Annotated in this window: 102 protein-coding genes, 2 tRNA genes and 2 pseudogenes (2 of these 106 only partly in view); 54 read left to right on the plus strand and 52 right to left on the minus strand. The window is 70.8% G+C overall.

The annotated features are described in order from the left end of the window. The 9 genes from nusA to pnp all read left to right on the plus strand — a co-directional run. Nucleotides 1-1,632, plus strand: the 3' portion of a protein-coding gene (nusA, locus tag ACO2Q0_RS08755) for a transcription termination factor NusA (protein WP_423351110.1). It extends 93 nt beyond the left edge of the window; only the last 1,632 of its 1,725 coding nucleotides appear in the window; the start codon falls outside the window, past its left edge; the stop codon is at nt 1,630-1,632. A 20-nt stretch (nt 1,633-1,652) separates the two neighbouring features. After that, a complete protein-coding gene (locus ACO2Q0_RS08760; protein WP_423351111.1) occupies nt 1,653-2,318 on the plus strand; it encodes an RNA-binding protein in 666 nt (221 codons plus the stop codon). A gap of 67 nt (nt 2,319-2,385) precedes the next feature. After that, complete coding sequence (infB, locus tag ACO2Q0_RS08765; protein WP_423351112.1) at nt 2,386-5,373, plus strand: translation initiation factor IF-2; 2,988 nt, start codon at nt 2,386-2,388, stop codon at nt 5,371-5,373. A 185-nt stretch (nt 5,374-5,558) separates the two neighbouring features. Next, nucleotides 5,559-6,059 (plus strand): DUF2939 domain-containing protein, encoded by a 501-nt coding sequence (locus ACO2Q0_RS08770; RefSeq protein ID WP_423351113.1) that lies wholly within the window; start codon nt 5,559-5,561, stop codon nt 6,057-6,059. Between the two features lie 37 nt (nt 6,060-6,096). After that, on the plus strand, nt 6,097-6,882 hold the full coding sequence (locus tag ACO2Q0_RS08775; RefSeq protein WP_423351114.1) for a dienelactone hydrolase family protein: 786 nt from the start codon (nt 6,097-6,099) through the stop codon (nt 6,880-6,882). 99 nt (nt 6,883-6,981) lie between these two features. Next, nucleotides 6,982-7,410: a 30S ribosome-binding factor RbfA gene (gene rbfA, locus ACO2Q0_RS08780; RefSeq protein ID WP_423351115.1), complete on the plus strand. Its 429-nt coding sequence runs from the start codon at nt 6,982-6,984 to the stop codon at nt 7,408-7,410. Further along, nucleotides 7,410-8,339, plus strand: coding sequence for a tRNA pseudouridine(55) synthase TruB (truB, locus tag ACO2Q0_RS08785; protein WP_423351116.1), 930 nt, complete (start codon nt 7,410-7,412; stop codon nt 8,337-8,339). The genes rbfA and truB overlap by 1 nt, the downstream gene beginning before the upstream one ends. An 18-nt stretch (nt 8,340-8,357) precedes the next feature. Then, nucleotides 8,358-8,627, plus strand: a complete 270-nt coding sequence (gene rpsO / locus ACO2Q0_RS08790) for a 30S ribosomal protein S15 (protein ID WP_423351117.1) — start codon at nt 8,358-8,360, stop codon at nt 8,625-8,627. Between the two features lie 244 nt (nt 8,628-8,871). Beyond that, nucleotides 8,872-11,013 carry a polyribonucleotide nucleotidyltransferase gene (gene pnp / locus ACO2Q0_RS08795; RefSeq protein WP_423351118.1) on the plus strand — a complete coding sequence of 714 codons (2,142 nt, stop codon included), beginning with the start codon at nt 8,872-8,874 and terminating at the stop codon, nt 11,011-11,013. A 187-nt stretch (nt 11,014-11,200) separates the two neighbouring features. Here pnp and dnaA read toward each other — a convergent pair whose 3' ends face one another. From dnaA to mutM, 5 genes are all read right to left on the minus strand, one after another. Further along, nucleotides 11,201-12,661 (minus strand): chromosomal replication initiator protein DnaA, encoded by a 1,461-nt coding sequence (gene dnaA, locus ACO2Q0_RS08800; protein ID WP_423351119.1) that lies wholly within the window; start codon nt 12,659-12,661, stop codon nt 11,201-11,203. Between the two features lie 501 nt (nt 12,662-13,162). After that, nucleotides 13,163-13,432: a 30S ribosomal protein S20 gene (gene rpsT / locus ACO2Q0_RS08805; protein ID WP_423351120.1), complete on the minus strand. Its 270-nt coding sequence runs from the start codon at nt 13,430-13,432 to the stop codon at nt 13,163-13,165. Nucleotides 13,433-13,540: 108 nt separating this feature from the next. Beyond that, the gene (locus ACO2Q0_RS08810) at nt 13,541-14,320 is read right to left on the minus strand and encodes an enoyl-CoA hydratase (protein ID WP_423351121.1); all 780 of its coding nucleotides are present in this window, start codon (nt 14,318-14,320) and stop codon (nt 13,541-13,543) included. 27 nt (nt 14,321-14,347) lie between these two features. Then, on the minus strand, nt 14,348-15,217 hold the full coding sequence (locus tag ACO2Q0_RS08815; RefSeq protein WP_423351122.1) for a TraB/GumN family protein: 870 nt from the start codon (nt 15,215-15,217) through the stop codon (nt 14,348-14,350). 7 nt (nt 15,218-15,224) lie between these two features. Further along, the gene (gene mutM, locus ACO2Q0_RS08820) at nt 15,225-16,088 is read right to left on the minus strand and encodes a bifunctional DNA-formamidopyrimidine glycosylase/DNA-(apurinic or apyrimidinic site) lyase (protein WP_423351123.1); all 864 of its coding nucleotides are present in this window, start codon (nt 16,086-16,088) and stop codon (nt 15,225-15,227) included. A gap of 60 nt (nt 16,089-16,148) precedes the next feature. Between mutM and ACO2Q0_RS08825 the strand changes: the two genes are divergently transcribed. Both ACO2Q0_RS08825 and ubiB read left to right on the plus strand, forming a co-directional pair. Next, nucleotides 16,149-16,907, plus strand: coding sequence for a class I SAM-dependent methyltransferase (locus tag ACO2Q0_RS08825; RefSeq protein WP_423351124.1), 759 nt, complete (start codon nt 16,149-16,151; stop codon nt 16,905-16,907). Between the two features lie 4 nt (nt 16,908-16,911). After that, the gene (gene ubiB / locus ACO2Q0_RS08830) at nt 16,912-18,423 is read left to right on the plus strand and encodes a 2-polyprenylphenol 6-hydroxylase (RefSeq protein ID WP_423351125.1); all 1,512 of its coding nucleotides are present in this window, start codon (nt 16,912-16,914) and stop codon (nt 18,421-18,423) included. Here ubiB and ACO2Q0_RS08835 read toward each other — a convergent pair. Next, nucleotides 18,420-18,980, minus strand: a complete 561-nt coding sequence (locus ACO2Q0_RS08835) for a hypothetical protein (protein ID WP_423351126.1) — start codon at nt 18,978-18,980, stop codon at nt 18,420-18,422. The genes ubiB and ACO2Q0_RS08835 overlap by 4 nt on opposite strands. Nucleotides 18,981-19,096: 116 nt before the next feature. On the opposite strand from ACO2Q0_RS08835, the gene coaBC reads away from it, so the two are divergent. Together coaBC and dut are read left to right on the plus strand one after the other, a co-directional pair. Then, entirely contained in the window at nt 19,097-20,290 is a 1,194-nt protein-coding gene (gene coaBC / locus ACO2Q0_RS08840; protein WP_423351127.1) for a bifunctional phosphopantothenoylcysteine decarboxylase/phosphopantothenate--cysteine ligase CoaBC, read from the plus strand. Then, nucleotides 20,287-20,745 (plus strand): dUTP diphosphatase, encoded by a 459-nt coding sequence (gene dut / locus ACO2Q0_RS08845; protein WP_423351128.1) that lies wholly within the window; start codon nt 20,287-20,289, stop codon nt 20,743-20,745. The genes coaBC and dut overlap by 4 nt, the downstream gene beginning before the upstream one ends. Before the next feature lie 3 nt (nt 20,746-20,748). Here dut and ACO2Q0_RS08850 read toward each other — a convergent pair whose 3' ends face one another. The 3 genes from ACO2Q0_RS08850 to ACO2Q0_RS08860 form a co-directional block, all read right to left on the minus strand. After that, nucleotides 20,749-22,185: an amidase family protein gene (locus tag ACO2Q0_RS08850; RefSeq protein ID WP_423351129.1), complete on the minus strand. Its 1,437-nt coding sequence runs from the start codon at nt 22,183-22,185 to the stop codon at nt 20,749-20,751. A 4-nt stretch (nt 22,186-22,189) separates the two neighbouring features. After that, entirely contained in the window at nt 22,190-22,963 is a 774-nt protein-coding gene (gene dapB, locus ACO2Q0_RS08855; protein WP_423351130.1) for a 4-hydroxy-tetrahydrodipicolinate reductase, read from the minus strand. Between the two features lie 141 nt (nt 22,964-23,104). Beyond that, entirely contained in the window at nt 23,105-23,719 is a 615-nt protein-coding gene (locus ACO2Q0_RS08860; protein WP_423351131.1) for a glutathione binding-like protein, read from the minus strand. A gap of 76 nt (nt 23,720-23,795) precedes the next feature. On the opposite strand from ACO2Q0_RS08860, the gene ACO2Q0_RS08865 reads away from it, so the two are divergent. Further along, nucleotides 23,796-24,404: a TetR/AcrR family transcriptional regulator gene (locus ACO2Q0_RS08865; RefSeq protein ID WP_423351132.1), complete on the plus strand. Its 609-nt coding sequence runs from the start codon at nt 23,796-23,798 to the stop codon at nt 24,402-24,404. Nucleotides 24,405-24,467: 63 nt separating this feature from the next. On the opposite strand, the gene ACO2Q0_RS08870 is transcribed toward ACO2Q0_RS08865, so the two are convergent. Then, complete coding sequence (locus ACO2Q0_RS08870) at nt 24,468-24,929, minus strand: hypothetical protein (RefSeq protein WP_423351133.1); 462 nt, start codon at nt 24,927-24,929, stop codon at nt 24,468-24,470. Nucleotides 24,930-25,135: 206 nt separating this feature from the next. On the opposite strand from ACO2Q0_RS08870, the gene ACO2Q0_RS08875 reads away from it, so the two are divergent. Continuing rightward, nucleotides 25,136-27,427 (plus strand): NADP-dependent malic enzyme, encoded by a 2,292-nt coding sequence (locus ACO2Q0_RS08875; RefSeq protein ID WP_423351134.1) that lies wholly within the window; start codon nt 25,136-25,138, stop codon nt 27,425-27,427. An 89-nt stretch (nt 27,428-27,516) separates the two neighbouring features. Next, on the plus strand, nt 27,517-28,836 hold the full coding sequence (locus tag ACO2Q0_RS08880; protein WP_423351135.1) for an Hsp70 family protein: 1,320 nt from the start codon (nt 27,517-27,519) through the stop codon (nt 28,834-28,836). Here ACO2Q0_RS08880 and ACO2Q0_RS08885 read toward each other — a convergent pair. Continuing rightward, complete coding sequence (locus ACO2Q0_RS08885) at nt 28,808-31,669, minus strand: M16 family metallopeptidase (protein WP_423351136.1); 2,862 nt, start codon at nt 31,667-31,669, stop codon at nt 28,808-28,810. The genes ACO2Q0_RS08880 and ACO2Q0_RS08885 overlap by 29 nt on opposite strands. 72 nt (nt 31,670-31,741) lie before the next feature. Next, on the minus strand, nt 31,742-32,407 hold the full coding sequence (locus ACO2Q0_RS08890; RefSeq protein ID WP_423351137.1) for a glutathione S-transferase family protein: 666 nt from the start codon (nt 32,405-32,407) through the stop codon (nt 31,742-31,744). A gap of 137 nt (nt 32,408-32,544) precedes the next feature. Here ACO2Q0_RS08890 and ACO2Q0_RS08895 point away from each other — a divergent pair, with 137 nt between their 5' ends. Then, nucleotides 32,545-33,510, plus strand: coding sequence for a LysR family transcriptional regulator (locus ACO2Q0_RS08895; RefSeq protein WP_423351138.1), 966 nt, complete (start codon nt 32,545-32,547; stop codon nt 33,508-33,510). Here the strand turns inward: ACO2Q0_RS08895 and ACO2Q0_RS08900 are convergent. The 3 genes and pseudogenes from ACO2Q0_RS08900 to acs form a co-directional block, all read right to left on the minus strand. After that, the gene (locus ACO2Q0_RS08900; RefSeq protein WP_423351139.1) at nt 33,507-34,430 is read right to left on the minus strand and encodes a small ribosomal subunit Rsm22 family protein; all 924 of its coding nucleotides are present in this window, start codon (nt 34,428-34,430) and stop codon (nt 33,507-33,509) included. The two genes, ACO2Q0_RS08895 and ACO2Q0_RS08900, sit on opposite strands and share 4 nt — an antisense overlap. Before the next feature lie 46 nt (nt 34,431-34,476). Then, a complete protein-coding gene (locus ACO2Q0_RS08905; RefSeq protein WP_423351591.1) occupies nt 34,477-34,887 on the minus strand; it encodes an AMP-binding enzyme in 411 nt (136 codons plus the stop codon). After that, nucleotides 34,873-36,804, minus strand: a pseudogene (acs, locus tag ACO2Q0_RS08910) (acetate--CoA ligase); the annotation flags it as partial. The gene ACO2Q0_RS08905 and the pseudogene acs, both read right to left, overlap by 15 nt. Before the next feature lie 143 nt (nt 36,805-36,947). On the opposite strand from acs, the gene ACO2Q0_RS08915 reads away from it, so the two are divergent. Together ACO2Q0_RS08915 and ACO2Q0_RS08920 are read left to right on the plus strand one after the other, a co-directional pair. Next, a complete protein-coding gene (locus tag ACO2Q0_RS08915) occupies nt 36,948-37,418 on the plus strand; it encodes a hypothetical protein (protein WP_423351140.1) in 471 nt (156 codons plus the stop codon). A gap of 14 nt (nt 37,419-37,432) precedes the next feature. Beyond that, on the plus strand, nt 37,433-38,182 hold the full coding sequence (locus ACO2Q0_RS08920; protein WP_423351141.1) for a creatininase family protein: 750 nt from the start codon (nt 37,433-37,435) through the stop codon (nt 38,180-38,182). A gap of 71 nt (nt 38,183-38,253) precedes the next feature. Here the strand turns inward: ACO2Q0_RS08920 and ACO2Q0_RS08925 are convergent, their stop codons facing one another. The 5 genes from ACO2Q0_RS08925 to tsaD are packed head-to-tail and all read right to left on the minus strand — an operon-like array spanning nt 38,254 to nt 41,343. Further along, nucleotides 38,254-38,565, minus strand: coding sequence for a hypothetical protein (locus ACO2Q0_RS08925; RefSeq protein ID WP_423351142.1), 312 nt, complete (start codon nt 38,563-38,565; stop codon nt 38,254-38,256). A 42-nt stretch (nt 38,566-38,607) separates the two neighbouring features. Then, complete coding sequence (locus tag ACO2Q0_RS08930) at nt 38,608-38,976, minus strand: Rieske (2Fe-2S) protein (RefSeq protein WP_423351143.1); 369 nt, start codon at nt 38,974-38,976, stop codon at nt 38,608-38,610. Then, complete coding sequence (locus ACO2Q0_RS08935) at nt 38,960-39,247, minus strand: YciI family protein (protein WP_423351144.1); 288 nt, start codon at nt 39,245-39,247, stop codon at nt 38,960-38,962. Before ACO2Q0_RS08935 ends, ACO2Q0_RS08930 begins: the two co-directional genes overlap by 17 nt. Nucleotides 39,248-39,253: 6 nt before the next feature. Further along, nucleotides 39,254-40,246: an NAD(P)H-dependent glycerol-3-phosphate dehydrogenase gene (locus ACO2Q0_RS08940; protein WP_423351145.1), complete on the minus strand. Its 993-nt coding sequence runs from the start codon at nt 40,244-40,246 to the stop codon at nt 39,254-39,256. Continuing rightward, nucleotides 40,243-41,343: a tRNA (adenosine(37)-N6)-threonylcarbamoyltransferase complex transferase subunit TsaD gene (tsaD, locus tag ACO2Q0_RS08945; RefSeq protein ID WP_423351146.1), complete on the minus strand. Its 1,101-nt coding sequence runs from the start codon at nt 41,341-41,343 to the stop codon at nt 40,243-40,245. Before tsaD ends, ACO2Q0_RS08940 begins: the two co-directional genes overlap by 4 nt. A 71-nt stretch (nt 41,344-41,414) precedes the next feature. Here tsaD and hemC point away from each other — a divergent pair, with 71 nt between their 5' ends. Beyond that, entirely contained in the window at nt 41,415-42,389 is a 975-nt protein-coding gene (gene hemC / locus ACO2Q0_RS08950; RefSeq protein WP_423351147.1) for a hydroxymethylbilane synthase, read from the plus strand. Here hemC and ACO2Q0_RS08955 read toward each other — a convergent pair. Together ACO2Q0_RS08955 and ACO2Q0_RS08960 are read right to left on the minus strand one after the other, a co-directional pair. Continuing rightward, complete coding sequence (locus ACO2Q0_RS08955) at nt 42,386-42,529, minus strand: hypothetical protein (protein ID WP_423351148.1); 144 nt, start codon at nt 42,527-42,529, stop codon at nt 42,386-42,388. The genes hemC and ACO2Q0_RS08955 overlap by 4 nt on opposite strands. Then, on the minus strand, nt 42,529-43,740 hold the full coding sequence (locus tag ACO2Q0_RS08960) for an alpha/beta fold hydrolase (protein WP_423351149.1): 1,212 nt from the start codon (nt 43,738-43,740) through the stop codon (nt 42,529-42,531). The genes ACO2Q0_RS08955 and ACO2Q0_RS08960 overlap by 1 nt, the downstream gene beginning before the upstream one ends. Nucleotides 43,741-43,955: 215 nt before the next feature. Here ACO2Q0_RS08960 and ACO2Q0_RS08965 point away from each other — a divergent pair, with 215 nt between their 5' ends. The 5 genes from ACO2Q0_RS08965 (at nt 43,956) to ACO2Q0_RS08985 (ending at nt 47,711) form a co-directional block, all read left to right on the plus strand. Beyond that, complete coding sequence (locus tag ACO2Q0_RS08965; RefSeq protein WP_423351150.1) at nt 43,956-44,660, plus strand: uroporphyrinogen-III synthase; 705 nt, start codon at nt 43,956-43,958, stop codon at nt 44,658-44,660. Beyond that, complete coding sequence (locus ACO2Q0_RS08970; RefSeq protein WP_423351151.1) at nt 44,657-45,514, plus strand: COG4223 family protein; 858 nt, start codon at nt 44,657-44,659, stop codon at nt 45,512-45,514. Before ACO2Q0_RS08965 ends, ACO2Q0_RS08970 begins: the two co-directional genes overlap by 4 nt. After that, entirely contained in the window at nt 45,511-47,019 is a 1,509-nt protein-coding gene (locus ACO2Q0_RS08975) for a heme biosynthesis protein HemY (RefSeq protein WP_423351152.1), read from the plus strand. Before ACO2Q0_RS08970 ends, ACO2Q0_RS08975 begins: the two co-directional genes overlap by 4 nt. Before the next feature lie 51 nt (nt 47,020-47,070). After that, nucleotides 47,071-47,146 (plus strand) — tRNA-Thr (locus tag ACO2Q0_RS08980). Nucleotides 47,147-47,264: 118 nt separating this feature from the next. Further along, nucleotides 47,265-47,711, plus strand: a complete 447-nt coding sequence (locus ACO2Q0_RS08985) for a hypothetical protein (protein ID WP_423351153.1) — start codon at nt 47,265-47,267, stop codon at nt 47,709-47,711. Here ACO2Q0_RS08985 and ACO2Q0_RS08990 read toward each other — a convergent pair whose 3' ends face one another. Further along, complete coding sequence (locus ACO2Q0_RS08990) at nt 47,712-48,686, minus strand: endonuclease/exonuclease/phosphatase family protein (protein ID WP_423351154.1); 975 nt, start codon at nt 48,684-48,686, stop codon at nt 47,712-47,714. A 155-nt stretch (nt 48,687-48,841) separates the two neighbouring features. Between ACO2Q0_RS08990 and ACO2Q0_RS08995 the strand changes: the two genes are divergently transcribed. Next, a complete protein-coding gene (locus ACO2Q0_RS08995) occupies nt 48,842-50,482 on the plus strand; it encodes an acyl-CoA dehydrogenase family protein (RefSeq protein WP_423351155.1) in 1,641 nt (546 codons plus the stop codon). Here the strand turns inward: ACO2Q0_RS08995 and ACO2Q0_RS09000 are convergent. From ACO2Q0_RS09000 to ACO2Q0_RS09020, 5 genes are all read right to left on the minus strand, one after another. Continuing rightward, nucleotides 50,479-51,450: an HpcH/HpaI aldolase/citrate lyase family protein gene (locus tag ACO2Q0_RS09000; RefSeq protein WP_423351156.1), complete on the minus strand. Its 972-nt coding sequence runs from the start codon at nt 51,448-51,450 to the stop codon at nt 50,479-50,481. The genes ACO2Q0_RS08995 and ACO2Q0_RS09000 overlap by 4 nt on opposite strands. 55 nt (nt 51,451-51,505) lie before the next feature. Beyond that, on the minus strand, nt 51,506-51,913 hold the full coding sequence (locus ACO2Q0_RS09005; RefSeq protein ID WP_423351157.1) for a hypothetical protein: 408 nt from the start codon (nt 51,911-51,913) through the stop codon (nt 51,506-51,508). An 89-nt stretch (nt 51,914-52,002) separates the two neighbouring features. Next, nucleotides 52,003-52,746 (minus strand): SIR2 family NAD-dependent protein deacylase, encoded by a 744-nt coding sequence (locus tag ACO2Q0_RS09010; RefSeq protein ID WP_423351158.1) that lies wholly within the window; start codon nt 52,744-52,746, stop codon nt 52,003-52,005. Between the two features lie 200 nt (nt 52,747-52,946). Further along, on the minus strand, nt 52,947-53,225 hold the full coding sequence (locus ACO2Q0_RS09015; RefSeq protein ID WP_423351592.1) for a DUF167 domain-containing protein: 279 nt from the start codon (nt 53,223-53,225) through the stop codon (nt 52,947-52,949). A 2-nt stretch (nt 53,226-53,227) separates the two neighbouring features. Beyond that, nucleotides 53,228-53,533: a YggT family protein gene (locus tag ACO2Q0_RS09020; protein ID WP_423351159.1), complete on the minus strand. Its 306-nt coding sequence runs from the start codon at nt 53,531-53,533 to the stop codon at nt 53,228-53,230. A 96-nt stretch (nt 53,534-53,629) separates the two neighbouring features. On the opposite strand from ACO2Q0_RS09020, the gene ACO2Q0_RS09025 reads away from it, so the two are divergent. Further along, nucleotides 53,630-53,705 (plus strand) — tRNA-Ala (locus ACO2Q0_RS09025). Between the two features lie 62 nt (nt 53,706-53,767). Here the strand turns inward: ACO2Q0_RS09025 and ACO2Q0_RS09030 are convergent. The 4 genes from ACO2Q0_RS09030 to ACO2Q0_RS09045 all read right to left on the minus strand — a co-directional run bounded on the left by ACO2Q0_RS09030 (nt 53,768) and on the right by ACO2Q0_RS09045 (nt 60,262). Further along, on the minus strand, nt 53,768-54,622 hold the full coding sequence (locus ACO2Q0_RS09030) for a DUF1206 domain-containing protein (protein WP_423351160.1): 855 nt from the start codon (nt 54,620-54,622) through the stop codon (nt 53,768-53,770). 40 nt (nt 54,623-54,662) lie between these two features. Beyond that, on the minus strand, nt 54,663-57,545 hold the full coding sequence (gene polA, locus ACO2Q0_RS09035; protein WP_423351161.1) for a DNA polymerase I: 2,883 nt from the start codon (nt 57,543-57,545) through the stop codon (nt 54,663-54,665). A 57-nt stretch (nt 57,546-57,602) separates the two neighbouring features. Further along, nucleotides 57,603-57,959 (minus strand): hypothetical protein, encoded by a 357-nt coding sequence (locus ACO2Q0_RS09040; protein ID WP_423351162.1) that lies wholly within the window; start codon nt 57,957-57,959, stop codon nt 57,603-57,605. A 74-nt stretch (nt 57,960-58,033) separates the two neighbouring features. Then, entirely contained in the window at nt 58,034-60,262 is a 2,229-nt protein-coding gene (locus ACO2Q0_RS09045; protein WP_423351163.1) for a TonB-dependent receptor, read from the minus strand. Between the two features lie 295 nt (nt 60,263-60,557). Between ACO2Q0_RS09045 and ACO2Q0_RS09050 the strand changes: the two genes are divergently transcribed. Further along, the gene (locus tag ACO2Q0_RS09050; RefSeq protein WP_423351164.1) at nt 60,558-62,144 is read left to right on the plus strand and encodes an amidohydrolase; all 1,587 of its coding nucleotides are present in this window, start codon (nt 60,558-60,560) and stop codon (nt 62,142-62,144) included. A gap of 4 nt (nt 62,145-62,148) precedes the next feature. On the opposite strand, the gene gyrB is transcribed toward ACO2Q0_RS09050, so the two are convergent. The 4 genes from gyrB to ACO2Q0_RS09070 all read right to left on the minus strand — a co-directional run bounded on the left by gyrB (nt 62,149) and on the right by ACO2Q0_RS09070 (nt 67,517). Further along, nucleotides 62,149-64,590 (minus strand): DNA topoisomerase (ATP-hydrolyzing) subunit B, encoded by a 2,442-nt coding sequence (gene gyrB, locus ACO2Q0_RS09055; RefSeq protein WP_423351165.1) that lies wholly within the window; start codon nt 64,588-64,590, stop codon nt 62,149-62,151. 184 nt (nt 64,591-64,774) lie between these two features. After that, entirely contained in the window at nt 64,775-65,299 is a 525-nt protein-coding gene (locus ACO2Q0_RS09060) for a DUF3617 domain-containing protein (RefSeq protein ID WP_423351166.1), read from the minus strand. A gap of 114 nt (nt 65,300-65,413) precedes the next feature. Next, on the minus strand, nt 65,414-66,562 hold the full coding sequence (recF, locus tag ACO2Q0_RS09065) for a DNA replication/repair protein RecF (protein WP_423351167.1): 1,149 nt from the start codon (nt 66,560-66,562) through the stop codon (nt 65,414-65,416). A gap of 25 nt (nt 66,563-66,587) precedes the next feature. Then, on the minus strand, nt 66,588-67,517 hold the full coding sequence (locus ACO2Q0_RS09070; RefSeq protein ID WP_423351168.1) for a DUF808 domain-containing protein: 930 nt from the start codon (nt 67,515-67,517) through the stop codon (nt 66,588-66,590). Between the two features lie 125 nt (nt 67,518-67,642). Here ACO2Q0_RS09070 and ACO2Q0_RS09075 point away from each other — a divergent pair, with 125 nt between their 5' ends. Further along, nucleotides 67,643-68,440 (plus strand): isocitrate lyase/PEP mutase family protein, encoded by a 798-nt coding sequence (locus ACO2Q0_RS09075; protein WP_423351169.1) that lies wholly within the window; start codon nt 67,643-67,645, stop codon nt 68,438-68,440. Here the strand turns inward: ACO2Q0_RS09075 and ACO2Q0_RS09080 are convergent. Continuing rightward, on the minus strand, nt 68,437-69,537 hold the full coding sequence (locus ACO2Q0_RS09080; protein ID WP_423351170.1) for a CobW family GTP-binding protein: 1,101 nt from the start codon (nt 69,535-69,537) through the stop codon (nt 68,437-68,439). The two genes, ACO2Q0_RS09075 and ACO2Q0_RS09080, sit on opposite strands and share 4 nt — an antisense overlap. A 72-nt stretch (nt 69,538-69,609) precedes the next feature. On the opposite strand from ACO2Q0_RS09080, the gene dmeF reads away from it, so the two are divergent. Next, the gene (gene dmeF / locus ACO2Q0_RS09085) at nt 69,610-70,575 is read left to right on the plus strand and encodes a CDF family Co(II)/Ni(II) efflux transporter DmeF (protein ID WP_423351171.1); all 966 of its coding nucleotides are present in this window, start codon (nt 69,610-69,612) and stop codon (nt 70,573-70,575) included. A 17-nt stretch (nt 70,576-70,592) separates the two neighbouring features. Further along, nucleotides 70,593-71,741: a serine hydrolase gene (locus tag ACO2Q0_RS09090; RefSeq protein ID WP_423351172.1), complete on the plus strand. Its 1,149-nt coding sequence runs from the start codon at nt 70,593-70,595 to the stop codon at nt 71,739-71,741. Here ACO2Q0_RS09090 and ACO2Q0_RS09095 read toward each other — a convergent pair. Then, nucleotides 71,738-72,166, minus strand: coding sequence for a hypothetical protein (locus tag ACO2Q0_RS09095; RefSeq protein ID WP_423351173.1), 429 nt, complete (start codon nt 72,164-72,166; stop codon nt 71,738-71,740). The genes ACO2Q0_RS09090 and ACO2Q0_RS09095 overlap by 4 nt on opposite strands. Before the next feature lie 120 nt (nt 72,167-72,286). Here ACO2Q0_RS09095 and ACO2Q0_RS09100 point away from each other — a divergent pair, with 120 nt between their 5' ends. From ACO2Q0_RS09100 to ACO2Q0_RS09110, 3 genes are read left to right on the plus strand one after another with little or no spacing between them, the layout of a single operon-like run. Further along, nucleotides 72,287-72,520 carry a hypothetical protein gene (locus ACO2Q0_RS09100; RefSeq protein ID WP_423351174.1) on the plus strand — a complete coding sequence of 78 codons (234 nt, stop codon included), beginning with the start codon at nt 72,287-72,289 and terminating at the stop codon, nt 72,518-72,520. A 37-nt stretch (nt 72,521-72,557) separates the two neighbouring features. Further along, nucleotides 72,558-72,815 (plus strand): hypothetical protein, encoded by a 258-nt coding sequence (locus ACO2Q0_RS09105; RefSeq protein ID WP_423351175.1) that lies wholly within the window; start codon nt 72,558-72,560, stop codon nt 72,813-72,815. Between the two features lie 2 nt (nt 72,816-72,817). Continuing rightward, nucleotides 72,818-73,066: a hypothetical protein gene (locus tag ACO2Q0_RS09110; protein WP_423351176.1), complete on the plus strand. Its 249-nt coding sequence runs from the start codon at nt 72,818-72,820 to the stop codon at nt 73,064-73,066. Nucleotides 73,067-73,088: 22 nt separating this feature from the next. On the opposite strand, the gene ACO2Q0_RS09115 is transcribed toward ACO2Q0_RS09110, so the two are convergent. After that, the gene (locus ACO2Q0_RS09115) at nt 73,089-74,258 is read right to left on the minus strand and encodes a helix-turn-helix domain-containing protein (protein ID WP_423351177.1); all 1,170 of its coding nucleotides are present in this window, start codon (nt 74,256-74,258) and stop codon (nt 73,089-73,091) included. A 128-nt stretch (nt 74,259-74,386) separates the two neighbouring features. Between ACO2Q0_RS09115 and ACO2Q0_RS09120 the strand changes: the two genes are divergently transcribed. Together ACO2Q0_RS09120 and ACO2Q0_RS09125 are read left to right on the plus strand one after the other, a co-directional pair. After that, complete coding sequence (locus ACO2Q0_RS09120; RefSeq protein WP_423351178.1) at nt 74,387-76,366, plus strand: TonB-dependent receptor plug domain-containing protein; 1,980 nt, start codon at nt 74,387-74,389, stop codon at nt 76,364-76,366. Continuing rightward, nucleotides 76,350-77,798 carry a PepSY domain-containing protein gene (locus tag ACO2Q0_RS09125; protein ID WP_423351179.1) on the plus strand — a complete coding sequence of 483 codons (1,449 nt, stop codon included), beginning with the start codon at nt 76,350-76,352 and terminating at the stop codon, nt 77,796-77,798. Before ACO2Q0_RS09120 ends, ACO2Q0_RS09125 begins: the two co-directional genes overlap by 17 nt. On the opposite strand, the gene ACO2Q0_RS09130 is transcribed toward ACO2Q0_RS09125, so the two are convergent. The 4 genes from ACO2Q0_RS09130 to ACO2Q0_RS09145 form a co-directional block, all read right to left on the minus strand. Beyond that, nucleotides 77,752-78,684, minus strand: coding sequence for an acyltransferase family protein (locus ACO2Q0_RS09130; protein WP_423351180.1), 933 nt, complete (start codon nt 78,682-78,684; stop codon nt 77,752-77,754). The two genes, ACO2Q0_RS09125 and ACO2Q0_RS09130, sit on opposite strands and share 47 nt — an antisense overlap. 6 nt (nt 78,685-78,690) lie before the next feature. Further along, complete coding sequence (gene recQ / locus ACO2Q0_RS09135) at nt 78,691-80,529, minus strand: DNA helicase RecQ (RefSeq protein WP_423351181.1); 1,839 nt, start codon at nt 80,527-80,529, stop codon at nt 78,691-78,693. Between the two features lie 83 nt (nt 80,530-80,612). After that, nucleotides 80,613-81,074, minus strand: coding sequence for a BLUF domain-containing protein (locus tag ACO2Q0_RS09140; RefSeq protein ID WP_423351182.1), 462 nt, complete (start codon nt 81,072-81,074; stop codon nt 80,613-80,615). 69 nt (nt 81,075-81,143) lie between these two features. Next, complete coding sequence (locus tag ACO2Q0_RS09145) at nt 81,144-82,880, minus strand: N-acyl-D-amino-acid deacylase family protein (RefSeq protein WP_423351183.1); 1,737 nt, start codon at nt 82,878-82,880, stop codon at nt 81,144-81,146. A 157-nt stretch (nt 82,881-83,037) separates the two neighbouring features. On the opposite strand from ACO2Q0_RS09145, the gene ACO2Q0_RS09150 reads away from it, so the two are divergent. Beyond that, nucleotides 83,038-83,163 carry a hypothetical protein gene (locus ACO2Q0_RS09150; RefSeq protein WP_423351184.1) on the plus strand — a complete coding sequence of 42 codons (126 nt, stop codon included), beginning with the start codon at nt 83,038-83,040 and terminating at the stop codon, nt 83,161-83,163. A gap of 9 nt (nt 83,164-83,172) precedes the next feature. Here the strand turns inward: ACO2Q0_RS09150 and ACO2Q0_RS09155 are convergent, their stop codons facing one another. Together ACO2Q0_RS09155 and ACO2Q0_RS09160 are read right to left on the minus strand one after the other, a co-directional pair. Beyond that, nucleotides 83,173-83,664, minus strand: a complete 492-nt coding sequence (locus ACO2Q0_RS09155) for a COG3650 family protein (protein WP_423351605.1) — start codon at nt 83,662-83,664, stop codon at nt 83,173-83,175. A 29-nt stretch (nt 83,665-83,693) separates the two neighbouring features. Next, a pseudogene (locus ACO2Q0_RS09160) lies at nt 83,694-83,771 on the minus strand (hypothetical protein); the annotation flags it as partial. A 37-nt stretch (nt 83,772-83,808) separates the two neighbouring features. On the opposite strand from ACO2Q0_RS09160, the gene ACO2Q0_RS09165 reads away from it, so the two are divergent. From ACO2Q0_RS09165 to ACO2Q0_RS09180, 4 genes are all read left to right on the plus strand, one after another. Beyond that, the gene (locus tag ACO2Q0_RS09165; protein ID WP_423351185.1) at nt 83,809-84,939 is read left to right on the plus strand and encodes a DNA cytosine methyltransferase; all 1,131 of its coding nucleotides are present in this window, start codon (nt 83,809-83,811) and stop codon (nt 84,937-84,939) included. Nucleotides 84,940-85,036: 97 nt separating this feature from the next. Next, nucleotides 85,037-86,026, plus strand: a complete 990-nt coding sequence (cysK, locus tag ACO2Q0_RS09170; RefSeq protein ID WP_423351186.1) for a cysteine synthase A — start codon at nt 85,037-85,039, stop codon at nt 86,024-86,026. Beyond that, complete coding sequence (locus ACO2Q0_RS09175; RefSeq protein WP_423351187.1) at nt 86,023-86,433, plus strand: very short patch repair endonuclease; 411 nt, start codon at nt 86,023-86,025, stop codon at nt 86,431-86,433. Before cysK ends, ACO2Q0_RS09175 begins: the two co-directional genes overlap by 4 nt. A gap of 35 nt (nt 86,434-86,468) precedes the next feature. Continuing rightward, on the plus strand, nt 86,469-86,972 hold the full coding sequence (locus ACO2Q0_RS09180; RefSeq protein ID WP_423351188.1) for a GNAT family N-acetyltransferase: 504 nt from the start codon (nt 86,469-86,471) through the stop codon (nt 86,970-86,972). On the opposite strand, the gene ACO2Q0_RS09185 is transcribed toward ACO2Q0_RS09180, so the two are convergent. The 4 genes from ACO2Q0_RS09185 to ACO2Q0_RS09200 all read right to left on the minus strand — a co-directional run bounded on the left by ACO2Q0_RS09185 (nt 86,969) and on the right by ACO2Q0_RS09200 (nt 91,586). After that, a complete protein-coding gene (locus tag ACO2Q0_RS09185; protein WP_423351189.1) occupies nt 86,969-87,445 on the minus strand; it encodes an OsmC family protein in 477 nt (158 codons plus the stop codon). The genes ACO2Q0_RS09180 and ACO2Q0_RS09185 overlap by 4 nt on opposite strands. Beyond that, nucleotides 87,445-89,235 carry an acyl-CoA dehydrogenase C-terminal domain-containing protein gene (locus ACO2Q0_RS09190; RefSeq protein WP_423351190.1) on the minus strand — a complete coding sequence of 597 codons (1,791 nt, stop codon included), beginning with the start codon at nt 89,233-89,235 and terminating at the stop codon, nt 87,445-87,447. Before ACO2Q0_RS09190 ends, ACO2Q0_RS09185 begins: the two co-directional genes overlap by 1 nt. Nucleotides 89,236-89,315: 80 nt before the next feature. Further along, nucleotides 89,316-89,792, minus strand: a complete 477-nt coding sequence (locus ACO2Q0_RS09195) for a MerR family transcriptional regulator (protein ID WP_423351191.1) — start codon at nt 89,790-89,792, stop codon at nt 89,316-89,318. Between the two features lie 114 nt (nt 89,793-89,906). Then, a complete protein-coding gene (locus ACO2Q0_RS09200; RefSeq protein WP_423351192.1) occupies nt 89,907-91,586 on the minus strand; it encodes a lysine--tRNA ligase in 1,680 nt (559 codons plus the stop codon). 139 nt (nt 91,587-91,725) lie between these two features. Here ACO2Q0_RS09200 and ACO2Q0_RS09205 point away from each other — a divergent pair, with 139 nt between their 5' ends. From ACO2Q0_RS09205 to ACO2Q0_RS09225, 5 genes are all read left to right on the plus strand, one after another. Then, nucleotides 91,726-94,302, plus strand: coding sequence for a TonB-dependent receptor (locus ACO2Q0_RS09205; protein ID WP_423351193.1), 2,577 nt, complete (start codon nt 91,726-91,728; stop codon nt 94,300-94,302). A 15-nt stretch (nt 94,303-94,317) separates the two neighbouring features. Further along, nucleotides 94,318-95,850 carry an alkaline phosphatase D family protein gene (locus tag ACO2Q0_RS09210; RefSeq protein ID WP_423351194.1) on the plus strand — a complete coding sequence of 511 codons (1,533 nt, stop codon included), beginning with the start codon at nt 94,318-94,320 and terminating at the stop codon, nt 95,848-95,850. After that, nucleotides 95,843-96,658, plus strand: coding sequence for a hypothetical protein (locus ACO2Q0_RS09215; protein WP_423351195.1), 816 nt, complete (start codon nt 95,843-95,845; stop codon nt 96,656-96,658). The genes ACO2Q0_RS09210 and ACO2Q0_RS09215 overlap by 8 nt, the downstream gene beginning before the upstream one ends. Continuing rightward, nucleotides 96,655-97,641: a phosphate/phosphite/phosphonate ABC transporter substrate-binding protein gene (phnD, locus tag ACO2Q0_RS09220; RefSeq protein ID WP_423351196.1), complete on the plus strand. Its 987-nt coding sequence runs from the start codon at nt 96,655-96,657 to the stop codon at nt 97,639-97,641. Before ACO2Q0_RS09215 ends, phnD begins: the two co-directional genes overlap by 4 nt. 124 nt (nt 97,642-97,765) lie before the next feature. Then, nucleotides 97,766-100,054, plus strand: coding sequence for a VCBS domain-containing protein (locus tag ACO2Q0_RS09225; RefSeq protein WP_423351197.1), 2,289 nt, complete (start codon nt 97,766-97,768; stop codon nt 100,052-100,054). Here the strand turns inward: ACO2Q0_RS09225 and ACO2Q0_RS09230 are convergent. Together ACO2Q0_RS09230 and ACO2Q0_RS09235 are read right to left on the minus strand one after the other, a co-directional pair. Beyond that, on the minus strand, nt 100,051-100,461 hold the full coding sequence (locus ACO2Q0_RS09230) for a PaaI family thioesterase (protein WP_423351198.1): 411 nt from the start codon (nt 100,459-100,461) through the stop codon (nt 100,051-100,053). The genes ACO2Q0_RS09225 and ACO2Q0_RS09230 overlap by 4 nt on opposite strands. Before the next feature lie 5 nt (nt 100,462-100,466). Then, nucleotides 100,467-100,886 carry a PaaI family thioesterase gene (locus tag ACO2Q0_RS09235; RefSeq protein ID WP_423351199.1) on the minus strand — a complete coding sequence of 140 codons (420 nt, stop codon included), beginning with the start codon at nt 100,884-100,886 and terminating at the stop codon, nt 100,467-100,469. A 73-nt stretch (nt 100,887-100,959) separates the two neighbouring features. Here ACO2Q0_RS09235 and ACO2Q0_RS09240 point away from each other — a divergent pair, with 73 nt between their 5' ends. From ACO2Q0_RS09240 to ACO2Q0_RS09260, 5 genes are all read left to right on the plus strand, one after another. Continuing rightward, nucleotides 100,960-101,967, plus strand: coding sequence for a ligase-associated DNA damage response exonuclease (locus ACO2Q0_RS09240; RefSeq protein WP_423351200.1), 1,008 nt, complete (start codon nt 100,960-100,962; stop codon nt 101,965-101,967). 69 nt (nt 101,968-102,036) lie between these two features. Then, a complete protein-coding gene (locus ACO2Q0_RS09245) occupies nt 102,037-102,468 on the plus strand; it encodes an SgcJ/EcaC family oxidoreductase (protein WP_423351201.1) in 432 nt (143 codons plus the stop codon). A 57-nt stretch (nt 102,469-102,525) separates the two neighbouring features. Further along, a complete protein-coding gene (locus ACO2Q0_RS09250; RefSeq protein ID WP_423351202.1) occupies nt 102,526-102,753 on the plus strand; it encodes a hypothetical protein in 228 nt (75 codons plus the stop codon). A 151-nt stretch (nt 102,754-102,904) separates the two neighbouring features. Continuing rightward, complete coding sequence (locus ACO2Q0_RS09255) at nt 102,905-104,530, plus strand: cisplatin damage response ATP-dependent DNA ligase (protein ID WP_423351203.1); 1,626 nt, start codon at nt 102,905-102,907, stop codon at nt 104,528-104,530. A gap of 93 nt (nt 104,531-104,623) precedes the next feature. Then, nucleotides 104,624-105,169, plus strand: a complete 546-nt coding sequence (locus ACO2Q0_RS09260) for a hypothetical protein (protein WP_423351204.1) — start codon at nt 104,624-104,626, stop codon at nt 105,167-105,169. 206 nt (nt 105,170-105,375) lie between these two features. Here ACO2Q0_RS09260 and ACO2Q0_RS09265 read toward each other — a convergent pair whose 3' ends face one another. Continuing rightward, nucleotides 105,376-105,912, minus strand: a complete 537-nt coding sequence (locus tag ACO2Q0_RS09265) for a D-glycero-alpha-D-manno-heptose-1,7-bisphosphate 7-phosphatase (protein WP_423351205.1) — start codon at nt 105,910-105,912, stop codon at nt 105,376-105,378. Between the two features lie 93 nt (nt 105,913-106,005). Between ACO2Q0_RS09265 and ACO2Q0_RS09270 the strand changes: the two genes are divergently transcribed. The 3 genes from ACO2Q0_RS09270 to ACO2Q0_RS09280 all read left to right on the plus strand — a co-directional run. Beyond that, on the plus strand, nt 106,006-107,808 hold the full coding sequence (locus ACO2Q0_RS09270; protein WP_423351206.1) for a dipeptide ABC transporter ATP-binding protein: 1,803 nt from the start codon (nt 106,006-106,008) through the stop codon (nt 107,806-107,808). Nucleotides 107,809-107,878: 70 nt separating this feature from the next. Beyond that, the gene (locus tag ACO2Q0_RS09275) at nt 107,879-109,087 is read left to right on the plus strand and encodes a threonine ammonia-lyase (RefSeq protein WP_423351207.1); all 1,209 of its coding nucleotides are present in this window, start codon (nt 107,879-107,881) and stop codon (nt 109,085-109,087) included. Beyond that, a protein-coding gene (locus ACO2Q0_RS09280; protein ID WP_423351208.1) for an FKBP-type peptidyl-prolyl cis-trans isomerase crosses the window boundary here: on the plus strand, nt 109,088-109,313 show its 5' portion. The gene runs 266 nt beyond the window's last position; the window shows 226 of its 492 coding nt (coding positions 1-226); it begins with the start codon at nt 109,088-109,090; the stop codon falls past the right edge of the window.

Below are 109,313 nucleotides of genomic sequence, written 5' to 3' on the forward strand. Positions count from 1 at the left end.
ATCGAGGCGATCGAAGAGGCGATCCAGAAGGGCGCCCGCGCCCGTTACGGCGCCGAGCACGACATCCGCGTGCACATCGACTCCAAGACCGGCGAGACCACGATCAAGCGCGTGGTGACCGTGGTCGAGGACGACGCCCAGTTCGGCGGTGGCGTGGACGAAGCCGGCAACGAGCTGCCGTTCGAGGAGCCGCCGGGCATCCTGCGTCTCTCGGACGCCAAGCGCCGCGACAAGGACGCCTTCGTGGGCAAGGTCTACGAGGAGCTGCTGCCGCCGTTCGAGTTCGGCCGGGTGCAGACCCAGATGGCCCGCCAGGTGGTGATGGGGAAGGTCCGCGACGCCGAGCGCGAGCGCCAGTACGAGGAGTACAAGGACCGCGTGGGCGAGATCGTCAACGGCACGGTGAAGCGAGTCGAGTACGGCAACGTCGTCGTCGACCTGGGCCGCGGCGAAGGCATCATGCGCCGCGACCAGTCGATCCCGCGCGAGAACTTCAACATCGGCGACCGGATCCGCTGCTACATCTACGACGTCCGCCGCGAGACCAAGGGCCCGCAGATCCTGCTGAGCCGCGCCCACGGCGGCTTCATGGCCAAGCTGTTCGCCCAGGAAGTGCCCGAGGTCTATGACGGCGTCATCGAAATCCGCGCCGTGGCCCGCGACCCGGGCTCGCGCGCGAAGATGGCGGTCATCTCCAACGACAGCTCGATCGATCCCGTCGGCGCCTGCGTCGGCATGCGCGGCAGCCGCGTGCAGGCGGTGGTGGCCGAGCTGCAGGGCGAGAAGATCGACATCATCCAGTGGAGCCCGGACGACGCGACGTTCATCGTGAACGGCCTGGCGCCGGCTGAGGTGTCCAAGGTCGTCATGGACGAGGAGGACGAACGCGTCGAAGTCGTCGTCCCCGACGAGCAGCTGTCGCTGGCCATCGGCCGCCGCGGCCAGAACGTCCGCCTCGCCTCCCAGCTGACCGGCTGGCAGATCGACATCATGACCGAGAGCCAGGAGAGCGAGCGCCGTCAGCGCGAGTTCACCGAGCGCACGGCCCTGTTCCAGGAAGCCCTGGACGTGGACGAGGTCATCGCCCAGCTGCTGGTCACCGAAGGTTTCGCCACCGTGGAAGACGTCGCCTATGTGGACGCCTCGGAAGTGGCGGCCATCGAAGGCTTCGACGAGGACACGGCCGAAGAGATCCAGACCCGCGCCCGCGAGTACCTGGACAAGGAAGCCGCCGAGTACGACGCCAAGCGCCGCGAGCTCGGCGTGGACGACGCGCTGCTCGAGATCGAAGGCGTCACCCTGCCGATGGCCGTCGCCCTGGGGGAGGGCGGCATCAAGACCGTCGAGGATCTCGCCGGCCTGGTGCCCGACGACCTGCGCGGCTGGTTCGAGACCAAGAACGGCGAGCGCGTGCGCGAGCCGGGCATCCTCGAGAGCTTCGGCCTGGACGCCCAGGACGCCGAGCTGCTGATCATGCGCGCCCGGATCGTCATGGGCTGGGTGGAAGCGCCGGAAGAGCCGGAGGTCGAAGAGGCTGCGGAAGGTGAGCTCGAAGGCGAATTCGCCGAAGCAGAACCGACCGCCGAAACCTTTGCCGAGGCTGAGGCCGCCGGCGAAGCCCGCGACGCTTAGGACGGGTGAGGTGACCGACCATGGAGCCATCCGCCGCTAAGGCCCCGTCCACCCTCGCCGAAGCGTCGCGCGAGCGGCGGGACATCGTGTCCGGCGAGGTGATGGAGGAGGCGCGGCTGATCCGCTTCGTGGTCGGACCGGAGGGCCAGGTCGTGCCCGACCTGGCGCGCAAGCTGCCGGGCCGTGGCCTGTGGGTCGCCGCCGATCGTGCGTCCGTGCAGACGGCGGCGAAGAAGGGGCTGTTCGCCCGGGCGGCCAAGGCCAAGGTGACGGCCTCCGCCGATCTGTCCGATCAGGTCGAAATGCTGCTGAAGCGCCGGCTTTTGTCGGCGCTGGGCCTTGCGCGGAAGGCCGGCGACATTACTTCCGGCTTCGAGAAGGTCTCCGCGACAATCCAGGCCGGCAAGGCCGCGTGGCTCATCGAGGCGCGCGACGGCGCCGCCGACGGCCGCCGCAAGATCATGGCGGTCGCGCGGAAACAACAGCCGCAGCCGCGGGTTTTCGGCCTTTTCGCCGCCGAGGAATTGGGTTTGGCCTTGGGCGGCGAGAATGTGATACACACCGCCTTCCTTGCGGGGCGAGCCGCCGAGCGCTGGGCCGAAGACGCCAGGCGCCTGGAGGGGTTCAGTCCGCTCCTTCCTGAGGATTGGCGCGAGGAGCCTGCCGAGGCGAAGCGGGAGCCCTGAGGTTTCCGCCTCGAACTGTTTGAAGACGTTGGTCGGGATCCGCCCGGCTGCTGAGTAAAGCGAGCGAATGAGCGACGAGAACAATAACGGCCGTAAGCCCCTGACCCTGAAGCCGCGCGCCGCGGGTTCGGTCAGCTCGGGCACCGTGAAGCAGAGCTTCAGCCACGGCCGGACCAAGACGGTGGTTGTGGAGACCAAGCGTGCGCGCCCGCACGCCGGACCCAGCGGCAATCTCGCCGCGCCGTCCGCCGCCGAACGTCGCCAGTTCGATCCGAAGCCCGCCGCGCCGTCCGCGCCGCAGGCTCCGCGCGCGCCGCAAGCCGGCGCCCCGAACGACGGCCTGTCGGCCGAGGAACGCGCGGCCCGCCAGCGCGCCATCGAACTCGCCCGGCAGCAGGAGGCCGACCGCCGCGCCCGCGAGGAACGCGCCCGGGCCGAGGCCGAAGCCGCCCGCGCCGCCCAGGCCGCGAAGGCGGCGCAAGCCGCCCAGCCCGCCGCTCCGGCTCCGCAGGCTTCGGCTGCGCCGCAGGCTCCCGCAGCCCAGGCTCCCGCGCCCCAGGCGCCCCAGGCCTCGGCTCCCCAGGCTCCGGCGCCGCAGGCTCCGGCCGCCCCGCCGCCTGCCCAGGCCGCTGCGCCGCCGCCGCGCGCCGAGGCTCCTGCTCCCGTGGCGGGCAACCAGACCCGCACGTACCAGCCTTCGCGCGATCGCCGCGACGATCGGCCGACCACCACCACCTATCGCCCCGAACGGCCGTCGGGCCGCTTCGAAGGCGCGACCTTCAACCAGCGCGCGCCGCGTCCGGACCAGGACCGGGGCCCGCGTCCGCCGCGCCGTGACGACGATCGCGGTCCGCGCCCCGGCGGCGATCGTGGCGACCGGCCGCAGGGCGCCCGCCCCGAAGGCGGCACCGTGCGCTATTCGGCCCTGGCGCCGCGTCCGGCCCCCGGCGGCCCTCGCGGTCCCGGCGGCCCCGGCGGCCCCCGCGGCCCGCGTCCGGGCGCCGCCGCGCCGCCGGCGACGCCGGAAATCCAACGCGCCACGCGCTCGGCCCCCCGTCCGGGCGGCTCGGTCGTGGACCGTCGCGACGACGACGACCGTCGCCGCGCCAACGATTCCAAGGGCGCCATCAGCCGCGCCAAGGGCGCGCCGAACCGGCGCGAAGGCCGCCTGACCATCCAGGCGGTGGCGGGCGACAGCGAGGGCGCCGAGCGGATGCGTTCGCTGGCCTCGGTCCGCCGGGCCCGGGAGCGCGAGCGTGAGAAGCGCAAGGGCGGCGTCCAGGAGCAGGCGCGCGTCGCCCGCGAGGTCGTCATTCCCGACGTCATCACCGTGGGCGAGCTGGCCAACCGGATGGCCACCCGCGGCGTCGAGATCATCAAGTTCCTGATGCGTCAGGGCGTGATGCTGAAGATCAACGACGTCATTGACAATGACACCGCCGAGCTGGTGGCCACCGAGTTCGGCCACACCGTGAAGCGCGTGTCGGAAGCCGACGTCGAAGAAGGCTTCATCGGCGCCGAGGACATCGACGATCACCTGGAGCCCCGGCCCCCGGTCGTCACGGTCATGGGTCACGTCGACCACGGCAAGACGTCGCTGCTCGACGCGCTGCGCTCCACCGACGTCGTCTCGGGCGAGCACGGCGGCATCACCCAGCACATCGGCGCCTATCAGGTGCGCCTGGAGAACGGCCAGGCCGTGACCTTCCTGGACACGCCCGGCCACGCCGCGTTCTCGGCCATGCGCATGCGCGGCGCGAACGCCACGGACATCGTCATCCTGGTGGTGGCGGCGGACGACGGCGTGATGCCGCAGACGATCGAGGCCATCAATCACGCCCGGGCCGCGGGCGCTCCGATCATCGTGGCGATCAACAAGATCGACAAGCCGGGCGCCGACCCGACCCGCGTGATCAACGAGCTGCTGCAGCACGAGATCGTCGTGGAGAGCCTGGGCGGCGACACCCAGGCCGTCGAGGTCTCGGCGACCGAGAAGATGGGCCTGGACGACCTGATCGAGGCGATCCTGCTGCAGGCCGAAGTGCTGGACCTGAAGGCCAATCCCGACCGCACCGCGGACGGCATGGTCATCGAGTCCAAGCTCGACAAGGGCCGGGGCGCCGTGGCGACCGTGCTGGTGAAGCGCGGCACGCTGAAGCGCGGCGACATCGTCGTGGCCGGCCCGAACTTCGGCCGCGTCCGCGCGCTGCTGAACGAGCGCGGCGAGCAGCTGGCCGAAGCGGGCCCCTCGGTGCCCGTGGAGATCCTGGGCCTGGACGGCACGCCCGATCCGGGCGAGCCCTTCGCTGTCGTGGAGAACGAGGCCCGGGCGCGCGAGCTGACCGAGTACCGCGTCCGCGTGAAGCGCGAGAAGACCGGCGCGCCGGTCCAGGGCGCCTCCCTGGCCGACATGATGGCCAGGCTCGCCGACAAGAAGGTCTCCGAGCTGCCGGTCATCATCAAGGCCGACGTGCAGGGCTCGGCCGAGGCGATCGTGGGCTCGCTGGACAAGATGGCCACCGACGAGGTCCGCGCGCGGATCATCCTGTCGGGCGCCGGCGCGATCAGCGAGAGCGACGTGATGCTGGCGAAGGGCGCAGGCGCCCCGATCCTGGGCTTCAACGTCCGCGCCTCGAAGCAGGCCCGCGACCTTGCCGAGCGCGAGGGCGTGGAGATCCGCTACTACGCGATCATCTACGACCTGCTCGACGACATCAAAGGCGTGCTCTCGGGCATGCTGGCGCCGATCCAGCGCGAGACCTTCCTGGGCAACGCCGAGGTCCTGCAGGCCTTCGACATCACCAAGGTCGGCCGGGTCGCCGGTTGCCGGGTCTCGGAAGGCGTGGTCCGCAAGGGCGCGCGGGTCCGGATCGTCCGCGACGGGGTCGTCATCCTGGAGCTGGGCGTGCTCAAGACGCTCAAGCGCTTCAAGGACGAGGTCAACGAGGTGCCGGCCGGCCAGGAGTGCGGCATGGCCTTCGAAGGCTTCCAGGACATCAAGGCCGGCGACACGATCGAGTGCTTCAACCTCGAAGAGGTGAAGCGGTCGCTCTAGCCGACGCCGCTCTGACGGATACGGAGCCCCGGGGACCTCTCCGGGGCTTCTTCGTTTCAGGCGCCCGCCACGAAGGGGCGGAAGACCAGGCGTTCCGTGGTCAGGATCGGTTCAGCCACGGGAGCGTGTTGTAGCGCCGTCCCGCGCGTTATGTCAGGTGAGGCGGATAAGGAGGCCCGAAGGCTTTGCGCACCATCCTCATCAGCCTGCTGGCTCTGGCCCTGGCGTCGTGCGCCTCCGTGCGCAAGCTCGACGCGGCTAACGACGTGCATGCGCTGCTGATCGCCATCCGCGACAACGACCAGGCGGCGTTCGACGCCCACGTGGACCGCGCGGCGCTCAAGCGCGAGATCGAGCGGCGCGTGGTGGCCGAGGGCGCAAAGGACAAAAGGCTGGGCGGACTTGCGGCCATCCTCGCGCCGGGCCTGGCGGAGCTCGCCGGCGAGACGCTGGTGCAGCCCAGCGTTTTCAAGGCGGTCGCCGAGCACTACGGCTACACGCCGCGCACCAAGATCCCCGGCCCGCTGGCCATCTCCCAGGCCCTGCGGCCGGTCCCGGACGGGCGCATCTGCGCCACGCGGAGCAAGGATGGCCCCTGCCTGCTCTACTTCACCAAGGGACCGGACGGCCGCTGGCGGCTGTCGGGCTTCGAAGGCGAAGTGAAGGACTTCAAGCTGAAGGTCTGATCGCGCTAGGCTCGTCTCCGGGCACGGGAGGACGGGCATGGGCTACGAGGCGGCGCTCTCGGCGTACGACAGGTTCAGCTTCCGCCACGGGCGGTGGACGCGCGAGGTCTATCGCCGGGGCTCGGGGCCTGCGGTGATCGTCATCCACGAGATGCCTGGCCTGCATCCGCAGGTGATCCGCTTTGCCGACCGCATCGCCGAGGCGGGGATGACGGTCTTCTGCCCCGTGCTGTTCGGCGTGCCGGGACGGCCGGCGGAGCATCCGGCCAGCGTGTTGACCATGCTGGGCGGCCTGTGCGTGCGGTTCGAGTTCAACGCCTGGCGGGCGGGGCGCTCGAGCCCGATCACCGAGTGGCTGCGCGCCCTGGCGCGGCAGGCGTACGCCGAGTGCGGCGGCAAGGGCGTGGGCGCGGTGGGCATGTGCTTCACCGGCGGCTTCGCCCTGGCCATGGTCACCGAGCCCTCCGTCGTGGCGCCGGTCGTCTCCCAGCCGTCCCTGCCGCTGGGCAAGGCGAACAGGGCCGGGATCGACGCCTCGGCCGCCGAGGTCGCCTGCGCCCGTCGCCGCCACCAAGAGGAAGGGCTGAAGGTGATCGGGCTTCGCTTCCACGGCGACCCATTCGTGCCGGACGAGCGGTTCGAGACCTACCGGCGCGAGCTGGGCGAGGCGTTCGAGGCGGTGGAGATCGATCCTGCCGACGCAAAGCCGGGAGGCCTGCCGCATCCGCACTCGGTGCTGACGATCAATCTGAAGGAGGACGGCCCCACCAAGGCGGCCGAGCAGAAGGTGATCGCCTATTTCCGGGAGCGCACGGGCGCCTGACGGCGGCCAGGGTGGACTTACCGGCCCCGCGCGCCTAGAAGCGCGCCCTTCGCCTGAGGACGTCCGATCCGTCCCTCGGGTCATGAGGTTCGCAAAGACATGAAACGCCCCCAATCGAAAGGCCCGCAAGGGCCGTCCCAGCGCCAGCTCCGCGCCGGCGAGCTGGTCCGCCACGCGCTGGTGGAGATCTTCCGCGAGGAAGAGATCAACGATCCCGTCCTCGCCGGCGTCTCCGTGACCGTCACCGAGGTGCGCGTGAATCCCGACCTTCGTCACGCCACGGTATTCGTGGAGCCCCTGGGCGGCGAGAACGCCGACGAGGTGGTGAAGGCGCTGAACAAGCACTCGCGCTTCGTCCGCGGCCATCTCGGACGGGCCATCGACCTGCGCTTCACCCCCGACCTGCACTTCCGCCACGACGAGAGCTTCAACGAGGCGGCGCGGATGGCGAAGCTATTCGACGACCCGCGGGTGCGCCAGGACCTGACGCCGCAGCCGCCGTCCGACAGCTGGAAGGACGAGGACTGATGGGCCGCCGCAAGCGCGGCCAGGCGGTCTCGGGCTGGCTGAACCTGGACAAGCCCTATGACCTGGGCTCGACGACGGCGGTCAGCCGGGTGCGGCGGATCTTCGACGCCCAGAAGGCGGGGCATGCCGGCACCCTGGATCCGCTGGCCACCGGCGTGCTGCCCATCGCGCTGGGCGAGGCGACCAAGACCGTCCCGTTCCTGATGGACGCCGACAAGGCCTATCGCTTCACGATCGAATGGGGCCGGACCACCGCGACCTTCGACCGCGAGGGCGAGACGTTGGCGAGCTCCGACGTGCGTCCGAGCGTGGACCAGGTCGAGGCCGTGCTGCCGAAGTTCGTAGGCGAGGTCCTGCAGGTCCCGCCGGCGTTCTCGGCGATCAAGGTGGACGGCGAGCGCGCCTACGACCTGGCGCGCGCCGGCGAGACGGTGGAGCTGGCGGCCCGCCCTGTGCTGATCCATTCGGCGAGAGTGGCGGCCGCGCCCGACGCCGACCACGTGACCATCGAGGTGGAGTGCGGCAAGGGCACCTATGTCCGCGCCATCGTCCGCGACGTGGCCGAAATGCTCGGCGCGTGCGGCCATGTCAGCGAGCTGCGCCGCACCCGCGTGGGGGCGTTCACCGAGGCGAACGCCGTTGCGCTGGATATTCTTGAGGATTTAGGGCATAAGGCCCGCCAATCGGAGGCCCTGCTTCCGGTCGAGACCGCGCTGGACGACATCCCGGCGCTGGCCGTGACCGACGAAGACGCCTTCAGATTGAAGCAGGGACGATCGATCGTTCTCGTTCCCCGACAGGTCGAACAGGTGAAAGCCAGGCTCAGGCCGGGCGAACGCACCGTTTCGGCGATGGCGGGCGGATCGGTGGTGGCGCTCTGCGAGATGCGTGCGGGACGGCTCGAACCCTCGCGCGTCTTCAACCTTTGACCAGAGCGGAGAAACCCGATGTCGATCACGGCGGACCGTAAGGCCGAACTCATCAAGACCCATGCCCGCGGCGAAGCGGACACGGGCAGCGCCGAAGTCCAGGTGGCGATCCTTTCCGAGCGGATTGCGAACCTCACCGAGCACTTCAAGACGCACAAGAAGGACAATCACTCGCGCCGCGGCCTGCTGAAGCTGGTTTCCCAGCGCCGCTCGCTCCTCGATCACCTGAAGAAGTCGGACACGGCTCGCTATCAGGACCTGATCGAGAAGCTGGGTCTGCGCCGCTAGTTGGTTTCCGAGGGCCCGCGGGGAACACCCGCCGGGCCCTCGACACATTTTCCCGCCATGCCTCCGAGACAGGCCGGAGGAGTTCGTGGCGGACCAGGGCGGCCCGGACGCCGGGCGCTCTTTCCATCCGTGAGGGTTCGAACGAAATCCTCGCCCCGCCTGTCTGACTGGAGAGGATTTCGGAAGTCCGACGCCCTGTCCGCCCCCGCCGGGAATACGCCCGCGGGATGAGAAAGAAGCCAAAATGTTCGATATCAAGCGCAAGACCATCGAGTGGGGAGGCAAGACCCTCACGCTCGAAACCGGCCGCATGGCCCGCCAGGCCGACGGCGCCGTGCTCGCCACCTACGGCGAGACCATGGTGCTGGCCACCGCGGTGTATGCCAAGAGCGCCAAGCCGGGTCAGGACTTCTTCCCCCTGACCGTGAACTACCAGGAGAAGTTCTACGCCGCCGGCAAGATCCCCGGCAGCTTCCCCCGTCGTGAGGGCGCGCCCTCGCAGAAGGAAACCCTGACCAGCCGCCTGATCGACCGTCCGATCCGCCCGCTGTTCGTGAAGGGCTTCAAGAACGAAGTGCAGGTCGTCTGCACCGTGCTGGCCCACGACCTCGAGAACGATCCCGACATCGTCGCAATGGTGGCCGCCTCGGCCGCCCTGGTGATCTCGGGCGCCCCGTTCATGGGCCCGATCGGCGCCGCGCGCGTGGGCTATGTGAACGGCGAATACGTGCTGAACCCGACTCTCGATGAGATGAAGGAAAGCGCCATGGACCTCGTCGTCGCCGGCACGGCCGACGCGGTGATGATGGTCGAATCCGAGATCAAGGAACTGTCGGAAGAGCAGGTCCTGGGCGGCGTGACCTTCGCCCACAAGGGCCTGCAGCCGGTGATCGACGCGATCATCGAGCTGGCCGAGCACGCGGCCAAGGAGCCCTTCGACTTCCAGCCGGAAGACACCGACGCCCTCAAGGCCAAGGTGAAGGACGTGATCGGCGCCGACCTGCGGGCGGCCTACCAGATCATGAAGAAGTCCGACCGCCATGCGGCGCTGTCGGCCGCCAAGGAGAAGGCCGTCTCGACCTTCGCCAAGTCGGACGCCAACCCGGACGGCATCGATCCCCTGAAGCTGATCGGCGTCTTCAAGGAGCTGGAGGCCGACATCGTCCGCCGCTCGATCCTGGATACCGGCAAGCGCATCGACGGCCGCTCGGTCGACCAGGTCCGCCCGATCGTTTCGGAAGTGGGCGTGCTGCCCCGGGCCCACGGCTCGGCGCTGTTCACCCGCGGCGAGACCCAGGCGCTGGTCGTGGCCACGCTCGGCACCGGCGACGACGAGCAGCTGATCGACGCGCTGGAAGGCAAGTACTACGAGAAGTTCATGCTGCACTATAACTTCCCGCCGTTCTCGGTCGGGGAGACGGGCCGCATGGGCGCGCCGGGCCGGCGTGAAGTGGGCCACGGCAAGCTGGCGTGGCGGGCCATCCGTCCGATGCTGCCGAGCTACGAGGAGTTCCCGTACACGATCCGCCTGGTCTCGGAGATCTTCGAGTCCAACGGCTCGTCCTCGATGGCCTCGGTCTGCGGCTCGTCGCTGGCCCTGATGGACGCCGGCGTTCCGCTGAAGAAGCCGGTGTCGGGCATCGCCATGGGCCTGATCCTCGAGAGCGACGGCTTCGCGGTCCTCTCGGACATCCTGGGCGACGAGGACCACCTCGGCGACATGGACTTCAAGGTGGCGGGCACCGCCGACGGCATCACGTCCCTGCAGATGGACATCAAGATCGCCGGCATCACCGAGGAGATCATGAAGAAGGCCCTCGAGCAGGCGAAGGGCGGCCGTGACCACATCCTCAACGAGATGAACAAGGCCATGCAGGCGCCGCGCGCCGAGCTGGGCGAGTTCGCGCCGAAGATCGAGTCCATCAAGATCCCGGTCGACAAGATCCGGGAAGTGATCGGCTCGGGCGGCAAGGTGATCCGCGAGATCGTCGAGAAGACGGGCGCGAAGATCGACATCGGCGAGGACGGCACGATCAAGATCGCGGCCGCCGACCAGGCGAAGATCGACGCGGCCAAGGACTGGATCAAGTCGATCGCCTCGGAACCCGAGGTCGGCCAGATCTACACCGGCAAGGTCGTGAAGATCGTCGACTTCGGCGCCTTCGTGAACTTCTTCGGCGCCAAGGACGGCCTGGTCCACGTCTCGCAGATTTCGAACGAGCGTGTGGCGAAGGTCTCGGACGTGCTGACCGAAGGCCAGCAGGTCAAGGTGAAGCTCCTGGGCTTCGACGACCGCGGCAAGACCCGCCTCTCCATGAAGGTCGTCGACCAGGAGACCGGCGAGGACCTGTCGAAGAAGGAAGAAGCCGCGACCGAAGAGGCCTAAGCGCCTCGGACGTCACGGACCGAGTTGAAGGGCGGCCGGAGCGATCCGGCCGCCCTTTTCTTTGTCCAAGAACGAGGCGAAGGCGGAGGAAAGGCCTCCCCGCGATCAGCGCGGAGCGAGGGGCGAAAACCCAAAAGGCCCGCCGTCGCCGGCGGGCCTTTCAGTCTGCTCTCCAGGTCGTCTCAGGTCAGCCGCGCAGCTTGCGCAGCAGGACGTCGATGTCGCGGGCGATGGCCGCGTCCTCGGCCTTCAGGGCCTCGATGCGGCGCACGGCGTGCAGGACGGTCGTGTGGTCGCGCCCGCCGAAGCGCCGGCCGATGTCGGGCAGCGAGCGCGTGGTGATCTGCTTGGCCAGCCACATGGCCACCTGGCGCGGCCGGGCGACCGCGCGGGCGCGGCGCTCCGAGATCAGGTCGGCCTGCTTGAGCGCATAGTGCTCGGCCACGGCCTTCTGGATCATGTCGACCGTCACCTTGCGCTCGGTGACCGACAGGTGGGGCCTGAGGATGCCCTGGGCGTCGTCCAGGGTCAGGCGGGCGATCTCACCGCCCACGCGAGCCACGAGGGTGTTCAGGGCGCCTTCCAGCTCGCGCACGCTGTCGGTGAAGCGGTCTGCGAGGAACTGCAGCACCTCGGGCCGGGCCGAGGGCACGAAGCGGCCTTGGGCGGCCAGGGTCTGCAGCTTGCGCTCCAGGATGCCCAGCCGGAGGTTCCGGTCGGCCGGCTCAATGCCGCAGACGAGGCCCGCCTGCAGGTGCGAGCGCAGGCGCGGCTCCATCTCGGACAGCTCGGTGGGCGAGCGGTCGGCGGTGAGCACCACCCGGCGGCCATCCTCGACGAGGGCGATCAGGGTGTGGAACAGCTCTTCCTGGGTCTGGGTCTTGCCGGCCACGAAGTGGACGTCGTCGATCAGCAGCAGGTCGGCGTTGCGCAAGTCGTCCTTGAACGCCTGGGTCTGCCGGTCCTGGATCGCCTTGACGAAGGTCGTCGTGAACCGCTCGGCGGTCAGATAGACCACGCGCTTCTCCGGCGCGCTCCGCATGGCTTCCCAGGCCAGCGCGTTCAGCAGGTGGGTCTTCCCGAACCCATAGGGGCCGTGGAACAGGACGGGGTTGAAGTGGCCGTCCGCCCAGTTGGCCACGCGGCGGGCCACGGCGAAGGCGAATTCGTTGGCCGGGCCCGACACGAAGGTGTCGAACGAGAACCGCTCCTGAAGGCCCTGCATGCGGCCCTGGCGGGCGGCGACGGGCGCGGCGGCCTCGGCCTCCACTTCGAAGACCTGGGGCGCGGGCTCGGCGTTGGCCGCCGACGGCGCGGGGATGGGCGTATGGGCGGCCATTCCGGCGGATTCCACCTCCATCCGAGATTTCAGGTCCAGGCGCCGACCCAGCGGATCGTTCTGCGCCCACAGTTCACCGATGCGACGCCACGCGTGCCGGCGGATCCAGTCCCGCGCGACGCCGGTGGCGGCGACCACGCACACCTCGTCGCCGGACTCCCGCAACGCGGCCTGGCCCAGCCACGAACCGAACGTGGCCTCTCCCAATTCATGCTTCAGGACCTGGCAAGTCTTCGTCCACACGGCCCCCGCCGGCGCACTTGCCATAGCTCCCGCAGCCCCCCTGCTCGTCATCCCTCTTGACCCCATCGACTTTGCGACGCCATGGCCAGGCCCCGAACCCCCAACCACGGATTTTCTCAACACACACAAGCTCTTATCCGGCGAACACATGTGCTCCGCCGGCGTCCCGCTGTGATCCGCGAGATCATTAAAAGACGCTCGTAAGACCGCTGAGACTAGTCGGGGGCCGTGCCCGGTCAACGGTGATTCTTCGTGCTGTCGACGGATATTTCGGTTGACTCACAAGGAGCCCTTTTGCGGCCAAGGGAAAGGCAAAAAAACCTCTCCGCAAGCTGAGCAGATTTGCCGCAGAGGTCGCACCCGTCGCAGGCGCCCGGTTCAGAAAATGGCCTCGGAAAACCGCCCGAAAGCGCTCGAAAGATGCGCATGAAAATCGGCCGCAGCCGGGCGCCGGCGGGGCGCCTTCCGGCTGTGCGTCACGCACGAAAAAACAGCGTCCGTGGCCGGACGCTGTTTCCGTAAAATCCGAGCGGCGAAGAAGGGGACTGAAGCGTCCCCGTCGCGGCCTTAGGCGGCCGACAGCTTCTTCAGCTGGGCGGCCAGGCGCGAGACCTTCCGCGAGCCGGTGTTCTTGTGCACCACGCCCTTGCTGACGGCGCGCATCAGCTCGGACTGGGCCTGGACGAACGCGGCCTTGGCCGCGCCGGCGTCGCCCGAGGCCAAGGCCTCTTCGAACTTGCGCAGGAAGGTGCGCACGCGCGAGCGGCGGGCGGTGTTCACTTCGGTGCGGCGGGCGATCTTGCGGACCGCCTTCTTGGCGCCGGGCGTATTGGCCATTCGTCTAAGCTCTCGAAACGGATCGCGCCCGACGTGAGCGCCGGGCGGGCAAAATTGGAGGCGCGGATATACGCAAGGGCGGGCTGCGGGTCAACCTGCCTCGGCGTCCTATCGGCCCTTGAAGTCGGGCTTCCGCTTCTCGACGAAGGCCGCCATGCCCTCCTTCTGGTCCTCGAAGGCGAAGAGCGAGTGGAAGAGGCGACGCTCGACGGCCACGCCGGTCGACAGCGTGGTCTCGTAGGCGGTGTTCACCAGCTCCTTGTTCATCATCACCGCCAGCGGCGACTGGGAGGCGATCTTGGCGGCGGCGGCCAACGCCTCGTCCAGCAGCTTGTCGGCTGGGACCACGCGGCTGACCAGGCCGGCGCGCTCGGCCTCGGCGGCGTCCATCATCCGGGCCGTCAGCATCATGTCCATGGCCTTCGACTTGCCGACGAAACGGGTCAGCCGCTGGGTGCCGCCGATGCCGGGCATGACGCCGAGATTGATCTCGGGCTGGCCGAACTTCGCCGTCTCGGAGGCGATGATGAAGTCGCAGAGCATGGCGAGCTCGCAGCCGCCGCCCAGGGCGAAGCCGGAGACCGCGGCGATGATCGGCTTGCGGAACTGCTCGATCCGGCGCGCGGCGGCCGTGAAGAAGTCCAGGGCGAACATCTGGGCGTAGGTCTTGTCCGACATCTCCTTGATGTCGGCGCCGGCCGCGAAGGCGCGCTCCGAGCCGGTGATCACCAGGCAGCGGACCGCCTCGTCGATCTCGGCGGCGTCGAGGGCTTGCGAGAGCTCGCCCAGCAGGGTGCTGTTCAGGGCGTTGAGGGCCTCGGGCCGGTTCAGCCGGATCAGGGTGACGCCCGCGCTGGGGCTCTCGACGATCAGGGTCTCGAAACTCATCTGCCGCTCCTCGCTGGAGCCCGCGACTTACGGCCCCGTGACGGAATAGCCAAGCGCCCGCAGTCGGGCGGGCACGCCGCCGTCGCCGATCAGGTGGCCCATGCCGACGACCACGACGGTGCGCCCCTTGCCTTTGAGCCGATGGTCCAGGGTCTGCACCCAGCGCGCGTTCCGGTCGGTGACCAGGCGGCGGTAGAGCAGGGGCGAGGCCTGTCGGAGCGGCTGCAACGCCTCGCGCTCGATGAGGCCGAGGTCGCCGCTGGCCCAGGCCGCGACGAGGGTGTCGAAAGCTTTGGGATCCTTCTCCATCTCCACCATCGTCTCGCGAAGCGACGCGATCTGCTCGCCCTCGGGGGCCTCGTCGAAGATGGCGAGCTGTTCGGCGACGGTCTCCAAGGCGCGGCGCCGGGCCTTGGGCGGGGCGGCGGCCTCGACGGCCTTCTCGACGCCGTCCTCGAGCCCGGCTCCCGACTTGCGGAAAGCCGCGCCGGACAGTGCGAGCTCGGCGAGCCACGGCTCCAGCCGGTCGAGCACGGCCTTGTCGACGCCGTAGGCCTCGGCCACCCGGACCAGGCGGGCGGCGTCGGCCGGCGGCAGGCGTTTGAACAGGGACTCGCCGGGCGGCAGGACGCCTTTCTCACCGGCCAGGCGGGCGCTTTCCTGCTCGGCCTCGGGGCCGGCCGGGAGCTCGAACCAGAGGTCGTCGGCGTCCTTCAGGGCCGCGGCCAGGGCGGGGGGCTTCCAGGCCAGGCCCGGCGGCAGGACGTGGACCGAGCCGAACAGCACCATCTCGGAATCGGCGTCCTTCACCACCCACACCGGCGGCTGGGCGGCGGCCGCGGTCGCGGAGAGGAGGGCGGCGGACGCCGCGAGGGCGGCCGTGACGGCGCGGATCATGGCGACCCTATTTCTGGCAAACGGGGCAATAGAAGGTCGAGCGCCCGGCCTGGACCTGGCGGGCGATGACGCCGTGGCAACCGTCGTTCGGGCAGGGGCAGCCCTCGCGGTCATAGACGCGGAAGCTGTGCTGGAAGTAGCCCAGCGCGCCGTCGGCCTGGGCGTAGTCGCGCAAGGTGGAGCCGCCGGCGGCGATGGCCAGCCGCAGGACCTCGCGGATGGCGTCGACCAGGGGCGGCAACCGAGCGGCGGCGATCTTCCCGGCGGGCCTGAAGGGCGAGATGCGGGCCCGGTGCAGGGCCTCGCAGACGTAGATGTTGCCGAGGCCCGCGACGATCCTCTGGTCGAGGAGCAGCGTCTTCGGGCCCTGCTTGCGGCCCTTGAAGGCCGTCTTCAGCCGGGCGGCGTCGAAGGCGTCCGACAACGGCTCGGGGCCGAGCTCGGCGAACCATGGGTGGAGGTGCATCGTGGCCGTGTTGACCAGGGCCATGTAGCCGAAGCGGCGAGGATCGTAATAGGTGACGCGGACGCCCTCGTCGGTCTCGAAGACTACATGGGCGTGCTTGGGGTCGGGATCCGGCGCATAGTGGAAGCGGCCGGGGCGGCTCTCCCCTTCCGGACAACTGATCTCGAACCGGCCGCTCATGCCCAGGTGCATGACGAGCGTGTCCTCGCGATCCAGGCGGGCCATCAGGTACTTCGCCCGTCGTTCCATGGAGAGCACGGTCGCGCCGGTCAGCACCTGAACGAAGTTCTCCGGGAAGGGGAAGCGGAGGTCCGGGCGGCGGGCTTCCACGCGGACCAGGCGGCGGCCTTCCATCACCGGGGCCAGGCCGCCCCGGACCGTCTCGACTTCGGGCAATTCGGGCATGGACTCTGGTTGGCACGCCGTCGCTGGCGCGTCGAGGGTTCAGCGTTTAAGACGCCGCCCATGACCGGACCCACCGCCACCTTCGGTTTCCGCGACGTGGACGCCCGCGAGAAGGCGGGCCTCGTGCGCGGCGTCTTCGACCGCGTGGCGCGCCGCTACGACCTGATGAACGACCTGATGAGCGGGGGCGTGCACCGGCTCTGGAAGGACGCCGTGGCCGCGCGGCTGAATCCGCAGCCGGGGGAGACGATCCTGGACGTGGCCGGCGGCACCGGCGACATGGCGCGCCGGTTCGCGAAGATGGCCCGGCGGGTGCAGGAGCGCCGGGGCGGCGACGACGCCCAGGTGGTGGTCATCGACTATAATGCCGAGATGATCGCGGCCGGCCGGGAGCGCGGCTTCGAGCCCGAGATCGTCTGGGCCGTGGGCGACGCCCAGCGCCTGCCCGTGCCTGACCGCACGGCCGACGCCTATGTGATCAGTTTCGGCATCCGCAACGTGACCGACATCCCGGCGGCGCTGCGCGAGGCGCGGCGCGTGCTGAAGCCCGGCGGCCGGTTCCTGTGCCTGGAGTTCTCCCACCCTACGACCGAGGCCCTGCGCAAGGCCTACGACGCCTATTCGTTCAAGGTGATCCCGGAGATCGGCGCCCGAGTGGCCGGCGACCGCGAGAGCTACCAGTATCTCGTCGAGAGCATTCGGCGTTTTCCCGACCAGAAGCGTTTCGCCGGCATGATCTCCGAGGCGGGCTTCTCCCAGGTGGGCTTCACCAACTTCACGGCGGGCGTCGCCGCGCTCCACACCGGCCGGGCGATCTAGGCCCATGGCCGGGCCTAGCGCCTTCCTGCGGCTGATCGGGGCCGGCTGGACCCTCGTCCGCAACGACGCCCTGCTGCCGCGCGAGCTGGACGCGCTCTATTCCTCGGGCGTCCGGACCGTCGCCCGGGCCTTGCGGCTGTTCTGCGGCCGTCAGGCGCGCGACGGGCGGCCGGGCGAACGGCTGGCGCGATCGCTGGAGCGGCTGGGGCCGGTGGCGATCAAGCTAGGCCAGCTCCTGTCGACGCGCGCGGACATCTTCGGCCGCCAGTTCGCCGAGGATCTTTCAAGATTGAAGGATCGGCTTGCGCCGTTCCCGACGGCGGTGGCGAGGGCCGAGGTGGAGTACGCCCTGGGACGGCCGATCGAGACCCTGTTCGCCAGCTTCGGCGAGCCCGTGGCGGCGGCCTCGCTGGCCCAGGCGCATGAGGCGGTGCTGCTGGACGGCCGCCGGGTGGCGGTGAAGGTGCTGCGTCCGGCCATCGCCCGGCGGGTCGCCGAGGATTCCGAAGTTTTGGACCTGGCCGCCCGGCTGGTGAACCGCTGGGTCCCGGCGGCGCGCCGGCTGGAGCCCCGCGGCTTCGCCCAGACGGTGATCCGCGCCACCGAACTGGAGCTGGACCTGCGGCTGGAGGCCGCGGGCGCCGACGAACTCGGCGAGGTCATGGCCGAGGACGGCTACATGGCCGCCCCCGTCGTGGTGTGGGACGGCGTCGGCAAGCGCGTGCTGACCATGGAGTGGGCCAAGGGCCGGCCGCTGTCGGACGAGGATGTGCTGGCCGACCCGGCGTTGGACCGCAAGGCCCTGGCCGACAACCTGATCCGGGCGTTCCTCGCCCAGGCGCTGGACCACGGCGTCTTCCACGCCGACCTGCACGAGGGGAACCTGTTCGTGGCCGCCCCGGCGCAGATCACGGCCGTGGACTACGGCATCGTCGGCCGCATCGGCGCGCCCGAGCGGCGCTACCTGGCCGAGATCCTCTGGGGCTTCCTGAACCGCGACTACGAGCAGATCGCCCGGGTCCACTTCGAGGCGGGCTATGTGCCGGCGCGCCACAGCGTCTCGGCCTTCGCCCAGGCGCTGCGGGCGGTGGGCGAGCCCATCTTCGGACGGGCGGCCGCCGAGGTGCCGATGAGCCGGGTGCTGACCCAGCTGTTCGAGATCACCGCCCTCTTCGACATGCGCCTGCGCCCCGAGCTGGTGCTGCTGCAGAAGACCATGATGACGGTGGAGGGCGTCGCGCGCCGCATCGACCCGGATCACGACATCTGGGCGGCCTCCGAGCCGGTGGTGCGCCGCTGGATCGCCCGCGAGCTGTCGCCCGCCACGCGGCTGAAGCGCTTCGCCGGCGAGGCCGAGATCGCCATGCGCAACCTCGCCCGCCTCGTCCAGGACCCGCCCGCGCCCACCGCGGTTGCGGTGGTGGAGGAACGGCGCGAAGGCCATCCGCTCCTCTGGTTCGCCCTGGGCGCCGTCGTTTCCGGGGCGGCGTTCCTGGCCGGAATGGCCCTGGGCTAGGCGTCGTCGTCGGCGTCGCGGCGCGAGGCCTGACGCGACTGGCGCTTGGCTTCACGGGCCTTCACCTCGTCCCAGTAGGCCGGGCCGTCGTCCGGTTTGAACATGGTCCGCGGCGCGCCATCCTTGGTGGCGATGGCGAAGACGTTGCCCTTCGGGTCGTAGAAGAGCGTGTCGCCGTTGGCGCGGGTGAGCGTCAGCGTGCCGCGCGGCGGCTTGTCGACGAAGGCGTGGGCCTTCCTCACGAACGCGTCGCGGGTGTCGGCGCCGAAGGCTTCGCCGTTGCGCTCGAAGGCGCGCTGGGCGTTGTCCTCCGCCGAGTAGCGGCGGCTGGCCGACCACATGGGCTTGCCGTCGATCTGCTTCACCGGGTCGTCGCGGTGATCGACGCGGGCCGTTTCGCGCGTCTCCCCGTCCTCGCGGGCCGTCTCGTGCGGGACCGCCATCTGGGTCCCCGCCGCCTGGTGTTCGGCCACCGCCGAAGGGCCGTTGTCGCAGGCCGACAGCATCAGCGCCGAGGCCGCCGCGCCGACGAGCAGCGCCTTCCCTACCCGAACCATCTCGTTCTCCGTCCTAATGCCGAGCTGGAACGAACTGAGAACACAGCTGCGCCGGTTTGTCGAGTCCTGCGCATTCGCCTACATGAGGGCCCTCATTCGCGAAGGGGCGGCGAGCCTTGGACGAGAAGCGGGTCCTCCTCATCGTCGGCGGCGGCATCGCCGCCTACAAGGCGCTGGAGCTCACGCGGCTGCTCCGCAAGGCGGGCGTCGGCGTGCGGCCGATCCTGACGAAGGCCGGGGCGGAGTTCGTGACCCCGCTGTCGCTGTCGGCTCTGGCCGAGGACAAGGTCTATTCCGAGCTGTTCTCGCTCACCGACGAGGCCGAGATGGGCCACATCGAGCTTTCCCGGTCGGCCGATCTGGTCGTCGTGGCGCCGGCGACGGCCGACCTGATGGCCAAGGCGGCGAACGGGTTGGCCGGCGATCTCGCCTCCACGACTCTGCTCGCCACCGACAAGCGCGTCCTGATGGCGCCGGCGATGAACGTGCGCATGTGGGAGCATCCCGCCACCCGGCGAAACCTCGCGACCCTGAAGGCCGACGGCGTGCTGTTCGTCGGGCCCGACGAGGGCGCCATGGCCTGCGGCGAGTACGGCGAGGGCCGGATGGCCGAGCCCGCGACGATCTTCCAGGCGATCCAGGACGCCCTGGCCGGCGCGGGTGCGCGCCCGCTCAAGGGCCGACGCGCCGTCGTGACGGCAGGGCCGACCGCCGAGCCGATCGATCCCGTGCGGGTGCTGACCAACCGCAGCTCGGGGAAGCAGGGCTACGCCATCGCCCGGGCGCTGGCCGAGCTGGGCGCGGACGTGACGCTGGTGAGCGGGCCCACCGCGCTGCCGGCGCCTGCCGGCGTGAGGCGGGTGGACATTGAGACGGCGCGCGAGATGCTGGCCGCCTGCGTAGCGGCCCTGCCGGCCGACATCGCCGTCTGCGTCGCGGCGGTGGCCGACTGGCGGCCGGAGAGCGTCGGCGCCGGCAAGATCAAGAAGGACGCGGGCGGGCCTCCGGCGATCAGCCTGGTCGAGAACCCCGACATCCTGGCCACGCTCAGCCAGTCGAAGGCGCGGCCGAAGCTGGTGGTGGGGTTCGCCGCCGAGACCGATGACGTCGAGGCCCACGCCATGGCCAAGCTGGAGCGCAAGGGCTGCGACTGGATCGTCGCCAACGACGTCAGCATCGAAGGGACCATGGGCGGCGACGCCAACGCCGTGGCGGTAGTGTCCAAGGCGGGAATCGAGCGATGGGAGCAGGCGCCGAAGGCCGAGGTGGCCAGGAGGCTCGCCGCTCGCATCGCTGAGGAGTTCAAGTGACCGCACCCGTCGTCCCGATCCTGCGCCTGCCCCACGGCGAGGGCCTGCCGCTGCCGGCCTACGAGACCGCCCAGGCGGCGGGAATGGACCTGCGCGCGGCGGTGGCCGACGGCGAGACTCTGACGATCGAGCCGGGCGCGCGGTTCGCCGTCCCCACCGGCTACGCCTTCGCCCTGCCGGCCGGCTACGAGGCCCAGGTGCGGCCGCGATCGGGCCTGGCGCTGAAGTCGGGCGTCACCTGCCTGAACACGCCGGGCACCATCGACGCCGACTACCGCGGCGAGGTGAAGGTGATCCTGGCCAACCTCGGCGAGGAGGACTTTCATATCCGTCGCGGCGACCGCATCGCCCAGCTGGTGATCGCCCCGGTGGTTCAGGCCGCCTGGACCGAGGTGGATGCGCTGGACGAGACCGCCCGCGGCGCCGGCGGCTTCGGCTCGACCGGCTCGAAATAGGGCCTAGAGCGCCGGCGGCAGGAAGCCGCGGATGTCCTCGTCGATGGACTGCGCCAGGGCCAGCAGCCGGCCGTCCCCGCCGGGCGGTCCGATGAGCTGGGCGCCCACCGGCAGCCCGCCTTCGCCCAGCCCGGCCGGCACGGCGGTGGCGGGCAGCTTCAGGGCCGTGGCGAGCGCGATCCACTGAGCCATCGAGATGTACGGGTGGGTCCGGCCCTCGGAATCCGTCAGCACCCGCTTCTGGAACGGGCGCGTGTCGTGCGGGAAGGCCGCCACGGGTGCGATCGGCGCCAGGATGGCGTCGAAGCGGTCGAACAGGCCCATGATCTCGTGGCGCAGCCGGGCGCGGACGGCGTCGGCCGCCATCCATTCGGTGTGACGGGCCGTATAGGCGAGCGTCATGGCGGCGGTGGAAAACGGCGGGGCGCCGCGGCGCACGGCGAGCTTGGCGAGCGGCCGGGTCAGCTCCATCGAGCCCAGCATGCGGCCCGGCAGGTCCTCGGCCAGGACGGAGCCCAGGAGCACCTGATAGGCGCCGAGGAGCTGGTTGACGTCGACGGGGCTTGGGATCGGCTCCACCGTCGCGCCGGCGGCGGCGAGTTCGCCGGCCAGCCGTAGGACGACGTCGCGCACCTGGCGATCGAGGACGAAGGCGGGCTCGTCCACCCACAGCGCGATCCGGGCGGAGGTGAGGTCGGCGCCCGGCGCCTTGGGCGCGAGCGGCCCGTCCTCCATCACCGACAGCAGCAGGCGCAGGTCGCGGGCCGAGCGCGCCATCGGGCCCACGACGTTGAGGTCCCGTTCGGCGTACGAGCCCGGCGCCGGGGGGACGTGGCCGCGCTGGCTGACCATGCCCCAGGTGGGCTTGTGCGAGAACACGCCGCAGAAGCTGGCCGGCACGCGCAGGCTGCCGCCGATGTCCGAGCCGATCTCGATGGGCGTGACCCCGGCGGCCAGCGCCGCCGCCGCGCCGCCCGACGAGCCGCCGGGGGTGCGCTCCAGGCTCCACGGGTTGCGGGTCGCGCCGTAAAGCGGGTTGGCGGTCTGCCAATCGCCGGCCATGACCGGCACGTTGGTCTTGCCCCAGATGACCGCGCCCGCGCTGCGGACCAGGGCCACCGCCCGGGCGTCCTCCGCGAGCCGGCGGCGCAGCTCGGCGATTCCGGAGGATGCCGGCATCCCCGCGACGTCGAAGGTGTCCTTCACCGTCATCGGCACGCCGGCCAGCGGCCCCAGCGGATCGCCCTTGCTCCGCTGGTCGTCGATCGCCCGCGCCCGCTCGAGCGCGCGCTCGAGGTCGATGGCGACGACGGCGTTCAGGGCCGCGTGCGTCTTCTCGTGGCGGGCGAGGGCCGCCTTCAGCAGCTCGACCGCCGACGCCCGCTTGCCGGCCAGCGCCTGGACGATGGCGGTCGCGTCGAGGTCGAGGAGGTCGGCCACGGCCTCAGGTCCCCTTCATGCCGAGCACGTCCTGCATGTCGTACTCGCCAGGCGGGCGGCCCACGACCCAGCGGGCGGCGGCCAGCGCCCCGCGGGCGAAGAGCGTCCGGTCCCGGGCGGAGTGGCCGAGGGTGAGGATCTCGTCCTCCGCGGCGAAGATCACGCTGTGCTCGCCCACGACCCCGCCGCCGCGGATGGCGGCGAAGCCGATCTGGCCCACGGGCCGCTCGCCGGTGATGCCTTCGCGGCTGCGGCGCTCCACCTCGCTCAGCGAGACGCCGCGGCCCTCGGCGGCGGCGGCCCCCAGCATCAGGGCGGCGCCCGACGGCGCGTCCACCTTGCGGCGATGGTGGGCCTCGACGACTTCGATGTCCCAGGCCTCGGCCGGCAGCGCCCGGGCAGCCCTGGCCACAAGGCCCATCAGCATGTTGAGGCCGAGCGAGAAGTTGCCCGCGCGGACGATCGGGATGCGCTTCGAAGCCTCGGCGATGACGGCGAGCTGGGTCGGATCGAACCCGGTGGAGCCGATCACCAGGGCCTTGCCGGCGGCGGCGACACGCGGCGCGAGTTCGGCTGAGGCGGCGGCGATGGTGAAGTCGATCACGAGGTCGCAGGCGGCGATCGCCGCGTCGGCGTCGGCCAGACCCTCGCCCGTTGCGCCAGGTCGGTCGAAGCGGCCCGCCAGGGCGAAGGCGGGGTCCCGCGAGAGGGCGTCGGTGACGACACGGCCCATGCGGCCCAGGGCGCCGGCGACGGCGATCTTGATCGGTGCGGCCACGACCCCTCCGGAAAGCTCGCCCGGAAAGTCACGCGAGCCGGGGCGCGGGGTCAAGGCAAGGCTGTGGGAGCGCCGCGACTTTGGTCCCCCGCGGCGCTCCCGCCGCAGCCGCCGCCGGGGAAGGCCGCGGCCGCGGTGTCCTCAGGCCGCGAGGCGGTATTCGGCGAACTCCTCGCCAAGCGCGCGGGCGACGGCCGGGCGGGCGCGGAGCCGGTCGCGATAGGCGATCACGGCCGGATATTCGTCGAGGTCGAACCGCACGGCCTGGGCCCAGTTGAGCACGGCCGCCAGATAGGCGTCGGCGACGCTGAACCGGTCGAGGATCCATTCGCGGCCGGCGAGGTGCGCGTCCAGGTGGGCGAAGCGTTCGGCCCCGGCTTCCCGCGCCACGGCCTTGGCGGCGTCGTCGAACTTCGGGCTGAGCAGGGGCGTGAAGACGAACTTGTGCAGCTCCGAGCTGATGAAGTTCAGCCACTGCTGCAGGCGGTAGCGCTCGAAGCCCTGCGGCGCGAGGCCAGCCTCGGGATAGGCGTCGGCGATGTACTGCAGCACGGCCGCGTTCTCGGTCAGCACCTCCCCGTCCGGCGTGCGGATGGCGGGCACCAGGCCCTTGGGATTGACGGCGCGATAGTCCTCGCCCTCGGCGGTGCGGCCCGCCTTGGTGTCGACGCGATGGAAACGGGCCTCCGCCCCGGCCTCGTAGAGGGCAATCCGGCTGGCCAGGGAACAGGCGAGGGGCGAATAGTAGACGTCCATGGGCAGGCTCCGTCTCTCGGGGTTGATATCTATACCGTTCCGCACAAAATAGCGGGGGTCAAGGATTGTTTGCGGGATGGTACAAAAAGACGAGCGGCGCCGCGGCCGACCGCGGAGCTTCGATCCGGAGGTCGTGCTCGAGAAGGCGCGCGCGGTGTTCTGGAACCAGGGCTATGCGGCCACGTCCCTGGACGACCTGGCGGCCGCCACGGGCCTGAACCGGCCGAGCCTCTACGCCGCCTTCGGGGACAAGCACGGGCTCTACATGGCGGCGCTGGGCCGCTCGCGGGACGAGGCGCTGGCCGGGCTCAGCCGCGCACTGTCGGCGGAGCGGCCGCTGAGGGCGGTGACGTCTTTCGTCCTGGAGCGTTCGATCGAGATCTACCAGGCCGGCGACATCGCCCAGCGGGGCTGCTTCGTCGTCGGCACCGCCGTGACCCAGGCGGTGGAAGACCCCGAGGTCCGGGCCCTGGCCGCCGACTTCATCGACCAGACCGAGGCGCTGTTCCGCCGCCGCTTCGAGCAGGACGCGGGCCAGCTCGCGCCCGGCGTTCGGCCGGCGGCGGCCGCTTCGATGATCACCGCCGCGATGCACACCCTGTCGATCCGGGCCCGCACGGGTTCGACGACGGACGAGTTGGCCCGTGTCGCGGACGCCACGCTGGAGATGCTGTTCGGTGCATAGAAAAGGCGGCCGCGTCGCCGCGGCCGCCTTCCTGTGGTCGTCCCTCGTGGTGCGTGAGGGAGACTACTTCTTCAGCATCTGCTGGATCTCGGCCTGACTGGCGTTGATCGTCGCCGCGCCGTCGGCCACGCCCAGCTTGGTCGCGTCCACGGCGAAAGTGTCCGCGCCCATCTTGATCGTGGCCATGGTCTTGCCGCCGTCGCTCTTGACGTCGGCGACCTGGCCGATGCTCGCGCCGGTCTTGTCCTTGACGGTCATGCCGGCCGTGACGCTGGCGTTGGCGCCGGCTGCACCCGCGCTCGGGGCGGTCGCCCCTGCGGAGGTGTCAGCGGTCGCGCCCGCCGTCGTTCCGGACGCCTGGCCGGCTGCATCGTCGGTGGTCGCGCCGGCCGCAGCGCCGGGCTGGGCGCCGGTCGACGAGGCCGCCGGCGGGGTCGAACCCGCAGTCGAGGTCGTCTGGGCCAGGACCGGCGTTGCGAGGCCGAGCGCCGCGACGGCCGCGGCGGCGGAAAGGACTTCTCTCATAGGCATGCTCCCTGCACGCCCCCACACCCCTGCAGGGGATGAAACTGCCTGGGCTCTCGAAGGGTTCCCCGCGCACGCAAATTTGTCGAAGGATGAATTTGCCTTCCGGCCTTGTTCCGCTGGGGAAGGTTGTTTGCAGCCGCGCCGCTCTATAGGTTGCGCGCCTTCCTGTATCCGCGCCCAGCCAAGGGGGCACTGACGCGCGCATGAGCGACGCCGAAAAACGCACCTTCACCGACGAGGAAGCCCTGAGCTTCCACCGCCTGCCCCGTCCGGGGAAGATCGCCATCGCCGCCACCAAGCCGATGACGACGCAGCGGGACCTCTCGCTCGCCTATTCGCCGGGCGTGGCGGTGCCGGTGCTGAAGATCGCCGAGGATCCGGAGGCGGCCTACGACTACACGTCGAAGGGCAATCTCGTGGCGGTGATCTCGAACGGCACCGCGATCCTGGGCTTGGGCGACCTGGGCGCCCTGGCCTCGAAGCCGGTGATGGAGGGCAAGGGCGTCCTCTTCAAGCGCTTCGCCGACGTTGACGCCATCGACGTCGAGGTGGCCTCCAAGGACGCCGACGAGATCATCACCGTCGTGAAGAACATCGGCCTGACCTACGGCGGCATCAACCTCGAGGACATCAAGAGTCCCGAGTGCTTCCGGATCGAGACCGAGCTGCAGGAGCTGCTCGACATCCCGGTGTTCCACGACGACCAGCACGGCACGGCGATCATCTCGGCCGCCGGCCTTATCAACGCCTGCCACATCACCGGCCGCGACCTGAAGGACGTGAAGGTGGTGCTGAACGGCCCCGGCGCGGCGGGCATCGCCACGCTCGAGCTGATCAAGGCCATGGGCGTGCCGCACCAGAACGTCATCGCCGTCGACCGCAAGGGCGTGCTGTACCGCGGCCGCACCGAGGACATGAACCAGTGGAAGTCGGCGCATGCGGTGGAGACCGACGCCCGCACCCTGGCCGACGCGCTGAAGGGCGCCGACGTGTTCATCGGCCTCTCGGCCAAGGGCGCGCTGTCGGGCGAGCTGGTGAAGTCGATGGCGCCCAAGCCCATCATCTTCGCCATGGCGAATCCCGATCCGGAGATCACTCCCGAGGAGGTCTATGCCGTCCGCCCGGACGCCATCGTCGCCACGGGGCGCAGCGACTACCCGAACCAGGTGAACAACGTCCTGGGCTTCCCCTACATCTTCCGCGGCGCGCTGGACGTGCGGGCCCGGCGGGTGAACATGGAGATGAAGATCGCCTGCGCGAACGCGCTGGCGCAGCTCGCCCGCGAGGACGTGCCAGACGAGGTGGCCGCCGCCTATCACGGGACGCAGCTCAAGTTCGGGCCCGAGTACATCATCCCGACGCCCTTCGACCCCCGGCTGATCTGGTACATCCCGCCGTTCGTGGCCCAGGCGGCCATGGACACGGGCGTCGCCCGCAAGCCGATCGAGGACATGGACGCCTATCGGGCGGCGCTCGCCCAGCGGCTCGATCCGACCGCGGCCTTCCTGCAGAAGCTGCAGGGCGCCGTGCTCGCCGGTCCGAAGAAGAAGATCGTCTTCGCCGAAGGCGAGGAGCCCAGCGTCATCCGGGCCGCCTACGGCTTCCAGTCGGGCGGCCTCGGCGAGGCGATCCTGGTCGGGCGGGAGGAGCTGATCCACGAGAACATGAAGCTCGTGGGCCTCGATCCCTCCGAGGCGAAGCTGTCGATCATCAACGCCCGACTGTCGCACTGGAACGCCGAGTTCACAGACAACCTCTACAAGCGCCTGCAGCGCGAGGGCTACCTGCGCCGCGACGTGCAGCGGCTGATCAACCAGGACCGCAACGCGTTCGCCGCCTCCATGGTCGCCCACGGCCACGCCGACGGCATGGTCACCGGCGTGACCCGGGCCTACGACCAGGTGCTGGAGGAGGTGCTGCGGGTGATCGATCCGGCGCCCGACGGCCGGGTCATCGGCATGAGCGTGGTGCTGGCCAAGGGCCGGACGCTGTTCATCGCCGACACCAACGTCACCGAGATGCCCGACAGCGAAGACCTCGTGGAGATCGCCATCGAGGCGGCCCGCGCGGTGAAGACGCTGGGCTACAAGCCCCGGGTCGCCTTCCTCAGCTACTCGGCGTTCGGCAATCCGATGGGCGAGCGCTCGGAGAAGGTGCGCCAGGCCGTCGCCATGCTGGACGAGATGGACGGCATGGACTTCGAGTACGAGGGCGAGATGCCGCCTGAGCTGGCGCTGGAGCCGGAGCGGCGGGGCAACTACCCGTTCATGCGCCTGTCCGGTCCGGCCAATGTGCTGATCATGCCGGCCATCCACTCGGCGGCGATCTCGACACAGCTGCTGAAGTCGATCGGTGGGGCGACGGTGATCGGCCCGATCCTGCTCGGCCTCAACAAGGCGGTGCAGATCTGCCCGCTGGCGGCCTCCGTCTCGCGCATCCTGCAGCAGGCGACCCTGTGCGCCTACGACCGTCCGCTGGCGGAGGTCGAGAGCTGATGCGCGCGGTCATCCGCAAGCAAGCCTAGGGTCGCGCGCCGACGGGGAGCGGGCGGTCCGCCGTCCGTCCCCGAAGAGGAGCGCGTCCCATGACCTGGCCCAGTACGAGCCCGCCGAGCACGCTCGGCATCGACTTCGGCACCACCAACACCGTGCTCGCCCTGGCGGGCGGCGACGGCCCGGCCGAACTCGTGAAGTTCCCGGCGCCGGAAGGCGAGCTGTTCGCCTTCCGCTCATGCCTGTCGTTCTACGCCCCGCCCGACCTGCCGTCGGAACGCTCGATCGCGGCCGGGCCGTGGGCGATCGAGGCCTATGTGGAGGACCCGGCCGAGACGCGGTTCATCCAGAGCTTCAAGAGCTTCTCGGCGCAGTCCAGCTTCACCGAGACCCAGATCCTGGGCCGCCGCTACCGGTTCGAGGACCTGCTCTCGACCTTCCTGCTGAAGGTCCGCGACTACGCGGGCGAGCGGCTGGGCCAGATCCCCGAGACGGTGATCGTCGGCCGCCCGGTGCGGTTCGTGGGCGCTCACCCGGACGAGGCGCTGGCGCTCGAACGCTACGAGACGGCGTTCAGGCGGATGGGCGTGAAGGAGGTCCGCTACGCCTACGAGCCCGTCGGCGCGGCGTTCTTCTTCGCCCGCGAGCTGGATCACGACGCCACCGTTCTGGTCGGCGACTTCGGCGGCGGCACCTCGGACTTCTCGATCATCCGCTTCGAGCGCCATTCGGGTGAGCTGCGGGCGACCCCGCTGGGTCGCGCGGGCGTCGGCGTCGCGGGCGACGCCTTCGACTACCGGATCATCGACCGCCTGGTCTCGCCGGAGCTCGGCAAGGGGTCGAGCTACACCTCGATCGGCAAGGTGCTGCCGGTTCCGAACCGCTGGTACTCGACCTTCGCGCGCTGGGACCAGCTCGCCCTCATGCGGGCCAGCCGCGAGATGCGCGACATCCGCAAGCTCGCCCGCGACGCCGTCGAGCCCGAGAAGATCGAGCGGCTGATCGAGGTGCTGGACGAGAACCACGGCTATCGGCTGTACCGCGCGGTCTCCAGGCTGAAGGAGGCGCTGTCGTTCGAGACGCAGGCCGAGTTCCGCTTCCAGGCGGGCTCGATCGACATCGGCGGCCAGGTGGCCCGCAGCGACTTCGAGAGCTGGATCGCGCCGGAGCTCGCGCTGATCGAGGGCGCGGTGGACGCGGCACTGGCCGACGCCGGCCTTCGCGCCGACCAGATCGAGCGCGTGTTCCTGACGGGCGGCTCGTCGCTGGTGCCGGCGGTCCGCGAGATCTTCCACCGCCGCTTCCCCGCCGAGCGGATCGAGACCGGCGCCGAACTGGAGTCGATCGCCGCCGGCCTCGCGCTGATGGGCCGCGAACGCGACCTCAGCGGCTGGACGATGCGGGCTTCCTGAGCGTCGGGCTCTCCAGGTCGAGTTCGGCGGCCGGTACGACCTCCAGGTTCGGCAGCCGCTGCTTCAGGCCGGCGGAGAACGCCTTGGCGTCTCCGGCGACGATGACGCTGGACTGGGCGGGATCGAAGACGCGGCGGGCGAAGGCCTGGACGTCCGTCGCCTGCACGGCCTCGACCTTGCGGGTGTAGAGGCTGACCTCGTCCAGCGGCACGTCATAGACGGCCAGGTTGCCCAGGATGTCGGCCAGGCCGCCGGACGTGGCGAGCTCGCGGCCGAAGCTTCCCACCAGCACAGACTTGCGGGCCTTCAGTTCGTCGGCGGAGGCGGGCTCAGCGGCGAGCTTGGCCATCTCGGCCTTGATCAGGTCCAGCACCTCGGGCGCGGACTCATTCTTGGTCTGGGCGGAGGCCCGGAACGACCCGGTGGTGCGGGCGGTGGAGATGCTGGCCCGAGCGCCGTAGGAAAGGCCCCGCTTGATGCGGATTTCCTGGTTCAGACGGGCCGAATAGCCGCCGCCCAGCACCGTCGAGGCCACCATGCCGGTGTAGTAGTCGGGGTCGGTGCGCGAAATGGCCGGCTTCACGACGTTCACCGAGGCCTGGCCCGTGCCCGGCAGGTCGATGGCCACGGCGCGCGGCGTCGCGCTGGGCTGGATACGGGGCTGGGCAGGCAGCGGGGCGGCGGGGCGGGCCCAGTCGCCGAACGCCTGCTCCGCGAGCGCGAAGCCCTGATCGGGCGTGATGTCGCCGGTCAGCACCAGGACGGCGTTATCGGGGCGATAATAGGCGCCGTGGATCGCCGACAGGGTCTCGGGCTTCAGGCGCGGCAGGGACTCCGGCGAGCCCTGCGACGGGTGGCCGAACGGCGTACCGCCGTAGATCACCGGCGAGCTGGCGAGCCCAACCAGACTGCCCGGCTGCTGGTAAGCCACCTGCAGGCCGTCGAGGGCCTGCTGGCGCTGCCGCTCCAGCTCCTCGGCCGCGAAGGCAGGGTTCTTGGCGACGTCGGCCATGATCGCGAGGGCGGCGGGCGCCTTGTCGGGCATGACGCTGAGGGTCACCGAAGAGGCCTCGAGGCCGGCGCCCGAGCTGAGCGTGGCGCCCAGCGCCTCCGTCTGGCTGGCGATTTGCTGCGCCGAGCGGGTCTTCGTGCCTTCGGTCAGCATGCCGGCGGTCATGGCGGCGGCGCCGGCGAGGCCCTGCGGATCGGCCCAGGCGCCGGTCTTCACGGTCAGGTCCGCGGTGATCAGCGGCAGGTCGGACGAGCGGGCGACGATCACCCGGAGGCCGTTTGGCAGCGTCCGCTCGGCCGGCTTCGGCAGGGTCGGCTGCAGCGGCTCGCCGATGGCCGGCGGCTTCTCACGCTGGGCCTCGGGCGCCAACGCCAGGATCGGACCGTCGTAGCGGGCGACCGTCTTCGGGGGCGGGGACTTCGGCGGCTCGGCCTGACCCGCGGGGCGTGCGGACTCGGGCCGGTAGCGGATGGTCATCCGCCGGTCGTCGGCGAGGTACTTGCGGGCGACGCGCTGCACATCGGCGGCGGTGACGGCCTGCAGGGCGGCGAGCTCGGTGTTCGCCTGGGCGGCGTCGCCCGTCAGCATCAGGGCCTGACCCAGAGCGAAGGCGCGCCCGTCGATGGTCTCGCGCTCGCGGAGGCGGCCGGCGATCAGCTCGTTCTTCGCCTCGGCGAGCTCGGCGGCCGACGGGGGGGCGTCGCGCAGGCGCTTCACCTCCGCGAGCAGGGCCGCCTCGCCCTGCTCGATGGTGTGGCCGCTGGCCATGACCGCGCCCACCATGAAGAGGCCCGGGTCCTGGGGCAGGTCGGCGTTGGACATCGCCTCGGCGGCGATCTGCTTCTCATAGACCAGGCTGTTGTACAGCCTGGACGACTTGCCGGCCGACAGGATGGCGTCCAGCACGGTGAGCGCCGGGGCGTCGGGGTCGGCGGCGTCGGTGGCCTGCCAGGTGATGGCGACCGCCGGCAGCGGCACGTTGGGGCCATAGCCCTCGAAGACGCCGGCCTTGGTGCGGGGCGGCTCCTTCGCGGTGACGCGGGGCATCGGGGTCGCCGGCCGCTTCAGCTTGCCAAAGTACTGGTCGACCCAGGCGTTGAGCTGACCCTCGTCGAAGTTGCCGACGACGATGAGGGCCGCGTTGTCGGGACGGTACCAGGTCTGGTGGAAGGCGCGGACGTCGTCGATGGTGGCCGCGTCCAGCTCCTCGATGTTGCCGATGCCCGGACGCCGGTAGGGGTGCGCCGTATAGCTGGCCTGCGGGACGTAGAGGCCGAAGAGGCGCCCGTACGGCTGGCTGAGGTAGTTCTGGCGGAACTCCTCCTTCACCACGTCGCGCTCGGATTTGAAGGTGGCCTCATCGACGACGAGCGACGACAGGCGCTCGGCTTCGACCCAGAGCAGGCGCTGCAGGTGATTGGCCGGCACCACCTCGTAGTAGTTCGTGAAGTCGTCCCAGGTGGAGGCGTTGTTGAAGCCGCCCACGTCCTCGGTCATGCGGTCGATGCTCTCGGCCGGCAGGTTGCGCGTGGCCTTGAACATCATGTGCTCGAAGAGGTGGGCGAAACCGGACCGGCCCTGCGGGTCGTCCTTGGACCCGACCCCGTACCAGACCTGAACGGTGACGTTCGGCGTGGCCTTGTCGAGCGAGGTGAAGACCTTCAGCCCGTTCGGCAGGGTCCGCTGCTTGAAGACGATCGGCGGGACCTCCGCCGTCGCGCCGGGCTTCGCCTGGGCGAGCGCGGCGGGCGCGAGGGCGGTGGTGGCCAGGAGAAGGCCGAGGGCCGTGGCGCGGCCGAAATCGCGGAAGGTGCGGAGCATGGAGCGTCCCAGCTGGGAATGAACTGCCCAACACCTAGCATCCCGCAGCCGCCGCGGAAGCTTACGAGTTCGTCACGCGGCGGCGGCCTGCGGGCGGAAGAAGGCGGCCATCCCGACGAAGCGCTCGAAGACATCGCCGAAGTGCGGGCGGGCCTGCATGCGGGCGATCCAGGCCTGGATGTTCGGGTAGGGCGTGAAGTCGAAGCCGGCGATCTCGCCCAGCAGCACGTAGGAGACGCCCAGGTAGTCGGCCAGCGTGATCTCGTCGCCGCAGACGTAGGCCCGATCGCCCAGCGTGTGGCGGTCGAGGACCGTGAGCCAGCGCGGCGCATGCTTGGCGCCATAGGCCTTGAGGCGCTGGAGCGTGTCGGCGTCCATGCCCTTGGGCACGCCCATGTTCGGGTAGCAGACCATCATGCAGAACACCTCGTGGAACTGGCACGAGAACCACGAGATCGCCTCGTCGACGCGGGCGCGGGCCTGGAGGTCGGTGGGGTAGGCGGCGGAGCCGGTCTTGCGCGCCAGGTACTTCAGGATGGCCGCGCTCTCGCCCAGGCCGAAGTCGCCGTCCTGAAGGAAGGGCACCACGCCGTTGGGGTTCAGGGCCAGGTACTCGGGAGCCTGGTGGCCGCCCTGCAGCAGGTCCACATGGACGACCTCCACCGGCAGTTCGTGTTCGGCCACGAACAGCAGCACGGGGCGCGAGGTGGTGGAGATCGGATCGCAGTAGAGCTTCATGGCCGCCCTCGGACAGATTTGATCGCCCATGTTCGGCGACCGGGGTTCACTTCAGAGCGCGGGGGAGTACCTATGTCACGGTGAAGGCGCAAGCTGCGTCCTTGCAGTCGGGTTCTGCGCAACTGCAGAGTTGGATCATGTACGACTGGAACGACCTGAAGGCCTTCCTGGCGGTCGCCCGCGGCGGCTCGACCCTGGCGGCGGCCAAGGCGCTGCGCGTCAATCAGACCACGGTCGCGCGGCGCATCGAGAGCCTGGAGGCCGCGCTCGCGCTGAAGCTGTTCGAGCGGGGCCAGACCGGCAGCCGCCTGACCGAGGCGGGTCGGGATCTTGTCGAGGAGGCCGAGCGCGTCGAGCGTGCGGCCGAGCGGTTCGGCAACCGCGCCGCGGGGCATCAGCGCAGCGCGGCGGGCGTGATCCGGGTGACGGCGACCGAGCTGCTCTCCAACCTGATGCTGATGCCGGGCATCGTGGAGTTCCGGAAGCAGTTCCCGGAGATCCAGGTCGACCTGATCGTCACCGACCGGCCCTTGGACCTGCAGGCCGGCGAGGCCGACGTCGCGATCCGGTCGGGCGTGGCCCTTCCGGCCTCGGACCTCATCGCCCGCAAGCTTCTGGACCACGACTTCGCGCTCTACTGCAGTCGGGACTATGTGGCGCGGAAGGGCTTCCCGACGCCCGAGACCCTGAAGGACCACGACCTGATCGGGGGCGAGATGGAGATGGCCGACGGGCCGGGCATGGCCTTCATGTTCAAGGCCGCCGGCGGCAAGGCGCCGGTCACCCGCTCCAACACCATGAACAACCTGCTGCACGCCATCAAAGCCGGCGTGGGGGTGGGGCCGATGACGTGCCAGGCGGCCGACCTGGACCGCGAGCTGGTGCGCTGCTCGGACATCATCCCCGAAGCCAGCGGCTCGTCCTGGGTGATCACGCGACGGGAGCTGAAGGACACGCCGCGGGTCCGGGCGTTCATCGACTTCTTCGTGCCCTATCTGCAGGAGCTGAGCCGCCGCAACACCGAACGCGGCAAGCGGCTTCGCGAGCAGGCCGCCGCAAACGACGTCGGGCTCGACCCGCTCCCCGACGAAGCCGCCGGCTAGCCTTCGAACACATCGCCCCAGCCGAGCCTGCGGGCGCGGGCATGGGCGGCCTTGTCGCGGCGGCCGACGAAGCGCGCCGCCGCCGAACCGTCCGGGTTGCAAAGGCGCAGCTCGATGCCGGGCTTGCCGGCCCTGGGCGGGGTCAGCACGCGTGCGTTGCGGGCGGCGGCCGCGACGTGCGGGCGGGCGGCGACGAGATAGGCGAACTTCTCGTCCTCGAACGGAACCTCAGCGCCCTTGGCGAGGCGGTGGTCCTTGCTGCGCGGCAGGCGGACCGAGAAATGGCACCAGTCCGAGCCTGTCAGCGGGCAGGCGGCATGGTGCGGGCAAGGGGCCAGGATCGTCGCGCCTTCACCGATCAGCGCGTCCCGAGCGGCCAGGATGCGGGCGTAGCCGGCCGGCGTGCCGGGCTCGATCAGCGCCAGCACGCCCGCGCTTGCCGCCCACAGCCGGCGCACGAGCGGCGCCTGCTCGGGCTGCGGGATCTCGGCCAGGGCGTAGCTCGCCATGACCAGATCGCCCTCGGGCGCGGCGGCCTGGGCGGTGAGGTCGAGCTTATGCGCCTCCGCGTCGCGCAGCGCCTCCGGTCCCTGGGCGGCCAGGCGCGCCGCCAGCGCCAGGAACGGCGGGCTCGCGTCCAGCCAGGTGACGGACCGAAGGCTCGGGAAGGCTTCCAGCGCCGCCCAGCTTCCGCCGCCGGGGCCGGAGCCCGCGTCCACCAGGCGGGCCGGTGTGAAATCCGGCGCGATCCGCGCCATCTCGGCGAAGACCGTGGCGCAGGCGGCGTAGGTCGCCGGCAGCCGCGCCAGGGCATAGGCGAGCGCGTCCTCCGTCGTCCGGATCGCGGCGGCTGATGTCCCGCCCGAGCGGTAGGCGGCCGTGGTCGCGGCCGTGCGCTCGGCGAGGTCCTTGCGGGACACGCCTTCCAGCTCGCGCGCGATGGCGGCCTTCAGCGCAGGGGGCAGGTCAGGCGACAGTTTCGGCCCTGGACTTCAGGATCTCGTCGACGACGCCCGGCTCCTCGAGACCGCTGACGTCTCCGGCGGGTTTGCCCTCGGCGATCCTCTGCAGGATCGGACGCACGATCTCGCCCGCCGGTGTGCGGGGCAGGCGCCCGAAATGAACGAGGCCGGGGACCGCGCCCTCGCCGATCTCACGGCGCAGGATGGCCCGGATGTCGGCCCGCAGGATGTCGCTGGCCTGGAAGCCCGGCTCAAGCGTCAGGAACAGCGCCAGGCCGGTCTTGCCCGCGTCGATCGCCACGGCCTCGGCCACCGGCGCGTTCTTGACCAGCAGGGCTTCGATGTCGCCCGCGGGATGGGTCTTGCCGCCGACGTAGATGACGTCGGCGTGGGTGCGCGTGGCGCGGTTCTTCACCAGTTCGTCGACGACCGCGGGTTCGGCGAGCGTGGAGGTGTCGCCGAGGTTGCCCAGATCGTCCTCGGCGATCTTGCGCAGGATGCGGCGCATGATCTTGCCCGAGCGGGTCTTCGGCAGGCCCGGCGCGAACTGGATCACGTCAGGCGCCGCGAACGGCCCGATCTCGCGCCGGACGAAACCGCGCAGGTCGGCCTGCAGGGCTTCCGAGGCCTCGACGCCGACCTTTAGCGTCACGAAGCAGTAGATGCCCTGGCCCTTGATGTCGTGCGGGTAGCCGACAACCGCGGCTTCGGCGACCGCCTCGTGATCGACGAGCGCCGACTCGATCTCGGCGGTGCCCAGGCGATGGCCCGAGACGTTGATGACGTCGTCCACCCGGCCGGTGATCCAGTAGTAGCCGTCCTCGTCGCGGCGGGCGCCGTCGCCGGTGAAGTACTTGCCGGGATAGGTGGAGAAGTAGGTGTCGATGAAGCGCTGATGGTCGCCATAGACGGTGCGCATCTGCCCGGGCCAGCTGTCGGTCAGGCAGAGGTTGCCGGAGATCGCGCCCGTCAGCACCTTGCCGTCCGGGTCGACCAGCTCGGGCTTCACCCCCGGCAGCGGCTTGGTGCAGGACCCGGGCTTCAGCGGCGTGGCGCCGGGCAGCGGGCTCATCAGACAGGCGCCCGTCTCGGTCTGCCACCAGGTGTCGACGATGGGGCAGCGCTCCTCGCCCACCACGCGGTGGTACCAGAGCCAGGCCTCGGGATTGATCGGCTCGCCCACCGTGCCCAGCAGCCGGATGGACTGGCGCGAGGTGCGCTTCACGGGCTCCTCGCCCTCGCGCATCAGGGCGCGGATGGCGGTGGGCGCGGTGTAGAAGATCTCGACTTTGTGCTTGTCGCAGACTTCCCAGAAGCGCGACGAGGTCGGGAAGTTCGGCACGCCCTCGAAGATCAGGGTCGTGGCGGCGTTCGCCAGCGGCCCGTAGACCACGTAGCTGTGGCCGGTGACCCAGCCCACATCGGCCGTGCACCAGAAGACCTCGCCCGGCCGGTAGTCGAAGACGATCTCGTGGGTGTAGCTGGCCCAGGCCAGATAGCCGCCGGTGGTGTGCAGCACGCCCTTGGGCTTCCCCGTGGAGCCCGAGGTGTAGAGGATGAACAGCGGATCCTCCGCGTTCATCGGCTCGGGCTCGCAGGTGTCGGGGACGGTCTTCTTGAGGTCGCCGAAATAGACGTCGCGGCCCTCGACCATCGGGACCTCGGCCTGGGTGCGGCGGACGACGATCACGTCGGTGACGCCCGGGCACGACTTCAGCGCCTCGTCGACATTGGCCTTCAGGGGCACGACCTTGCCGCCGCGCAGGCCCTCGTTGGCGGTGATGACGATCTTCGAGTCGCAGTCCTGGATGCGGCCCGCCAGGCTGTCGGGCGAGAAGCCGCCGAAGACCACCGAATGGACCGCCCCGATCCGCGCGCAGGCCAGCATGGCGGCGGCCGCGGCCGGGATCATCGGCAGGTAGATGGTGACGCGGTCGCCCTTCCTGACGCCCTTCATCTTGAGGACGTTGGCCCAGCGGCAGACCTCCGCCAGGAGCTGCCTGTAGGTCAGGGCGTCATAGGCCGACCCGTCGTCGTTTTCCCAGATCACCGCCACCTGGTCGCCGCGCGCGGCGATATGCCGGTCGAGGCAGTTGACCGAAACGTTCAGGACGCCGTCGGCGTACCAGTTGATGTGGAAGTCGGCCTTGTCGAACGAGACGTCCTTCACCTGGGTGAAGGGGGTCATCCAGTCCAGGCGGCGGCCGATGTCGCCCCAGAAGCCCTCGGGGTCGCTCTCGGCCCGCCGGCACGCGGCCTCATAAGCGGCGGCGTCCAGGTGGGCCCGCTCGGCCCAGGCCTCTGGAACCGGGAAAACCTCGCCGTCCGACATGCTGACGCTCCTGCAACGCGACCGATGCCCACGCAGTATGCGGAGAGGGCGCCCCGGCGCAACTCGTCGCAGGTCGGCGAAGGCCGGCGATTGCGGCCATGGCCGCGCTTGCGCGGACTCAGGCGGCTGGGCATTTTCCGCCGATGCTTCGGATCGGTGCGGTGTTGGCGCTTTCGGCGCTCGGGCTGGTGTTGGGCGGCTGCGACGGCCGCGCCCGGACCGATGCGGCGGCGACGGCCGAGCGCCTGCTTAAGGCGGTCGAAGCGCGCGACCGTGTGGCGTTCGAAGCCGAGATCGATCGCGACGCCGTGCGCGAGGACGTGCGCAGGCAGATGGTCGCCTGGGCGCGCGAACGCGGCCTGGAGGTCGAGGGCGGGCCGTCGGAGTTCGCCCTGGACCGGATGATCAGCCCGGACGCCTTCACCGTGGTCCGCGCCCAGGACGGCAAGCCGCTCAAGGACCGCATGAAGGTCGAGGACGGAAAGGTGTGCCTGCCCTCCGAAGAGGGCGCCCACCGTTGCCTGCTGACGTTCGGCCGCGAAGAAAAGCGCTGGCGCCTCGTGGGGATGCAGGCCATGGGGCTGACGATCGAGGTCGCCCAGGCGGGCGACTAGCAAGGACCGCCGAGATGCTGCTGCACCTGTCCACCTGGGCCGAGATCGAAGGCTATCTGGAGCGCTCCAAGACGGTGGTGATCCCCATCGGCTCGAACGAGCAGCACGGGCCGACGGGCCTGCTGGGCACCGACTGGCTGTGCCCGGAGATCATCGCCCACGAGGCGCAGAGGGAAGGCGACATCCTGGTGGCGCCCACCTTCAACATCGGCATGGCCCAGCACCACCTGGACTTCCCGGGCACGATCGCGCTTCGGCCGTCCACCTTCATGCTGGCCATCGGCGACTGGTGCCGCAGCCTGGCCCACGCGGGCTTCGAGAAGCTGTATTTCCTGAACGGTCACGGCGGGAACGTCGCCACCATCGAGGCGGCCTTCTCCGAGCTCTACGCCGAGGCGAGCTACGCCGGCCGCAGCCGCGGCTTCGCCTGCAAGCTCAAGAACTGGTGGGACCTGGACGGCGTCACCGCGCTCGCCAACCGGCAGTTCCCCACCGGCCACGGCAGCCATGCGACGCCGTCCGAGATCGCCGTCACCCAGTGGGCCTATCCGGACAGCATCAAGGCGGCGAACTATGCGCCGCAGATCGCCCCGACCGGTCCGATCCGCGAGGCGAACGACTTCCGCGCCCGCTACGCCGACGGCCGCATGGGCTCGGACCCGGCGCAGGCCACGCCCGAGAAGGGCGGCGAACTGGTGCGCCAGGCCGCCGCCTCGCTGCTGAGGGACGTCGCCGCCTTCGGCGGGGAGACCGCGCCGCGGTGAGCTAGTCCGAGAGCCCGCCGCCCATCTGGCCCGCGCCGCCGGGCACGGCCGCAGGGACTCGCTGCGGAGGCCTAAGCGGTTCGCCGGCGGGACCAGATCCACCCGCCGAGGAGCGCCACGGGCACGAGCCCGATCAGCAGGCCCTTTTGCTGGGCCGGCCGGCTCTTCGCCTCGAACACGGCGCGGCCTTCTGCGCGGCATATCTCGGAATCGCGCAGGCTCGGATAGTCGCCCTGTCCACCCTGGCGAATCAGCCGCTGAGCGCATTCCTGCTGAGCGATCGATTGCGCCGGACCGGCGTCGGTCAGGCCCACCATCGAGCCGAAGAACCAGCACGCGGCGATCCAGACGAGGGAGGCGGCGCCGAAGACGATCCACTTCATGGAAGCTCAACGCAAAGGTGAAGCCGCCGCTCCGCGCCCGGCTCAGGCGGTGAAGACCTCGCCGTCGCGGATTTCGACGGGCCAGACCGTCAGGCGGTCGCCGACGCAGGGCCCGGCGACGCATCGGCCGTCGAGGCTGAAGAGGGCCCCGTGCCCGGCGCACAGGATGTGCCGGTCGTCCCGGGTCAGGTAGCGGTCGGGCAGGCCCGACAGCGGCCAGCCCGCGTGCGGGCAGCGGTCGACGAAGCCGCGCACGGCGCCGCCCTGCCGCAGCACGAAGCCGGCGAAGAGGCGGGTCTCGTGCCGGAAGCGGAAGCCCTTCGTTCCCGGGTCCGCGAGGTCGGCCAGGGCGCAGAGGCGGATGCCGGCCGGCGGGCGGGCGGGATTGTCGGGCTCAGATGGGCTGGCCAAAGGTCGCCTTGAAATGCCGGATGGTGATCGTCCCGAAGACCCCGGCCTGGGTGTAGGGATCGGCGGCGTTGAAGGCTTCTGCGGCGGCCTTGTCGGCCACGTCGAGGACGAAGAACGAGCCCGCCATCTGCTCGGTGTCGTCGAACAGCGGCCCGGCCAGGCGGACCTTCCCGGCGTTGTCCCGCACATAGGCCAGGTGGCGCTCGCGCGTCGCCATCCGCAGGTCCAGGGCGTCGGGCTTGTCGAGGCACATCAGCGCGAAGAGAGGCATGCGGGCTTAGTCCTGTTCGTCCTTGAGGGGGCGCGAGAGCAGGCCCCGAATGGCGGTGTCGACATCCGCCTCGCCCGCCAGGATGGCGGCGGTGGCCTCGCAGATGGGGGTTTCCACGCCGAGCTTGCGGGCGAGCTGGCGCACGGCGGGGGCCGAGGCCACGCCCTCGGCGACGGTGAGCTTGCCGGCCAGCGCCTGTTCGAGCGTCTGGCCGCCGCCCAGCGCCAGGCCGACGCTCATGTTGCGCGACTGCGGGCTGGAGCAGGTGAGCACGAGGTCGCCCAGGCCGCACAGGCCCGCGACGGTCTCGGCCTCGCCGCCGAGGCCGACGGCCAGGCGGGTGAGCTCGGCGAAGCCGCGGGTGATCAGGGCGGCGTGGGCCGAGCGGCCGAGGCCGCGGCCCTCGACGATGCCGCAGGCGATGGCCAGCACGTTCTTGACCGCCCCGCCGGCCTCCGCGCCGACCATGTCCGTGGCGAAGTAAGGGCGGAAGGTCGGGGTGGCGATGGCCTCGGCGAGGCTCTCGGCGCAGCCCGGGTCCGGACACGCGAGGGTCACGGCGGTGGGCAGGCCGCGGGCGACTTCGCCGGCGAAGCTCGGTCCCGAAAGCACGGCGGGCCTGGCCTGCGGCAGGGTCTCGGCCAGGACGTCGGTCATGAGCTTGAGCGAGCCCTGCTCGATCCCCTTGGAGCAGAGCACGACCGGCAGGCCGTCGCGGGCGTGGGAGGCGAAGGCCTGCAGGGTGGAGCGCATGTGCTGGGCGGGCGGCACGGCCAGAACGGCGTCGACATCGGCCAGATCGGCATAGTCGCCGCTGGCGCGAATCTGCGGCTCCAGCGCCACGCCGGCCAGGAAGGTCGTGTTCTCGTGGCGGGCGTTGACGGCCTCGACCACCTCGGGCTCGCGGGCCCAGAGCACGACGTCGCGGCCCGCGCGGGCGCAGACCTGGGCCAGCGCCGTGCCCCACGCGCCCCCGCCGATGACGCCGATCCGGTTCATGCCTTGGCGCCTTTCCGGCCGGGGAGGTGGGTGGGACTGGCGGCCGCCGCGGCTTCGTCCAGCGGCCAGCGCGGCCGGGCGACGGCGTCCAGCGGGTCGGAGAGGCCCAGCGCCAGGCGCTCGGCGCCGGCCAGCGCGATCATGGCGGCGTTGTCTGTGCAGTAGGCGAGCGGCGGGGCGTGGAAGCTGAAGCCGCGGGCCTGCGCCGTCTCCGTGAGGCGCGCGCGGACCGTCCCGTTGGCCGCCACGCCGCCGGCGACCACGAAGCGCAGGTCGCGACCCTCGTGCTCGACCGCGTAGGCCTTCATGGCCCGGTCGGTGCGCTCCGCGAGCTGGCCGGCGATGGCGGCCTGGACGGCGGCGGCGAGATCCCGGCGCTCGGCCTCCGTGGCCAGTCCCTCGGCGATGCGCGCGGCCGCGGTCTTCAGGCCCGAGAAGGAGAAGTCGCAGTCCTTGCGGCCGAGCAGCATGCGCGGGAGCGGATAGCGCGCGGGGTCGCCCCCTTCGGCCAGCCGCTCCAGGGCGGGACCGCCGGGATAGGGCAGGCCGAGCGTCTTGGCGATCTTGTCGAAGGCCTCGCCGGCCGCGTCGTCGATGGTCGAGCCCAGCCGCCGGCAGGCGCCGACGCCGGCCACTTCCAGAAGCTGGCAATGGCCGCCGGAGACCAGCAGCAGCAGGAACGGATACGGGATGTCCGCGCCCAGCCTCGCCGAGACGGCGTGGCCCTCCAGGTGGTTCACCGCGACGAGCGGCAGGCCGCGGGCGAGCGCCACCGCCTTGCCGAACGACAAGCCCACCATGACGCCGCCGACCAGTCCGGGGCCTGCGGTGGCGGCGACGCCCGTGAGATCGCCATAGCCGAGGCCCGCGTCAGCCAGGGCGCGTTCGGCGATCGCTTCGATGCTTTCCACATGGGCGCGGGCGGCGATCTCGGGCACCACGCCGCCGAACGGCGCGTGCGCGGCGATCTGGCTGCCGACGACGGACGACAGCACCTCCACGCCTCCGGAGGCGCCGCCGCCCGAGAGGCGCACGACGGCGGCCGCGGTCTCGTCGCAGCTCGTCTCCAGGCCCAAGACGGTGAGCGTGTCGGTCATCCGGTTGCCGGGGGCGGCCCGCTCCTGTAGCGAGGCCCTTCATCTGAAGGCTCCGAGGTAGACCGCCCACCGTGTCCACGCAACCTGTGCGCACTTCGTCCGTCCGCATCGGCGCCCGCGGCTCCAAGCTCAGCCTGGCCCAGGCGGGCATGATGCAGCGCCGGATCGCCGCCGCTCTCGGGGTCGATCCGGAAGACGCCGCCGAGGTGGAGCGCGTCGCGCCGCTGATCGTCATCACCACGACCGGCGATCGCATCCAGGACCGCCGGCTGCTGGAGATCGGCGGCAAGGGCCTCTTCACCAAGGAGATCGAGGAGGCGCTGCTCGACGGCCGCATCGACTGCGCCATCCACTCGATGAAGGACGTCCCGGCCGAGTTGCCCGAGGGCCTCTGCATCGCCGCCATCCCCGAGCGCGAGGACCCGCGCGACGCCTTCCTGTCCCGCGGCCCCGAACGGCTGGAGGACCTCTCCGAGGGCGCGATCCTCGGCACCGCCAGCCTGCGGCGCCAGGCTCAGTGCCTGCACCGGCGGCCCGACCTGAAGGTGCAGCTGTTGCGCGGCAACGTCGACACGCGGCTGGCCAAGCTGGCGGCCGGAGAGGCCGACGCCATCCTGCTGGCCTATTCCGGCCTGCGCCGGCTGGGGCTGGGCCACCTGCCCACCAGCCTGATCGATCCCAAGGCGGCGCCGCCGGCGCCCGGTCAGGGCGCGCTGGCCATCGAGACCCGCGTCTCCGACCGTGACCTGCCGTGGGTCCAGGCGCTGCGCTGCGAGCCAACGACCCTGGCGGTGGCGGCCGAGCGCGGCGCGCTGACGGCGCTGGAGGCTTCGTGCAAGACGCCGATCGGCGCGCACGCCTGGCTGGAGGGCGGGACCTGCAAGCTGATCGTCGAGGCCCTGACGCCCGACGGGGCGCGGCGCTTCCGTCATTCGGGCGAGGCCGAACTGGCCCAGCTCGCTGACCCCGAGGCGTCCGCGCGGGCGCTGGGCGTCTCCCTGGGCGAGGCGATCAAGGCCGAGGCCGGCGACGCCATCGTCCTCTAGGACCGCCGCCGCAGCAGGAACGGCAGGCCGAAGACGAGCGGCAGCAGGAAGACCATCGCCCGGCCGCCGGTCGCCAGCCAGATGAGGACGCTCAGGCCCAGGCCGGCCGCCAGGATGAGCAGGGTCCCGCCCAGGCGCATCAGTGGCGCGGCCTCGTGTCGAACCGGATCTCGTCGCCCATGGCCGGGCCCGAGGGTGAGGCGGGATCGGCCAGCCGCGCCTCGGCGCTGCGGTCAGCCCAGGTCGCGCCACGCGTGAATACCTCGTCGGCGAAGCGGGCGATGGCTTCGTTGTAGTCGCCTGCGAGCTCCATCGGACCCATGTGGCCGGCGCGTTCTACCCGCCGCGGACGGGCGCCCGGGGCCTCGTCCGCGATGCGCTCGCCCGCCGCCGGGACGGTCACCAGGTCGCGTCCGCCGATGAAGACCAGCGTCGGGACGCCGATCCTCGGGAGGTCCGCGGTGGCGTCCCAGCTCATCATGGCGAGGTTGCCCTTGGCCTGCACGCCCGGGTGGTTGCGGGTGGCGGCCAGCGCCACCTGCTCGAGCTGGGCGCGGGTCGGGCGCGTGCCGAAGCCGCCGAAGCGCATCGCCACATGCGTGCCGCCTGACAGGTAGCTCTGCCAGTTCATCAGCCAAACGAGGGGCGCGAGCGCGATGTCCAGCTTCATCAGCGGCCGCAGAACCGGCTCGAGGACCTGCAGCGCTTTGCCGAGGATGGTGGTCCGCGCCGGGTCGGTGTGGGTGGTGTTCTCCAGCACGAGGCCCACGGCCTCCCGGCCTAAGGCCTCGGGATGGTGCCGGGCGAAGGTCTGCAGCGTCATGCCGCCGATGGAGTGGCCCACCAGGACGGCGCCCTGCGGCGCCTTCTGCCGCACGACGGCCAGCAGGTCGTCGGCGAAGCCGTCCAGCGTGTAGCGGCCGCCCGCCGGGCCATTCGACCTGCCGAGGCCGGCGAGGTCGTAGGCGATCACCCGATAGCGATGCCCGAGCATCATCCGCGCCTCGCGCCAGACGCCGGCGTCGAGGCCCCAGCCGTGGACGAAGACGAGGGCCGGCGCGCCTGGCGGGCCGACCTCCTCGACGTGCAGCCGAGCGCCGGAGGGTGTCTCCAGCGTCACCCCGGGCAGTCGCCGCAGCCGGTCGGCGTCATCGCCCCTGCGCGCCAGCAGCCAGAGCATGGGGGTGCGGCCAAGGAAGCTCGCCGCCAGCAGCCCAAGACCGGTCCAGAGGCGCCAGCCGATGTCGTCCTCATAGACGACGCCCCCGGCGTCCAGCGCCTGGCGCAAATCCCACCAGGACCAGAGCAGGTAGGCCGCGACGGCCAGGACCGCCAGCGAAAGCAGCGCCATAAGGCGCTGAAAGACCTGAAGAAGCATCCCGGACCTCGCGTGAGCAGGGCTCGGAAAGCCATGGGCCGGGCCGCGGGTTCCGCGCAGCAAGCGTCACTTTCAGGTCACGCTTGCGTGTGCATCTGTGGCGGGTGCGCGCAGCGGGATTGAACCGGCGCGCGAGCGGCTTCAGGGTCGTTCGCAAAAGCTAAAGGGGTTCGGGGCGACAAGGGAGCATGGCCGCCCGCCGTCAGAGGATCTGGATCACCCGCGCCCAGCCCGGCGCGGACGCCACCGCCGAGCGCGTGCGCGCGCTGGGCCACGAGGCCGTGGTGGCGCCGCTGCTGGCGGTGCGCATGCTTCCGGACGTGGCGGTGGACCTGGCCGGCGTCGCGGCGCTGGCCTTCACCTCGGCCAATGGCGTGCGGGCTTTCGCCGACGCCTGCGGCGAACGCGCCCTGCGGGTCTTTGCGGTGGGCGCGGCCACGGCCCAGGCGGCGCGCGCGGCGGGGTTCCGCTCGGTCCTGTCGGCCGACGGCGACGTCGAGGCGCTGGCCGAGGGCATCGGCATCCGCCGCGGCGAGCTGAAGGGCGCGGTCCTCCACCCCGGCGCGGCCGAACCCGCGGGCGACCTGGCCGGCGCGCTGGAGAAGCACGGCGTCGAAGCCCGGCGACTGATCCTCTACGAGACGGCGCCGGTGGCGTTGCCGGCCGAGCAGGTCGAGGACCTGGTGAACGTGGACGCCGCCCTGCTGCATTCGCCACGCGCCGCCCAGGTCCTGGCCAAGGTGCTGAAGGCCCACCCCGCTCCCAAGCTCCGGGCGCTCGGGCTCTCGAAGGCGGTCGTCAAGCCGCTGCAGCGTACGCCGCTGGCCGCCAAGGCCTATCCGCCCTTCCCCCTCGAAGCGGCCCTGCTCAACCTGATCGATCGCCGTCCATGACCCAGCATCCGGAGTCCGCACTGCCAAAGGATCCCGCCGCGTATCGGCGGGCGCCGTTCGGACTGGGCCTCTGGTCGCTGATGGCGCTATGCCTGCTGTGCGTCCTGGCCGGCGCGGGCGTCGCGGCCTTCCTGCCCCGGTTCCTGCCGACGCCGGCCACCGTCCCGCACCCGGCCGAGCCGGTCCAGGCGGTCCCGGCCGTCGCGCCGGCGGCCCCGCCGCCGCCGGCCGAGAGCGCCGATGCGGCCGAGATCCGCCGGCTGAACGCACGCATCTCCGTTCTCGAAACCGAAGGCGCGCGGACGAGCGAGGCCGCCGCCTCCGCCCTGGCCGCCGCCGCCCTGCTGGAAGCGACCCAGAGCTCAGCGCCCTTCACCCGCGAGATCGCAGCCCTTAGGGCCGCTGCGCCCGACCTGCCCGAACTGGCCGCCCTCGGGCGGGCGGCGGCGGAGGGCGCCCCCAGCCGCGCCGCCCTCGCCGCCGAGTTCCCCGCCTACGCGGCCCAGGCTGCGAGCGCCGCCCGCACGCCGGACCCCGACGCCAAGCTGGCCGACCGCCTGATCTACGGTCTGTCGCGGGTGGTCAGCGTCCGGCGCACCAGCGACGTTCGCGGGGCCTCGCCGGACGCCCTGCTGGCCCGCGCGGAACTGGCGCTGAACGAGGGCGACGTGGCCGGCGCGCTCAAGATCCTCGAGGCCCTGCCCGCTCCCGCGCGCGAGAGCCTCGCGCCCTGGCGGGCCAAGGCCGAGCGCCGCGCCGAGATCGACCGGCATGCCGCGCGCCTGCGGGCTCGCGCCGTTCGCGACCTGCAGGCGGCTGGCGTCGCCCCCGCCGCCGTTGGAGGCGCCGCATGATCCGCGCGGCCATCGTTCTCTTCCTGGTGGCGGCCGTCGCCGTCGCCGTCCTGGGCCTGACCCGCGACGCCGGCACGGCCAGCGTCGAGTGGCTGGGCTGGCGCGCTGACACCACGGCGGCGGCCGGACTGCTGATCGCGCTCCTGGCCAGCCTCGCCGCGGCGGTCATCTGGCGCACCGTCCTCTGGATCCTGGACGCCCCTGGCCGGGCCGAGCAGGCGCGCACCGAGGCGCGGCGGCGGCAGGCGAATGACGTGCTGGCCCGTGGCTTCCTCGCCGCGGCCGGCGGTGACGGCTCGGAAGCCCGGCGCCTCGCGCGCAAGGCGGCCGAACTCGCCTCCGAATCCCCGGGCCTCGTCCGGGTGCTGGCCGCCCAGGCCGCCGAAGCGGCCGGCGACGTCGAGGAGGCGCGCGCCGCCTATACCGCCATGCTGGGCTTCCCGGAGATGCGCCTGGCCGGCCACAAGGGCCTGATGCAGCTCGCCCAGAGCCAGGGCTTGCGCGAGACCGCCCTGCGCCACGCCCAGGAGGCGTATGGCGAGACCCGCTCGGCCCGCTGGGCCTGGCGCGTGCTGCTCGAAGCGCGGCTGGAAGGCGGCGACTGGACCGGCGCGCTGGACCTCGTCAAAGGCGCCCTGGACCGCAAGATCGTGCCGCCGGTGGTGGCCGAGCGCGCTCGGGCGGCCCTGCTGGCCGCCTCGGCGGCCCAGCTCGAGCACGCGCCCGCCAAGGCCCGCAGCCTCGCCCTGGACCATGCCGTCGAGGCCGCCAAGCTGCAGCCGGGTTTCGCGCCGGGCGTGGTGATGGCCGCCCGGCTGCTCGCCGAGGAAGGCAAGGTCGGCCGCGCGGCGGCGACGGTGGAGAACGCCTGGCGCAACGCGCCCCACCCGGCGCTCTGGCTGGCCTATCGCGACCTGCGCACCGACGAGACCCCGCGCGAGCGGGCGCAGCGGCTGTCGGAACTCGCGGCCGTCAACCCGACGCACCGCGAGAGCCTGATCCTGCACGTGGAGCGCGCCCTGATCGGCGGCGACCCCGCCGCCGCCCGGGAGTCGGCCAAGGCCCTGGAAGCCGAACCGGCCACTGCGCGCATCTGCGGCCTGATGGCGCGCGTGGCCTTCGCCGCGGGCAGTCCCGACGAGGCCCGCGTGTGGCTGGCGCGGGGAATCAGCGCGCCCCACGAGCCCGACTGGTCCGACCTGGATCCCGAGGGCCGCGCCTTCGCCTACCATGCCTCCGACTGGGCGCGGCTGGTGATCACCTATGCCGAGACCGGAGAACTGATCCATCCGCGCCACGAGCGGTCGGAGCGGACGCTGCGCGAACTGCCCGAACTGCCGCTGGCTTACGATAGCGAGCCGATGCTGACCGAGCCGGTGCTCTATCCGGTGGACGCCGAGGACTATGGGACCGAGCCGCCGCCCCTGTCCGAACGGCCGACGGAAGGCCCGCGACGCCGCGCCGCGCGCCGACGCTTGGCGAACGGACCGAGAGCCGCTAAATAGGCGCCTCCCGCGGCCGGGACCTCCGGTTCCGATCCCGCGGACGCCCTGTGGGCCGCCTTAGCTCAGCCGGTAGAGCGGCGCATTCGTAATGCGTAGGTCAGGTGTTCGAGTCACCTAGGCGGCACCACTTCTTCCCTTTCAGTGAGCGGATGCAGCGACTGTCACCGATGTGACGTCCAACCGTGACGTGCGCGACGCGCGACTCGCCTAGGCCAGCGCCATCTGGATCTGGGGGAGTGGTTCGGATGCGCAAGCGGTGGGCCGCAGGGGTTGCGGCGGGGGCGGCCGCCCTGCTGTCGGGCGAGCCGGCCAGGGCCCAGGGGCAGGCGCCGCGGGACGAGGTGCGCGCGGCGCTCGCGGCCCAGATCTGGGGCGAAGGGCCCGGCGTGGCGCTGGAGGCTGCGCCGGCCGGTGGCGTCCGGCTCCTCTATCAGTCGCCTCGAGGCACGGCGGAAGCCGCCTACCTTCCCGCCGAGCGACGGCTCCAGGTCCTGACGCCGGCCGCCGGCCAGCCCGCCGCGCCGCGCAAGCGCGCGAAACTGGGTTACGCGCTGACCGACCGGCTCGAACTGTTCGTCGACCTGCAGAAGCGACAGCCCGACCAGACCGAGGCGGCGCTGGCCCAGGATTGGCTGCCGCCCGAGACGCGTAGGCCGAGGACCTATGCGGTGGGGATCACGACGCGCTGGTGATCAGCGGCCGTCGGCCGCGCGCCAGGCGACGGGGCCTGGCGGGCCCCCCGGGCGACGGGCGTGAGCCAGGGTCGGATCGCCCGCGGGACTGACGGCGTAGCGCACCATGTAGCCGTCGTGGTCCGACAACCGGGCGCCGGCCACGCCGTCGAACGCCGCCTGGATCCGCAACGGGCGCACCGCGCCGGGCGCCGGGCTGACGAAGGCCTGGAGGTCCTGCGACATGAGCCAGGGCTGGGCTTCGGCGGCCGGCCCATCGAGGCAGGGGCCGCCCGGCCCGCGTCGGCAGAACTCGCTGACCACCACGTAGGGCCTGGCTTCGACCCGGTGATCGTAGCGTTCGGGCGCGTTCTTCACGTTGAAGTCGCCGCCGATCAGGATGGGGCGACCGGGGACAGCGTGCCGCGCGAGGAAGGCCTGCAGTTCCTCCGTCTGGCGGTTGTGCGCGGCGCGGGCCTGGGCGGGGCCGGCGCGGCTGGCGCGCCGGGAGTTCATGTGGGTGTTCACGACGTCCACCAGACCGCCGTCGAGCTCAAGCCGGACCAGCATGACGCCCTTGGCGGCCAGGCAGTCGAAACCGGCGCAGGCCGTGTATGGCGCGCTGACCGTCGAGCGGATCGGCAGGTCGCTCAGGACGTGCAGGCCGCCGCTGGTGAGCTTGCGGAACCCTTCGCGGCGCGGCCCCTGGGCCCAGTAGCGGTAGCCGCTGGCATGGACGAGGTCGGCCACCTCGCCGCGGAAGCCCTCCTGCAGCAGGACGACGTCGGGCTGGCGGCCCTCGCGGCGCAGCGCCGCGAGCTCGGCGCCGATGGCGCGCAGCGCCCGGGCCCGGCCGTGGGCCACCGGCCAGGGCAGGCCGCGGACATTATAGGTTAGGACGCTGATCTCACGCGCCGCCGGCGGCGCGGATTGGGGCGGGACCGGCGGAGGCGCGACGGCGAGCACCCCGGTCGTTGCGAGCATCGTCAGGACCATCGACAGGCCTCCGGCGGCAGGCGGGGCCTCTCTGGCGCGAATCGGTGACGCCTCGATGTGACAGGCGTGACGATGCGGTGACGGTGCGGCGCGCGCTTGTCTTCCGCAGGGCCAGCAGGCCATGACCGGATCCGAAGCTCGAAGGAGAACCCCGCATGGCCGACCTGCTGATCCGCGCCGGGAGCGCCGTGGCGGCGCTGCGGCGCTTCGTGGACGAGGCGAAGACGGGCGTGGCGGGGGCGGTGGCGCCCGGCGGGGCGGTGGATCCGGCCAAGCTCGATGCGGCCCAGCGCGGCGTGCACGCCTTCGCCTGGGCGGCCACCACCGTGGAGGCCTTGGCGCAGCTGCATCAGTGGGCGCAGCGGGCTCAAGGCGCCGGCGCGTTCGGCGAAGGCGAGCAGCTCGTCCTGCGCATCGCCTTCGGGGAGTATCTGGCCCAGCTCCTGGGCGGCCTGCCGATGAGCCAGAACGAGCTGGCCAGACCGTGGGATTTCGGGGCCGAGGAAGCGGCCTCAGGGCTCGCGCGCGATCCTGGCGCCGGCTGGTTCCTGGCCAACGGCAACACGCTGGGGACGCGCAAGGCGCTGGTGGAGAAGCTGGTCTCCGGCTGGCGGCCCTACGAGGGCCTCGGCGACGAGACGCTGGATGCGGTGCGGGGCCAGTTCCGCCGCTTCGCCGCCGAACGCGTCGCGCCCTTCGCCCACAGGTGGCACCTGGACGACGTGCTGATCCCCGACGAGGTGGTCCGCGAGATGGGCGAACTCGGCGTCTTCGGGGTCTGCATCGATCCGGAATACGGCGGCCTGGGCCTTGGCAAGCTCGCGATATGCGTGGTCTCGGAGGAGCTGTCGCGCGGCTGGATCGCCGCGGGCTCGCTGGGGACGCGCTCGGAGATCGCCGGCGAGCTGATCGCCACCGCCGGGACGCCGCACCAGAAGGCGTGCTGGCTGCCCAAGATCGCGTCCGGCGAGGTGCTGCCGACGGCGGTGTTCACCGAGCCCGACACGGGCTCGGACCTGGCCTCCCTGCGCACGCGGGCGACGAAGGCGGCCGACGGCTCGTGGCGGATCAACGGCGCCAAGACCTGGATCACGCATGCCTCGCGCAGCGACCTGATGACCGTGCTGGTGCGCACCGATCTCGACAACCGGGGCCACGGCGGCCTGTCGATGATGCTGGCCGAGAAGACCCGCGGCACGCCCGAAGAGCCGTTCCCCGATCGCGGCCTGTCGGGCAGCGAGATCGGCGTGCTCGGCTACCGCGGCATGAAGGAATACGTGCTGGCCTTCGAGGACTTCGCCGTGCCGCCGGAGGGCCTGCTGGGCCAGGCGGAGGGCCAGGGCTTCAAGCAGCTCATGCGCACCTTCGAGGCGGCGCGGATCCAGACGGCGGCTCGGGCGACGGGCGTCGCCTGGAACGCTTTCGATCTGGCCATGCGCTATGCGACCGAGCGGCGGCAGTTCGGCCGGCCGATCATCGAATTCCCCCGCGTGGCCGACAAGCTGGCGCTGGCCCTGGTGGAGACGGTGACCGCGCGCGAGCTCAGCTACTTCGCCGCCCGGACCAAGGACCTCGGCGAGCGCTGCGACATCGAGGCCGGCATGGCCAAGCTGCTGGCGGCGCGGGTCGCGTGGTCCAACGCCGACGCCGGCGTCCAGGTGCACGGCGGCAACGGCTATGCGCTGGAGTTCGAGATGAGCCGGGTGCTGGCCGACGCCCGCATCCTCAACATCTTCGAGGGGGCGGCGGAGATCCAGGCGCAGGTGATCGCCCGGGGGCTGCTGGGCCGGTCCTAGGCGATCCCCAGCCGTTCGGCCTTCGCCACGAGGACCTCGGCCTGGCGGATCGAGGCGGCGTCGACCATGCGGCCGTCGATGGCCACGGCGCCGCGGTTCGCCCGCTCGCCCTCGGCCAGCGCCTCGAGGATCCGGCGGGCGCGGGCGACCTCGTCCGCCGTCGGGCTGAACACCTCGTTGAGGATGGCGATCTGGTCGGGATGGATCGCCCACTTCCCTTCGAAGCCGAGGGCCGAGGCGCGGCGCGCGCTCCACCGCAGGCCCTCGGGGTCGCGGAAGTCGGCATACGGCCCGTCCACCGGCCGCACGCCGGCGGCGCGGCAGGCGACGACGATCCGGGCCAGCGCATAGTGCCAGGCGTCGCCGTAGTAGGGCGGCCGCGCGCCGGCCGCATCGGGTTCGGCCAGCACGGCGTAGTCCGGCACCGGGCCGCCGATGGAGACCGTGCGCGCGCCGATCGAGGCGGCATAGTCGCCGGGGCCGAAATGCAGGCTCTCCACGCGAGGGCTCGCCGCGGCGATGGCGTCGACGTTCTGCAGCCCCTCGGCCGTCTCGATCTGCAGCTCCAGGCCGATGCGCGGGCGGCCGGTGGCGGCCTCGATCTGCGAGAGCAGCACGTCCAGCAGGTGGACGTCGGCCGGGCGGTTGATCTTGGGGACCATGATGAGATCCACCCGCGGCGCCTGCTCGGCCACCTCGATGAGGTCGCGGTACATGAAGGGCGTATCGAGCGCGTTGATCCGCACCGAGACCGTGCGATCGCCCCAGTCGATGTCGCCCAGGGCCTCGATCACCGTCCGTCGCGCCTGCGGCTTGTCGGGCGGGGCGACCGCGTCCTCGAGGTCCAGCATGACGATGTCGGCCGCCGAGCCCGCCGCCTTCTCGATGAAGCGGGCGGACGAGCCGGGGACGGACAGCTGGCTGCGGTTGGGGCGCGCGGGACGGTCCGGATCGATGGCCTGGGTCATGGCCCTGGATTAGACCGAACCTGACCCTGGGGCCACCTAGCCCCGGCGCCCCAGGCTAGAGCGCCGCGCAGGTGGTCGGGTTCAGCGGCTTGGTCTCGGCCCGGCTCCACTGGCTGCCCGCCTTGGTGAACTCGGCATAGGCCATGGCCGACTTGCCGGTCGAGCCGTCGGCGCTGGTGGAGGCGAAGCGCATGGCGGCGACCACCTTCGCGGTCACGCCCTTGGCGGTGTCGTCGGCCGTCAGGGGCATGGCGCCCTTGCAGGTCACCTCGAAGCCTTCGCAGCCCTTGCCGTTGTTCTTGGTCGCGCAAGCGGCGTGCGTGGCCTCGATGTCGGTCCGCCAGGCCGGGATCTGGGCGTCGAAGCCCGCATTGGGATCGCTGGACGAGGCGGAGCCCGTCTCGCGCGAGCCGCAGGCGGAAAGTGCGAGCAGGGCGGCGGTGGCGGCGACAGCACGAAGCATCAAGGGACGGGAACTCCGAAGCGAGGGGAAGCCCGCGCATAACCCGCCGATCAAGGCGGTGGTGTGACGAAACGACCGATTGGGGCGGTTTAGTCGGCGGGCGCCGCGGCCGTCATCACGGGGCCGATCTCGTCGTGCAGGACGAGATCGGCATAGGGGTCGAGGTCGGTCGGCTCGCGGTTGACGATGGCGAGTTTCGCCCCGTGCTGCTTGGCCATCAGGGGGAAGCCGGCCGCCGGATAGACCACCAGCGAGGAGCCCAGCACGAGGAAGAGGTCGCAGGCCAGGGTCTCCGCCTCGGCGCGGGCCATCGGCTCCAGCGGCATCGACTGGCCGAACGAGATGGTGGCGGTCTTCACCAGGCCGCTGCAGGACCGGCAGGCGGGCAGGTCGCCGGTGGCGTCGTAGAGGCTCTTCAGCTCCCCCAGTTCGTGGCGCAGGCCGCATTCGAGGCAGGTGGCGTAGCTGGCGTTGCCGTGCAGTTCGATCACCCGTGCAGCCGGCACGCCAGAGGCCTGGTGCAGGTTGTCGACGTTCTGGGTGATCACGGCGCTGCACTTGCCCCCGGCGACCAGCCTGGCGACGGCCATGTGGCCCGCGTTGGGCTCGCGTCCCACCCAGCCGGCGCGGCCCGAAAACGCCCGCTCCCAGGCCTCGCGCCGCTTCTCCTCGCTGGCGACGAACTCCTGGAAGTAGATGGGCTTCATCTTCGACCAGACGCCGCCGGGACTGCGGAAGTCGGGAATGCCGGATTCGGTGGAGATGCCCGCGCCGGTGAACACCACCATGCGGCGGGCCTCGGCGATCATCCGGGCGAGGTCGGCGGTCGACATCGCGCAAGGCTAGCCGTCTGCGCGGCGGATCGGAAGGTCTGGAAGTGGGAGATCGGCCCGGCCGCGGTCGGGGGGATGCCAGGGGTGTTGGGCCGGGCCGATCTGCGACCGCTCGTGTCCGACAGGCAAGTCGTTGAGCGATCGCCCATACAACTGCCTGTCAAAAAGCAAGTTCCCGCCGCCGGCAAAAAACCGTCGGCCTAGCCGGCGGAGCCGAACGCCCGGACGAGGTCGGCCTCTGCGGCCTGTTCGATCTCCAGTCGCTTCACGCGCGCGGTCTCGCCCGATGCGATCCGCACGGCGGAGCGAGGGACGCCGAGCGCCTTGGCGATTAGCGCGACAACGGCGGCGTTGGCCTGGCCGTCGGCCGGCGCGGCGCTGACGCGGACCTTCAGGACCGGACGGCCCGCCTCGTCGCAAGTCCAGCCGTCGACGGCGTCGCGGCCGCCCTTCGGCGTCACCCGGACGGTGAGGCGCAGGGTCAGCCCAGCAGGCCCTGCAGCGGCCGGAAGATCATCGGCAGCAGGTAGAGCTTGATGCCCTGCAGCACGAGGATCGCGATGATCGGGCTGATATCGACGCCGCCCAGCGGGGGAATCACCTTCTGGAACGGCGCGAGCACCGGGCGCGTCACCGCGTCCAGGAAGCGCACCACGCCATAGACGAACTGGTTGCGCAGGTTGATGACGTTGAACGCCACCAGCCAGGACAGGATCGCGCTGACGATGATCGCCAGGATCAGGAGCCCGAGCAGGCTGTCGAGGATGAAGTAGACGAAGCTGGCCATGTCTCCCGTTTAGCGGCCTTTTGGCCGCAGGCAAGGCGAAGCCGGAACCGGGCGCTTGACAGCACCCCCGCCAATCGCCTTATTCCGCGCCTTCCTGGGGCCGTAGCTCAGTTGGTAGAGCGCCTCGTTCGCAATGAGGAGGTCAGGGGTTCGACTCCCCTCGGCTCCACCATCCACCCGCGTGGATGAAGAACCTCAGGAACATCGCCAGCCTTCACGCCGCCGGCCGCCGCCCTAATCCAGCGCCCGTTCCGGCCGCATGGGCCGAAGCCATCCCTCCGCCACGGCGAAGAATCCGAAGGCGATCAGGCCCAGAGCCGTGAGGCTGAGGAACGGCGTGCCGAGCGGCTGCCGCTCCAGGGCGTCGAGCGCCCCGCCCAGGCCCCGGGCTTCCGAGGCGCGGGCGTGGAGGCCTGCGACCACCAGGAACAGACCGGCCGGCAGCAAGGCGACGCCGCGGCCCAGGTAGCCGATCCGCGCCAGCGCGACGGCCCATCGCCGCGTGTCGCGGTCGCCCTGCAGATCCCGGCCGAAATGGTCGAGGAGAGCGCGGGCGATGCTGCCCACGCCGCAGCCGGCGACGAACAGGCCGGTTCCCGCGACCAGCCAACCGCCCATGGGCAGGTCCAGCATCCTCGCCACGAACGCCCGCGTCTTCGCCTGGTCGTCGGTCTCGCCCAGGTCTTCGATCGCGTCGAGCAGACCGAACACCGAGACCGCCATCCCGGCGTACACCGCCCCGCTGACCGCCTGCCCCAGGCGCGCCAGGAGGGCTTTCGGCTTGCGGCCCTGACCGTCGACGTCGAAGACCGCCTGCAGCGCGCGCCAGCCCGCGAAGGCGTAGAGGCCGAGGCCGATCAGCCAGAGCAGGACGATCCCGGCCGGCCACTCGCGCCAGGCGTCCATGGCCCCGGCGACACCCTCGGCCCGAGGCGTGACGTCCAGCGCCGCCAGCAGCGCAATGGCGCCAATGCTGACGTGCACCGCGCCCCGCGCCAGGTAGCCGGCCCGGGCGGCCAGTTCGATGAGGGCCGCGACCGGCCGCCGCTCGAAGCGGCGGCCCAGGCGCAGCGCGGGGGCGTCGACCATCCGTCCGCAACGGAACGATGCGGCGGCGGTTCCGGGGAGGCTAGTGGGCGTCGTCCCAGTTGGATGCGGCGCGGGCCTCGACCACCAGCGGCACCGAGAGCTGCAGCGCCGGTTCCGGCGCCGTCTCCATGACCCGCTTGGCGACCGCGATCACCGCGTCGGCCTCGGCCTCGGGCGCCTCGAACACCAGTTCGTCGTGCACCTGCAGCAGCATCTTCGCAGAGAGCCCGGCTTCCCGTAGCGCATCCGGCATACGGATCATGGCGCGCCGAATGACGTCGGCCGCCGCGCCCTGGATCGGGGCGTTGATGGCGGCGCGATCGGCGAAGCTGCGCTCGGCCTGGCTCTTCCCGCGGGCCGCCGGGATGTGGACCTTGCGGCCGAAGATGGTGGTGACGAAAGCCTGCGAGCGCACCTGCTGCTGCATGCGGTCCATGTAGGTCCGGATGCCGGGAAAGCGCTCGAAGTAGGTCTTGATGTAGGCGCCGGCCTCCTCGCGCGGGATCGAGAGCTGGTTGGCCAGGCCGAAGGCCGAGATGCCATAGACGATGCCGAAGTTGATCGCCTTGGCCCGCCGCCGCGTCTCGGCCGGCATCCCCTCCACCGGTACGCCGAACATCTCGGAGGCGGTCATGGCGTGGATGTCGAGGCCCTCGGCGAAGGCGCGCTTCAGCTGCGGGATGTCGCCGATGTGGGCCAGCAGGCGCAGTTCGATCTGGCTGTAGTCGGCGCTGATCAGCACATGGCCGGGCTCGGCCACGAAGGCCTTGCGGATCTTGCGGCCCTCCTCCGTGCGGATCGGGATGTTCTGGAGGTTGGGGTCCTCGGACGCCAGGCGCCCCGTGGTGGCCGCCGCCATCTTGAACGAGGTGTGCACCCGTCCGGTCTTGGGGTTGATCGCCTCGACCAGGTTGTCGGTATAGGTCCCCTTCAGCTTCGAGAGCTGGCGCCAGTCCAGGAGGATGCGCGGCAGCTCGTGGCCCTGGGCGGCGAGGTCCTCCAGCACCGAGGCGTCCGTCGAGGCCGCGCCGGTGCCCGTCGCCTTACCCGAGGCGAGGCCCATCTCCTGGTAGAGGATCTCGCCGATCTGCTTGGGGCTGCCCAGGTTGAACGGCCGGCCGGCGAGGCGATGGGCCTCGACCTCCAGTTCGCCCATGCGGACGCCGAAGTCGTTGGAGAGCTCGCGCAGCCGCTGGGGGTCGACCTTGACGCCCGCCAGCTCCATGTCGACCAGCACGCGCGGCAGGGGCCGCTCCGTGGTCTCGTACACGGTGGCGAGCCCCTCGTGCGCGAGCCGCGGCTTCAGGTGCTCCCAGAGGCGGAGGGTCACGTCGGCGTCCTCGGCCGCGTAGCAGGTCGCCTCCTTCAGGGCGACATGCTTGAAGCTCTTCTGGGTCTTGCCCGTGCCGGCGACCGTCTTGAAGCTGATCGGCTCGTGATCGAGCCAGGTCTTGGACAGCTCGTCCATGCCGTGGCCTTTCCGCAGGCCGCCTTCCAGCGTGAAGCTGATCAGCATGGTGTCGTCGATCGGGCCCACGTCGATGCCGTGACGCTTGAGGACGGCGAGATCGTACTTGGCGTTCTGGGCCACCTTCAGGACGGCCGGGTCTTCCAGCAGCGGCTTCAGCCGCGCCACGACCGTCTCCAGCGGCATCTGGTCCACCGCTTCCTTGGCCTCGAAGTCGAGGCCGCCCGTGGCCTCGTGCTCGTGCTCGTGGCCCACGGGGATGTAGCAGGCCTCGCCCGGCGCGACGGCCAGAGAGACGCCGCACAGGTTGGCCGCCGAGGACGACAGCGCGTCCGTCTCGGTGTCGAAGGCGATGACGCCGACCTCGTAGGCCCGGGCGATCCAGGCCTCCAGGGTCGCCTCGTCCCGCACGCAGACGTAGGTCTCCACATCCACGGCCCCGTGCTTGGGCGCGCTCGGCGCCCGCGCCTCGGGCGCGGGGGTCGCGGCGGGCGCTTCCCCGCCGACCGGCACCTTGCCGTCGCCGACCCGGCGGGCCAGCGTGCGGAATTCCATCTTCTCCAGGAATGCGGCGAGGACCGCCGGGTCCGGATCGTCCACCGCCAGCTCGTCGAGCGGGCAGGGCAGGGGCGTGTCGCAGTCCAGGCGCACCAGCTCGCGCGACAGCCGGATCTGGTCGGCGTACTCGATCAGGGTCTCGCGCCGCTTGGGCTGCTTGATCTCGGAGGCGCGGGCCAGCAGCGTGTCGAGGTCGCCGTATTCGGTGATGAGCTGCGAGGCGGTCTTGATGCCGATGCCCGGCGCGCCCGGCACGTTGTCGACCGAATCGCCGCAAAGGGCCTGCACATCGACGACCTTGTCCGGCGTAACGCCGAACTTCTCGATGACCTGCTCGATGCCGATCCGCAGGTTCTTCATGGTGTCGAGCATGAAGACCTGCGGCCCGACCAGCTGCATCAGGTCCTTGTCGGACGAGACGATGACGACCTCCCCGCCCAGGTCCCGCACCTTGCAGGCATAGGCGGCGATCAAGTCGTCGGCCTCGTAGCCGGGCAACTCCAGGCACGGCACGCCGAAGGCCTTGGTCGCCTCGCGGACCAGCGGAAACTGCGGGACCAGGTCCTCGGGCGGCGGCGGCCGGTGGGCCTTGTACTGGTCGTACAGCTTGTTGCGGAACGTCTCTTCGGAATGGTCGAAGACGACGGCCAGGTGCGTCGGCGCGTCGGCCTGGCTGCGCATCTCGACCAGCAGCTTCCAGATCATGTTGCAGAAGCCGGAGACGGCGCCGATCGGGAGGCCGTCGGTCTTGCGCGTCAGCGGCGGCAGGGCGTGGAAGGCGCGGAAGATGAAGCCCGAGCCGTCCACCAGATAGAGGCGGACCTTGGGCCCGTCCTGGGTCGGTTCGCGGGGGATCTCGCCCAGGACTTCGGGCGCGGCGTCGAGCGTGTCGGTCATGCGGGGAAGATAGGGCGGCGAAGCCCGAAGGTCACCCGCGACGAACGGACCTCGGCCTCACTCGTGCGGCTCGCAGGCGGTCAGGTCGCCCGCCCGACAGGCGGCGACGGCGATGCGCCAGGCTTCCATCGCCTTCAGGTGCTGGGAAACGGCGAGCGCCTGGGCGGCGTCCCGGTCCTCCAGGGCCTTGCGGTAGTCGGCCTCGGCCTTCTCGTGGGCGGCGCGCACGGCGGCGTTGCGCGCGTCCACCTCGGCGTTGCGGCGGTTGACCTCGGCGTTGAGGGCTTCGCTGCGGCGGTTCTGGTCGGCGAGTTCGGCCTCGCGCGACATCCGGTCGGCGAGGATCGCGTCCTGGGCCGCTGCGGGCTGGGCGGCGGCGCAGGCGAGGACGAGGGCGGCGGCAATCATGCGCATGAAGGGCTCCCAAGCTTGACCGTGGCCAAACCTGGGGCCGCGCCGCCGCCGCCGCCTTGATCCAGATCAGGCGATCAGAAGCTCGCCTTCACTTCCACGCCCAGGGTCCGCGGATCGTTCACGAACCCGGTCAGGTTGTTGAAGTCGATGCCGCCTTCCAGGCTGCGGTCGTTGGTGATGTTGCGGCCGAAGACGGCCACTTCGTACCGGCCTTCCGCCGCGCGGTAGCCGAGGCGCAGGCCGCCCTCCAGCAGCTTGTCGTCGCTGTACTCGGCCGACTCGTAGAGGAAGAAGTTGACCTTCGAGCGGTAGGCCCAGTCGGTGAAGACGAACAGCTCGCCCGACGCGAGCGGCCAGGAATAGCCGGCCGTGAAGTTGGCGATCCATTTCGGCGCGTTCGGCAGGCTGTTGCCGTCGATGCTGACGGTGCCGGCGAGCGGGCCGGCCGGGTCCAGCACCGTGCAGCCGCTGCCGCACGGCTGGGTGAAGAGGCCGGAGTCCTTCAGCTCGGTGTTGTTGTAGGACAGCCCCGCGGTCAGCTCGAGGTTGTCGATCGGCTCGGCCTCGGCGTTGAATTCGAAGCCATAGCCCACCGCCTTGTCGGCGTTCAGCAGGCGGTTGAAGTTGGCGCCGCCGCCAACCGCGGTGATCTGCAGGTCCTTGGCGTCATAGTAGAAGACCGCCGCGTCGAAGCGGGCGCGGCCCGAGGGCAGAACGCCCTTCACCCCGGCCTCGTACGACATCACCGTCTCCTTCTCGGCGATCGAGAGGGTGTCGCCGAACACCAGGCGGCCCTGGATCGAGGGCGCGCGGTAGCCGCGGGCGACGCGGGCGTAGAGGTTCACGTCGTCGGTCGCCGCATAGGTGGCGTTGAGGTTGAAGCTGACCTCGCTGGAGTCGGGATTGGCGCGCAGGATGCCGGTGGGCGGGGCGCCGAACGGCGACAGCGCGCGCTGGGCCAGGAAGTCCTTCTTATCGTCGGAGTAACGGACGCCGCCGCCGACGTTCAGGCGCTCGCTCACGTCATAGTCGAGGTTGGCGAAGAGGGCCCAGCTCTCGGACTTCTGGTTCTGGTAGGCGTAGCCCTGCAGGGCGCCCCCCGCGAGGGTGTTGTAGTCGAAGCTGTCGATCTTGACGCTTTCGTTGAAGTAGAACGCGCCCACGGTGTAGCCGAGCTGCCCGTTGTCGCCGCTGACGCGGACTTCCTGGGTGAACTGCCGGTGGAACGGGATGCCGTCGGCGCTCTCGGACGGGAACGGGATCACGCCGGGGCCCGAGGGCGGGGCGAAGACGGCCCCGAAGCCGCCGTCGATGTCGCCGCGCGAATAGGCGTCGACCCGCTCATAGGCGGTGATCGAGGTGATCTCGGCTTGGCCCAGGTCGTAGGTCAGGCGCAGGTTGGCGCCCGAGGACTCGATCTTCTGGTAGGCGCGGCCCTGCGCGTCCTGGCTGATCTCGTCGCGCTCGAAGCCCGGCACGAAGTTGTTCGTGCCCTTCTGGATGATGTTGGCGCGGAACAGGCGCGGCGTGCCGTCCAGGTGCTGGTAGTGCAGGTTCAGCAGGGCCGAAAGCTCTTCGGTCGGCGTCCAGAGAAGTTGGCCGCGGACGGCGATCTGGTCGTAGCCCTCGGTGTCGTTGTCCTTGGGCGTCAGGGTGTTGTCGACCCAGTCGGAGCGGTGCTGGTAGAGGGCCGAGAGGCGCCCGGCGAGCATGCCCGGCACGATCGGGCCCGAGACGGCACCTTCCAGGTTGATGGTGTCGAAGGTGGCGTATGAGGCGCGGCCGTAGCCCTCCAGCGCCTGCGTGGGCTTGGCGCTGTCGAACTTCAGCACGCCGGCCGGCGTGTTGCGTCCGAACAGGGTGCCCTGCGGTCCCTTGAGCACTTCCACCTGGTCGATGTCGAAGAGCGGGAAGCCCTTCAGCACCGGGTTCTCCAGCACGACCTCGTCGTAGATGAAGCTGACCGGCTGGCTGGCGTTCAGGTCGAAGTCGGTGTTGCCCAGGCCGCGGATGTAGGGCCGCGGGAAGGTGCGGCCGAACGAGCTCTCCAGCGTCAGGCTGGGGACGCGCGCCGAGAAGACGCGGATGTCGCCGCCCGACGAGCGGATGGCGTCCAGCTTCTCGCCGGAGACGGCGGTCACCGCCGCCGGCACGTCGTTGATGTTCTGCGCCCGCTTCTGGGCGGTGACGATCACCTCGCCCACCTGGGTCGTGTCCTGGGCCTGCGCCTGGGCCGCTCCGGCCAGCACCGCCATAGCCACGCCCGCCGCCAGCGCCACGCGCCGCGAAGCCATCATCGTCATGGAGATCCCCTGTGCGTCGTGTCGGCCGCCCGACTCGGCCGTGATGTCGCGGAAGCTACACCAGAGGTTGATGGTCCCGTCATGCGGAGACGCCCGCGCCTTTAGAAAGGCGCGGGCGCGTGATCCTTGAGCAACAGAGACCGGCGTTCGCCCCAGTTCGGGCGCGGCCGTCGCCGGGAGCCTGCCTTACCGGCGGCGGCGTGGCGGTTCGGGCTCACTCGGCTGCGAAGGGCTGGACAACCGCGAGGCGCCTCGTCCAGCGTCGTCCCCTCAGTGATCCCGGGGGAAGTATTCCATGAAGTCCGCGCTGCCGGTCGCGCTCGCCGCGAGCCTCGCCGTCCTGTCCGCGACCGCCACGTCGGCGGCCGCCGCGCCGCTGCCGGCGCTCAAGAAGCAGGCGGTCGCCGGCGTAGAGGCGCGGGCCAAGCTCAGCCAGGAGATGAACGACAGCATCTTCTCCTTCGGCGAGCTCGGCTTCCAGGAGGTGGAGACCTCGCGCTACATCACCGACATCCTCGAGAAGCACGGCTTCACCGTCACCCGCGGGGTCTCCGGCCTGCCCACCGGCTGGGTCGCCACCTGGACCAACAAATCCGGCGGGCCGGTGATCGCCCTGGGCTCGGACATCGACGGCATCCCCAAGGCGTCGCAGACCCCGGGCATCCCGTGGCGCAAGCCCCTCGTGGAGGGCGCGCCCGGCCACGGCGAGGGCCACAACTCGGGCCAGGCCGTGAACGTCGTCGCCGCCCTGGCCGTCAAGGACATCATGCAGAAGGAAGGCGTCGCCGGGACGCTGATGCTCTGGCCCGGAGTCGCCGAGGAGCTGGTGGCCGGCAAGGCCTACATGGTGCGTGACGGCGTCTTCAAGGACGTGGACGCGGTGATCTTCACCCACGTCGGCGACAACCTCGGCGTCAGCTGGGGCAAGCCGATGGGCACGGGCCTCGTCTCGGTGGAATACACGTTCCAGGGCTCGACCGCCCACTCGGCCGGCAAACCCTGGATGGGCAAGTCGGCGCTGGACGCAGTCTCCCTGATGAACACCGGCTGGGAATACCGCCGCGAGCACATCCGCCCGGAGCAGCGGTCGCACTATGTGATCCGCGATGGCGGCGACCAGCCCAATGTCGTCCCCGAGCGGGCGAGCGTCTGGTACTATTTCCGGGAACAGGACTTCAAACGCATCAGCGACCTCTACGCGGTCGGCAACCGGATCGCTGACGGCGCGGCCATGATGACCGACACCACGGTCAGCCGCCGGGTGCTGGGCACGGCCGCGCCGCGCCACTTCAACAAGCCGATGGCCGAGGCCGCCTACGCCAACATCCTCCAGGTGGGCCTGCCCAGGTGGACGGCCGACGACCAGGCCTTCGCCAAGGCGGTTCAGAAGCACGTGGGGGCCGACAAGACCGAGGGCCTGGACACCAAGCTCGACAAGCTTGAACCGCCCAAGGAGAAGCCGGAGAGCGGCGGTTCGGACGATATCGGCGACGTCTCGTGGGTCGCGCCCACCATCACGGTGCGTTACCCGTCGAACATCCCTGGCCTGCCCGGCCACAACTGGGCCAACGCCATCTCGATGGCCACGCCGATCGCGCACAAGGGCAACATGGCCGGCTCGAAGGTCGTCGCCATGACCGTGCTGGACCTGCTGGTCCAGCCGAAGCTGCGGGCGGCGGCCAAGGCCTACTTCACGGACGTGCAGCAGAAGAACGAGACCTACGTCCCGATGATCGCGGCCGGCGACAAGCCGGCGACCGAGCTCAACACCGACATCATGGCGCGGTTCCGGCCGGAGATGCGGAAGTTCTACTACGACCCCGCCAAGCACCCGACCTATCTCGACCAGCTGGGCGTGAAGTGGCCCACGCTCGAGAAGTAGCGGCCTAGACGTCGACCTCGGCGTCGAGGGCGTTCTCCTGGATGAACTCGCGGCGGGGTTCCACCAAGTCGCCCATGAGGCGGGTGAACATGTCGTCGGCGTCGTCGGCGTGGGTCACCTTCACCTGCAGCAGGGTGCGGGCCTCGGCGTCCAGGGTGGTTTCCCAGAGCTGGTCGGGGTTCATCTCGCCCAGGCCCTTGTAGCGCTGGATCGACAGGCCCTTGCGGCCGGCGTCCATGACCGCCGCAACCAGGTCGAGCGGCCCGCGCACCGTGGTGGTCTTGTCCTTGCGGGTGAAGCTGGCAACGCCCGAGAAGGTCTCGGAGAGCTCCTTGGCCCGCTCCGCCAGGCGCCGCGCGTCGGCGGCGTGCAGCAGGATGTCGTCCAGGACGATGCGCTCGGACACGCCCCGCTTGATGCGGCTGAAGACGTAGCTGCCCTGCTCGCCCTTCTCGCCCGACCAGGCGCCGTCGCCTTCCTCGGCGTAGAGGTCCAGGCGCGTGGCCGCCGCGGCGGCGTCGCCGCCGCCGTCGGCGAACAGGCCGGCCAGCGCCGCCTGCTCGATGGCGAAGGCCGGCGCCCGGGTGGCCAGGCGCTCGACGTTGGCGCGCGCGGCGCGCGAGGTGTTCACTAGCCGCAGGAGGTCCTGGCCGGTCAGGCGCTCGCCTGACGAGAGCTCCAGCATGGCGCCGTCCGTGCCCTCGTTGACCAGATAGGCCTCGAGCTCGCTGTCGTCCTTGAGGTAGCGCGAGGACTTGCCCTTGGCGGCCTTATAGAGCGGCGGCTGGGCGATATAGAGATAGCCGCGCTCGATCACCTCCGGCATCTGCCGATAGAAGAAGGTGAGCAGCAGGGTCCGGATGTGGGCGCCGTCGACGTCGGCGTCCGTCATGATGACGATCTTGTGGTAGCGCAGCTTCTCGATGTCGAAGTCGTCGCGGCCGATGCCGGCGCCCAGCGCGGTGATCAGCGTGCCGACCTGGTCCGACGACAGCATCTTGTCGAAGCGGGCGCGCTCGACGTTCAGGATCTTGCCGCGCAGCGGCAGGATCGCCTGGTTCTCGCGGTTGCGCGCCTGCTTGGCCGAGCCGCCGGCCGAGTCGCCCTCCACCAGGAAGATCTCGGACTTGGCCGGGTCCTTCTCGGAGCAGTCGGCGAGCTTGCCGGGGAGCGAGGTGATGTCCAGCGCCGACTTGCGGCGGGTGAGCTCGCGGGCCTTCCGCGCCGCCTCGCGGGCGGCGGCGGCCTCGGCGATCTTCTGGACGATCATCTTGGCTTCGTTCGGGTGCTCCTCGAACCAGGTCGAGAGGCCCTCGCTCACGAGGTTCTCGACCGCCGGCCGCACTTCCGAACTGACCAGCTTGTCCTTGGTCTGGGACGAGAACTTCGGGTCCGGAACCTTCACCGACAGCACGCAGGTCAGGCCTTCGCGGGCGTCCTCGCCAGAGACCGAGACCTTCTCGCGCTTCGTCGTGCCCGAGCTCTCCGCATAGTTCGTGATGATGCGGGTCAGCGCCGAGCGGAAGGCGGCGAGGTGGGTGCCGCCGTCGCGCTGCGGGATGTTGTTCGTGAAGCAGAGGACGTTCTCGTGGTAGCCGTCGTTCCACCACAGGGCCATGTCCAGCTCGACAGTATCGCGCCGGCCGCGGACCACGATCGGCGCCTTGACCAGGGGGTGCTTGGCCTTGTCGAGGTGGCGCACGAAGGCCTCGATCCCGCCCTCGTAGCTCATCACCTCCTCGAACGGCTCGGCGCCGCGGTGGTCCTTCAGCCAGATCGTCACGCCGGAGTTCAGGAACGCCAGCTCGCGGAGGCGGTGCTCCAGGGTCTTCAGGTCGAAGTCGATGAAGCGGAAGGTCTCCAGCGACGGCAGGAAGGTCACTTCCGTGCCGGTCAGGGGCTCCCCGTTCTCGCGCAGGGGTGACTTGCCGGTCACCTTCAGCGGCGACACCGCGTCGCCGCGGCGGAACTCCATCTCGTGCTGCTCACCGTTGCGGTGGATGCGCAGCTTGAGGAAGTCGGAGAGGGCGTTCACCACCGAGACGCCCACGCCGTGCAGGCCGCCCGAGACCTTGTAGCTGTTCTGGTCGAACTTACCGCCGGCATGCAGCTGGGTCATGATGACCTCGGCCGCCGAGACGCCTTCGCCCTCGTGGATGTCGGTCGGGATGCCGCGGCCGTCGTCCGTGACCGTGCACGAGCCGTCGGGATTGAGGATCACCTCGACGCGGGTGGCGTAGCCGGCCAGGGCCTCGTCGATGGCGTTGTCCACCACCTCATAGACCATGTGGTGCAGGCCCGAGCCGTCGTCGGTGTCGCCGATGTACATGCCCGGCCGCTTGCGCACCGCGTCCAGGCCCTTGAGGACCTTGATCGACTCGGCGCCGTACTCGGCGGCGCCATTACCGCCATTTCCCTCGTGGGGAGTTTCGGTCTCTTCGCTCATTCTTCGTCCGATCGGGCGCGGATGACGAGGTCAGGCCCAGGTGAAGGTCAGGGCCGTGGAACACGCCCGTTTGGCGGGCGTGGACGCCCGCGGATTCTCAGGTCCTGTATATAGGGTGCGCGGCTGATTCTGCACGCTTTTCAACGTCGCGCGCCGCCATCGGATTCGCGGCTCGGAGGCGGGCTCAGCCCTCGACGTCTTCGCCCGGCTTCACCCCGGCGGGACAGGCCCCGATCCAGCGGGCCTTCATGGTCATTTCGCCGCCGTCGCGCCGGCCGTCGGGTGTGACGACATAGAGGCCCAAGGTCGAGCTCCAGCTGGTCGACGAACCGGACATCGTCATGGTGGTCTCGGTCTTCAGGCCCTTGCCCTGATCGCACACGGCGTGGACGCGGATGCCCAGGGGGCCGCTGGAGCGGTCGGTCTTGCAGTCCGGGGTCTCGCGCGTGAGCATCTCGCGCATCTCCTGGTTCACTTCGGCGCCCGTGCAGCGCTTGGTCACCTCGCGTTCGCCGCCGTCGATCTTCGTCACTTCCCAGAGGCCTTCGCGGAACCGCGGCAGGCCGTCTGCGCCGAGCGTCAGCCGCTCGGCGGGCGCGCTCGCCTTGGCTGCGGCGTCGCTGGCGGCTGCGGTCTCCGCCTCGGGCTTGGCGTTGCAGGCGGCGAGCGCGAGCGGCGCGGCGAGGACGAGCAGGCGGGCGAGGCGCATGGGAATTTCCGATCCGAATCTCTCTAGGCGAACGGCCAGGGTCCGCGGCGGTCCCAGAGGCCTCAAGGCGGAGGGCGACGAACACCGCCGCCGGCGCGACAGATCGCGCGCGCTTCAGCCGAGCGGCGTCAGCCCCGCGGGGTCGACCCGAAAGCCCTGCGCCCGACCCTGCAGGCCGTCGAACAGATGCTCGTCGGTGCCGGTCAGGAAGGCCTGCAGGCCCAGCGCCTCGAGTTCGTCGAACAGTGTGGTGCGGCGGGTGCGGTCGAGGTGGGCCGCCACCTCGTCCAGCAGGAGGATCGGCGCCGGCTGCCCCTCGGCGCGGGCGAGGCGGGCGGCCTGGGCCAGCACCAGGTTCAGGATCAGCGCCTTCTGCTCGCCGGTGGAGCATTCGGCGGCGGGGCGGTCCTTCTCTGCGTGGACCACGGCGAGGTCGCCGCGGTGCGGCCCCGTCAGCGCCCGCCCCGCGGCGGCGTCCCGGTCCCGGGCGGCGGCCAGGCTGCGGGCCAGCCTCGCCTCGATGTCGGCGAAGCCTGCCCCGGCGCCCGCCATCTGCTCCCACTCGCCGGTCAGCGAGAGCCGCGCCTGCGGGAAGGGCCGCTCGCCGCGCGTGTCGATCTCGGCCTGAAGCGCCGCCAGCGTGCCCGCCCGGGCCTCCGCCATCAGCGCGCCGGCCTCGGCCATCCGCGCCTCCAGCGCGTCGAGCCACGCGGGGTCGGCCGGCCCGAGGGACGACGCGTCGGTGAGCAGCCGCATGCGCTCGCGCATCGCCTTCTCATAGGCCTGCACCCGCGGCGCATGGCCCGGGTCGGCGGCGAAGACGAGGCGGTCGAGAAACCGGCGGCGGTCGCCCGCGCCTTCGAGGAAGAGGCGGTCCTGCGCCGGCGTCAGCCAGACCTGGCGGACGTGTTCGGCGAGCCGGCCGGGCGGCGCGGGTTCACCTTCGACACGCACGACACGCCGCGCGGCGCCAGGCAGCTCGACGCCCGTGCCCAGCCGGGTTTCGTCATCTCCCGAGGCGAGCGTCGCCGCCACGGCCCAGGCGCGGCCGACCGTCTCTCCGGGCAGTCGACGGCCCACCTCGGCGATGGATGCGCCACGCAGGCCGCGGCCGGGGATCAGGAAGCTGACCGCCTCCAGAAGGTTGGTCTTGCCCGCGCCGTTTGGGCCCGCCAGCCACACCGAGCGGCCGTCGAGCGCCAGCTCGGCGGCCGCGTACGAGCGGAAGTCGGTCAGGGCCAGGCGGGTGAGAGCGGTGCGCACGCCCGGGTCTTAGCCGCGGCCGGCCCTAGCGTCGATGCGAGACGAGGTGGACAATGCCGGCGGCGATCCCGCCGACGATCAGTCCGAGCGCCGCCGAGATCAGCGCAAACACCAGCCAGCCGGCCAGCGCGCCCACGATCGGAAGATGCGCGGCGGGTTCGGTCAGCGCGTGGACGAAGCCCGTGACGCCGGGGACGTGATAGTGCTCCAGCCCGTGCAGCAGGATGCCGCCGCCGACCCACAGCATGGCCGCCGTCCCGATCCCGGCCAGCCACGACAGCACGACGGGCATGGCCCGCACGAGGCCGCAGCCGAAGCGGTGCGTGGCCGCGCGCTCGCTCTTGGCGAGGTGCAGGCCGATGTCGTCCATCTTCACGATCAGGGCGACGACGCCATAGACGCCGACCGTGATCAGCAGGCCCACGACGGCGAGCGCCGCGGCCTGCACCAGCAGCGGCTTGTCGGTGACGCTGGAGAGCGCGATGGCGGTGATCTCGGCCGAAAGGATGAGGTCGGTGCGGATAGCCCCCGAGACCTTTTCCTTCTCGAGCTCGGCGGAGCCCAGGGCCAGTTCGTCCGCCTCGTCGGCGGTGTCCTCGTGGCGGATCGCTTCCAGGATCTTCTCGGCCGCCTCGAAGGCGAGGTAGGTCCCGCCGAGCATCAGGATCGGCGTCACGGCCCAGGGCGCGAACGCGCTGAGCAGCAGGGCGCCCGGCAGCAGGAACAGGAACTTGTTGCGCAGCGATCCGAGCGAGATCTTCCAGACGATCGGCAGCTCTCGGTCCGGCGTGAAGCCCGTGGCGTAGCTGGGCGTCACCGCGGTGTCGTCGACCACGACGCCGACGGCCTTGGTCCCGGCCTTTCCGGCTGCCGCGGACACGTCGTCCAGGGATGAGGCCGCCACCTTGGCGATCGCGGCCACGTCGTCGAGAAGGGCGACCAGCCCCGATGCCATGCGAACTCTCCAGCCTCAGGGCGCTGATAACGCGCCGATCGCGTCCGATTTCCGCGAGCGGCGTGTCACAGCGCTTCCCATATCGGCGTCTGATAAGCTGAACCGTAAACCGGGGGAGTGAAAAGATGAGCCAGACCGCCAAGGCCGAAGCCTTCCGCAACCTGCATCGCGGCGCCGAGATCCTGGTGCTGCCCAACGCCTGGGACGCCGCCAGCGCCGCCGTCATGGCCGACGCCGGAGCCAAGGCGGTGGCCACGTCCTCGGCCGCCGTCGCCTGGGCCCACGGCTATCCCGACGGCGACGCCCTGCCGATCGACAAGGTGATCGAGACGGTGGCCGAGGTGGCCCGCGTGGTCGACGCGCCCGTCACCGCCGACATCGAGGGCGGCTACACGGACGACCTCGGCAAGCTGGTGGAGAACGTGACCCGCGTCGTGGAGGCCGGCGCGGTCGGCGTCAATCTCGAGGACGGCAAGCGCGCGCCCGAGCTCCACGCCGCCAAGATCGAAGCGATCAAGAAGGCCCTGGGCGACCGGCTGTTCGTGAACGCCCGCACCGACGTCTATCTCGCGGGCCTCGCGGAAGGGCCGGCGGCCTATGTCGAGACCATCGCGCGCGCCGCCCGCTACCAGGCCGCCGGCGCGGACGGCATCTTCGTGCCTGGCCCCAGCGATCCCGACCTGATCGGCCGGCTGGCCGGCGAGATTCGCCTGCCGCTGAACGTCATGGGCTGGGCCGGCGTGCCGAACGCGGCGCGGCTGCAGGCCCTGGGCGTGCGGCGGCTCTCGTCCGCAACCAACCCTTTCCGCGTCGCCTATGCGGCGCTGGCCCGCGCGGTCGAGGCCTATGTCCGCGACGGCGATCCCGATGCGCTCGCCAGGGCCGCCGACGGCGCCCCGGCCCTGCAGAAGCGGTTCAGCTAGGCGGCGATGCAGCTCTCGAAGCCGGCGCGCAGGCCGGCTTCGTCGAGGTTGCGGCCGATGAACACCAGGCGCGAGTAGCGCCTGTCGTTCTCGCGCCAGGGGCCCTGGAAGTCGCCTTCCAGGATCATGTGCACCGCCTGGAAGACGAGGCGCCGGTCCTCGCCCTTGATGTCCAGGATGCCCTTGGCGCGCAGGATGTCGACGCCCTGGGTCTGCAGGACGTTGTTCAGCCAGGCGGTCACCTTGTTGGCGTCGATCGGCCTGTCGGCGGTCAGCGAGATCGAGCTGATGCCGCTCTCGGCGACGTGGTCGTGGATGTGGCCATGGTCGTGGTGTTGATCGTGGCCGTGATCATGATGGTGATCATGATCGTGATCGTGGTGATGGTGGTCGTGGCCGCAGTGCTCGTCGTGCACGTGGCCAGGCTCGCCGTGCGCCGGATTGAGGAAGTCGGGCTGCAGCTCGGTCACTCGGGCGAGGTCGAAGGCGTGACGGCCGAGGATGGCGTCCAGCGGCACGTTCGAGCGCTGGGCCCGGCGGATCGGGGCCAGCGGATTGAGGGTGCGGATCGCCCGCTCCACCTCGGCCAGCTCGGCCTCGCTGACGAGATCGGTCTTGTTGAGGATGATCTGGTCGGCGAAGGCGATCTGCTCGGCCGCCTCCTTGGAATCCTTGAGCCGCAGCGGCAGGTGCTTGGCGTCCACGACGGTGGTCACGCTGTCCAGCTCGGTGCGGGCGCGGACGTCGTCGTCGACGAAGAACGTCTGGGCGACCGGGGCCGGATCGGCGAGGCCGGTGGTCTCGACGATGATGGCGTCGAACTTGCCCCCGTTCTTGCCCCCCTGGCGCTTCATCAGGCCCGAGAGCACGCGGATCAGGTCGCCGCGCACGGTGCAGCAGACGCACCCGTTGTTCATCTCGAAGACCTCTTCGTCGGCGCCGACGATCAGGTCGTTGTCGATGCCCACCTCGCCGAACTCGTTGACGATGACGGCGTACTTCTTGCCGTGGTCCTCGGAGAGGATGCGGTTCAGGAGGGTGGTCTTGCCCGCGCCGAGATAGCCGGTCAGGACTGTTACAGGGGTCTTGTCGCTCATGGCCGACCATGTAGGGCGACAGCGCCAACTTATGAAGTGGCGTTCTCAAGCTGAGGTGTTATAAAATAACACATGACGACGGCCGACCGCCCTGAGATGCGCGCAGAACAACTGGACTCGTTCCGGCAGGACCGCACCTACCTGGGTGCGGACCATCGCCGGAACGAGCGCCGCACCTGGCTGGTGACGGCGATCTGCGCCGCCATGCTGGTGGTGCTGGTGATCGGCGGCGCGGCGACCGGCTCGCTCGCCCTGATGGCCGCCGGCCTGCACATGGGCGCCCACGTGGTCGCCCTGCTGGTGGCGGCCGGCGCCTATGCGCTCGCCAGGCGTCATGCGGGCAACCCGGCCTTCAGCTTCGGCACCGGCAAGCTCGGCTACCTCGCGGGCTTCGCCAACGGCGTGGTGCTGGCGGCCACCGCCGTGGCGATCGCCGCCGAGAGCGTCGAGCGGATCGTGAACCCTCACGTTGTCGATTACCACGGCGCCCTGCCGATCGCGGCGGGCGGGCTGGTGGTGACGCTGGTCTGCATCTGGCTGTTGCGGCCGACCCAGGCGCACGCGGCCCGCAACGATCCGGACGGCGACCTGAACCTGTCGGCCGTGCACCTGCACCTCATGGCGGACGCCGCCGTCTCCGTGCTGGCGGTGATCGCCGTGCTGGCGGGCCAGCAGCTGGACTGGCGGCTCGCCGACCCGCTGGCGGGCCTGCTGGCGGCCGGTCTCGTCGCCCAGTTCGCGATGAAGCTGCTGCGCCGGGCCGGCGCGGCTCTGCTCGACATCAACCCCGCGCCCGAGCTCACCGCCGAGGTCCGCGCCCGGCTCGCCAGCGGGGGCGAGCGGGTGATCGACCTGCACCTCTGGCGGCTCGGCCCCGGACATCATGCGGTCATCGCGGTCATCGCCGCCGATCATCCCCAGCCGCCCGAGGCCTATCGCACGCGGTTGGCTGGCCTTGCCGGGCTTTCCCATGTCACTGTGGAGGTGCGGGCGGGGGCCCATGCGCACGATTGTGGCCACGGCCACAGTCACGCCTGAGCGAGTAGAGAGTCGCCATGCCGATGAACCGCCGCCGCCGCCTCCGCAGGACGATCAAGGGTCCGGGTCCCCGGACGCTGGCCGTCGGCGCGGCGCTGGCGCTGGTCGCGGCGGGCGCGGGCGGCTTCGCCGCCTACCAGAACGCCGTCCCCGGCCCGCAGGTGCGGCTGACCGGCGGGCCGCTGCCGGTCGCCATCCCGATCGCGCCGCCGGCGCCGAAGGCCCTGCAGGATGAGCTGGACGCCCTGGTCCGGGCGTATGGCGAGGAGGTCGGCGTCGCCGTCACCGATGTGTCCGAAGGCTGGACCGCCGGGGTCGATGCGGAATCCTTCTACCCACAGCAGAGCGTCTCCAAGCTGTGGGTGGCGATCGCCGTCCTGAAGGCTGCCGACGAGGGCCGGCTGTCGGTGGACCAGCCGGTGCTGCTGGGCGAGGAGGACCGCTCGGTCTTCTTCCAGCCCGTCTCCTACAGCATCGGCCCGAACGGCTACCGGACCGAGGTTTCGGGGTTGCTGCGCCGGGCCATCGTCCAGAGCGACAACGCCGCCAACGACCGGCTGATCAAGGAGGCCGGCGGCCCGGCCGCCGTCGGCGCGACGCTGGAGCGGCTGAACCTCGAGGGCGTCAGCGTCGGCGCCTACGAGCGCGACCTGCAGGCCAGGGTCGCGGGCCTGACCTGGCGTCCCGAATACGGTACGGGCTGGAACTTCCAGGCCGCCCGCGAGCAGCTTCCCCGCGAGGTGCGCGAAGCGGCGCTGGAGGCCTATCTGGACGATCCGCTTGACGGCGCGAAGCCCGCGGCGATCACCCGGGCGCTCGCGCGCCTGCACAAGGGCGAGCTGTTGTCGCCCGCCTCGACGGAACGCCTGCTCGGCCTGCTGCAGGACGTGCGCACCGGTCCCCGCCGGCTGAAGGGCGGCTTACCGCCCGGCTGGGCCATCGGCCACAAGACCGGCACCGGCCAGGATTACGGCGGCGCCTCGGTGGGCATCAACGACGTGGGTCTGCTGACGGCGCCCGACGGGCGGACCTACGCGGTGGCCGTGATGATGCGCCGGACGCACAAGCCGGTGCCGCAGCGGCTGGAGCTGATGCAGGCCGTCACCCGCACGGTGACGGCCCATTGGGCCCGCACCCGCGCCGACGGCGCCGTCCAGGCCGACTAGCGGGCCGGCTCGGGCCGCTCGATGCCTTTCACGACGGTGATCCGGATCGGTTCGCCCGTCATGTCCTTGCTGGTCCAGACCGCGCCCACGCCGCCGTCGGTGGGGAAGTCGGTGCAGTAGCTGATCGGTATCGGGATCGGCTTGGACTGCTTCATGCAGACCTTCTCGCCCTTCACCGTCCACTTGCCCGAGCTCGCCTTGCCGCGCCGGCCGACGGCGTCCCAGCTGCCGTCGGCGTGCAGCCAGATCCGCTGGTGCTTGCCGTCGGGATAGAGCGCCTTGATCGTATTCCCGAACGCTGCGGCGACGCCGCGCGGCTCGCCCTTCGGCTCCGGCGTCGAATTCGCCGCCTGGGCGTTCAAGCCCAGGAACAGGGCGTAGCCGGCGGCGGAGAGGCGGACGAGGCTCAGGATTCTGGGACGCATGACGGACTGCAACGCGGAAATCTGAAATCGGCGCCGAAAACGGCCGGGGGACTCGACACCTGACCCGGACCACGTGAACTGAAGCTGACAAGCTTGGCCCTGGGGCCTGCAGGAGGATCCATGAACGACGAGACCATCCCGGCCGACGCGGAACGGGCGGGGATGCTGGCGGCCCTGCATGCCGTCATCGTCGGTACGCTTTCGACCCTGAAGCGCAAGGGCCTCCTCACCCCGGACGAGATCGACCAGATCTTCGAGGCCGGGCTGGTCACCTTCGAGCGGGGCGACCAGGACGCCACCAGGCAGGCCGCCCAGCTGACGCTCCAGATCCTCGCCCGCTCGCTGCGCGACTGAGCCTGGAACCGCCGGACGGCGGCTCCGTTGCCGTCACATGGCCAAAGCCGTGCGCAAACGCGCCGACCATGTGGAGGCCGCCAGCTTCTTCATGACCCGGGCGCAGGACGCGATCAGCGCCGCGGAAGGCGCGCGCAGCGAAGACGCCTGCGCCGCGTTCTACAAGGAGGCCGAGACCTGGCTGTACATGGCCGGCCGCTGCCTGAACCCGGAGGCGCAGTCGCCCCGTCCCGAAACCTTCAGCCTGGGGACCGCCCGGGTGCGGGGCGAGCGGCGAAGCTTCGAGGAGGACTGACCATGATGCGAACCGCAACCGCAGTCGCTCTCGTCGCGCTGGCGGCCGCCGCCTGCGCCGAGACGCCCGACCGCACGGCCGCCGCCGCCGGCGACGCCACGAGCGACACCTCGGCCAGCTCGCCGATGACGGTGAACCCCGCGCCCAAGGGGCAGGCCCTGCCGTCGACGCCGCCCACGGTGTCGGAGGATCCCGCGGGCCAGGCCGACGACAAGGCGATGCCGCCGGGGCCGGTCAATCCCGGCGCCTGACGGCCCGTCCCGACCACCGGCTTCAGGAGCCGGGGATGACCGGCGTCGCGGACAGGTTCGTCCGGCCGAGGCCCTCGACACGGTAGAGCGAGCCTTGCGGGCCGGGCGTGCGCACCTGCAGGCGGTCCGGGTCTGCGGCGATCTCCGCGGCCTGGACGACGCCGATGTCCCGGGCCCCGGCGATGATCACGAAGCGCTCGCCCCCCGCCGCCTGGAAGGATGCGAGATAGCTGTAGTCCAGGTTCGGCCTTCCCGCATGGGCCGTGCCCGCCCCGCTGACGTAGGTCTCGCCGGTGCGGCGGTCGACGAGCTCGTCATAGGTCTCGCCCACCTCGAAGCGGGACCGTTCGAACACCGGACCCTGCAGCAGCCGCAGCGCCGACAGGTAGCCGACGTATATGACGTCCGACCCCTTCAGCATCTCGGGCGTGAGCTGGGATGAGGTGACCAGCCTCAGCCGCGCATCGTCGCCCGCCAGTCGCCTGGCCAGAGGCATGACCTGGCGCAGCGCCAGCGTCGCGCCCACGGGGGTGTAGTAGGTGTCTAGGTCGACGTAGCGGCCCTGTAGCTCGGGCCGCGCCATCAGGAAGCCGTCGAGGTCGGCCGGTGAGTTGATGTCGAAGGCGCGGATCATCCGCTGGGGTTCGTCCCGGCCCTCGGTGTCGCCGAAAATGTAGTAGTCGCCCACCACCACCAGAACCGGGCGGTGCTTGCCGAAGCCCGACCAGAGCGGTGCGGCCGCGATGCGGGCCAGCGCCCGGTCCGGGGCCGTGGCCCGGGCGATCCAGACCGCTCCCAGCACCGTCGCCAGCACGAGGAGGAGCGCCGCCGGGGCGGCGATCCAGCGCCACCGCCAGCGTGGCCGAACCTCGGCCGCGTCGGCGGCGTCTTCAGCCAGTACGAGGCGGTATTCCCCGAGCGGCAGGATCAGGCGCGGCGTGCGCTCGCCGTAAAACGCTTCCAGCTTCTTTCGCAACCGATGGACATAGACCCTGACCGAAGCGTCGCCGGCCAGGTCCACCTCTCGGCCGAAGACCTCGACGGCGATGTCGGCCTCGCGCACCGGCCGTCCCGCCAGCGCCTGATCGGCCAGATAGTCGAACAGCCGCGCCAAGCCTTGCGAGCGCCCCAGCACGCCGCTCCGCCGCACGCGGGCGACCTCCGCCTCCAGCTCGTGAGCCGGTCCTTCCATCGGCGTCCTGTAACCCCCTGTAACGCCCCTCGAACCGTAAAGTACGGGCGCGCGCCCAGCGAGCCCCTTACCGCCATACCGATTTTTCGGCCAGCACAAGAACCGCGGCCGCTGTCGGGGGATAGACGATGAGGAAGATGTTGCTGCTGGGCGCGGCGTGCTCGGCGCTGGCGTCGGCCGCCCATGCCGAGGCCGCCGCGGACGCTGCGGCTGTGGACGAGGTGGTGGTCACCGCCGCACGGCTGGAGGAGACCCTGCCGCAGGAGCTGGCCCGCTATGGCGCCGACCTCTCGGTGATCGACGACGCCGTCATGCGCGACAACGTCTACGTCGACATCTCCCAGGCGTTGCAGATGCAGACGCCCGGCGTGTTCCTCAGCCCCCGCAACGGCCCGTTCTCCTACGTCGACATCGCCGTGCAGGGCTCGCGCACCGCCGACGTGCTCTGGTTGGTGGACGGCGTCCGGATCAGCAATCGCCTCTACACCTCGACCAGTCCCGCCGACACCCTGCCGGCCAGCATGGTCGAGCGGATCGAGGTGCTGAAGGGCGGCCAGAGCCTGTTCTACGGCACCCAGGCGGTGGCCGGCGCCATCAACGTCGTCACCCGCGGCTTCGCCCAGGACTTCGACGGCCGGCTCACCGCCGGCGGCGACACGAACGGCGGGGTCCACGCCGACGCCTATGTCCGCGACACCGTCGGCCGCCACCGCTACGTCGCCTGGGTCTCCAAGGACGAGGCCAGCGGCTACCGCACCTTCGACGTCTTCCAGCCCAGCGCCACCGAGCGCAAGCGCGGCTACGACGTCGTGAGTTTCGGGGGCAAATACGGCGTCGATCTCGCCGAAGGCCTGGGACTCAACCTCTACGTCCAGCACACCGACGCACATCTGGAGTATCCCAGCCCACGCCTGACGCGTCTGGCCTTCAACGATCGCGACGAGGAGATCGCCAGCCTGAGCCTCGACTGGACCGCGCGCGAGGACGTGCAGCTCTCGGCCAAGGGGTACTTCCACGACTGGGACAGCGTCTATTCGACGGTGAACAACACGCCGGGGGACCCGGCCGCGCCGCCGGTGATCGTCGACGACCTCGCCTACTGGGGGTACCGGGACTACGGGGTGAACGTCCTGGCCAAGCTGAACCTGCACCGCGGCTTCGAGTACCAGCTGGGCTACGACTTTCAGAACTTCAACGGCCGCGACGAGGTGCTGCTGATCGCCGACCAGACCGAGCGGGTGCACGCCTTCGTGGCCCAGGTGCGGACGACCGAGGACCTGATCCAGAACGCCCGCTTCGCCGCCGGCGTCCGCTACAACAAGGCCGGGGACACCGAGAAGACCGTCTGGAACGTCTCCGGCCGCTGGGACGCGACCCCGGCGCTCTATGTCGAGGGCATGGCCGGCACGGCCTTCATCCTGCCGAGCGCCGAGCAGCTCTATGCCGTGGATCCGACCTCGGTCGCCGGCAACCCGGACCTGAAGGCCGAGCGCAGCGTGAACCTCAACGCCTCGGTGGGCGGCGAGCAGGCGGGATTCGAGTGGAAGCTCACCGGGTTCGTCCGCAAGGTCGACGACCTGATCACCGACGAGGCGCGCGCCGGCTTCCCGGAAGGGCTCTACGTCAATACCGACGGCGAGGTGCGCTTCCGCGGGGTGGAGCTGTCGGGCAGGTCCGAGCTGGGCCACGGCCTCTCGGCGCGGGCCTCCTTCGCCTACACCCGGGCGCGGCAGGAGGGCGCGGGCCGGCAGTTCGACCGCATCCCCAAGCTGCAGGCCAAGGCCGGCCTCGACTGGACGCCCGCCGAGCAGCCGTTCGGCGCATCGGCGAGCCTGCTGTGGACGGGCGACGTCTGGCAGCAGGTCTCGGGTTTCGGCCGTGTGAACTACGGGAACTATGCGGTGGTCGACCTCGCCGCCCACGTCTGGCTGGACGGGGCCGACCGCCGCCACAGGCTGACCGCCAGGCTGGAGAACGCCCTGGACGAGGACTACGCCACCCGGGTCAACTCGGCCCCGGTCGACCTGGCGCCCGCCGGCGTCCGCTTCCTGTACGGCTTCCGCGGCGTGCCCCGCACCTTGCACGTGAGCTATGCCTACAGCTTCTGACCCCGCCCCGAAACCTGAGCGGAAGCCCCGGCGGAAACCCTGGGCGCCGCGCTGGCTGGTGGTGACCCACCGCTACCTGGGCGTGGCCATCGGCCTGCTCATGCTGCTGTGGTTCGCCAGCGGGATCGTCATGCTGTTCGTCCGCTGGCCCGAGGTGACCGACGCCGAGCGGGCGGCGGGCCTGCATCCGATCCCGTGGGAGCGTTGCTGCGACCTCTCCAGCTTTGGGCCGGACCAGGTGCTGCCCGACGGCGTCGTGGAGGCGGTGGCCGGGCGGCCGGTGCTGCGCGCGGGCGGCGAGACCTACGACCTCGAACGCGGCGGCGTGCTGGCCCCGCTGACGGAGGCCGAGGCGATGCAGGTCGCCGGCGAGCACGCCGGCCGCACGCCCGTCGCCGCCCGGCTCATAGAGCGCGACCAATGGACGACCACGGGCTATTTCAACAAGCGCCGGCCGTTCTGGCGCGTGGAAGTGGGCGATCCGGCGCACACCGTCGTGCACGTGTCGGCCCGCACCGGCCAGGTGGCCCAGATCACCACGCGCGCCGACCGGGTGCTGGCCTGGCTGGGACCGATCCCGCACTGGCTCTACCCCGACATCCTGCGCCACAACACCAAGCTCTGGACCCAGGTGGTGATCTGGACCTCGGTCGCTGGCCTCTTCCTGACGGTGACGGGGATTTATCTCGGCGTGATCGCATGGCGGCCGTGGCGGGACCGGCGCCTCTCGCCCTTCAAGGGCCTGATGATGTGGCACCACCTCACCGGCCTGGCCGCCGGCCTGCTGACCCTGACCTGGACGCTCTCGGGCCTCTTCTCGATGCAGCCCTGGGGCCTGCTGGAGAGCCCCGCCGATCCCGCCGCCGAGCACTACGCCATGAGCCACGCCACGGCCGGCGAGCTCAGCGCGGCTCTCGCCACGCTCAAGGCGGAGGGTCTGGAGGCGCGCCAGGTGCGGCTCGTTCCGTTCGAAGGCCGGCTGACCCTGGTCGCCGACGGCCGGCGACTGGGCGGGCCGCTGGCCCAGAGCGACCTTAGGCGGGCGGCCGCGGCGCTGGGTCCCGTCGCCTCGCAGGGCCTGATGCAGACCGAGGACGCCTACTGGTACGGCCACCACGAGACGGTGGCGCTGCCGGTGTGGCGGGTGCTCCGGACGGACGGGACGCGGTTCTACCTCGACCCCGGGACGGGCGAACTCCTCGGCTCGGCCGACGCGACGGCGCAGGGCTTCCGCTGGTGGCATCTCGGCCTCCACCGCCTGGACGTGATCCCGGGCTTCGACCGCGGCGCGGGCTGGGCGACGGCGATGACGGTGCTGCTGGCGTTCACGGGCGCAAGCGTGGCGATCGGCGTCTGGCTGGGCTGGCGGCGCATCCGCGCCGACGTCACCAGGCTCGGATCTCTTCGCCCGCGGCCGCGCGCCCGGGCTTGAGCCGCATCGCCGGCTTCTCCACCAGGAACCAGCTCAGGGCGGCGAAGGGCAGGACGGCGAGGATGCCGGTCAGCACGTTCAGATGTCCCATCAGCGCGAGCTGCTGCTGGATCGGAAAGGCGTAGATGTAGACGCCATAGCTCAGGTCGGCGGGCAGCTTGCCGGGCCGCGACAGGCCCACGACCGCCGTCGGCAGCGCCAGCGGCCCCACGAACGGGAAGGCCACGGCCGACAGCCCGCCCAGCCACAGCGGGACCTTCGCCCGCGTCAGCCACAGCGCCGCCCCGGCGAAGAACAGGAACCCGTTGCGGCCCACCAGGAAGGCGATGCGCGTGATCCGCTCGTCGGCCCAACCCGGTGTCGTGAGGGCCAGCGCCAGCCAGCCCAGCGCGCACAGGGCGGCCAGCCCCACGGCCAGCTTCAGCTTGGCGCGGACCAGCATCAGCACGAGGTAGAAGCTGAACTCGAGCCTCAGCGTCCACAGCACGCCGTTGACCACGCCGGCCAGCGGCGCGTCCTCGAACACGCCCGGCAGGTCGTAGGTCGCCGGATAGAGCAGGGCGTTGCGCACGACGTAGAGCGCCGCCTCCCGCCAGTACTCCGCCGGCGGCGCGGTGGTGACGAAGGCCAGCAGGATCACGGTCACGACCAGCGAGGCGATCAGGCCGGGTTCGATCCTGAGGAGGCGCTTGGCGAGATAGCTCTTTGGATCCCGCTCGTAGCTGCCGGCGACGAGATAGCCGCTGATCACGAAGAAGATCGAGACGCCGAGCGCCCCGAAATCCTCGACGCCGCGGATGGTCAGCGCAGGCTGGCCCGACAGCGGGAAGGTGTGGCTCACCACCACCAGCAGGGCCGCGACCAGGCGCATGAGGTCGAAGTTCATCGCGGCCTAGCCTTCGAAGCCGCCCACCACTTCGAGCACGGCCGCGCCATAGTGGGCCAGCTTGGCCTCGCCCACGCCGTTGATCCGCTCCAGCGCCGCGCGGCTGCCGGGCCGGGCCTGGGCGATCTCGGCGAGCGTGCGGTCGTGGAAGATGACATAGGGCGGCACGTGCTGGGCCTTGGCCTCGCGGGCCCGCCAGGCCTTCAGCGCCTGGAACAGCGGCGCATCGGCGGGCGACAGCGGCGGCTCCTTGGTCTTGCGGCGCGGCCGGCGGGCGGCCTCCTCCTCGATCTTGCGGATCACCACCCGCCGCTCGCCGCGGAACACGGCCCGCGCCCCGTCGGCGTCGCCGATCCCCACCAGCGGCCGGCCGTCGTTGGGGTCCTCGCGCAGCAGGCCCTCGAACAGCAGCTGTTCCAGGAGGTCGCGCCACTGCACCGCCGCGAGCTCCTGGCCGATGCCCCAGGTCGAAAGGCCCGCCTCCCAGTCGGTGACGTCCTTGGTCTTGCCCAGCAGGTGGTCGACGACGCGCCCGCGGCCGACCCGGCCGCCCAGGCGGTGCGCCGCGGACAGGGCCTTCTGCGCGGCCTCGGTGGCGTCGGTGGTCTCGACCTGGCCCGTGCAGAGGTCGCACTGGCCGCAGGCCTTAACGCCCTCCTCGCCGAAGTAGCGCCTCACGCTGGCGGCGCGGCAGGCGGTTCCGTCCAGCATGGCGTAGAGCTGGCGCAGCTTGCGGGACTGCACCTGCTTGACGCCGTCGTCGACGTCGCGCTCGCCGATCCGGCGCAGCGCCCAGGCCATGTCGGAGGCGCCGTAGAGCGTGATGCCCTCGGCCGGATCGCCGTCGCGGCCCGCCCGGCCGATCTCCTGCCAGTAGGCCTCGATGGAGGCCGGCGGATCGGCGTGGATCACGAAGCGCACGTCCGGCTTGTCGACGCCCATGCCGAACGCGATCGTCGCCACCATCACCGAGGCGTCGGCTTCCAGGAATTCCTCCAGACGCCGGGTCCGCAGGTTGCGGTCCAGGCCGGCGTGATAGGCCAGCGCCGGCACGCCCGCATCGCGCAGCGCCTGGGCCAGCTTTTCGGTGCCGTCGCGCGAGCCCGCATAGACCACGCCCGACTTGCCGGGCCGCGCGGCGACCAGCTCGACCACCCGCTTGTCCTTGCCGCCCTTCTTGCGCTCGGCCGACAGGATCAGCTCGGGGCGGGCGAAGCTGGCGACGAACTCGGCCGAGCCCTCGAGGCGCAGCTCGGCGCGGATATCCTCCCGCGTGCGGGCGTCGGCGGTGGCGGTGACCGCCAGGCGTGGCACGTCCGGGAACAGCTCGGCCAGCCGGCCCAGCATCCGGTACTCGGGCCGGAAGTCGTGGCCCCACTGGCTCACGCAGTGGGCTTCGTCGATGGCGATCAGCGCCAGCGGCGTCCGCGCCAGGCGGTCCAGCATGCTGGGCTGCATGAGCCCCTCGGGCGAGACGTACAGCAGGTCCAGTTCGCCGCGCTCGATCCGCCGCCAGGTCTCGGTGCGCTCGTGCAGGTCGATGTTGCTGTCGAGCCTCGCCGCAGCCACGCCCGACTGCTGCAGCGCCGCCACCTGGTCGGTCATCAGCGCGATCAGCGGCGAGACGACGAGTCCGAGGCCCGGCCGGATCAGGCTGGGGATCTGGTAGCAGAGGCTCTTGCCGCCGCCGGTCGGCAGCACGGCCATGGCGCTGCGCCCGGCCAGCACCTCGGCGATCACGTCGCCTTGCAGCCCGCGGAAGTCCGCGTGGCCGAAGGTGCGGCGCAGGATCTCGCGGGCCTCGTCGAGAGGCGGAAGCGGGGCTTCGGCGCGGGCGGCGTGCATCGCGCCCTTATGGCGCAATTCGCGCCCAGGTCGATGCGACGGATGGAAAGGATCGGCACCTTCCCTCCCTTGATGGAGGGTCTCTAGGCGCTGCGGGCCAGACCGGTGCGGGTCTGGATGCTTCGCACCGCCTTCAGCAGCCGAAGGGCGTGGTCGCCGCCGAGCGTCAGGAAGTCGATCTCGCGGCTGGCGAGGGTCCTGAGGATGGCGTCGTCGGCATGGCTCATGCGCCGGGCGCACATGTTCCAGTCCCCGAACGCCCGGCTGGAGGCAGGGCCGGCGGACACCACGCGGGCCTCCTTGTGGCGCGGATCTTCGAGGATGCGCCGGTAAGCGGTCATCGCCGCCTCGGCCGGTCCCTCCAGCGCCTGCAGGAACCAGCCGTCGTGCACCAGCAGCAGGCCGGTGATCGCCGTCTGGCGGTTGTTCCGGATCGAGATGCGCACGATGGCGTCCACCTCCTCGTTCACCCGCACGGGCTCGATGGCCTGGCGGCTGGCGTAGATCAGGCGGTGGAGGGTGCGCGACCCTGAAATCTCGGACATGGACGCTCGCGGGAACGCTCGTGGACTTCGGCCGTCCTACCGCGAGGGCTTGAACATTCGCCTAATGCGCTATTCGGCGGCCATCGCCTGACGACGGGCCTGGGCGCCCCGCAGCAGCCGTCCGGGCAGCGCGCCTGTGGGGTCGCCGTCGCGGTAGGTGGTCTCGCCGGCGACGATGGTGGCCACATAGCCTTCGGCCCGCTGGATCAGCCGCCGCCCGCCCGCCGGCAGGTCATAGGCGACTTCGGGCGCGTGCAGCTTCAGCCGGTCGTAATCGATGACGTTGAGGTCGGCGCGGTAGCCCGGTGCGATCAGGCCGCGATCGAACAGGCCGACGGTCTCGGCCGTATCGCGGGCCTGGGCCTTGACCATACGCTCCAGCGGGACCTTGGCGCCCCGCGTGCGGTCGCGGGTCCAGTGGGTCAGGTTGAAGGTCGGGAAGCTGCCGTCGCAGATCATGCCGACGTGGGCCCCGCCGTCCGACAGCCCCGGCACGCAGTCGGGGTGGGTCAGCATCTCGTGGGCGTGGTCCAGGTTGTGGCGGGCGTAGTTCAGGAACGGCAGGTACAGCATGCCGCGTCCGCCGCCCGTGAGCATGTGATCCAGCGCCACCTCGGCGGGATCGCGGCCCTCGCGCACGGCGATGGCGGCCAGGCTCTGGTCCGACGTGGGCTCGTAGTCCGGCGTCCCGGCCATCCGGAACATGTTGTCCCAGGCTCGGGGCTGGCTGCCGGCGAAGCCTCGGCCCGCCGCTTCCTCGGTCAGCAGCCGCGCGCGGAACGCCGGATCGCTCAGGCGCTCGACCTTGCCGGCCAGCGGCAGGTCGCGGATCTCCTGGAAGACCGAATGCTGGCTGAACGGGTTCATGGTCAGCTCGAAGCCGAACAGCACGCCCACGGCGCGGCCGGCCACCTGGGCCCGGATCGGCAGGCCGTCGGCGTTCGCCTGGCTCAGCCACCGCAGCATCATGGAATAGCTGTCCGGCGCGCGCGGGCTCTGCACCAGGCTGAACGACAACGGCCGCCCCGAGCGCTCCACGATCCGGCGCAGCATGGCCAGCTCCTCCGCCGGATCGGCGAAGTCGGAGACCACCTGCAGAACGCCTTTGCCCGCGGCGGCGAGGCCCAGGGCGATGCCCGTCAGCTCGTCCTCGCCGGCGGTCAGCGTCGGCGTGGGCTGGCCGTCCGACGTGCGGTGGTTCAGCGTCCGCGAGGTGGAGAAGCCTAGCGCGCCGGCCTCCGCCGCCCGCCGGGCGATCGCCGCCATGGCGTGGATGTCGGCCTCCGTCGCGGGCTCGCGGTCGGCTCCGCGCTCGCCCATGACGAAGACCCGCAGCGCCGCGTGCGGCAACTGGCTGCCGATGTCGACGTCGAAGCGGCGTCGCTCCAGGGCGTCGAGATAGTCGGGATAGCTCTCCCAGTTCCACGGCAGGCCCTGGCTCAGGACCGGGAACGGGATGTCCTCGACCCCCTCCATCAGCCGGATCAGCCGGTCGTGGTCTTCCGGGCGACAGGGCGCGAAGCCGACGCCGCAGTTGCCCATGACGACAGTGCTGACCCCGTGCCACGACGAGGGCTGCATCCGCTCGTCCCAGGCGGCCTGGCCATCGTAGTGAGTGTGGATGTCGACGAAGCCCGGGGTGACCAGCTTGCCGCGCGCGTCGATCTCCTCGGTCCCGGCGCCCGACAGCTTGCCCACCGCCGCGATCCGGCCGTCCTTCACGCCGACGTCGGCCTCGTAGAGGAGCCCGCCCGAGCCGTCGGCCAGCGTTCCGCCGCGGACCACGAGATCGAAGGCCTTTTCCATGGCGAAGCTCCCTGGTTGGCGTCTGACGCGCCGTGGCCGCCATCTAGCCGGCCGGACGCTGGGTCAGGTCAAGCGTTCAAGGATGCGCGAGTCCGGCTGGGCCGTAGGAACCTCGGGCTTTTGAAGGGGTTGCATGCGCTGGACGAGAGACGACCCCATGCCTATCAAAGCCCTGCTGGCCCTCGCGGCCCTGGCGATCGCCATCGGTTTCACGCTTCCCGGTCGGGACGGCGGCGAAGCTCAGGCGCAGTCGGGCCAGATCCCGATGCTCGAGCTCGGTTAGGCCCCCGGACTAGCCGCCGAGGTCGATCGACAGATCGCCCAGGTTTCCCCCCAAGGCGCCCTTTAGCGCCTCGCCCACGTCCGACGCCTTGGCGGCGCATCCGTGCAGGGTCGTGCCGGCGAACTCCACCTCCGCGCTCATCGGATAGGTCCGGTCGCTCATTCCGTCCGAGCAGTCGCCGACCCGCAGCGTCACCGTCATGGCGCTTCCGTCCTCGGCGGTCGCCTTCCACACGCCCTGGCCCGGTCCGATCTGGGCGCCCGGCGCCTTCAGCTTCACGTTCGGATGGTCGGGACGCAGCAGCTCGAACTCGGTCCCGCGCATCGTCAGCGACCAGAACGGCTCGGTTCCGATCGCCAGCATGTCCTGGCTGAAGTCGGTCGTCGTGGGCGCGGGCGCTGCGGCCGGCGCATCGGCCGGCGGCGGCGCGGCCTCGCCTCCGGGCGCCTGCGGCTGGCAGGCGGCGAGGAACAGGACGGCAAGCGGGAGCAGGTGGCGCATGTCCCTACCAAACCCGTCATCCCGGACGGCCGCAAGGCCGATCGGGGACCCAGAGGCCGTGCGCCGGCGCCTGGGTCCCGGCTCTCCGCTTCGCTCCGGCCGGGATGACGGTGATAGACCGAGCGCAAATCACGCTACGATCCGATGGTGGGCGCGACACCCTTCACCTTCTACGAATTCTTCGCCGGCGGCGGCATGGCTCGTCTGGGCCTGGGCGAACGCTGGGCCTGCGCCTTCGCCAACGACTTCGACCCCGTGAAGGCCGCGGCCTACCGCGCCAACTTCGCCGATGCCGACCGGCATTTCCGCCCAGGCGACGTCTGGACGCTGTCGTCCGCCGACCTCCCGGGTCAGGCCGACCTCGCCTGGGCCTCCAGCCCCTGCCAGGACTTCAGCCTTGCGGGGTCGCGCGCCGGCCTGGAAGGCGGCCGTTCCTCGGCCTTCTTCGGGTTCTGGAAGCTGATGCAGGCCTTGGGCGCCGAGGGCCGCGCGCCGCGCCTGATCGTCATCGAGAACGTCGTCGGCCTGCTCACCTCGCGCGGCGGCGCCGACTTCGCAGCGCTTGGGACGGCGCTGGCGGCGGAAGGCTATGTGTTCGGCGCGCTGGAGGTGGACGCCGCTCACCTGCTGCCGCAGTCACGGCCCCGGGTCTTCGTGGTGGCGTCGAAGGTCGCCCCGGCTGCGGGCCTCGTCGGCGACAGCCCCTTCCATACCCGCGCGGTGCGCAACGCCCACGCCGCCCTGCCGGCGGACCTGAAGCGCAGCTGGGCCTGGTGGCGCCTGGCCGCGCCGCCGGCGCGCAACACCGACCTCGCCGCCCTGCTGGAGCCGGATGACGCCGTCGCCTGGCGTTCCGAGGCCGAGACCCAGCGCCTGCTGTCGCTGATGGCGCCGCACCATCGCGCCAAGATCGCCACGCAGAAGGGGCGGGCGGTGGGCGCTGTCTTTCGCCGCACGCGGATCGAGGCTGGGCGGCGCGTGCAGCGGGCCGAGGTCCGGTTCGACGGCCTGGCCGGCTGTCTCCGCACGCCGCGCGGCGGCTCCTCGCGCCAGACGCTCGTCGTTGTGGAGGACGGCCGGGTCCGCAGCCGGCTGCTCAGTCCGCGCGAGGCCGCCCGCCTCATGGGCCTGCCCGATACCTACCGCCTGCCGGGACCCGCGACCGCCGCCCTGCACGTCACCGGCGACGGCGTCGCCGCGCCCGTTGTCCGCTGGCTCGCCCAGGAGCTGCTGGAGCCGCTCCTCGCCCCGCGAGCTGTGCTGGCCGCCGAGTAAATCTAAAGGCGGCGCCAAGGACGGCGCCTTCCAAAACGCCGCAGAAGGCCTAGGGTCTCGGGCAAGCTTTCCAGCCTTCAGACACCGAGATCCTCAAATGGACGCCACCCCCGACAAGGTCTACGACGCCGCCCGCTTCCGCCGGGCCGGCCGGGGCAAGATCTACGACTCCATCATCGACACGGTGGGCGACACGCCCCTGGTGCGCCTGCCCCACCTCACCGAAGCGCTCCAGCCCAAGGCCGAGGTCGTCGCCAAGCTCGAGTTCTTCAATCCCGTCGCCTCGGTGAAGGACCGGATCGGCGTGGCCATGGTCGAGTACCTGGAGGCCAAGGGCCTGCTCAAGCCGGGCGGCACGATCATCGAACCGACCTCCGGCAACACCGGCATCGCGCTGGCCTTCGTGGCGGCGGCCAAGGGCTACAAGCTCACCCTCGTCATGCCCGAGAGCATGTCGATGGAGCGTCGCAAGATGCTGGTCATCCTGGGCGCCAAGCTGGAGCTCACCCCCGCCGAGAAGGGCATGGCCGGCGCCGTGGCCCGCGCGCGCGAGCTGGTCGACGCCACCCCCGGCGCAGTGATGCCCCAGCAGTTCGACAATGTCGCCAACCCGCTGATCCACCGCGTCTCGACGGCCGAGGAGATCTGGAACGACACCGAGGGCCGCGTCGATGTGGTGATCTCGGGCGTCGGCACCGGCGGCACGATCACCGGCGTGGGCCAGGTGCTGAAGGCGCGCAAGCCCTCGGTGAAGATGGTCGCCGTCGAGCCCGAGGCCTCGCCTGTCCTGTCGGGCGGCCAGCCCGGCCCGCACAAGATCCAGGGCATCGGCGCGGGCTTCGTGCCCTCCATCGTCGACCGCAGCATCATCGACGAGATCGTGCAGGTCTCGAACGACGACAGCTTCGCCATGGCGCGCCGGGCGGCCCGCGACGAGGGCATTCCGGTCGGCATCTCCTCGGGCGCGGCGCTGACCGCCGCCTTCGAGGTCGCCAAGCGCGACGACATGGCCGGCAAACTGGTCGTGGCCATCATCCCCAGCTTCGCCGAGCGCTACATCTCGACCGCGCTGTTCGAAGGGCTGTGACCTCCGACGTCTTTGACGCGGAGAAGCGCTCCGCCGTCATGCGGCGGGTGAAGGGCAAGGACACCACGCCGGAGATGACGGTGCGCCGGGCGCTGACCCGGCTCGGCGCGCGCTACCGGCTGCACCGCAAGGACCTGCCCGGCAGCCCCGACATCGTCATGCCGGGCCGCCGCCTCGCGCTGTTCGTCCACGGCTGCTTCTGGCACGGCCACGACTGCGCCCGCGGATCGCGGGTCCCGAAGCAGAACCGCGACTACTGGACCGCCAAGGTCGGGCGCAATGTCGCCCGCGACGCGAAGAGCCGTGCCGGGCTCGAAGCCCAGGGCTGGCGGGTCGAGACGATCTGGGAGTGCGAGCTCAAGGACCAGGCAGACCTCGAGCGCCGCCTCGCCGAACTGCTCGCCTAGCTTGACCGTGCGCCGCGCGCCGCTCAGCTAGGCCCATGACCTTCGCCATCCGTCCCCTGGACGCCGCCGCCGTGCCGCGCCTGGCCGAGATCCTCCGCGAGACCGTGAGCGCCGGCGGCTCGGTGCACTTCATGGACCCCGTGCCCGCCGGCGGGGCCGAGGCCTACTGGACCGCCGCCGTCGCCGATCCGGGCCGGATCGTCCTGGGCGCCTTCGTCGACGGGACGCTCCAGGGCACCGTCACGCTCTGGCTCGACACCCCGCCGAACCAGCCGTTCCGGGGCGAGATCTGGAAGCTGATGGTGGCGCCCGCCGCCCGCGGCCGGGGCCTCGCCCGCGCCCTGATGATCGAGGCCGAGCGGCTGGCCGCCGAGCACGGTCGCACCCTGCTCAACCTCGACACCGCCGTCGAGGGCGGCGCCTCCGAACTCTACGAGAGCCTCGGCTGGACCCGCGCCGGCGTGATCCCCGACTACGCCTACAAGCCCCAGGGCGGCCTCGTCGGCACGGCGATCTACTGGAAGAAGCTCGGCGGCTAGACCGCCGCCGGCTCCACCTCTTCCACCGTCACCTCGGTTTGGACCGAATTGGCGATGAAGCATTCCTCGTGCGCCTGGTGATGCATCTCGTGCGCCTCCTCGGTCGTCGGGCGGCGGCCTTCGTAGGCGATCTCCGGATGCAGCGTGACCCGCGTCACGGCCATGCGGCCCTCGGCGTTCTTCTCCATCACCCCCACCGCTTCGTCGCGATAGCGTGTGACGACGAAGCCCTTCAGCCGCGCCATGTGGAGGAAGGTCAGCATGTGGCAGTTGGAGAGTGCGGCGACGAACATCTCCTCGGGGTCGACCGCCCCGGGCGCCGCCCACCTGTTGCCGACCACGTGCGCCGAGGCCGTCGCCGGCACCACGTGCTCGGCGAAGCTCACCGTGTGCCCGCGGCTGTAGCGGCCTTTCAGGAAGTCGTCGGGGCTCGCGTCCAGGGCCCACGCGATCGTCGCGCGGTAGCTCGCCATCAGAAGGCCTCCGCCGGCAGCTTCATCATCAGCTCGGCGCCCGTCTTCAGCTTGGCGAGGTGCGCCGAGGTCTCCGGCAGGATGCGGTCGACGTAGTACCGGCCAACCACCAGCTTGTTGGCGTACAGCGGATCGGCGTCGCCGGCGGCGATCTTCGCCTGCGCCGCCTTGGCGATCATCGCCCACATGTAGGCCAGCGCCGTCAGCCCGAAGAGCTGCAGGTAGTTGGTGGACGCGGCGCCGGCGTTGTCGGGGTTGGCCAGGCCGTTCTGCATCAGCCACATGGTGGCCTCCTGCAGCTCGCCCTTGGCCCGGGCGACGCCGTCGATGAACGGCTTCAGCTCAGGCCCGGCGGCCTCGTTGTCGGCCACGAACTGGTCGAGCTCGGCGAAGAAGCTCATCACCCCGCGCCCGCCGTCGGCCGCCAGCTTGCGGCCCACCAGGTCCAGCGCCTGTACGCCGTTGGTGCCCTCGTAGATCAGGGCGATGCGCACGTCGCGCAGGTACTGGCTGGCGGGGAAGTGCTCGGTGAAGCCCGAGCCGCCGTGCACCTGCATGGCGTCGGAGCAGACCTGGAAGCCGCGGTCGGTGAGGAACGCCTTCACCACCGGCGTCATCAGGGCCATGTAGTCGCGGCCCTTCTGCTGGACGGCCTCGTCCGGGCTCGCGTGGGCGAGGTCCCCGTGCAGCGCCGTCCAGGCCATGAAGGCGCGGCCGCCCTCGATGATCGCGCGGGCGTCCATCAGCATCCGGCGGACGTCGGGGTGGACGATGATCGGGTCGGCGGGCCCGTCCGGGTTCTTCGGCCCGGTCAGCGAGCGGCCCTGCAGCCGGTCCTTGGCGAACGCGACGGCGGCCTGGTAGGCGGCCTCGGCCTGGGCGAGGCCCTGCAGGCCGACGCCCAGGCGGGCCTCGTTCATCATCACGAACATCAGCTTCAGCCCGGCGTTCTCCTCGCCGATCAGCCAGCCGGTCGCCTCTTCGTGGCTGATCACGCAGGTGGCGTTGCCGTGGATGCCCATCTTCTCTTCGAGGCCCAGGCACTTCACGCTGTTGCGCTCGCCCGGATTGCCGTCGGCGTCGGGGATGAACTTCGGCACGATGAACAGGCTGATGCCGCGCACGCCGGCCGGCGCGCCTTCGATCCGCGCGAGCACCAGGTGGACGATATTCTCGGTCAGGTCCTGTTCGCCGCCCGAGATCCAGATCTTCTGGCCCGTGATCTTGTAGGAGCCGTCGGCCTGAGGGACCGCCTTGGTCCGCAGCAGGCCGAGGTCCGTACCGCAGTGCGGCTCGGTGAGGTTCATGGTGCCGGCCCACTGGAATGACACCAGCTTGGGCAGGTAGAGCGCCTTCTGCTCGGGCGTGCCGCCGACATGGATCGCCGAATAGGCGCCGTGCGTCAGGCCCGGGTACATGGAGAAGGCCATGTTCGCCGAGGAGCTCATCTCGGAGAACGCCACGTTGACGACGTGGGGAAGGCCCTGGCCGCCGTAGGCGGGATCGGAGCCCAGCGCCGGCCAGCCGCCCTCGACGAGCTTGGCGTAGGCGTCCTTGAAGCCGCTCGGCGTCTTCACCGAGAAGTCGGGGCTCCAGGTGCAGCCCTCCTTGTCGCCCACCCCGTTCAGCGGGGCGAGCACCTCGGAGGTGAACTTGCCGGCCTCTTCCAGGATCGCCTCGACGGTGTCCATCGAGGCGTCGGCGAAGGCGGGCAGGTTGGCGTAGCGGTCGAGCTGCAGGACGTCGCGCAACAGGAACAGGTAGTCGCGAACGGGGGCCTGGTAGGGCATGCAAACTCCGGACATTGCGAGGGCGTCTTCAGCCTTCGACATAGTCCGTGCGCGCGCCGTGAGCTAGGCGCCGCGACGCGCTAGGCCTCGCCGTGCTCCAGGTCGTCCAGCCTCCGGCGCAGCATCTGGTCGTAGTCGGCCGCCCGCGGCAGCAGGTCGGGCCGGGTCTCGGACAGGCGGCGCTCCATCTCGCTGATGCCCTGCTGGAGCTGGGCGATCGCCGCGTCGATGTCGTGCTTCTGCTGCTCCAGGGCGACGATGCGCTCCTTGAACTTGCGCAGGCTCTTGGCGGCCTGGGCGGCGCCGGATTCATCGGCCTCGTACAGGTCGAGGATCTCGCCGATCTCTGAGAGCGACAGGCCCACGCGCTTGCCGCGCAGGATGAGCTGGAGCCGGGCCCGGTCGCGGTAGGAATAGACGCGGTTCATGCCGTCGCGCGCAGGCGTCAGCAGGCCCTTGTCCTCATAGAAGCGCAAGGCCCGCGGGGTGCATTTGAATTCCAGGCAGAGCTGCCGGATCGTGTAGGTGCGCAACGGGCGGCGCAGGTCGGTGGGCATGGGCGATCCTCCCTATAGGTCTCGCATGCCCCGCCAGCTAAGGACGGCTTTACGTTTACGTCAAGGACACGTTAACGCCGTTAACCTACGCCGCTCACGCAAGGTGAGGGCTCGTCAGCCGACCAGTTCGCCCTTCAGCGCCCGCTCGATGAGGTCGATGGTCCGGTCGATGCCGAAGATCGCGACGAACGAGCCGAAACGCGGCCCCTGGCTCTGGCCCAGCAGCACCTCGTACAGCGCCCCGAACCAGGCGCGCAGCGGCTCGAAGCCGGCCGCCTTGCCCACCTCGAACACCTCGTTCTGGATCGCCTCGGCGTCGGCGCCGGCCGGCAGGGCCTTGAGGCGGGCCACCAGGTCCTCCATCGCCGCCCGCTCCTGGTCGGTGGGCGCGCGGAACGTCTTCGCCGGCCGGACGAAGTCCTCGTAGTAGTTGAGCGCATAGCCCACGAGGCGGTCCAGCAGCGGCTCGCTCTCCGGCGTCGCGCCCGGCAGGTACCGCTCGAGGAAGGCCCAGAGGATCTCCTTGGTCGAGGCGTCGGCCGCCGAGACCAGGTTCAGCAGCAGCGAGAAGCTGACCGGCGAGCCCTTCTCGGGCGGGGCGCCGCGGTTCACGTGCCAGGCCGGGTTGTCCAAGGGTACGAGGTTCTGCCCCTCGCTCCGGGCGCGGTTGAACGCGTCCAGGTGCGAAAGGTACTCGTCGGTCGCCTTGGGGATCACGTCGAAGTACAGCCGCTTGGCCGACTTCGGGCTCTGGAACATGTAGTAGGTCAGGCTTTCGGGCGCGCCGTAGCGCAGCCATTCCTCGATGGTCAGGCCGTTGCCCTTGGACTTCGAGATCTTCTGGTTGTTCTCGTCCATGAAGAGCTCGAAGTGGAACGCCTCGGGCGGCTCGGCGCCCAGCGCCCGGACGATCTTGTTCGAGACCCGCACGCTGTCGACGAGGTCCTTGCCCGAGGCTTCGAAGTCGACCTTCAGGGCGGTCCAGCGCGCCGCCCAGTCGGGTCGCCACTGCAGCTTCACGTGGCCGCCGGTGACCGGGACCTCGGTCCGCGTCCCGTCCTCGTCGGCGAAGACGATCGTGCCCTTCTCGACGTTGCGCTCCAGGGTCGGGGCCTGCAGCACCCGGCCGCTCCTGGGGCTGATCGGCAGGAACGGCGAATAGGTCGCCCGGCGCTCCTCGCCCAACGTCGGCAGCATGATCGCCATGACCGCGTCGAACCGCTCGAGGATGCGCAGCAGCACCGCGTCGAAGCGCCCCGACTTGTAGGTCTCGGTCGAGCTCATGAACGTGTAGTCGAAGCCGAAGCCGTCCAGGAAGGCGCGCAGCCGGGCGTTGTTGTGGTGGCCGAAGCTTTCGTGCTCGCCGAACGGATCGCGCACGGCGGTCACCGGCTTGTCGCGGTCTTCCTCCAGCATCGCCTTGTTCGGCACGTTGTCCGGGATCTTCCGCAGGCCGTCCATGTCGTCGGAGAAGACGATCAGCTGCGTCGGGATGGCGTCCTCGGTGAGCGCCCGGAAGGCGTTGCGCACGATGGTCGGACGGGTGGCCTCGCCGAAGGTGCCCAGGTGCGGAAGGCCGCTCGCGCCATAGCCGCACTGGAAGACAACCGGCTCGGCCAGCGCCGGCAGGGTCGCCACCGCCTCATGGAACTTGCCCTGGGCGAACAGCGAGGCGGCGAGATCGCGCTCGGCGTCGGTGAGGCGCAGGCGGGTGATGCGGTCCAGCAGGATGCGCGCCTGTTCGAACGGCCAGCTCTTGGCGTCGCGCGCCTGATGGGAAAGACCTTGCAGCATGGCGCGCGGCCTAACGCCCGGGGCGGCCGGGCTCAAGCGGTTTCGCCAAAGCCGGCGTCGCAGGACCGTCACCTGGGCTTCGCCGCACTGTCACAGCGCGAGCCTATGTCCGCCCTCGTCGAACGAGGGGGAACTCATGGTGTCGATCTTCGAAGCCCGCCGTCCGCGGCGGATGCACGTCCTGCTGTCGGCCTCGGCCCTGGTGCTCGCCGCGGCCGCCGTCCCGGCCCGGGCCCAGGACGTGGAAGAGCTGGTGGTCACCGGACAGCGGCTGTCCCAACAGCGGGCCATCGAAACCAAGCGCGAGGCGATCACCGTCGTCGACGCCATCTCGGCCGACGAGATCGGCCGCCTCGCCGACAAGAACGTCGCCGAGAACCTCGAGCGCCTCCCCGGCGTCGGCCTCTCGTATGACCAGGGCGAAGGCCGTTACGTCTCGATCCGCGGAACGCCCGCCCAGCTGAACAACGTCACCCTCAACCGGGTGGAGGTCGGCAATCCCGACGGCGACAGCCGCGCCCTGCCGCTGGACGTGGTCTCGGGCCAGCTGCTCGGCCGGCTGGAGGTGGTGAAGGCGGTCACGCCGGACTACGACGCTCAGGGCATCGGCGGCACGATCAACCTCGTCAGCCAGTCGCCCTTCGACCTCCCGGGCGGCCGCACCGCCCGCGGCTCGGTCCAGGTCGGCTATCAGGAGTTCAACGAGAAGACGCCGGTCCAGGGCGATCTCACCGTCGGCGGCGTGTTCGGCGACGGCCGCTGGGGCGTGCTGCTGGGCGTCAACGGCTCGTCGCGCGATTACCGCTCGGACGGGCTCTATCCGGACGACTGGCGCGCTGTCCCCGGGGTCGCCCGCGGCGGCCTGCCGATCAACCTGAAGACCACGAACTACAAGCTGAAGCGCGAGCGCCTCGGCGCCGCCGGCGCCCTGGAGTTCCGCCCCACCGACCTCGACCGGTTCTACGTGCGGGGCCTCTACTCCAAGTTCACCGAGGACGAGTACCGCCAGCGTTGGCGCCTCGACTTCGCGTCGAACCCCGCCAACCTCACCTTCAACGCCGATCGCGCCTCGGGCGTGGCCACCGGCGTCGACGCCCGGCAGGACCTGCGCCTGGAGTACAAGGAAAAGAGCATCTCCTCGTATTCCGTCGGCGGCCTGCACGAGCGCGGCCCCTGGTCCGTCGATTACGACCTCTCCTACGGCTACAACGAGCTGATCGAGCCGAACGAGCTTTGGCAGTTCCGGCAGAACTCGGCGAACCTCACCGTCGATTTCGACATGAACCCGCTGCTCTACACGGCCGTGCCGCGGAACGCGTCCGCCTCGGGCCTGGGCTTCCGCCAGTACACCCGCCAGGACGAGTACGGCGAAGAGACCAACATCGCCGGCCGTATAGACCTGCGCCGCGACATCGACATCGGCGAGGCCAGCTACTTCAAGGCCGGGCTGAAGGTGCGCGACACCGACAAGCGCTTCGACGGCCGGACCGATCGGTGGGATCGCGGGGCCGCCGCCAACCGCTTCACCCTGGCCGACTTCGGGCTCCAGGGGCCGGTGATGGAGGTCGATCTCGGCGACTACACCTACGTCAACCGGTTCACCATCGACGCCGACGCCATCCGCGCCTTCACGCGCGAGAACCTGAGCAGCGCCCGCTTCGTGCGCAACGCGGCCGAGAGCCTCAAGGCCGAAACCCTCAACGACTACGACCTGAACGAACGGGTCAGCGCCGGCTACGTCATGGCCGACGTGGACTTCGGCGCCTTCCGCCTGATCGGCGGCTGGCGCGTCGAGCACACCGAAACCGAGGTCTCGGGCTTCCGCCTGGACAACACCGGCGCGGTCACCCCCGTCGAGGCCTCGTCCTCGTACACGACCTTCCTGCCGAACCTGCACCTGCGCTTCGAGCCGCGCGAGGACCTGGTGGTGCGGCTGGCCTACACCCACACCCTGGGGCGGCCGCAGTATCCCCAGATGCGTCCCGGCGGCGCGCTGGAGTTCCTCGAGCTGTCGCCCGGCGTCTTCGAGGGCGCCCTGGCCGAGGGGAACGTGGACCTCAAGCCGTTCCGCTCCGAGAATTTCGACGCCACGGTGGAATGGTACTTCGCGCCCGGCGGCCTGCTGTCGGCCGGCGCCTTCCTGAAGAAGATCGACGATCCGATCTTCACCTTCGACCAGACCCTCACCGGCGTGACCATCGGCGGCCGCACCTACTCGCGGCTGGAATACACCCAGCCGCGCAACGCGGCGGAGGGCGAGATCAAGGGCCTCGAGCTGCAGTACCAGCAGCAGTTCACCTTCCTGCCGGGCTTCCTCAGCGGCTTCGGCGCGGCGGCGAACGTGACCTGGACCGACTCCAAGCTCACCGTTCCGGATCGTGGCGAGACGCCGTTCCCGGCCCAGTCCGACCTGCTCTGGGGCGCCCAGCTCTTCTACCAGTCGGGCCGGTTCGAAGCGGCGCTGTCCTACCACCACACCGGCCGCGCGGTTCAGGGTCTGGGGTCGGACGACGAGACCGACACCTTCGACGACGACTACCGGCGCCTCGACGCCAAGGCGAGCTACAAGCTCACCGACAAGATCGAGGTCTTCGTGGACCTGCAGAACCTCAACGACGAGGTGCTGCGCGAGTACCAGGGCGGACGGCGAGACTGGCTCACCAACTACGAGCGCTACGGCCGCACCTACTATGTGGGCGTGTCGGCTCAGTGGTAGCGTCGCGCTGAACGCATGACCCTGCACCGCCGCCAGCTCCTCGCCCGCGCCGCCATCCTGGCGGGCGCCGCCCTGACGCCGGGCGCCTGGACTTCGGCCCTGGCCCAGGCCCGCCTGCCGGAGGATCCGTTCTCCCTGGGCGTGGCCTCCGGCGAGCCGGAGCCGGACGGCGTGGTGCTCTGGACCCGGCTCGCGCCCCGGCCGCTCCAGCCGGACGGCGGGATGGCCCCGGCGCCCGTCGCCGTGCGCTGGGTCGTGGCCGAGGACGCTGCGCTGTCGCGGGTGGCCGCGTCCGGCGAGACGCTCGGCGTCGCCGAGGCCGGCCACTCGGTGCATGTCGAAGTGGCGGGCCTGCGCCCCGACCGGCAATACTGGTACCGGTTCACGGCCGGCGGCCACGCGAGCCCGGTGGGCCGCGCCCGCACGGCCCCCGCAGCCGGCGCAGATGTCCGCAGCCTCCGCCTCGCCTACGGTTCGTGCCAGAAATACGAGGCGGGCTTCTACGGCGCCTACGACCACCTCGTGGCAGACGATCCCGACCTGGTCCTGTTCCTGGGCGACTACATCTACGAGCAGGCCGCCACCGCCAAAGGCGTGCGTCGGCATCCCGGGCCCGAGCCCACGGACATCGCCGGCTACCGCGTGCGCTACGGCGCCTACAAGTCGGACCCCAAGCTGCAGGCGGCGCATGCGGCCGCGCCGTGGATGGTGATCTGGGACGACCACGAGGTCGAGAACGACTACGGCGGCGATCACGACCGCGCCGATTCCGATCCCGCCTGGTTCCTCGCCAGGCGCGCCGCCGCCTACCAGGCCTATTACGAGCACATGCCGCTGCGCCGCCGCTCACGGCCGGTCGGGCCGCAGATGCAGCTCTTCCGCAGCCTCGACTGGGGGCGGCTCGCCCAGCTGCAGTTCCTCGACACGCGGCAGTATCGCCCGCAACGGACGTGCGCCGCCCTGGCGGACGGCAAGCTGATCCCGGATTGCCCCGAGCGCACCGATCCCGCCCGCTCGCTGCTCGGCGCCGCCCAGGAACGCTGGCTGATGGACACCCTCGCCGGCTCCGAGGCGCGCTGGAACCTGCTCGCCCAGCAGTACGTGTTCAACGAGATCCGCCGCCCGACGCCCGAAGGCGTGCGGTACTCCAACGACGGCTGGAGCGGCTATGCGCAGACGCGCGGCCGCATCCTGCGCCAGTGGCGGGACGCCCGGGTCTCCAACCCGGTCGCGCTGGGGGGCGACATCCACTGCTTCATCGCCGGCGACCTGGCGCTCGACGGCAAGCCGGTGGCCAGCGAGTTCGTCGGCGGCTCGATCAGCTCGCTGGGCGCGGCCAATACCGAACTCCAGGCGCTCGCCGCCGCCAATCCGGCGCTGCGGTTCACCGAGGGCGAGCGCCGTGGCTACGGCCTGGTTGAGATCACGCCCGAGGGCTGCGGCGTACGGTTCCGCGGCATCGACACCGCCCTCCAACCGACTTCGCCGGTGCGCGACCTTGCGCGCTTCCACGTCGAGACCGGCCGACCGGGGATGCAGCATGCCTAGGCTGGCGCTCGTGATCGCGGCCCTCGCCGTCGCCGCGCCGGCCCTGGGGCAGACCCCGGCCGCGGAGGTCGTCCGGCGCTACAAGGCGCCGGAGGCGACCCAGGGCGTGGCGGTGGACGCCCGCCACTTCTACGCCGTCGCGAACTCGCGGATCGCCAAGTACGACAGGGCCACGGGCGAGAAGGTCGCCGAGTGGTCCGGCGACAAGGCCCGCTTTCCCCACATCAACTCCTGCGCGGTGATCGGCCGGGAGCTGGTCTGCGCGGCCTCGAACTATCCCGAAATCCCGATGACCAGCTCGGTGGAGATCTTCGATCCCGGCAAGATGGTCCACCTGCGCACCGTCTCGCTGGGCCAGCAGATCGGCTCGCTGACCTGGCTCGACCGCAAGGACGGCGCCTGGTGGGCGGCCTTCGCCAACTATGAGCAGAGGGGCGGCGAGCCCGGCCGCGGCTCGGCCTACACCCAACTCGTCAAGTTCGACGACCAGTGGCGCCGGCTCGAGGCCTGGTCCTTCCCGGCCTCCGTGGTCGAACGCTTCAGGCCGATGAGCTCGTCCGGCGGCGGCTTCGGCTCCGACGGCCTGCTCTACGTCACCGGCCACGATCACCCGGAGCTCTACGTCCTGAAGCTGCCCAAGGGCGGCTCCAAGCTCGACCACGTGGCCACCATCGCCGCGCCCATCGAGGGCCAAGCGATCGCCTTCGACAAGAGCGCGGATCGTGCTCTCTTCGGCATCAGCCGGCCGAACCGCGAGGTCGTCGTGATGCGGCTGCCGAAAACGCCGGCCGAGGGGGAAGGAAAATGATCCGTCGCAGCCTGTTGATCGCCGCAGCCCTGCTGGCGCTGGGCGCCTGCTCCAAGCCGGCCGACAAGAAGGAGCTGAACTTCTCGATCCTCTCGGCCGAGAGCCAGCAGAGCGCCCAGGCCGACTGGCAGCCGTTCCTGGACGACATGTCCAAGGCGCTGGGCATGCCGGTGAAGGCCTTCTACGGCTCGAACTACACCATGCTGGTCGAGGCCATGCGCTTCAAACAGACCGACCTCGGCTGGTTCACCAACCAGTCCGGCCTGGAGGCGGTCCGCCGCGCCGATGCCGAGGTGTTCGCCCGCTCGGTGAACCCCAACGGCGTGGACGGCTACGAGGCGGTGATCATCGTGCCGAAGGGCTCGGGCCTGACGCTCGACCGGCTGCTGAAATGTGACCGGACGATCGACTTCGGCATCGGCGACGCCAAGTCGACCTCGGGCACGCTGGCGCCCATGACCTATCTCTTCGCGCCGCGAGGCATCGATCCGGAGACCTGCTTCAAGACTGTGCGGGCGGCCAACCACGAGGCCAACCTCTTCGCCGTCAGCTCGGGCACGGTGGATGCAGCCACCAACAACACCGCCTCCATGGAGCGGATGGCGATGCTCGACACGCCGATCGCCCGGCGCACGCTGTCGTCGGTGGAGATCATCTGGCGCTCGCCGCGCATCCCCGAGGACCCGATGGTCTGGCGCAAGGACCTCGACCCGGCGCTCAAGAAGAAGATCGCCGACTTCATGTTCAGCTACGGCGTCGGCGACACGCCCGAGGCCGCCCGCCAGCGGGCGATCCTGGAGCGCATCCAGACCCTGCCCTTCAAGGCCGCCGACGCCACCCACCTGCTGCCGGTCCGCGAGATGGAGGCCACCGCAGCGCTGCTGCGGGCCAGGTCCAAGGGCGACGCGGCCGGGGCGGCCCAGGCCGAAGTCGCGCTCGCCGAGATCCGCAAGGCGCGCGCTGCGGTCGAGCCCGCGGGCTAGTCGGCCCTCAGCGCCGGCTCCCGATTGTAGTTTCCCCTAATACGGCTTGGCCGAACGCCGTCGTATCTGCCGCCCCCAATGACGCGGCCCGGGCCGCGGGGATCGAGCAGCTTAGGGGGCTCTCATGGCTACGGCCTACGTTCAACTCGGCGGCGGCGCTCAGCCGGCCGTCACCGTCAAGATCACCGAAGTCGCCGCGGGCGAGTTCAGGTTCGAAGTCACCCAATCGGGCGCCGTGATCGGCGACCTGCGCGGCCTGTTCTTCGACGTGGCCAGGGAATCGCTGGTGAGCGGCGCCGGGACCCAGGCCGCCGTGTCGGCCCTGCAGGCCAAGACCCAGGCGGGGGCCGTCATCGGCTCGATCACCACGGCGGCCGTGGCGGACGGCGACGACAGCGTCACTGGCGTCGGCGGCGGCGACAACACAATGAACGGCGCGCTCGCCTTCAACGGCGTGGCCCAGGAAGCCAAGGGCTATGACGTGGGCCTCGAGTTCGGCACGTCCGGCATCGGCAAGGACGACGTGGGCGCGGTCGCCTTCACGCTGAAGCTCTCGGGCATGACCCTGGCCGACGTGGCCGGCCAGGACTTCGGCGTCCGCATGACTTCCGTCGGCCTGCTCGGCGGCGACCGCGGCGCCTCGGTGAAGCTGACGGGCTCGGCCTTCGTCGCCGTCGAGGACGCGAACGACACCATCCAGGGCGGCGCGCAGGAAGACACCGTCGCGACCGGCGACGTCCTGCAGGATACCGTGGCCACCCTCGGCGGCGGCCGCATGACCGAGACCCTCACCTGGGCCTCGCTCGACGGCGGGGCGACCAGGCTCGCCTTCGGCCAGGCCTGCGCTCTCGGTTCGACCGGAGCCACGATCGTGCTGAACGCCGACGGAACCTACAGCATCGATGCGAGCGGCGCCGACGCGCTGAGCGCGATCCAGAGCGTGCCGTTCGTCGTCACCTACGGCGTCGCCCAGACCTATTTCGACGCGGCCGGCCACAAGGTGGGCCAGCTGGCCGAGACCTCGACCCTGTCGTTCGACATCAAGGGCGTGAACGATGCGCCCGTCGTCAGCGGCGTGGTGATCGGCGCGGCGGTGGAAGACGGCGACGTCTCCTCGCTCAACGCGCTGGCGAACGCCTCGGATGTCGACGACGGCGACGTGCTGAGCGTCGTGGGCGTGCCCGCCGTCCTGCCCGCCGGCGTCAGCTATGACGCCGCCGCCAAGACCTTCGTCCTGAACCCGGCGGCCTATCAGGGTCTCGCCGAGGGCCAGACCGCCGTGGTCACGGTGAACTACGGCGTCTCGGACGGCATCGCCGTGACGCCCGGCCAGGTCCAGTGGACCGTCACCGGCGTCAACGACGCGCCGGTCGTCACCGGCGCGGTGACCGGCCTCGCCACGGAAGATGCGGCGGTCTCACCGCTGAACGCGCTCGCCAATGCCTCGGACGTCGATGCCGGCGCGGTGCTGACCGTGACCGACCTGCCGGCCGCCCTCCCGGCCGGCGTCAGCTACGACGCGGCCGCCCAGGCCTTCGTCCTGAACCCGGGCGACGCCGCCTACCAGAGCCTCGGCCACGGCGAGACGACCACCGTGGTCGTGACCTACGGCGTCAGCGACGGCTTCGTCACCACCCCCGCCAGCGTGCAGTGGACGCTCACCGGCGCCAACGACGCCCCCATCGTCACCGGCGCGGTGACCGGCCTCGCCACCGAGGACGGCGCCAAGGTCACCCTGAACGCCCTCCAGAACGCGTGGGACGTCGACGCCAAGGACGTGCTGGTCGTCGTGAGCCCGCAGGACCTTCCGGCCGGCGTGACGTTCGACGCCGCGACCCAGTCCTTCACCCTCGACCCCGCCCATGCGGCCTTCCAGACCCTGAACGCCGGCCAGTCGACGGTGGTGACGGTCAGCTACGGCGTGTTCGACGGCGTCGCGACCACGCCGGCCACGGTGCAGTGGACCGTCGCAGGCGTGAACGAGCCGGCCGCCACTCCGGTTACGCCTGTCACGCCCGTGCCTCCGACGCCTCCGACCGCCGACAACTTCCCGCTCGCGCCCAAGGACCTGTCGCACGTCACGTTCTACTTCGACCTGACGCCGCAGGATCAGACCGACCAGGCGTTCTTCTTCGCCAAGGTTGAAACCCCCGGCGCCGTGAACGACGACCTCGACAGCTGGTATCACCAGGCCGTCGACCGGATCGTGGCGCTGAACCCGAATCTGGCCCAGGCCGAGCTGGTCGGCGCCGCCATCAAGTACGGCAGCCCGCAGTCGGGCGGCGGCGAATTCTACTACGGGCTCGACGGCGACCTCGACCAGGACGCCGTTCCGACGGGTCACCTGATCCAGGGCTCGGAGTACAAGCTGTACGCCGGCGGCGTCACCTACGGCTACGACAGCCTGTTCTAGTCGGCCCTCAGCAGGAAATGCCCCCGGAGCGCCGCCACCGGCGTCTCCGGGCTCTCCTGCCAGGCTTCCACGTGCACATTGGCGATCCGCCGGCCGACCTTGCGCAGGTCGGCGCGGGCGAACAGGTCCTGCGGCTTGCCCGGCCGCAGGTACTCGATCGTCACGTCGATGGTCTTGGGCATCCGCCGCGAGGGCTCGGCGACGGCGAGCTGGGCCAGGGCCGTCATCTCCATGAAGGCGCCGATGACCCCGCCGTGCAGCGCCGGGATCATCGGGTTGCCGATCAGCCGCTTGCGGAACGGCAGGCGCGCGGTCAGCACCTCGCCCTCGAGGGCCGCCGTCATGCCCAGGAACCTGATGTAGGGCGAGCGTTCCAGGAACGCGGCCAGGGCGTCAGACTTCTCCATCGCCCCTAGCCCCGGTTCAGGATGAAGGCGGCCTGGGCCGTCGCCACCAGGTCGCTCCGGTCCACGTCCCAGGCCTCGGCCCGGACGAAGGCGATGGAGCGGGTCATCTTGTAGCAGTGCGCCTCGGCGGTCAGGCCGCTGCGCGGCGCGGCCGGCCGCATGTAGTCGATCCGCAGGTCCAGGGTGGCGATCGGGAAGCTGATCTTCCCCGTCGCGTTCACCGCCAGGCCGCAGCAGTGGTCCAGCAGCGCCGTCACCACGCCGGACGCGATCACCCCGCTGTCCGGATCGGCCACCAGGTCCTCGCGCCAGGCGACCGACATCCGGCCCCGGCCATCCTCGCCGTCCTCGAACTTCAGGCCGATTGCGACGGCGTGCGGCGCCATGGTCATGGCATGCCCCAGCATCTTGCGGACGAGCTTCATGCCCCGGGGGTAGGGCGGCGACCTTGCGTCCGTCAATGCGGAGCCGAAGCCGGTCTCCTACATTGTGAAGGCGATGATCCGGCCCCAGGACCTGCTCTGCCCCAAGCCCGAGGGGCTCTACTGCGCGCCGGGCGACTTCTATGTCGACCCCGTGCGGCCCGTGGACCGCGCCGTCGTCACCCACGGCCACGCCGACCACGCGCGCTCGGGCCACGGCACGGTGCTGGCCACGCCCGAGACCCTAGCCATCATGGCCGAACGCTACGGCCGCGACTTCACCGGCCACGGCCAGGCCTTGGCCTACGGCGAGACGATCTCCCACAAGGGGGTGGAGATCACCCTTGTCCCGGCCGGCCACGTGCTGGGCTCGGCCCAGGCCGTCGTCCGCTGGCAGGGCCTGACCATGGTCGTCTCCGGCGACTACAAGCGAAGGCGCGACCCCACCTGTCCGCCGTTCGAGCCGGTCCCCTGCGACGTCTTCATCTCGGAGGCGACCTTCGGCCTGCCGGTCTTCCGCCATCCGGACGACCGCGACGAGATCGCCCGCCTGCTGCGCTCGGTCGCCCAGTTCCCCGAGCGCAGCCACATCATCGGCGCCTATGCGCTGGGCAAGGCGCAGCGGATCATCCGCCTGCTGCGCGAGGCCGGCTGGGACCGGACCATCTACGTCCACGGGGCGCTGGAGCGGCTGAACGCGCTTTACGAGAACCACGGCGTCGACCTGGGGCCGCTCGCGCCTGCGACGACCGCCAAGAAGGCCGACTTCGCGGGCAGCATCATCATCGCCCCGCCGTCGGCGATGCAGGACCGCTGGAGCCGCCGCTTCCCCGAACCGGTGGCCGCCTTCGCCTCGGGCTGGATGCAGATCCGCGCCCGGGCCAAGCAGCGCGGGGTCGAGCTCCCCCTGGTGATCTCCGATCACGCCGACTGGGACGAGCTCACCGCCACGGTCGACGAGATCCGCCCGGGCGAACTCTGGATCACCCACGGCCGCGAGGAGGCGCTGGCTCGCTGGGCCGAGCTGCACGGCGTGCCGGCCCGCGCCCTCGCCCTTGTGGGGTACGAGGACGACGACGACTAGGTCGACGCCCAGCCGGCATTCGCCGCAGGCCGTTTGGCCGCGCGCCATGGCGAAGCCTAGCGTCGCGTCATGTCCATCGCCCTGCTGCTGGCCGCCGTCCTGGCGGCCGCCACGCCCGAATGCTCGGCCCAGGTCTCGGAGGCCCGGGCGGCCATCGACCATGCGAACGACGACTGGCTGCGGGCGATGAACGCCGGCGACGCGGCCGCCATCGCCGCGGCCTATGCCGACGACGGCCTGTTCCTGCTGCCGGACGGCGAGGTCCTCAAGGGACGGGCGGCGGTCGAAGGCTTCTACGCCGCCCGCAACACCGCCGGGACTCCGATCGAGGGCGGGATCACCAGCCTGGGCGTCGCCTGTGGCGAGGACGGCCTGCTCTACGAATGGGGCTGGGGCGAGGTGCGGGTCCAGGGGTCCGAGGTCCGCCGGACGGCGCCCTACCTGACGGTCTGGCGCAAGGTCGGGGGCCAGTGGAAGATCGTCCGGAACCTGGCGTTCTGACGCGCGGCGGGAACGGCGCCCGGCGCCCTCACGTTGGCTCGACCGAAGGAGCCGAGCATGTCCGAACCCTCCAATCCGAATAGCGCCGGCGGGGTCGGCGGTCCGATCAGCCGGCCTCATGGCGAAGGCCTGCCGCCCAAGACCGGCGGCGGCGACGTCCGTGACATCGGCCCCGGCGACAGCCGCGATCCTGGCGTGGATCCCGGTATGGCCGGCGACGGCGACCTCGGCGAGGACGCGGCCGGCGGCATGATCGGGGAGGGCGACGACGGGCGGGACGTTTGACGCCTCTTCACCCGTCATCCCCAGGCTTGTCCCGGGGATCCATACGCGCGGACCTCTCCGGACGAGCGCGGCTCAGGTCGCGCGCACCCGGCTATGCCCGCGTTTCTGGGTGGCCGGGACAAGCCCGGCCATGACGACCTAGATTGGGGCCATGCGGGCCTTCGCCGAACTGCTGGACCGGCTGGCGCTGACGCCGTCGCGCAACGCCAAGCTGACGCTGGTGCGCGATCATCTGCGCGAGACGCCGGACCCCGATCGCGGCTGGGCGCTGGCCGCGCTCACCGGCGACCTGACCTTCCACGCCGCCAAGCCGGCCTTCATCCGCAAGGCCATCGAAGACCGCATGGACCCCCAGCTCTTCTGGTGGTCCTACGACTATGTGGGCGACCTGGCCGAGGCGGTGTCGCTGTGCTGGCCGAGGCGTCCGGGCGCCAACCGCGAGCCGGAGCTGTCCGAGGTGATCGAGGCGCTCCGCACCGCCTCCCGCGCCGAAGTCCAGCGGCTGATCGAGGGCTGGCTCGACGCGATGGAGAGCCCGCGCGAGCGCTGGGCGCTGCTCAAGCTGATGACCGGCGAACTGCGCGTCGGCATGACGGCGAGGCTCGCCAAGCGCGCGACGGCCGAGATGGGCGGCGTCGACCCCGCCGAGATCGAGGAGCTGTGGCACGCCCTCCACCCGCCCTACGAGGACCTGTTCGCCTGGCTTGAGGGCCGCAGCGAGAAGCCTTCCTCCGAGAACCCCGGCCGCTTCCGGCCGGTGATGCTGGCCCAGGCGATCGACGAGGCGGTGGACTTCGGCAAGCTCGATCCCGCCGACTATGCCGCTGAGTGGAAGTGGGACGGCATCCGCGTCCAGGCGGCGCACGAAGGGAACGTCCGGCGCCTCTACACCCGCACCGGCGACGACATCTCGCGCACCTTCCCCGACATCCTCGATGCGCTGGACGACGAGGGCGTCCTCGACGGCGAGCTGCTGGTGATCCGCGAGGGAAAGGTGGCCAGCTTCGCCGACCTGCAGCAGCGGCTGAACCGCAAGGCCGTCGACGCCAAGCTGATGGCCCAGTACCCGGCGGCGATCCGGGCTTACGACATCCTGCAGGAAGGCGGCGAGGACACCCGTACGCTCAGCTTCGCGGAGCGCCGCAAGCGGCTGGAGGCCTTCGTGGCCCGCCAGGCGAGCCCCAGGATCGATCTCTCGCCGGTGCAGCCCTTCGAGACCTGGGCCGAGCTGGCCGAGCTTCGCGCCAACCCGCCCGAGGGCGACCCGCAGATCGCGGAAGGGCTGATGCTGAAGCGCTGGGACTCGCTCTACGAAGCCGGGCGGCCGAAGGGGCCGTGGTTCAAATGGAAGCGCGACCCGTTCCTGGTGGACGCTGTCCTGATGTACGCCCAGCGCGGCCACGGCAAGCGGTCCAGCTTCTACTCGGACTACACTTTCGGCGTCTGGACGCAGGATCCCGCCACCGGCCAGCGCTTCCTGACGCCCGTCGGCAAGGCCTATTTCGGCTTCACCGACGAGGAGCTGAAGCAGATCGACAAGTTCGTCCGCGACAACACGGTAGAGCGGTTCGGCCCCGTCCGCTCGGTCCGCGCCGAGCCGCACGCGGGCCTGGTCTTCGAGGTCGCCTTCGAAGGCCTGCAGCGGTCCGCCCGCCACAAGTCCGGCGTCGCCATGCGCTTCCCCCGCATCAACCGCCTTCGCTGGGACAAACCCCCCGGCGAGGCCGACGAGCTGGAGTTCCTGGAGCGGCTGCTCCAGCAGATGGAGGCGCGCTGACCCCACGCCTGTCGCCGCGGTCTTCGGCTGCGGCGACACCGGGCGGATGCGTTTTGCTTGACTCCTCGGACAATATATGTTCTCTTTTTGTTCATGCTCAACGATAGCGACATGCTGGAGGAGATCGACGCCCGCCTGGCGGCCGTGGCCGACGTCCAGTTCGCGCTGATCCAGAAGATCCAGGGCCGCATCGAAGCTTCAGACGATGCCGCCGAGCTCCAGGCTCTCGCCGAGCCCCTCGACCGCTGCGCCCGCTCCATCCGCCTGACCTATGCGCTGCGCGTGAAGCTGCGGAAGGACATCCGCAGCCTCGACCGCGAGGAGACCCGCCGCGCCGAGAGTGCGGCCCGCGAAGAGGCCGAGCGCCCCTGGAACCGCATCCGCAACACCGTCCAGACGCTGACCTGGCGCGAAGCCGACTGGGAAGAGGACGAAGAGGTCAACGCCGAACTCGAAGGCCTCCTCGCCTACGAAGCCCTCGACCCGAACTTCATCCGCCTGCCCTTCGAACAGCAGGTCGATCGCGTCATCCAGAAACTCGGCCTCACCGCCGCTCCCTATCCTCCCCCACAGGGGGAGGGGGACCGCGAAGCGGTGGAGGGGGCTCAAACCCACTCCCCCTTCCAAAGCTCCGCCTGAACCTGCCGCCGCAGGATTCAGCCACGAACAAACACGAACCAACACGAACAGCGCGGTTGGTCGTCGTCCCTCACAGCCTCAGACGAGACCGCGCGCCTCGGGCGCGCCTTCCTCCCGAAGCGCATGCGCTTCCGGGCTCGCACCGCATGCGCCGACCCGTTCGTGTGCGTTCGTGTTCGTTCGTGGTTCTAAAAAACCGGCGCCGCCTACGTCGGCAGCAGGTCCTCGTCCCTCAGGAACGCGTACAAATCGCCGCCCTCGAACAGCACGCCTCTCACCCCCGCCCTCAACGCCGCTTCGAGATCGGAAGGCTTGTCGCCGATCATCAGCGAAGCCTCCCGGTCGATCGGCCAGTCGGCCATGGCCTGAAGCAGCATGCCGGGGTTCGGCTTGCGGAGCGGCGGATCGGGATGGCGGTAGGTCTCGATCGGCGCCTCGGGGTGCTGCGGCGCGTGGTAGAAGGCGTCGATGCGGCCGCCGGCCTGGGCGAGGTCCTCCTGCATCCGCGCGTGCAGCGCGTGGACGTCCTCCTCCGCATAATAGCCGCGACCGACGCCCGACTGGTTGGTCACGACGATCACCAGCCAGCCGGCCTTGTTGAAGGCGGCCACCACCTCTCGCGCGCCGGGGATCCAGATGAAGTCCTCCCACCGGTAAACGTAGCCGCGGTCCTCGTTGAGCACGCCGTCCCGGTCGAGGAACAGGGCGGGGCGGAAGGGGGGATCCGAGGAGGGCTGGGGCACGGGCCGCCTTATAGCCGAACCGGCGCGGCCGCTGGATTTCATTTTGCCAAGAACCCGCAATAGGCTGGCGCGCGCCTGCCCGTGGAGCATCCCTTGGCCGACACCGTCCTCACCGTGGAAGACCTGAAGGTCGCCTTCGACACCCATGACGGCGTGGTCGAGGCGGTGCGCGGGGTGTCCCTGGCCATCCGCCGCGGCGAAACCCTCGGCGTGGTGGGCGAGAGCGGCTCGGGCAAGAGCCAGACCTTCATGGCCGTGATGGGGCTGCTGGCCCGAAACGGCCGGGCGACGGGATCGGCGAAGCTGCATGGCCAGGAGCTGCTGGGGCTGAGGCCCCCGGCGCTGAACCGCCTGCGCGGCTCGAAGATGACCATGATCTTCCAGGACCCTCTGACGGCGCTCACGCCCCACGTCCGCATCGGCGAGCAGATCGCCGAGCCGCTGCGCCTGCACCTCGGCCTCTCGGACGCCGACGCCCAGGCCCGCGCCCGCCAATGGCTGGACCGCGTGCGCATCCCCGACGCCGCCCGCCGCCTGCGCCAATACCCGCACGAGCTCTCGGGCGGGATGCGCCAGCGGGTGATGATCGCCGCCGCCATGGCGCCCGGCCCCGAACTTTTGATCGCCGACGAGCCGACCACCGCCCTCGACGTCACCGTGCAGGCCGAGATCCTCGACCTGATGGCCGAGCTTCAACGCGAGACCGGGACGGCGCTGGCCCTCATCACCCACGACATGGGCGTCATCGCCCGGCTCGCCGACCGCGTCTGCGTGATGAAGGACGGGGCTTATGTGGAGGAAGGGCCGGTCGGCGAGATCTTCACCGCCCCGAAGACGGACTACACCCGCGCCCTGCTGGACGCCGTGCCGCGCCTGGACCGCGCCGACCGGGGCGGCCGGCCGACGACGGCGCCGGTGGCTCCCGACGCGCCCGTGGTCGTCGAGGGCCGCGAGATGAAGGTCCACTTCCCGGTCCGCCAGGGCCTCTTCGGCCGGCCCCGGATGCTGCGCGCCGTGGATGGGGTCTCGTTCCAGGTGCGCCAGGGCGAGACCCTAGGCGTCGTGGGCGAGAGCGGCTCGGGCAAGTCGACGCTGGCCCGCGCCGTCCTGAACCTGATCCCGCCGACCGAGGGTGCGGTGGCCCTGCTGGGCCGCGGCCTGTCGCCCGACGACCGCGAGGCCTGGCGCAAGGCCCGCGCCGACCTGCAGATCGTCTTCCAGGACCCGCTCGCCAGCCTCGATCCGCGCATGACTATCGGCGACTCCATCGCCGAGCCGCTGCGGGTGTTCCGCCCGGGCCTGGATCGCGCCGCGCGCGAGACCGAGACCCGGGCGATGATGGCCAAGGTCGGGCTCGATCCTGCGCTCATCAACCGCTACCCGCACGAGCTGTCGGGCGGTCAGAACCAGCGCGTCGGCATCGCCCGCGCCATGATCCTGAAGCCCAAGCTGGTCATCTGCGACGAGGCGGTCTCGGCCCTCGACGTCTCGATCCGCGCCCAGATCATCGACCTGCTGATCCAGCTGCAGCGCGAGATGGGGCTGGCGATGATCTTCATCAGCCATGACCTGGCGGTGGTCCGCGAGATCAGCCATCGGGTTCTGGTGCTGTACCTCGGCCGCGTCATGGAGCTGGCCGACCGCGACCGCATCTACGGCGCGCCGCAGCACCCCTATACCAAGGCCCTGCTGTCGGCCGCCCCGATCCCGGACCCGGCGGTCGAGCGCACCCGCCAGCGGATCAAGCTCGAGGGCGAGCCGCCCAGTCCGCTGGACCCCGCCGCCGCCTTCCGCTTCGCGCCGTCGCGGCTGCCGGCCGATCCCAACGCGCCCATGCTCGCGCCGCAGCTGAGGGAGGTCGCGCCGGGCCACCTTGTCGCCGAGTTCGACGCATGAGGCGTGCTGCGTTGCGGCAGAGCCGTCCCATCGCTAGGTTGCGCGACCTTTCGACCACCCGGCTTTCCCCATGACCCTGAGCTTCGACGACATCCTGGCCGCCAAGCAGCGGCTGCAGGGTCACATCGAGCGCACGCCCTGCCGCCACTCGCGGACGCTGTCCGAGATCACCGGGGCCGAGGTCTGGGTGAAGTTCGAGAACCTGCAGTTCACGGCGGCCTACAAGGAGCGCGGCGCGCTCAACAAGCTGCTGCAGCTCGAGCCCGACGTGGCCAAGCGCGGCGTTATCGCGGCCTCGGCCGGCAACCACAGCCAGGGCCTGAGCTATCACGCGGCCCGCCTGGGCATTCCCGTCACCATCGTCATGCCCAAGGCCACGCCCTTCGTGAAGGTGCAGCAGACCCGGGCCCACGGCGCGGAGGTGGTGATCGACGGCGACGGCTACGACGAGGCCTCGGCCACGGCCCGGCGCATCTGCGAGGAGCGCGGCCTCACCTTCGTCCATCCCTTCGACGATCTCGACGTCATGGCCGGTCAGGGCACGGTGGCGCTCGAGATGCTGGAGGACGCGCCCGACCTGGAGGTCCTGCCGATTCCGATCGGCGGCGGCGGGCTGATCGCCGGCATGGCCACGGCGGCCAAGCACATGAAGACGGACATCAAGGTGGTGGGCGTCGAGCCGGCCATGTTCCCGTCGTTCACCGCCAAGATGCGCGGCGTCCACATGGCCCAGAACGTCGGCGGCTCGACCATCGCCGAGGGCATCGCCGTCAAGCAGGTCGGAGAGCAGACCTACGGCGTGGCGCGGCCGCTGATCGACGAGGTGCTGCTGATCGAGGAGCCCTACTTCGAGCGTGGCATCGCCCTCTATACCAACGTCGAGAAGACGGTGGCCGAAGGCGCCGGCGCGGCGTCGCTGGCGGCGCTGCTGGCCTATCCCGAACGCTTCCGCGGGAAGAAGTGCGGCCTCGTCATCACCGGCGGCAACATCGACACGCGCCTGCTGGCCTCGGTCCTGACGCGCGAGCTGGTGCGCGAGAGCCGCATCGTCTCGCTCCGCATCATCGGCGACGATCGGCCGGGCCTGCTGGCCAACGTCTCGGCGATCATCGGCCTGATGGGCGCCAACATCATCGAGGTGGCCCACAACCGCCTCGCCCTGGACGTGCCGGCCAAGGGCGCGGAGTTCGACGTGATGATCGAGACCCGCGACGCCCAGCACACCCAGGAAGTCATGGATGCGCTCCGCGAGCGCGGCTACCCCCCGAGAGTCGTCTAGATGAAGCCTGTCCTGATCGCCGTCGCGGCCGTGCTGTCGCTCGCCGCCTGCAACAAGCCCCAAGTCGCCGACCAGTCGGCCGCCTCCAAGGCCTTCATGGAAAAGACCGTGAAGGAACCGGGGGTGCAGACGCTCCCGTCGGGCGTCGCCTACAAGGTGGTGCGCTCCGGGCCCGCAACCGGCCTGAAGCCGACCCTCGCTGACGAGGTGAAGGTCCACTACGAGG

It is taken from the genome of Phenylobacterium sp. VNQ135 (assembly GCF_049445735.1).
Classification (GTDB): Bacteria; Pseudomonadota; Alphaproteobacteria; order Caulobacterales; family Caulobacteraceae; genus Phenylobacterium.

Excerpts from the sequence above, each read along its gene's own strand:
- ACO2Q0_RS09225 (WP_423351197.1), top strand. The coding sequence starts at position 97,766 with ATGGCTACGGCCTACGTTCAACTCGGCGGCGGCGCTCAGCCGGCCGTC.
- cysK (WP_423351186.1), top strand. The coding sequence starts at position 85,037 with ATGGACGCCACCCCCGACAAGGTCTACGACGCCGCCCGCTTCCGCCGG.
- ACO2Q0_RS09235 (WP_423351199.1), bottom strand. The coding sequence starts at position 100,886 with ATGAAGCTCGTCCGCAAGATGCTGGGGCATGCCATGACCATGGCGCCG.
- rbfA (WP_423351115.1), top strand. The coding sequence starts at position 6,982 with ATGAAACGCCCCCAATCGAAAGGCCCGCAAGGGCCGTCCCAGCGCCAG.
- ACO2Q0_RS09125 (WP_423351179.1), top strand. The coding sequence starts at position 76,350 with ATGCCTACAGCTTCTGACCCCGCCCCGAAACCTGAGCGGAAGCCCCGG.
- ACO2Q0_RS08860 (WP_423351131.1), bottom strand. The coding sequence starts at position 23,719 with ATGGACGTCTACTATTCGCCCCTCGCCTGTTCCCTGGCCAGCCGGATT.
- ACO2Q0_RS08985 (WP_423351153.1), top strand. The coding sequence starts at position 47,265 with ATGCGCAAGCGGTGGGCCGCAGGGGTTGCGGCGGGGGCGGCCGCCCTG.
- polA (WP_423351161.1), bottom strand. The coding sequence starts at position 57,545 with ATGACCGACACGCTCGACGCCGCGCCCGAAGTCCTGGGCGAGATCCCC.
- ACO2Q0_RS09105 (WP_423351175.1), top strand. The coding sequence starts at position 72,558 with ATGGCCAAAGCCGTGCGCAAACGCGCCGACCATGTGGAGGCCGCCAGC.
- ACO2Q0_RS09275 (WP_423351207.1), top strand. The coding sequence starts at position 107,879 with ATGACCCTGAGCTTCGACGACATCCTGGCCGCCAAGCAGCGGCTGCAG.
- ACO2Q0_RS09050 (WP_423351164.1), top strand. The coding sequence starts at position 60,558 with ATGAAGTCCGCGCTGCCGGTCGCGCTCGCCGCGAGCCTCGCCGTCCTG.
- ACO2Q0_RS08925 (WP_423351142.1), bottom strand. The coding sequence starts at position 38,565 with ATGAAGTGGATCGTCTTCGGCGCCGCCTCCCTCGTCTGGATCGCCGCG.
- ACO2Q0_RS08990 (WP_423351154.1), bottom strand. The coding sequence starts at position 48,686 with ATGGTCCTGACGATGCTCGCAACGACCGGGGTGCTCGCCGTCGCGCCT.
- pnp (WP_423351118.1), top strand. The coding sequence starts at position 8,872 with ATGTTCGATATCAAGCGCAAGACCATCGAGTGGGGAGGCAAGACCCTC.
- ACO2Q0_RS08965 (WP_423351150.1), top strand. The coding sequence starts at position 43,956 with ATGGCCGCCCGCCGTCAGAGGATCTGGATCACCCGCGCCCAGCCCGGC.
- ACO2Q0_RS08995 (WP_423351155.1), top strand. The coding sequence starts at position 48,842 with ATGGCCGACCTGCTGATCCGCGCCGGGAGCGCCGTGGCGGCGCTGCGG.
- ACO2Q0_RS08890 (WP_423351137.1), bottom strand. The coding sequence starts at position 32,407 with ATGAAGCTCTACTGCGATCCGATCTCCACCACCTCGCGCCCCGTGCTG.
- ACO2Q0_RS09260 (WP_423351204.1), top strand. The coding sequence starts at position 104,624 with ATGCTCAACGATAGCGACATGCTGGAGGAGATCGACGCCCGCCTGGCG.
- ACO2Q0_RS09100 (WP_423351174.1), top strand. The coding sequence starts at position 72,287 with ATGAACGACGAGACCATCCCGGCCGACGCGGAACGGGCGGGGATGCTG.
- ACO2Q0_RS09140 (WP_423351182.1), bottom strand. The coding sequence starts at position 81,074 with ATGTCCGAGATTTCAGGGTCGCGCACCCTCCACCGCCTGATCTACGCC.
- ubiB (WP_423351125.1), top strand. The coding sequence starts at position 16,912 with ATGGCCGGGCCTAGCGCCTTCCTGCGGCTGATCGGGGCCGGCTGGACC.
- ACO2Q0_RS09195 (WP_423351191.1), bottom strand. The coding sequence starts at position 89,792 with ATGCCCACCGACCTGCGCCGCCCGTTGCGCACCTACACGATCCGGCAG.
- tsaD (WP_423351146.1), bottom strand. The coding sequence starts at position 41,343 with ATGACCGACACGCTCACCGTCTTGGGCCTGGAGACGAGCTGCGACGAG.
- mutM (WP_423351123.1), bottom strand. The coding sequence starts at position 16,088 with ATGCCCGAATTGCCCGAAGTCGAGACGGTCCGGGGCGGCCTGGCCCCG.
- ACO2Q0_RS08895 (WP_423351138.1), top strand. The coding sequence starts at position 32,545 with ATGTACGACTGGAACGACCTGAAGGCCTTCCTGGCGGTCGCCCGCGGC.
- ACO2Q0_RS09095 (WP_423351173.1), bottom strand. The coding sequence starts at position 72,166 with ATGCGTCCCAGAATCCTGAGCCTCGTCCGCCTCTCCGCCGCCGGCTAC.
- ACO2Q0_RS09045 (WP_423351163.1), bottom strand. The coding sequence starts at position 60,262 with ATGACGATGATGGCTTCGCGGCGCGTGGCGCTGGCGGCGGGCGTGGCT.
- rpsT (WP_423351120.1), bottom strand. The coding sequence starts at position 13,432 with ATGGCCAATACGCCCGGCGCCAAGAAGGCGGTCCGCAAGATCGCCCGC.
- ACO2Q0_RS09130 (WP_423351180.1), bottom strand. The coding sequence starts at position 78,684 with ATGAACTTCGACCTCATGCGCCTGGTCGCGGCCCTGCTGGTGGTGGTG.
- ACO2Q0_RS08915 (WP_423351140.1), top strand. The coding sequence starts at position 36,948 with ATGCTTCGGATCGGTGCGGTGTTGGCGCTTTCGGCGCTCGGGCTGGTG.
- ACO2Q0_RS09000 (WP_423351156.1), bottom strand. The coding sequence starts at position 51,450 with ATGACCCAGGCCATCGATCCGGACCGTCCCGCGCGCCCCAACCGCAGC.
- ACO2Q0_RS09110 (WP_423351176.1), top strand. The coding sequence starts at position 72,818 with ATGATGCGAACCGCAACCGCAGTCGCTCTCGTCGCGCTGGCGGCCGCC.
- ACO2Q0_RS08880 (WP_423351135.1), top strand. The coding sequence starts at position 27,517 with ATGACCTGGCCCAGTACGAGCCCGCCGAGCACGCTCGGCATCGACTTC.
- ACO2Q0_RS09245 (WP_423351201.1), top strand. The coding sequence starts at position 102,037 with ATGTCCATCGCCCTGCTGCTGGCCGCCGTCCTGGCGGCCGCCACGCCC.
- ACO2Q0_RS08865 (WP_423351132.1), top strand. The coding sequence starts at position 23,796 with ATGGTACAAAAAGACGAGCGGCGCCGCGGCCGACCGCGGAGCTTCGAT.
- ACO2Q0_RS08935 (WP_423351144.1), bottom strand. The coding sequence starts at position 39,247 with ATGCCTCTCTTCGCGCTGATGTGCCTCGACAAGCCCGACGCCCTGGAC.
- ACO2Q0_RS09185 (WP_423351189.1), bottom strand. The coding sequence starts at position 87,445 with ATGGCGAGCTACCGCGCGACGATCGCGTGGGCCCTGGACGCGAGCCCC.
- ACO2Q0_RS09005 (WP_423351157.1), bottom strand. The coding sequence starts at position 51,913 with ATGCTTCGTGCTGTCGCCGCCACCGCCGCCCTGCTCGCACTTTCCGCC.
- gyrB (WP_423351165.1), bottom strand. The coding sequence starts at position 64,590 with ATGAGCGAAGAGACCGAAACTCCCCACGAGGGAAATGGCGGTAATGGC.
- dmeF (WP_423351171.1), top strand. The coding sequence starts at position 69,610 with ATGACGACGGCCGACCGCCCTGAGATGCGCGCAGAACAACTGGACTCG.
- ACO2Q0_RS09180 (WP_423351188.1), top strand. The coding sequence starts at position 86,469 with ATGACCTTCGCCATCCGTCCCCTGGACGCCGCCGCCGTGCCGCGCCTG.
- ACO2Q0_RS09020 (WP_423351159.1), bottom strand. The coding sequence starts at position 53,533 with ATGGCCAGCTTCGTCTACTTCATCCTCGACAGCCTGCTCGGGCTCCTG.
- ACO2Q0_RS08955 (WP_423351148.1), bottom strand. The coding sequence starts at position 42,529 with ATGCGCCTGGGCGGGACCCTGCTCATCCTGGCGGCCGGCCTGGGCCTG.
- ACO2Q0_RS09010 (WP_423351158.1), bottom strand. The coding sequence starts at position 52,746 with ATGTCGACCGCCGACCTCGCCCGGATGATCGCCGAGGCCCGCCGCATG.
- ACO2Q0_RS09250 (WP_423351202.1), top strand. The coding sequence starts at position 102,526 with ATGTCCGAACCCTCCAATCCGAATAGCGCCGGCGGGGTCGGCGGTCCG.
- ACO2Q0_RS08975 (WP_423351152.1), top strand. The coding sequence starts at position 45,511 with ATGATCCGCGCGGCCATCGTTCTCTTCCTGGTGGCGGCCGTCGCCGTC.
- ACO2Q0_RS09040 (WP_423351162.1), bottom strand. The coding sequence starts at position 57,959 with ATGCGCATGATTGCCGCCGCCCTCGTCCTCGCCTGCGCCGCCGCCCAG.
- ACO2Q0_RS09200 (WP_423351192.1), bottom strand. The coding sequence starts at position 91,586 with ATGCTGCAAGGTCTTTCCCATCAGGCGCGCGACGCCAAGAGCTGGCCG.
- ACO2Q0_RS08940 (WP_423351145.1), bottom strand. The coding sequence starts at position 40,246 with ATGAACCGGATCGGCGTCATCGGCGGGGGCGCGTGGGGCACGGCGCTG.
- ACO2Q0_RS08920 (WP_423351141.1), top strand. The coding sequence starts at position 37,433 with ATGCTGCTGCACCTGTCCACCTGGGCCGAGATCGAAGGCTATCTGGAG.
- infB (WP_423351112.1), top strand. The coding sequence starts at position 2,386 with ATGAGCGACGAGAACAATAACGGCCGTAAGCCCCTGACCCTGAAGCCG.
- ACO2Q0_RS09030 (WP_423351160.1), bottom strand. The coding sequence starts at position 54,622 with ATGGTCGACGCCCCCGCGCTGCGCCTGGGCCGCCGCTTCGAGCGGCGG.
- ACO2Q0_RS09075 (WP_423351169.1), top strand. The coding sequence starts at position 67,643 with ATGAGCCAGACCGCCAAGGCCGAAGCCTTCCGCAACCTGCATCGCGGC.
- ACO2Q0_RS09080 (WP_423351170.1), bottom strand. The coding sequence starts at position 69,537 with ATGAGCGACAAGACCCCTGTAACAGTCCTGACCGGCTATCTCGGCGCG.
- ACO2Q0_RS08810 (WP_423351121.1), bottom strand. The coding sequence starts at position 14,320 with ATGAGTTTCGAGACCCTGATCGTCGAGAGCCCCAGCGCGGGCGTCACC.
- ACO2Q0_RS08775 (WP_423351114.1), top strand. The coding sequence starts at position 6,097 with ATGGGCTACGAGGCGGCGCTCTCGGCGTACGACAGGTTCAGCTTCCGC.
- ACO2Q0_RS09115 (WP_423351177.1), bottom strand. The coding sequence starts at position 74,258 with ATGGAAGGACCGGCTCACGAGCTGGAGGCGGAGGTCGCCCGCGTGCGG.
- ACO2Q0_RS08825 (WP_423351124.1), top strand. The coding sequence starts at position 16,149 with ATGACCGGACCCACCGCCACCTTCGGTTTCCGCGACGTGGACGCCCGC.
- ACO2Q0_RS09120 (WP_423351178.1), top strand. The coding sequence starts at position 74,387 with ATGAGGAAGATGTTGCTGCTGGGCGCGGCGTGCTCGGCGCTGGCGTCG.
- ACO2Q0_RS08885 (WP_423351136.1), bottom strand. The coding sequence starts at position 31,669 with ATGCTCCGCACCTTCCGCGATTTCGGCCGCGCCACGGCCCTCGGCCTT.
- ACO2Q0_RS08835 (WP_423351126.1), bottom strand. The coding sequence starts at position 18,980 with ATGGTTCGGGTAGGGAAGGCGCTGCTCGTCGGCGCGGCGGCCTCGGCG.
- ACO2Q0_RS08970 (WP_423351151.1), top strand. The coding sequence starts at position 44,657 with ATGACCCAGCATCCGGAGTCCGCACTGCCAAAGGATCCCGCCGCGTAT.
- ACO2Q0_RS09070 (WP_423351168.1), bottom strand. The coding sequence starts at position 67,517 with ATGGCATCGGGGCTGGTCGCCCTTCTCGACGACGTGGCCGCGATCGCC.
- ACO2Q0_RS09255 (WP_423351203.1), top strand. The coding sequence starts at position 102,905 with ATGCGGGCCTTCGCCGAACTGCTGGACCGGCTGGCGCTGACGCCGTCG.
- ACO2Q0_RS09240 (WP_423351200.1), top strand. The coding sequence starts at position 100,960 with ATGATCCGGCCCCAGGACCTGCTCTGCCCCAAGCCCGAGGGGCTCTAC.
- ACO2Q0_RS08960 (WP_423351149.1), bottom strand. The coding sequence starts at position 43,740 with ATGGCGCTGCTTTCGCTGGCGGTCCTGGCCGTCGCGGCCTACCTGCTC.
- truB (WP_423351116.1), top strand. The coding sequence starts at position 7,410 with ATGGGCCGCCGCAAGCGCGGCCAGGCGGTCTCGGGCTGGCTGAACCTG.
- ACO2Q0_RS09215 (WP_423351195.1), top strand. The coding sequence starts at position 95,843 with ATGCCTAGGCTGGCGCTCGTGATCGCGGCCCTCGCCGTCGCCGCGCCG.
- phnD (WP_423351196.1), top strand. The coding sequence starts at position 96,655 with ATGATCCGTCGCAGCCTGTTGATCGCCGCAGCCCTGCTGGCGCTGGGC.
- rpsO (WP_423351117.1), top strand. The coding sequence starts at position 8,358 with ATGTCGATCACGGCGGACCGTAAGGCCGAACTCATCAAGACCCATGCC.
- ACO2Q0_RS09230 (WP_423351198.1), bottom strand. The coding sequence starts at position 100,461 with ATGGAGAAGTCTGACGCCCTGGCCGCGTTCCTGGAACGCTCGCCCTAC.
- ACO2Q0_RS08870 (WP_423351133.1), bottom strand. The coding sequence starts at position 24,929 with ATGAGAGAAGTCCTTTCCGCCGCCGCGGCCGTCGCGGCGCTCGGCCTC.
- ACO2Q0_RS09165 (WP_423351185.1), top strand. The coding sequence starts at position 83,809 with ATGGTGGGCGCGACACCCTTCACCTTCTACGAATTCTTCGCCGGCGGC.
- ACO2Q0_RS08815 (WP_423351122.1), bottom strand. The coding sequence starts at position 15,217 with ATGATCCGCGCCGTCACGGCCGCCCTCGCGGCGTCCGCCGCCCTCCTC.
- ACO2Q0_RS09210 (WP_423351194.1), top strand. The coding sequence starts at position 94,318 with ATGACCCTGCACCGCCGCCAGCTCCTCGCCCGCGCCGCCATCCTGGCG.
- recQ (WP_423351181.1), bottom strand. The coding sequence starts at position 80,529 with ATGCACGCCGCCCGCGCCGAAGCCCCGCTTCCGCCTCTCGACGAGGCC.
- ACO2Q0_RS08760 (WP_423351111.1), top strand. The coding sequence starts at position 1,653 with ATGGAGCCATCCGCCGCTAAGGCCCCGTCCACCCTCGCCGAAGCGTCG.
- ACO2Q0_RS09145 (WP_423351183.1), bottom strand. The coding sequence starts at position 82,880 with ATGGAAAAGGCCTTCGATCTCGTGGTCCGCGGCGGAACGCTGGCCGAC.
- ACO2Q0_RS09060 (WP_423351166.1), bottom strand. The coding sequence starts at position 65,299 with ATGCGCCTCGCCCGCCTGCTCGTCCTCGCCGCGCCGCTCGCGCTCGCC.
- dnaA (WP_423351119.1), bottom strand. The coding sequence starts at position 12,661 with ATGGGGTCAAGAGGGATGACGAGCAGGGGGGCTGCGGGAGCTATGGCA.
- ACO2Q0_RS09150 (WP_423351184.1), top strand. The coding sequence starts at position 83,038 with ATGCCTATCAAAGCCCTGCTGGCCCTCGCGGCCCTGGCGATCGCCATC.
- ACO2Q0_RS09155 (WP_423351605.1), bottom strand. The coding sequence starts at position 83,664 with ATGCGCCACCTGCTCCCGCTTGCCGTCCTGTTCCTCGCCGCCTGCCAG.
- ACO2Q0_RS09090 (WP_423351172.1), top strand. The coding sequence starts at position 70,593 with ATGCCGATGAACCGCCGCCGCCGCCTCCGCAGGACGATCAAGGGTCCG.
- ACO2Q0_RS08875 (WP_423351134.1), top strand. The coding sequence starts at position 25,136 with ATGAGCGACGCCGAAAAACGCACCTTCACCGACGAGGAAGCCCTGAGC.
- ACO2Q0_RS09190 (WP_423351190.1), bottom strand. The coding sequence starts at position 89,235 with ATGCCCTACCAGGCCCCCGTTCGCGACTACCTGTTCCTGTTGCGCGAC.